Below are 110677 nucleotides of genomic sequence, written 5' to 3'. Positions count from 1 at the left end.
GCAGGTTATTTCCTTGAACACCAATCATTCACCAGAGCATCCGACAAGAGTCGTCGCATTGAGATAGTCAAAGCAAGAAAGGGCATGGGCAAATCCGCGCTACTTTCTCACCTGAAATATCGACTAATCAACGCCAATAACCCATTAGACAAAGAGTCCATAGTAATCAAGGTAACCGGAAACGAACTCATTGGCCTTGCCGACTTCACAGGAAATGACGCCTCCAAGATAGAAAATCGATGGAAGCAAGTGATATGCAAGCGCATCTCTATGGAGATTGCAAGTCAAATAGGATTTGCAGGCTCAGATGACACAATGTCACTGGTAGAAGCAGCAGAGATAGAGGGCCTAAAGGGCAAGAATCTTGTCACCGGCCTTATGGCCAGGATTGGGAAAGCCATAAACATTGCAGCTCTTGCAGCAACAAACGGCGCCGTTTCGCTAGAAGCGAGCAATCCTACAGACCCTGACAGGCTTGGCTACGAACACATTCTCAGAAGACTGCAAGAATCCAAAGCAAAAAGCGTTTGGCTTCTTGTTGACGACATCGACGCAAAATTTGTCGATACACCCGAACTACAAACTAGAATTGGAGCCTTCTTCAGCGCAATTAGATCTCTTGCATTTTCTGTTGAGGGTCTTCGCATCAGAGCAAGTGTACGCCCAGATGTCTGGACAAATTTGAGAGGCATGGAGGATCAAGATAAATTTAGACAATACATTACTGAAATAAAGTGGTCAGACGAGCATCTGAGAAGTATATTTGCAAAAAGAATTCTTAGCTATTTACAAAGAAATGGAAGCGCCGAATACGCACACTGGAATGAACAAACAGACTACACCCGGATTTTGGCCCAGGTTTTTTCGGGCCAATTTAGAATCGGGTCCGAAAAGGACAGCGATCCACTACGAGTTGCGATGATGCTTGCAGGCAAGAGACCTAGGTGGCTAGGGCAACTCTGCAAACAAGCTGGAAATGCAGCCGGAACCCATCTTATTCAGCAACGTCACTTTGATGCCGTAATGGGCTCATTTGGCCAAGAAAAAATAAGCGATCTAATTAAAGAGCATCAACACCAGTTCAAGGAACTCCAAAAAGTTATTGATGCATTCAGGGGTAGCGAAAAAAGCCTAACCAAGTTCAAATTAATATCGCTAATAGACAGGTTATTCGTAAAAAAGCTGGGCGCCGAAAATATTCCGAGCGTAAACGGATTCCCCTTCAAATCCACCGATCAACTCGCAGAATTTTTATTCGAAATTGATTTTATAGTTGGCGAGAAGGGCGGCAAACATACCCAATATCAGCACGATCCGACGCTATTTTCGAGCGAGCATAACGCGCAAAACAAGATTCCTTGGATCGTGAACCTCAGCTATCGAAAATTTTTGGGCATCCAATAAACGAAGGGACAGACACCTTTAGGCTCGATTTGGCACTTCGTCACCCTACCTAAAAGTGCCTCAACCGCACCGGCGGTTCTCGATGTCTAACAGGCCCTAAAAAGACCACGAAATCCGGGTCGATTCATAAGGATTCGGGGCTAGATGGGGAAAAAGCCACCGCGCCCCGTCGTGTTGCCTGATCCAACAAACTCGGTGTGGCGTAACTTTGACAAGGTCTCAGCGTTCGGCTCTTCGTTCTCCAAGATGATGATCTGCCCGGGTTCCTTGCGTGAAGGGGGGAAATTGGGGTCAGATGAAGATTACTCGTCGCACCTCGGACAGCAGCAATCATTTCTGCGGGTGTGTCCGCGGTCCTCGCTGCAAGACCACGCTGCCCAAGGTGACTGCCTCCCGCGCCGCATGATGCGCTGGCCAGTATATTTTTTATAGCTGCTCGCGCCTGACCATCAAGCGCTGAAGCCGGTTTTAGCCTCTAACCGTAGTGACTATTGGGCCAAATGAAAACGCCCTTTCAGCCATGATCAATGAGGCGCATCGCTGCCCCATCACCAACCCAATTCGGGTTTCATCAAACCCAATTTGGGTATAAACTGCCAGCATGACCTCGACCGCCGACGCCCTCTTCCCCGCGGTGCGCCAGCGCGTGCTGGCGGTGCTGTTCGGGTCGCCGGATCGCAGCTTTTACGCCAACGAGTTGATCGCGCTCGCGCGCTCGGGCACGGGGGCGGTGCAGCGTGAGTTGGCCAGTTTGCTGGCGGCCGGGCTGATTACAGTCCGTGACCAGGGCAACCAGAAGCACTATCAAGCCAACGCGGCGTCGCCGGTGTTTGCCGAACTGCGCGGGCTGGTGCTGAAAACGGTGGGCCTAGCCGATGTGCTGCGGGCGGCGCTGGCGCCGCTGGCGGGGCAGATCACCATGGCCTTCGTCTATGGCTCAGTCGCACGGCGCGAGGACACGGCCGCCAGCGACGTGGATGTGCTGATCGTCAGCGATGCGCTGGGCTACGCCGAGGTGTTTGGCGCGCTGGAAAGTGCGGCGCAGACGCTGGGCCGCGCCATCAACCCCACGCTGTACACCCGTGCCGAACTGGCGCGGCGGCGCGCGCAGGACAACGCCTTTGTCACCCGCGTGCTGGATCAGCCGCGCATCTGGCTGATGGGCGATGAAGAGGTATTGCGTGGCGACTGACTCGCTGTTCAACCTGAGCGGGCCAGGCAAGCCGCTGAAAGCCGAGCCGCCCGACACGGCCGAGACCGCTGGCCTGCTGCGTACCGGCCGCGCGCGCCTGATGGACGCGGGCAACGCCGCGCTGTCGCTCGAAAGCCGGTTCGACCTGGCCTACAACGCCGCGCACGCGCTGTGCCTGGCCGCGCTGCGGCGGCAGGGTTATCGCCCCAGCCAGCGCTACATCGTCTTTCAGGTGCTGCCGCACACGCTGGGCTTGGGGCCGGAAGTCTGGCGCGTGCTGGACAAGTGCCACAACACACGGAATCTGGGCGAATACGAGGGACTACTGGACATCGACGAGCGCCTGGTCAGCGGCCTGATCGAGGCGGCGCAGCGCGTGGACGAGGCTTTGCGCGCAGCGGGTGCGTGAACCTATGACCTCGTTCCACTTTCACGCCCGACGCGCTTGCGTTCGCGCAGGCTGACGGCATCAACGCGCTGGATGGCTCGCGCCTGCTGGATCAGATCGCCCGCCTCACGCCCGAGCAGCAGGCCGCGCTGTTGGCGGTGGCGTTCGAGGGTGAATATTGGCGCCCCAACTGCCCGAGCTGCGGCGTGAAGATGCTTGAGCGCGACGCGCGCAAGTCGGGCGAGCGCTTCTGGGGCTGCGAGAACTTTCCGCGCTGCAAGACCACGCAGCCGATGACGAGGGCGGCCGCCATGACACCGCAAGCCAACGGCTGATCGCCCGCAGCGCCTGGTCTTTCTCTATATTTTCGATAGCAGCTTGCGCCGTCTGGACAAGCGCGGGAGCACGATTTGGCCATTGATCGCCTGAAGGCCGCGCAGTGCCGGAAAATCGACCACGACTCGCCTCAAAATCGCTCGAAAATCCCCCATGGACAACACCCAAAAATAAAAGTCCGACGGTCTGGAAATATCAACTACACTGCTTCGGTCGTTGCTTGAAAATCCCTCCGGGCTTTTTTCTGAACGATATGCACGGCAGCCACCCAACGGGTCGCCTGCATTCTTGGCAGCACGCCGCCAGGCTGCGCCACCCGCTGTCTTGAAAGAGCCTTGAGCAGCGCGGTTGTCCTTCAGGCTCACGCAGGATGCCCACGGCAAGCCTGCGGATTTGCATGATTTCTGTTTCCACTTTTTCCCCCTCCATGGGCGCGGCCATGATGCCGCTGCCGACCCCCTCGCCTGCCCCCGAACGACGCCAGCTCACGCTGGGCAAACCCATGCTGACCCGCATGATCGAAGTGCCGGGCGCTCTGTTTCTTGAAGCAGTGACGCCGGTGCGCCGGCGCCGCCAGTTGCAGCCGGCGGCACGTGTGCTGGCACGCCTGCTGGCCGTCACGCAGCTGCAATGGTTCGACGACCAGGGCGGCGCACGACCGCTGGCGGCGGCCTGACGCAGCCTTGACCGGCGCCCGCGCGGCCGCTGCCGCCACGGCGTCTTGCGCGCTCACTGCTGGGCGCCCGTTTTTCCCGGTGGCCCGGGTTTTGATATTGCCGGGGCCGCCATTTTCCTGAAGAGAGAAATATCCATGAGCCAAAAAATCTATGTGGGCAATCTGCCCTATTCCGCTTCTGATGCCGACCTGCAGCAAAATTTTTCGGCCTTCGGCGATGTGGTTTCGGCCACCGTGATGACCGACCGCGACACCGGTCGCTCGAAGGGCTTCGGCTTTGTCGAGATGAGCAGCCCCGCCCAGGCGCAGGCCGCCATCGAGGGGCTGAACGGCCAGTCGGTCTCGGGCCGCGCGCTGGTGGTGAACCTGGCACGCCCGCGCGACGACAGCGGCCCGCGTGGCGGCGGTGGCGGTGGCTATCGCTCCGGCAACGGCGGCGGTTATCGCGGCGGCGGCGGTCGCTACTGATCAACTGATCGCAGCGGCGGTCCGCAAGGCCCGTCAGCGCGCAGGAGCGCAGGCCCCGGCCTTGGCGCACGACACAGGCGGACACCTTGGCTGGTGTGCCGCCTGTGTTGTTTCTGGCGCTGTACGCTGGCAAGAGCGTGCGGCCCTGCGCCACGGGTTCAGCGCGCCGGGCCGGCCGGTCGGGGCGCATCACCCGCCGGGCGCGCGGGTACGATCCGCCCATGCTCGCCAATCTCACCCCTTTCCTGCTGCACTGGGCCATCACCGCGTTCGGCCTTTGGGTGGCGGCGCACGTGTTCAAGGGCATGCGCTTCGACAGCGGCGGCGCGCTGGCGGTGGCGGCGCTGCTGCTGGGGCTGGCCAATGCGGTGGTGCGGCCGCTGCTGGTGGTGCTGACGTTGCCGCTCACGCTGCTGACGTTCGGGCTGTTCCTGCTGGTGATCAACGCGCTGATGCTGATGCTGGTGGCCAGACTGGTGCGCGGCTTTCACCTGGACGGCTTCTGGACCGCGTTCTGGGCCAGCCTGTTCATGTCGCTGCTGAGTCTGGTGCTGGGCGCCTTCGTTCTGGGCGGCACGCCCGAGTTCACCATCGAAACCAGCCCGCCGCCGGGCCAGACCTGGCTGTGAGCGCGGCGCCGCCCCGCCCGCGACGGCGGCGCGCGCACTACCACGTCTACGTCATCGAACTGTCGAAAGACGTGCTGCTGGAGCCGCGCTTTCGCCGCTGCAACCCCGGCTACGTGGACGGCAAGCCCTGCGTGTATGTGGGCATGACGGGGCTGGACCCGGATGTGCGCTTCGACAAGCACAAGGCGGGCATTCAGGCCAACGCCTACGTTTTGAAGTACGGCCTGCGCCTGTTGCCCGATCTGTACGAAGGCTTCAACCCGATAACGCACGACGAGGCCGTGGCGCGCGAGATCGAAGTCGGCATCGACCTGCGCTCGGCCGGCATGGGGGTGTGGCAGGCGTAGCGGCCAGGGTTGTCGTCAGCCGCCGTTGCGCGTGCGGCTTCGACCGGCGGCCTGGCGACTGCCCAGGGCCGCCAGCAGCAGGCCGGTCAGCAGCAGGCTCCATTCGCCCAGCGTGGGCACGGAAGCGGGCGCGGGCGGCGGGGGCGGTGGCGCGCTGACTTCGAAGTTGGCGGCAAGGCTCTGGCCGCCGGCACTCAGCATGACGTTGTCGACGGCGCCGTGGAAGCTGCCGTCCCAGCCGGTGCCTGCGAAGGCCAGCACACCGACGATGCAGGCCCCGCTGACCGTGCCGGCAGAGCCGTCGATGTACGCCGACAGCGGCATGAAGGGGGCCACCGCGCCGATGTCGTTTTGCCAGACGATGGACGTGGGCGTGATGGTCTGGGGCACCCACTGGTCGGTGGGCACGGGCGTGGGCGCGGGGGTTTGGTAGCCGGGCTCGTAGATCAGATAGGTCTGATCGGCGCCGGTGTTCGCGTCACAGTCCAGATCGAGCCACAGCGCGTAGGCCGGCGCCTGGATGCCGGGGTTGGTGCTGCGCCGTCCCGGTAGAACTCGTAGCTCGCGCTGGCAAAGCTCGACAGCGGCACCGGCGTTTCCAGCCCGTACCACCACATGGCCTGCGCCGCAACCGTGGGCAGGGTGATTTCGGCCGAACCGTTGCCGCTGCGTGGCAAGGTGCCGGTGATGGCGGTGCTTCCCCCGCCCGATGCGGCGTTGCCCCAGCCTGCCGGGTCAGCCGGCGTGACGATGGCAGCATGGGCGCTGCAGGCCAGCGCGGCAGCGGCGGTGGCGATCAGGCGAACAGTTCGAGCAGGCATCGGCGTCCCCCATGTGAAGCGATCGGTAACGTACCTGATTCCATCGGTCTGCTCAATGGGCACGGAGCCATCTTTACGAACCGGCCTCGACAAAGACAACAACCATGAGGCACCGGTGCTTCGTCGCCAGCTGGCGGCGGCATGACAGGTGCATGTGATCGCAGCACGCGGCGCGCGTTGATCAGGATCGTTACCATGCGTGACCCCTCATGCGCTGCCGGCCAGGGCCGGACCGCTGCACCATGAATTCCTTCAACCGCATTCTTTACCTCGCGCTCGCCGTCTATGTGGCCGTGCTGCTCTACAAGGGTTGGACGAGCGGGCAAGTCATGACACGACGGCGCCCGCCCGGCAAACGGTATGGCCTGGTGGACCGCGGCGAAGCGCCCCGCAGATACTGGGGCTACATGCTGTTCTATGCCCTGGCCCTGATGCTTTTTGTGGCCATGACGATCTGGAGCGCCTGACGCTTTCGACCGCTGGCAGCCAGTCCGGCCATCAGCACCGCCCGAACCATGCACCAGCGCACGATGCCTGGCACGCAGCACCCAAGCGCCTCGCCCTGATGAGTTTGTCGCCAGGCAGCGATTCAGAATCATGGGAGTATCCACCTACAGCGCTTTATAGATAAGCGCTATAAGACTGGTATATGGGGAGTATCCTGGAATTCACCACTCCCTGCGACATGGCGCGGCGACCACACCAGGCGATCCGGCCATTGGTCGGCACAGGCCAGGCTGGGTTCCAGGCTGCCGCGCACACGCCCACCACATCCGCTACGATGCATTAATCAGTGTTTGCTGATTTGCGCATATACGAAAAGGAGATACCCATGACCGCCCCCATCCAGACCGACGTGGCCATCATTGGCGCCGGCACCGCCGGCATTGGCGCCTTTGCCGAGCTGGGCAAGCTGGGCCTGTCGCGCGTGCTGATCAACCACGGCCCGCTGGGCACCACCTGCGCGCGGGTGGGCTGCATGCCGTCGAAGGCGGTGCTGCACGCGGGCGCGCAGTGGGCCACGCTGCGCACGCTTTGAACGGGGCCGAGCCACCAGCCGGCGCCCAGCGCCCCATCGACCTGTGGCGCCACGCCCGCGCCACGCGCGACATGCTGGCGGGCAACACGGCCAAGCGCACGCAGTCGGCCGCGGGCGACGATCTGCTGATGGGCCGCGCGCGCTTTGTCGGCCCCAGCACGCTGGACGTGGACGGCCGCCGCGTGGAGGCCAAGGCGGTGATCGTAGCCACGGGCTCGGGCCCGGTGGTGCCAGGCTTCCTGAAGGCGCTGGGCGAACGCGTGCTGACCACCGACACGCTGTTCGACCTGGACGAGCTGCCCGCCAGCGTCGGCATGCTGGGCCTGGGCGCCATCGGGCTGGAGATGGGGCTCGCGCTGTCGCGCCTGGGCGTGCGCGTGGTGGCGGGCGACATGAAGGCGCTGCCCGCCGGCATCACCGACCCCGAGGTGGGCCAGGCCGCCATTGCCCGCTTTGCGCCCGAGCTGACGATGTGGCTGGGCCAGCCGATGCAGGCCAAGGCGGATGACAAGCGCATCACCGTGAGCGCGGGCGATGGCCGATCGGAAACCGTCGACATGGTGCTGGCCGCGCTGGGCCGCAGCCCCAACCTGGACGGGCTGGATCTGGCCGCCGCCGGCGTGCCGCTGGACGACAAGGGCCGCCCCCAGCTGAGCGACGACGGCCTGCGCGCCGGCGATGCGCCGGTGGTTTTTGCCGGCGACGTGAACGGCGTGCGCCCGCTGATGCACGAGGCGGTGGACGAAGGCCTGTTCAGCGCCCGGCTGGCGGCGCACATCGTCGACGGCCGCGCCATCGAGCAGCCGCAGCGCCGCGTGCCGCTGGCCATCGTGTTCAGCGACCCGGACATCGGCGCCGTGGGCATGGCGCACGACCAGCTGGATGCCGGCAGCACGGTGATCGGCACGGCCAAGGGCTCGGCCAACGGCCGCGCGCAGGTGCTGGGCGCGCCGGATGACCTGATCCGCGTGTACGCCGACGCCCGGTCGGGCCGCCTGCTGGGCGCCAGCCTGATCACCAGCCACGGCGAGCACCTGAGCCACCTGCTGGCCTGGGCCATCCAGCGCGGCGAAACCGCCCAGCAGCTGCTGGAGCTGCCCTACTACCACCCGACGCTGGAAGAGCTGCTGCAGAGCGCGCTGAAGGATGTGGCGCGGCAGGTGAAGGGCTGAGGCGGGCACGACCGGCGCGGTGCGGCGGTGTGCCGCGTCGTGATGGGTTCTTGCTCCACGTCGTACTCGCGCAACCCGCCGTGCTGTACAAACCGGCCAGCGCCGTCCGCGTGGCGGCCTGTTCACACCCCCAGGAGACACCCATGACCCACCCCACCCTTCCCCGCCGCCGCGACGTGATCCGCCAGGGCGCGGCCGGCGCGCTGGCACTGTCGCTGCCCGCGCTCAAGGCCCATGCGCAGGGCGATGCGGCCTGGCCCAGCAAGGTGATCCGCATGATCGTCGCCTTCCCGGCCGGCGGGCCGACGGACACGGCGGCGCGGCTGATCGCGCAGAAGCTGTCCACGCGGCTGGGCCAGCAGGTGATCGTGGACAACCGGCCGGGCGCCTCGGGCTCCATCGGCACGGCGGCGTTCATCAAGATGCCGGCCGATGGCTACAGCATCTCGATGTTCGGCATGCCGGCGCTGCTGGCGCCCATCGTCTACCGCAACAACCTGTACGACTCGCGCAAGGACTTCACCTGTGTGGCCACCGTGTACGACCTGCCCTACGTGATCGTGGTCAACCCGCAGGCGCTGCCCGGCGTGGACAACCTGCAGCAGCTGATCGCCGCCACCAAGGCGAAGGAGCTGAACTACAACAGCCCCGGCACGGGCAGCATGGGCCACCTGTCGATGGAGCTGCTGAAGGACCTTGGCAAGTTCCCCATGCAGCACATCCCCTACAAGGGCAGCGCGCCGGCCATGACGGACCTGCTGGGCGGCCAGGTGCCGGTGATGTACGCCGACCTGATCGCCGCCATGCCGCACATCGAGAGCGGCAAGATCAAGGCCATCGCCCTGGGCTCGCCCGATGCCAAGGTGTTTCTGCCCAAGGTGCAGGCGATCTCGGAACAGGGCTTTGCGGGCTTCAACTCCAGTTCGTGGAGCGGCATCGTGGTGCCCAACGGCACGCCGGCGCCGGTGGTGGCGCGGCTCGATCAGGAGCTGAAGGCCATCCTGGCCGAGGCCGACACGAAAGAGCGCATGCAGAAGATCGGCGCCCTGGCGGCGCACCAGCCGCCCGCGCAGATGAAGACGCGCCTGGCGCAGGAGTACGAGCGCTGGAACAAGGTGGCGACGGAGAAGAACATCTCGGCCTGACGGCGGCGGGCATGTGCATGCCAGGGCCGACGCCGGTCAAGCCGCTGCACGCCGGTTATTTACTATACTAAAAATAGCTGGTCGCGCTTGGTGGATGCGGCCTGCAGCCACATTTCATTGAAATTGTTCGCTGACGCCGGACCATGCCACCAACGCCGCGTGGTCGTGCGCGCACCCGATCCGTTGCGCCACCGCGTCGTTCAGCAGTCAGAATCCGAACCCATGCCGATGACGATGCAAGAAGTGGCCATCTGGGGCGTGCTGGCGGGCGGCCTGCTGACGCTGGCGGGGCTGGCGCTGGCCTAATGGCTGGCCGAGGGGCGCCACCGGCCGGCCTTGCGCAATCTCGTATTCGTGGCGCTGATGGGCACGGCGGTGATCCTGATCGTCGGCCTGCCCGAGACGCTGTGGCCGCGGCTGGACGGGCGGGTGCTGCGCATGTTCAAGGCCAGTCTGGGGCCGCTGGCGGCCTCCGTCACGCTGTACTACCTGGGCCAGTGGATGGGCGGCCTGCGCGAGGACGCGGTGATGAACCGCATCACCAACTGGAGCGCGGCCGTGATGGGCGTGCTGGCGCTGGGCCTGGCGCTGGCGGCCCTGCTGGCGCCGCCGGAGCGCTTTCGCAGCGTGTTCATGGCGACGGCGGTGTGCAACGTGCTGGCGGTGCTGCCCGGCTTTGCGGCCTCCGCCCGGGCCGCCATGCTGGGTGATCGGCTGGCGCGCTGGATGGCCCTGGCCACGGCGGTGCTGGGCGCCATGACGACGGGGCTGTACCTGCACGGGCTGTACCTGCACGGCCTGGCCATGCAGGGCGTGGCATGGCCCTGGCTGGGCACCGGCACGGTGCTGGTCACGGTGGTGCTGACGCTGGGCTTCTTCATCCTCACCTCCGACCTGGTGGGCGTGCGCAACCGCGAGCAGCGGCGCCTGGCACGGCTGTCGCGCATCCAGCCGGGCATGGAACCGGCCACGCAACTGCCCACCGGCTCGCACCTGCTGACCCGGGTGGAAGACGCGCTGTGGACAGCCAAGCGCCGGCAGGCGCAGGTGGGTGTGGTGGCGCTGTACCTGGACAATCTGTACGAGCCGCTGGAAGGCGATGATCGCAGCAGCGAATACCAGATCCTGGTGGCGATGGCGGCGCGCATCCGCCGCGCGGCGGGCTTTCGCTGCCTGGTGGGCATCTACCACCCGCGCTGCTTCATCGTGGTGATCACGCTGGATGCCGACCGGCAGGCCTTTGCGGCGGCGCTGAACCGGCTGCGCGCCTACGTGGGCGAGTCGATCGACCTGCTGGGCACCGACCGGGGGCCGCGGCGCTTTGTGCCGCGCGTGGGCGTGGGCGTGGTGGTGACCGATGCCGCCGACGCCGTGGCACGCGTGCTGCTGGACGAGGCCGAGCAGGAGGCGCGCGCCAGCGTGCCGGCCGAAGAGGTGGATACGCAGTACTGAGGCTGCGGGGCCGTGCGACCGTGGTTGATGGGGAAGCTATCGACTTGAAGATGCGCTGAATTTTTTTGAACGCAGAGAACGCCGAGATTTCGCAAAAGCCGCAGAACAAGCTTGAAAACCTTGCGCGAGCTTTTGCAAGTGATGGGGCCATCTTCCTTGATGAGCGGCAGATGATGCTTCTGCGTCTTCTGCGCTGGCTTGGCGATTTCTGCGTTCAAAGGTTTTTCAACTTGCTTTCTTTCGAGTCAATATAAAGCCAAATCGGGCTTCAGCGCCCGCCCCAACTGCTCAGATAGCTCCCCTATTGATAGCAACAACAGGACGGATCGTGCCGCTTCAGTTGCGCCACGCGATGCCCACGGTGGCCGACACGCCGCTGCTGCGCACCGTGAGCGGGCTGCGCCGGGCATCGCCGTGCAGCTGCGAATAGCGCAGGCCGCCGAACACCACCCAGGCGCGCGACAGCGCATGCGCCACGTCGACGCCGATCTCCGTCTGGTACAGCCCGGCGCGCGGCTTGAAGGCGGGGTAGCCCGAGGCCGTGGTGGACGCCTGCGGAATGCCGAACTGGCTGCGCATGTACTGGCTGTTGCCCCACGAGGCGCCAAGGCCGAAGTCCATGCGCGTGGTCTCGCTGATGGGCCAGCGGTAGCCCAGCCAGCCGTCCAGCTCCATGCCGCGGCCGCGGTTCAGGATGTCCTGCGAGGCGGCCAGGCTGGCCGTCCAGCGGTCAGTGAGGTTGTAGCGCGCGCGCACGCGGGCACGCAGCGTGGCGCGCACGTCGGGCACGCCCTTCAGGCGCTCGGTGTCGGCCACGTCGCGGCCGCGGTCGATGTTGAGCGACAGGCTGAGGTTGAAGTCGTCGGTTTCGCGCAGCACGGCCTGGGCGCCGCTGCCGCGGTCGCGCCGGCCCTGCCCCATCAGGCCGTAGCCGCCGCCGGTGCTGAGGCGCCAGCGGCCCCATTGCAGCGCACCCACGGGCTTGAGCTTGAAGTCCTGGCTTTTGCCGCCGAAGAAGTTGGGGCTGGTGTTGGCCGCCACGCCGACGAGAAAGTGCACGCGCTCGTCGTCGGGCTGCTCGGGGCGGTGCGGCTGCGGCAGGTTGTCGTAGGCCCAGGGCTGCTGTGCGCGCCGCGCCGGCGGGGGGGGTGCCGGGCGCGGTTTCGCCGGCGGCGGCCACGCCGGGAGCGGGCGGGGTGCTGGTCTGGGCGAGGTGCAGCGCGGGGCCGGACGCCGCGAAGGCCTCCTGCGGCGCCATGGCCTCGACATCGAGCGTGGCCAGCGCCGGCGCGGCGCAGCCAAGGCCGGCGATGACGGCGGTGAGGGCGCGGGCGCGAGGCAAGGGGATGAACGGCAACTGCATGGTCAGGATGATGCGCGAAAAAACCAGCGGCCAACCGGCCGCACCCGGCTATTGTCGCGCTGCCGTGGCGCGCGGCATGAAAAAGCCCGCGTGATGCGGGCTGGTGGTCTGCGCTCAGCGGCCGTCGCCGTCGGCATCGCCGGGCAGCGCGCGTTCCACGCGGTGCCACGCGGCCTGGCTGGCCAGGCGGGCCTGCTCCCAGGTCAGGCGGGATTGGCCCTTGAGCGATTCCCAGTCGTTGCGCAGCTCGGCCTCGGCCTGCTCCCAAGGGCGGTCGGCGTAGCGGCCACGGCCCTGATAACCCAGGCGGTAGGCGGGGGCGTAGTCGTCCTCGTAGCTGTAGCCTTCCACATAGCCGGGCTGGCCGATGTGGTTGTCGCGCCAATAGTCGTAATTCGGGTCGCCGGCGCTAACGGCGGCGTAACCACCCAGTGCACCGGCGATGGCACCGATGGTGCCGCCCACGACGATGCCGACCGGGCCCGCCACGGCGGTACCGATGGCCGCGCCCGCCGCGGCGCCCGCGGCCATGCCACCGCCCATGACGACGCTGTTGGCTTCGAACGCCCGCTCTGCGGGCGTCAGCGGCTCCTGCGCCTTCAGGCGCGGGTCTTGCGAGGGGATGCCGGCCGGTGCGGCGGTGGGCGGTTCCTCGGGCGGTTGGGTGTTCTTCAGGTCGTTGGCCATGTCGGCTCCTTGTCTCGGTGGTTTCGTCGGATCGGCTCGCGGGGCGCTGGCTTTGCAGTTGGCGCCGATGAGCCGGCATGGGACCACTGTGCAGCGTGCAGCACGCGCCGGCTGTCGCCGAAGGCCCGCTGCGGCTGTCGGTCAGGCCTGACAGCGGGCGTGGGCGTGGGCGCCGGGGCGGTGGCGCACCGGCGTCGATTGCTATTTTTTTAGAAGCTTTCCGCGGCGTGCTGACGCCGACCTGCGCCGGTTGGATGGCAGCGCTGCGTCAGCCGGGCGCGCAGCCGCTGTGCACGCTGGCCGGCGGCAGCGCGATGCGGAACACCGATCCGCGGCCGAGCTGCGAGCGCACGCTGACGCTGCAGCCGGTCTGCCGCGCCAGCTGCTGCACCACGGTCAGGCCGAGGCCGAAGCCGTCCTGCGTGCCCGTGTGCTGGCCGGATTTGAAGAATTCCTGGAACACCTGCGCCTGCTCGTGCGGCGCGATGCCGGCGCCGGTGTCCCACACCTCCAGCCGCGGCGCCGACAGCGTGCCGCGCAGCGCCAGCAGCACGCCGCCCTGATCGGTGTAGCGGATGGCATTGGCCACCAGGTTGCCCAGGATGCGCTGCATCATCACGCGGTCCGTCGTCACCCTGGCACACTGCAGCGCGCGGCTGGTCCGCAGGCGCAGCCGCAGCCCCTTGTCGTGCATGGCGGGGCGGGCCTGCACCTCCATGTCGGTCAGCAGTTCGTGCAGGCACACCGGCTGCGGCACCGGGTGCAGGCGGCCCCAGTCCAGCAGCGCCAGGTCGAAAAGGTTGTCGAACAGGCTGTTGACGGCGGCGCTGGACTTGACGATGCGCGGCGCCAGGTCGTCCACCTGGTCCGGGTCCTGCTGCAGCATGTCGGCGTACAGCCGCAGTGCGTGCACCGGCTGGCGGATGTCGTGCGTGGCCACGGCCAGAAAGCGCCGCCGCGCGTCCAGCGCCTGCTCCAGGTCGGCACTGCGCGCCTGCAGCGAATCGATCAGCAGCGCGTTGCGGTGCTGCAGCGTCATGGCGCGCAGGAACACCTCGTGCTGCGTGCGCCCGATGTGCACCAGCGCGAACCAGTAGACCAGCAGCAGCACCAGCATGAGGCCGTTGATCCACGCCACCTGGGGCAGCAGGGCCAGCACCACCGCGTAAGACACCACCAGCGCCCCGGCAAAGCTGTTGATGTAGGCCATCAGGCTGGGCCGGTGCGGCGCCAGCGCGGCGATGGAGAGCGCGCCGATGCAGACCAGGATCAACCAGCTGACCATCAGCGCCGCCGAGGCGCCCTGGCTGCCGGCAAAGATCAGCACCGAGCAGCCCCACAGCGCGCCGTAGAGGGCCCACGGCCAGCGCAGGCGGCGCCCGAAGTGCGCGCGCTCGGCCGCGCTGCCCTGCATCACCTGCCGTGCATGAAAGCGCAGCAGCGCCATCCACGCCAGTTCGGCCGCCATGGCGATGGCGCCCCAGATCAGCGGCCACGGGCCGCCGCGCTGGCGCCACAGCAGGGCCGAGAACACCACCGCCGTGATGAGCGAGGGCCATTGCAGCCCGCGCAGCGTGGCCAGCACGTTGTCCACCAGCGCGGCGTCGACCTCGACCGAATCGGGCACACGCGCCGCGTCGGCATCGCGCTCGTCGGCGGGGGCAGGCAGGGTCGGGGGATGGGTGGAAGACATGCAGGGGGGCGGGCAGGCCCGGCGGATTCTACGGAGCGGGGTGCGGGCTTTCTTCAGCCGGCATCAGAGCACCGCTTCTTGGCCTGCTTGCCAGCGCGATGATCACGATTCACCACGACCCGATCGTGGGCTCGCAGTCAGGCCTGGGCAGGCGGCGCCGCGCCACCGGCGCGCGCGCAGGCCCAGGCCACGCCGGGCCGTGCGCCCGGCACCGTGTCGCACGCCAATGCGTACAGCGCCGGCAGATCGCCGCGCGTGGCCACGCCGCCCAGCGCCGCGGCCAGAGGGGCCAGCGGGTCGGCGCCGCTGGCGGGCAGCGCTGCGACGGGCGTGAACAGGTTGAACTTCATCAGCAGCTTCTGGTCGTCGGCATTCGGTGCGCGCGGCAGCTGGGCGATGAAGCGGCGAAACGGCGAACCGGGCGGCTGCGTGGCCTGCAGCCACTCCCAGCGGTTGCACTGGCCGTAGGTCTTGAAGTTGCCCTCGCCCATGCCGCTGGGGAACATGTTGGCGTTGAGCACGGCCAGCTCGTCCAGGATCCGCGCCTCGTGCCAGCCGGCGGCCTCGCGCTCGGCGATGCGGGCGAACAGGTCCACCGGGCGCGTGCCGAAGTCCTCGTCGTTCTCGATCCACTGTACCTGGCTGGATTCGGGCGCACCGCCCACCTTGGCGCGGCACAGGCGGTACTGGTTGAACCAGGCGTGGGCCTCACCCAGCTCGCGCGAGCGGGCGTAGGCCTGCGCGTCGGCAAAGCTGGCGGCAGGCTGCCACTGCGGCGGAAACAGCAGCGCGTGGCCCAGCTCGTGCGCCAGCGACCCAAACGTGGCGTGGGTGCACACCGCTGGCGCGGGCGGGTGGAAGAAGCGGATCAGCCCCGGCTGGCCGGTGGCGGCGCTGAAGGCGGCCTCGACCCGCTCGATGCAGCCGCCCTGGCGATGGAAGTCGGCCAGCTGCGCCCACATGGCGGGCGTCTGGCGCACCGCCTGCGCCTCGTCGTCGGCAAAGCCGGCGTGGCGCAGGTCGCGCAGGATGCGGCGGGCGAGGAACCACATGGCGGAACCGACTGTAGCGCGGCCCCACAATGCAGGCATGAACCACCCGCTGCCCCCCGACGAACTGCGCGCCCTGCAGGCCCAGGCGCCCGCCGCGCCGCACTGCGCTTGCAGCGTGGGCGCCTGCGCCGGCTGGCGCAGCCTGCCGCCCGAGCGCTGGCCCGCCGCGCGCATGCAGGCCGTGGGCACGCTGCGCGATGCGGACGTGTACGAGCCGAGCTTCGAGGAACTGCACCCGCAGGGCACGCGCTACGAATCGGCCGACGCGCCGGTGGCGCCGCACTTCTACCCCTACAACCGCTGCACGCTGTTCCGCTGCGCCGACTGCCAGCGCTTGCTGCTGCGCTACACCGAGGCCGGCGGCTACTACGTGGACGAACGCGTGCGCGAACTGGCGCCCGGCCTGCCGGTGCTGGGCGACCAGCCCGCCTGATACTATCGTATTGATAGCTTTCGACGCTTGTATCCGGGCGCCTGAAGCCCGATTTCACCCATCCACCCCGACACCATGACCACCCCCCTGCCCGCCCCGGCATCCGCCACGCTGCCGATGCGCCACCTGCTGCTGGGCCTGGCGGTGGTGGCGGTGTGGGGCACCAACTTCGTGGTCATCAAGTACGCGCTGGCGCACCTGCCGCCGCTGGCGCTGGCGGCGCTGCGCTTTGCGCTGGCGGCGTTTCCGGCGCTGCTGTTCATCGGCCGGCCGGCGGCCAGCTGGCGCAACGTGGCGGCCTACGGGCTGCTGATCGGCGTGGCGCAGTTCGGGCTGATGTTCATCGCCATGACGCGCTTCGTCTCGCCCGGCCTGGCCTCGCTGGTGGTGCAGGTGCAGGTGTTCTTCACCATCGGCCTGGCCATGCTGCTGGCGGGCGAGCGGGTGCGCGTGTTCCAGGTTCTGGCCATGGCCCTGTCGGTGGCGGGCATGGTGCTGATCGGCTGGCACGCCGTGACCGAGGGCGCGTCCGTCACGCCGCTGGGGCTGGTGCTGATGCTGCTGGCCGCCCTGGCCTGGGCCTGCGGCAACATCGTCAGCCGCGCCGCGGGCCGCGTGGACGCGCTGGGCTACATGGTGTGGAGCAGCCTGTTCGCCGTGCCGCCGCTGGTGGCGCTGTCGCTGCTGCTGGAGGGCTGGCCCGCCATCCACGCCGGGCTGCTGTCGGCCACCTGGGGCACCTGGGTGGCCGTGCTGTGGCAGTCGGTGGGCAACACGCTGTTCGGCTACGGCGCCTGGGCCTGGCTGCTGGCGCGCTACCCGGCGGCCAGCGTCACGCCGCTGGCGCTGCTGGTGCCGGTGTTCGGCATGGGCGCATCGGCGCTGTGGCTGCGCGAGCCCATGCCGGGCTGGAAGATCGGCGCCGCGCTGCTGGTGCTGGGCGGGCTGGCGCTGAACCTGCTGTGGCCGCGGCTGCGCGCTGTGCTGGCGCGCTGAACTACAGTCGGCGCATGTCTGAAGTCACGAGCACAAGGAAACACTGGATGCATCGCGTGCGCTGGCGCTCGCACCTGGCCACGCTGGCCATGGTGCTGGTGGCGCTGCTGGCCGCGCACTTCTGGCAGACGCGGAACGTGCCCGGCGGGCCGGCGCCGGATTTCAGCGCGCTGGCCGTGAGCGCGCAGGACGGCGCGGTGCTGAGCCTGGCGCAGTGGCGCGCCGCTCACCCCAGCCAGCAGGTGGCGCTGCACTTCTGGGCCGAGTGGTGCCCCATCTGCAAGCTGGAAGAGCATAGCGTGAGCCGCGTGTCGCGCGACTGGCCGGTGCTGACGGTGGCCATGCAGTCGGGCGACGTGGCGGCGGTGCGGCGCGTGCTGGGGCAGCGCTCGCTGGAATGGGCCACGGTGATCGACCCGGATGGCTCGGTCGCGGCAAGCTACGGCTTTCGCGCCGTGCCGGCCTTCGTGGCCATCGGCAGCGACGGCCGCATCCGCGCCACCAGCGTGGGCTACACCAGCGAGATCGGCATGCGGCTGCGACTGTGGTGGGCGCGGTGGTGATGTTGGCGGAGTCGTTGGCCGTGAATCATGGCGATAACGATTTGGTGCGGAACTTCAGTATCAATACAAGAGCTGCTCGCGCCTGATTGATGGGCGCCAGAGCCTGATTTCATACACAAAAATATTCGGAAGGTCCCCCCTCCTTTCGAAACCTCACGACCACGGCTGCCCCGCAACAGCATCCGCGATACGCCGCCCTCAGTGCTCGGGGGCGATGTGCTCGCCCCACTCGTACAGCGCCTCCAGCACGCCTTGCGCGCGCTCGTCGTCCTCGACGCCTTCGGCCAGCCCATCGATGCGGTCGAAAAAGCCCTGCAGCGTGAGCGCGCCGCCCTCGCCTTCCATCAGCCGCGCCGCGCGGTGCTCGGCCCAGCGCGCCTGCTCGGCGTCGCTCAGCGTGTCGGGGAAGTTGCGCGCGCGGTAGCGCCACACCAGCTCGGTCAGGCGCGCGTCGTCGAAGCCGGTGCGGGCCAGCGCCAGCTCGGACGGCGACAGGCGCAGCAGGTCGTTCAGGCGGCGGCGGTCGGCGTTGCCGACGAAGCCGCCGTACAGATCCTCGTCCACGTCGAGCGCTTCGCCACCGGCGGGGCGTGCATAGACGGCGGGCCACAGCGCGCTCAGGTCGGGAAGCGCGCGCAGGCGCTCGAAGTGGCGCTCGGCCAGCGCCAGGTCGACGCCGTGGCGCGCGGCCTGCGCGTCGGTCAGCGTCTTCAGGTGGCCGATGACCATGGGCGACTTGTTCAGGTGCACGCCCTTGATGGCCAGGCGCGACACGCCCTCGGGCAGCTCGGCCGTGGGGGTGAACAGGCGCTCGCGGATGGCCTCGGGCTTCAGGTCGGCCAGCTCGGCCGGGTCGGCGGCCAGGTCCCAGGCCAGCAGCTCGTTCTTGTTGGTGGGGTGCATGGCCAGCGGCGCCATCACGGCGATGCAGCCGCGCGCGGCACCGAACATGCCGCTGACGTGCAGGAAGGGCCGTGCATCCTGCAGCGTGGTGGGCAGGCGCAGCTCCTGCGCCACGCGCTCTTTTTTATGCAGCGACAGGCAGAAGTCGAACAGCTTGGGCTGGCGCTGGCGCAGCAGCCGCGCCAGCGCGATGGTGGCGCGCACATCGGACAGCGCATCGTGCGCCGATTCGTGCGCCAGGCCGTTGGCGGCGCTCAGCTTCTCGAGCCGGAAGGTGGTGTGGCCGTCCTCGCCCACCGGCCACTCGATGCCCTCGGGCCGCAACGCGTGCGCGGTGCGCACCACGTCCAGCAGATCCCAGCGCCCGCAGCCGTTCTGCCACTCGCGCGCATAGGGGTCGCGCAGGTTGCGCCACAGCATGAAGCGGGTGACCTCGTCGTCGAAGCGGATCGAGTTGTAGCCGACGCCGATGGTTCCGCCCTCGCCCAGCGCATCGTTGATGCGGCGGGCGAATTCATGCTCGGGCACGCCCTTGGCCGCGCACTCCTGCGGCGTGATGCCGGTGATCAGGCAGCTTTCGGGCTCGGGCAGCACGTCGGTCGCCGGCTGGCAGTACAGCATCAGCGGCTCGCCGATCTCGTTCAGCTCGGCATCGGTGCGGATGGCGGCGAACTGCGCCGGCCGGTCGCGCCGCGGGTTGGCGCCGAAGGTTTCGTAGTCGTGCCAGAGAAAGGTGGGCGTGCTCATGGGCACCGAGCATAGCGGGCGCCAGCGTGGTGCTGATGCGTTGCCGGGGCTCAGGCCTTGGGCGGACGGTGCAGGCCGCAGATCTTGTGGCCATCCGGGTCGCGGAAGTAGCACAGGTACAGGCCGGCGGGGCCGCCGCGCCAGCCGGGTGGGTCTTCCACCGGCACGGCGCCGTGCGCGATGGCCGTGGCGTGGAACTGGTCCACCTGCTCCGGGCTGGCCAGGTTGAAGCCGATGGTCGTGCCGTTGCTGCAGGTGGCGGGCTGGCCGTCGATGGGCTGGCTCACGCTGAACGTGCCGCCGTTGGCACGCCAGAACACGCGGTGGCGGTCCACCACGCCGGGCTTGGCGCCGGTAACGGCCAGCACGGCATCGTAGAAAAGCCTGGATTTCTCGAGATCGTTGGTGCCGATCATCACGTGGCTGAACATGGGCATCCTTCCTGTCGGAGTTGAAAAGTGGGGTTGGATGCTAGCAGCCGGCGGCGGCCGTTCGCCGCCAGAAACAAGAAAGGCTGGTTGCCTGGGCAACCAGCCTTTGGTGGGCGCAGCGGGCTTCAGTCCGCCGCCATTTCCTCTTCCGGCTCGGCCGGCTCGGCGCCCTTGGCGCGCTCGCGCTTCGGGTTCGGGGTGATGTCGAGCAGCACCTCGTCCTTCTCGTCCAGGTCGACTTCGAGACGCCCACCCTCGGTCAGGCGACCGAACAGCAGTTCGTCGGCCAGCGCCTTGCGGATGGTGTCCTGGATCAGGCGCTGCATCGGGCGCGCGCCCATCAGCGGATCGAAGCCCTTCTTGGCGAGGAACTTGCGCAGCTTGTCGGTGAAGGTGACTTCGACCTTCTTCTCGGCCAGCTGCTGCTCCAGCTGCAGCAGGAACTTGTCGACCACGCGCAGGATGACGTTTTCATCCAGCGGCTTGAAGCTGACGATCGCGTCGAGCCGGTTGCGGAACTCGGGCGTGAACAGCCGCTTGATGTCGGCCATCTCGTCGCCCGCCTGGCGCTGCGTGGTGAAGCCGATGGTGCTCTTGTTCAGCGTCTCGGCGCCCGCGTTCGTCGTCATGATGATGATGACGTTGCGGAAGTCGGCCTTGCGCCCGTTGTTGTCGGTCAGCGTGCCGTGGTCCATCACCTGCAGCAGCACATTGAAGATGTCGGGGTGCGCCTTCTCGATCTCGTCGAGCAGCAGCACGCAGTGCGGCTTCTTGCTGACGGCCTCGGTCAGCAGCCCGCCCTGGTCGAAGCCGACGTAGCCCGGAGGCGCGCCGATCAGGCGGCTCACCGCATGGCGCTCCATATATTCCGACATGTCGAAGCGGATCAGCTCGACGCCCATGATGTAGGCGAGCTGCTTGGCAGCCTCGGTCTTGCCGACGCCGGTGGGGCCGCTGAACAGGAAGCTGCCGATCGGCTTGTCGCCCTTGCCCAGACCCGAGCGTGCCATCTTGACGGCGGCGGCCAGCACTTCGAGTGCCTTGTCCTGACCGAACACCACGCTCTTCAGGTCGCGTTCCAGCGTCTGCAGCTTGCTGCGGTCGTCGTTGGACACGCTGGCCGGCGGGATGCGGGCAATTTTTGCCACGATCTCCTCGATCTCGTGCTTGCCGATGGTCTTCTTGCGCTTGCTGGCCACGGCGATGCGCTGCGCCGCGCCGGCCTCGTCGATGACGTCGATGGCCTTGTCGGGCAGGTGGCGGTCGGTGATGTACTTGGCCGACAGCTCGGCCGCGGCCTGCAGCGCCGAAGTGGCGTACTTGACGGCGTGGTGCTCCTCGAAGCGGCTCTTGAGGCCCTTGAGGATCTCGATCGTCTCGGGCACCGTGGGCTCGACCACGTCGACCTTCTGGAAGCGCCGCGACAGCGCCGCGTCCTTCTCGAAGATGCCGCGGTACTCGGTGAAGGTGGTGGCGCCGATGCACTTGAGCTGGCCGCTGGACAGCGCCGGCTTGAGCAGGTTGGACGCGTCCAGCGTGCCGCCCGACGCCGCGCCGGCGCCGATCAGGGTGTGGATCTCGTCGATGAACAGGATCGCGCCCGGCTTGTCCTTCAGGCTCTTCAACACGCCCTTCAGGCGCTGCTCGAAGTCGCCGCGGTACTTGGTGCCGGCCAGCAGCGCGCCCATGTCGAGTGCGTAGACGGTGGCGTCTTCCAGCACCTCGGGCACGGTGCCTTCGGTGATGCGCCAGGCCAGACCTTCGGCGATGGCGGTCTTGCCCACGCCGGCCTCGCCCACCAGCAGCGGGTTGTTCTTGCGCCGGCGGCACAGGATCTGGATGGTGCGCTCGACCTCGTAGTCGCGGCCGATCAGCGGGTCGATCTTGCCTTCCTTGGCATTCTGGTTCAGGTTGACGGTGAACTGCTCCAGCGGCGACTGCTTCTCGCTCTTCTCGCCGCCTTCCGCCTCGCCCTCGGCGCCGCCCTGCTGGCCTTCAGTGGGCTTGCTGGCTTCGGGCGGGTCGCTCTTGCGGATGCCGTGGGCGATGAAGTTGACAACGTCCAGGCGCGTGACGCCCTGCTGGTGCAGGTAGTACACGGCGTGCGAATCCTTCTCGCCGAAGATGGCAACCAGCACGTTGGCACCGGTCACTTCCTTCTTGCCGTTGCCGGTGCTCTGCACGTGCATGATGGCGCGCTGGATCACGCGCTGGAATCCCAGCGTGGGCTGCGTGTCCACGTCGTCGGTGCCGGCCACCTGGGGCGTGTTGTCCTTGATGAAGTTGGTCAGCGACTTGCGCAAGTCGTCGATGTTGGCCGAGCAGGCGCGCAGCACCTCGGCGGCGCTGGGGTTGTCCAGCAGCGCCAGCAGCAGGTGCTCGACGGTAATGAATTCGTGGCGCTGCTGACGGGCCTCGACGAACGCCATGTGGAGGCTGACTTCCAGTTCCTGGGCAATCATGGTGTGTTTCCTTTAGCGCCTTAAGCTTACGACTGTCTCAAGGCTTCGACAGTCACAGTTGGGGGAAGTTCGGTGATATTCAACGCCGTGACCCTCGTCGCCGTCATGCGGGGTTTGCCCTACTCGACCGGCTCGCTGACGCACTGCAGCGGGTGGCCGGCCTCGCGCGCGGCGTCCATCACCTGGTCCACCTTGGTGCTGGCCACGTCGCGCGAATACACGCCGCACACGCCTTTGCCGTCCAGGTGGATCTTCAGCATGATCTGGGTGGCGGTTTCGCGGTCCTTGCCGAAGAACTCCTGGATCACGACGACGACGAACTCCATCGGCGTGTAGTCGTCGTTCAGCATCACCACCTGGTACATCTGCGGCGGCTTGACCTTGAGCGGCACGCGCTCGAGCACGACACTGTCGCCGCCGCCGGGCTGCTGCGCCGGCACGATGGGGCCCGGGGTGGTGGGTGGCTTCTTGGGGGTGGTGGTCGCCATGAAAATCATTCTATCGGGCCGCCTGCAACCCAGTCGTGCGCGCGCCCAAAGCCGGCACATGGGGTTGCCGGCGCAGATCGCAAGCCTTCAAGTTAGCGCGCGCCCACCGGGGAAGCCCCCAAACGGTGGGCGGCCGGTTGACAAGCGCGAAGTTGTTACAGCACACTCAGGCGGCAAGGATGGAAGTCATAGAAGGAGACCCCGATGCCCATTGGAAAAGTCAAGTGGTTCAACGACCTCAAAGGGTTTGGATTCATCGAGCCGGATGGCGGCGGCCCGGACGTGTTCGCGCATTTCTCGGCCATAGACATGGACGGCTTCAAGACACTGAAAGAAGGCGCCCGCGTCAGCTACGAAGTGAACCAGGGTCCCAAGGGCCTGCTGGCCATCAAGATCCGCACCGAACCGGCCGATGACGGCGTGGCCCAGGCCATGCCATCAGCCCAGCCCGCCAGCGATCAGCCTCTGATGCCGAACTGACGGCGCGTTGCACGCGCCCAGCAAAAAGCCCGGGCATGCCCGGGCTTTTTTGTGGACGGCGCACCCGAAGGCGCGCCGGCAGCGGTGGTCACATGTGCTCGATCATCACCTGGCCAAAGCCCGAGCAGCTGACCTGCGTGGCACCTTCCATCAGCCGCGCGAAGTCGTAGGTGACCTTCTTGCTCTGGATGGCGCCTTCCATGCTGCTGATGATCAGGTCGGCGGCCTCGGTCCAGCCCATGTGGCGCAGCATCATCTCGGCGCTGAGGATTTCGGAGCCGGGGTTGACGTAGTCCTTGCCGGCGTACTTGGGCGCCGTGCCATGCGTGGCCTCGAAGCAGGCCACGCTGTCGCTCAGGTTGGCGCCGGGCGCGATGCCGATGCCGCCCACCTGCGCGGCCAGCGCGTCTGATACATAGTCGCCGTTCAGGTTCAGCGTGGCGATCACGCTGTATTCAGCCGGGCGCAGCAGGATCTGCTGCAGGAAGGCGTCGGCGATCGAATCCTTGACGATGATGTCCCTGCCCGTCTTGGGGTTCTTGAACTTGCACCACGGGCCGCCGTCCATCAGTTCGGCGCCGAACTCGCGCTGCGCCAGCGCGTAGCCCCAGTCGCGGAAGCCACCCTCGGTGTACTTCATGATGTTGCCCTTGTGCACCAGGGTGACGCTGGGCTTGTCGTTGTCGATGGCGTACTGGATGGCCTTGCGCACCAGGCGCTCGGTGCCCTCGATGGACACCGGCTTGACGCCGATGCCCGAGGTCTCCGGAAAGCGGATCTTGGTCACGCCCATCTCGTTGATCAGGAAGTTGATCAGCTTCTGCGCCTTGTCGCTCCTGGCCTCGTACTCGATGCCGGCGTAGATGTCCTCGCTGTTCTCGCGGAAGATCACCATGTCGACCTTCTCGGGCTCCTTCAGCGGTGAGGGCACACCCTTGAAGTAGCGCACCGGGCGCAGGCAGACGTACAGGTCCAGCTCCTGGCGCAGCGCCACGTTGAGGCTGCGGATGCCGCCACCCACGGGCGTGGTCAGCGGGCCCTTGATGGAGACCACGTACTCCTTCAGCGCCGCCAGCGTCTCCTCGGGCAGCCAGACGTCGGGGCCGTAGACGCGCGTCGACTTCTCGCCCGCGTACACCTCCATCCAGTGGATTTTGCGCTGGCCGCCGTAGGACTTCTCGACCGCGGCATCGACCACCTTGATCATCACCGGCGTGATGTCGAGGCCCGTGCCATCGCCTTCGATGAAGGGGATGATCGGCTGCTCGGGCACGTTCAGCGTGAAGTCGGGGTTGACGGTGATCTTCTGGCCGCCTGAGGGCACCTGGATGTGCTGGTACATGGAATGGAGTCTCCGAAGGGTGATACCGGGACCAGCGCCACGCCGCGGCGGGCATGGCCCTGAAAAGCGAAGTTCATTCTAGCCAGCGCTGCCCGCGTGCGGCCGAACGCCAGCGCGGCGGCGACAATGCAGGCTGCGCCAACGGCCTGGCGAACCTTTTGCCGGCGCCCAGGTCAGATGCGCTTGTTGCCTTTCATTGCCACCGCCATGCGTTCATCCCTCCGCCGCCACCTGCTTGCCATCCTCGCCGTTCTGGCCTGCGCGCCCGCCTTCGCACAACTGGCGCCCGCCGGCCAGCCGCAGCTCGATCTGCCGCGCACCACGCTCAGCATCGGCATGCACCGCATCGACACGCAGCTGGCCACCGCACCCGAGCAGCGCCAGATCGGCCTGATGCACCGCAAGGAAATGCCGCAGCATGAGGGCATGCTGTTCATCTTCGAGCAACCCGCCACGCAGTGCTTCTGGATGCGCAACACGCTGATCCCGCTGACGGCCGCCTTCGTGGCCGACGACGGCAGCATCGTCAACCTGGCCGACATGCAGCCGCTTCAGGAAACCAGCCACTGCTCGGCCAAGCCGGTGCGCTATGTGCTGGAGATGAACCAGGGCTGGTTCAAGCAACGCAACCTGAAGGCCGGCGCCCGGTTGCGCGGCAAGCCGTTCGAGGCCGCGCGCTGATTTTTTAGCCAAAACCACCTCCAGCGTTTATGCAGCAAGCGCTGGCAGCTATGATTATTGAACCAATCGGCTTGATGATCCTATGAAAAACGGCGCCCGCAGGCGCCGCTGTTGGGTTCAGTCCAGGACAGCGATCAGGCCGCGACCTTGGCCAGCGCGTCGTTGAAGGTCTTGCTGGGGCGCATCACCTGCGCCAGCTTGGCCGGGTCGGGCTGGTAGTAGCCGCCGATGTCCACTTCCTGGCCCTGGATCTCGGTCAGCTCCTGCACGATCTTCTGCTCATTGTCGGCCAGCGCCTTGGCCAGCGGCACGAACTTCTTGGCCAGTTCGGCGTCCTCGGTCTGCGCGGCCAGCTCCTGCGCCCAGTACATGGCCAGGTAGAACTGGCTGCCGCGGTTGTCGAGCTGGCCGGTCTTGGGGCTGGGGTTCTTGTTGTTGTCCAGCAGCTTGCCGGTGGCGGCGTCGAGCGTCGTCGACAGCAGCTTGGCCCTGGCGTTGCCGGTCTTCAGGCCCAGGTCTTCCAGCGACACCGCCAGCGCCAGGAACTCGCCCAGCGAATCCCAGCGCAGGTGGTTCTCTTCAGTCAGCTGCTGCACGTGCTTGGGTGCCGAGCCGCCGGCGCCGGTCTCGTACATGCCGCCGCCGGCCATCAGCGGCACGATGGACAGCATCTTGGCGCTGGTGCCCAGCTCCATGATCGGGAACAGGTCGGTCAGGTAGTCGCGCAGGATGTTGCCGGTGGCGCTGATGGTGTCCTGGCCGCGGATCACGCGCTCCAGCGTGTAGCGCATGGCGCGCACCTGGCTCATGATCTGGATGTCGAGCCCGTTGGTGTCGTGTTCGTGCAGGTACATCTTGACCTTGGTGATGAGCTGGTTCTCGTGCGGGCGGTACGGGTCGAGCCAGAACACCACCGGCATGCCCGAGTTGCGCGCGCGCGTGACGGCGAGCTTGACCCAGTCGCGGATCGCCGCGTCCTTGACCTGGCACATGCGCCAGATGTCGCCCTCCTCCACATCCTGGCTCATCAGCACCTCGCCGGTGGCAATGTCGGTGATGTTGGCCACGCCGTCCTCGGGGATCTCGAAGGTCTTGTCGTGGCTGCCGTATTCCTCGGCCTGCTGCGCCATCAGGCCGACGTTGGGCACGGTGCCCATGGTCTTCGGATCGAACGCGCCGTGCCACTTGCAGAAGTTGATCATCTCTTGGTAGATGCGGGCGAAGGTGCTTTCGGGCATCACCGCCTTGACGTCCTTCAGGCGGCCGTCGGCACCCCACATCTTGCCGCCGTTGCGGATCATGGCGGGCATCGAGGCGTCGACGATGACGTCGTTGGGCGAGTGGAAGTTGGTGATGCCCTTGCTCGAGTCGACCATGGCCAGCTCGGGCCGGTGCTCGTGGCAGGCGTGCAGGTCGCGCTTGATCTCGTCCTGCTGGCTTTGCGGCAGGTCCTCGATCTTGTTGTACAGATCGACCATGCCGTTGTTGACGTTGATGCCCAGCTCGTCGAACAGCTTCTGGTGCTTGGCGAACGCGTCCTTGTAGAAGATCTTGACGCAGTGGCCGAACACGATGGGGTGCGACACCTTCATCATCGTGGCCTTCACGTGCAGCGAGAACATCACGCCGGTCTTGTGCGCGTCCTCGATCTCCTTTTCGTAGAAGGCCAGCAGCGCCTTCTTGCTCATGAACATCGAGTCGATCACCTCGCGATCCTGCAGGCTGACCTTGGGTTTGAGCACGATGGTCTTGCCGCTCTTGGTGATCAGCTCCATCTTCACGTCGCGCGCGCGGTCCAGCGTCATCGACTTCTCGCCGCTGTAGAAGTCGCCATGGTGCATGTGCGAGACGTGGCTGCGCGAGGCCTGGCTCCACTCGGCCATGCTGTGCGGGTTCTTGCGCGCGTACTCCTTCACCGCGCGGGGTGCGCGGCGGTCGGAGTTGCCCTCGCGCAGCACCGGGTTGACGGCCGAGCCGATGCACTTGTTGTAGCGCGCGCGGATCTCCTTCTCTTTCTCGTCCTTCGGGTTCTCGGGGAAGTCGGGAATCTTGTAACCCTTGTCCTGCAGCTCCTTGATGGCCGCCTTGAGCTGCGCCACCGACGCGCTGATGTTGGGCAGCTTGATGATGTTGGCCTCGGGCTTGAGGGTGAGCTTGCCCAGCTCGGCCAGGTTGTCGGGCACGCGCTGTTCTTCACTCAGGTACTCGGGGAACTGGCCCAGGATGCGGCCGGCGACCGAGATGTCGCTGGTGGTCACGTCGATGCCGGCGGGCGCGGTGAACGCCTGGACGATGGGCAGGAACGACGCGGTCGCCAGCAGGGGCGCCTCGTCGGTCAGGGTGTAGACGATGGTGGATGGCTTGTCGCTCATGGGGGGGTCTCTCCGGTTGTCGTTGTTGGCATGCCGCGGGGCGAACGCTGGTGGCGTCGGCGCGGCATGGTGTCATGCCTTCCTGACGCGGCGCTCACGCAGACCGCGTCGGTTGCGGCGCCTATTGTGACAAATGGCAGGCCTCATCATCCGCCCGGGGTTGGCGTGCGGTGGCCGCAAGCTATGCTTTTGCTAGCTTGCAGCGCCTATCAGGCATTGATTTCATGCGAAAAACACCATGAAATCAGCATGGACAATGCGCAAGCAGCTACGTTATTCGCAGCAAGCCGCGCTGGCCCAGGCCCATGGGTCCAGCGCCGTCAGCCCCGAGCGCTCCTGATCACCCCCTGGGCGAGGAAACTATTTGATCAGCGCCTGCAAGGCCCTGAACTGCGGATGTTCGCAGTCGCGCAGCCACTCGAAGCCGACCATCTCGGTCGTCACCAGTTCGCAGCCGGCGCCGGCCAGGCGGTCGTAGGCGGCGTCGCGGTTGCGTTCGGTGCGCGAGCTGCAGGCGTCGGTTACCACCCACACGTCCCACTCGGCTTCCAGCAGGCTCAGCGCGGTCTGCAGCAGGCAGACGTGCGTCTCACAGCCGGCGATGACCACGGTGCCGCGCTCGGGCGCCGCCTGCACCGGCTTCTGCAGGTGCTTGGGCAGGCTGCGCGCGTTGCCGCGCGGGGCCGGCGCGGGCGGGGCCAGCAAAGGCTGCAGTTCCTCGGCGCCGCTGAAAGCCATCTTGGGCACGATGCGGTCGCACAGCGCCGCCAGCGCTTCGTCGGTGCCGCCCAGCTTGGCCGGGTTCTGCTCGGTCGCCCACACGGGCACGTCGACCAGCCTGGCCATCTGCGCCAGCCGGCGCGCGTTGGCCACCACCGCCGCCGCGTCGTGGATGGCGGGCATGAGGCGGGCCTGGTAGTCGATCAGCACCAGCTGGCAGTCATCGGCGTCGAGCAGCATGAGAATCCTCCAGGCGGCGCCTGGCAAGGGCACCAAAAAGAAAAACGCTCCGAAGTCAGGTCACTTCGGAGCGTTCATTTTGACTTGGTGGGTGATACATGGATCGAACATGTGACCCCTGCCGTGTGAAGGCAGTGCTCTACCGCTGAGCTAATCACCCGTTTCGCGTGTTCGGCGAAGCATGGAATTATATACCAGTATTTTCCCGCTCAGGCAGCCGCCGCATGATCGGCCTGCCACACCAGCTTGCCGCCGCTGGCCTTGTCGATCTGCGCCAGCACGTCGGCGTGCGCGGTCAGCTCCTGCGCGTTGGCGGTCAGCACGGGCAGGTCGAACACGCTCAGGTCGATGCGTTCGCCCTCGGCGCCCTGCTCGCCGACGTCGCCCAGGTCGATCAGCAATGCCTCCTGCCCGCGCGTGAGGTTGATGTAGACGTCGGCCAGCAGCTCGGCATCGAGCAGCGCCCCGTGCAGCGTGCGGCCCGAGTTGTCGACGCCCAGGCGGTCGCACAGCGCATCCAGGCTGTTGCGCTTGCCGGGGTACAGTTGCTTGGCCATGGCCAGGGTGTCGGTGACCTCGCTCACGAAGCTGGTGAACACCGGCTTGCCCAGGCGCTCCAGTTCCTTGTCGAGAAAGCCGATGTCGAACGCCGCGTTGTGGATGATGATCTCGGCGCCTTCGAGGTAACGCAGGATCTCCTCGGCCACTTCGGCGAACTTGGGCTTGTCGCGCAGGAACTCGGTGGTCAGCCCGTGTACGCGCAACGCGTCTTCGTGGCTGTCGCGCTCGGGGTTGACGTAGAAGTGCAGGTTGTTGCCGGTGAGCTTGCGGTTCAGCAGCTCGACGCAGCCGATCTCGATGATGCGGTCGCCGCTTTCGGCCGAAAGGCCGGTGGTTTCGGTGTCGAGGACGATCTGGCGCGACATGGAGTGTTGAACGTTTGTTATCGAAAACAGAGCTGCTGGCGCCCGCCAGTCAATGATTTCAGTTGTTTTTCTCTTGAAACCATTACCAGTAAAGCGCAAGCCACTATTGATTCATGAGCACCCGGTGATTCACGCCGAACGCGCCAGCGGTTCAGTGGTTTTCCCGCGCATGGTTGATGGAGTAGCGCGGGATTTCCACCGTCAGGTCCGTCTTGCCCACGATGGCCTGGCACGACAGGCGCGACAGCGGCTCCAGGCCCCAGGCGCGGTCGAGCAGGTCTTCCTCCTCCTCCTCGGCTTCGTTCAGCGAATCGAAACCCTCGCGCACGATGCAGTGGCAGGTGGTGCAGGCGCGGCTCATCTCGCAGGCGTGCTCGATGGGGATGTCGTTGTCCAGCAGCGCCTCGCAGATCGAGTCGCCCACGTTGGCCTGGATCTCTGCGCCTTCGGGGCAGTACTCGGGATGGGGAAGAACGGTGATGGTGGGCATGGTGTTCAGATCGATTCGACCGATTTTCCGGACAGGGCCTTCTGGATGCTGGCGTTCATGCGCATGGCGGCGAACGCCTCGGTGCCATCGGCCAGCGCCTTGGTGGCGGCTTCGATGGCGGCGGCGTCGGTGCTGTTGGCGGCGATGCCGCGCAGCGACAGCATCAGCGCGTCGACTTCGGCGCGTTCTTCCTTCGACAGCAAGGCGCCATCGGCATCCAGCGCGCTCTGCGTGGCCAGCAGCATGCGGTCGGCATCGACGCGCGCCTCGACCAGCGCGCGCGCCTTCACATCGGCCTCGGCGGTGCTGAAGCTGTCCTGCAGCATCCGGGCGATCTGCTCGTCGGAGAGGCCGTAGCTGGGCTTGACGTCGATGTGCGCCTCGACGCCGCTGGTCTGCTCTTTCGCGCCGACGTGCAGCAGACCATCGGCATCGACGGTGAAGGTGACGCGGATGCGCGCCGCACCCGCCGCCATGGGCGGGATGCCGCGCAGCTCGAAGCGCGCCAGGCTGCGGCAGTCCTGCACCAGGTCGCGCTCGCCCTGCACCACGTGCAGCGCCAGTGCCGTCTGGCCGTCCTTGTAGGTGGTGAAGTCCTGCGCCATCGCGGTGGGGATGGTCTGATTGCGCGGCACGATGCGCTCGACCAGGCCGCCCATGGTCTCGATGCCGAGCGAGAGCGGAATCACGTCGAGCAGCAGCAGGTCACCCGCCGCGTCGTTGCCGGCCAGCTGGTTGGCCTGGATGGCGGCGCCCAGCGCCACCACTTCGTCGGGGTTGAGGTTGACCAGCGGCTCGCGGCCGAAGAAGTCGGCCACGGCGCGGCGGATCACCGGCATGCGCGTGGAGCCGCCCACCATCACCACGCCCTTGACCTCATTCGGTGCCAGTTGCGCATCGCGCAGCACCTGGCGCACGGTGGTCAGGCAGCGCTGCGTCAGTGCGGCGGTGGCGGCCTCGAAATCTGCGGATTTCAAGTCAAATCGGGCTTCAGCGCCCGCCAGCATTGCGCTGAAAGCTACGTTTTCAGAAGCACTCAAGGCTTCCTTGGCGGCGCGCGCCGCGGCTTTCAGCGCCGCCTTGTCGGTGGCGGTTGCGGCCGTGGCACCGGTCTGCGCCAGCAGCCAGTCGGCCAGCAGGCGGTCGTAGTCGTCGCCACCCAGGGCCGAATCGCCGCCCGTGGCGATGACCTCGAACACGCCCTGCGTGAGCCGCAGGATCGACACGTCGAAGGTGCCGCCGCCCAGGTCGAACACGGCGTAAACGCCTTCGCTGGCGTTGTCCAGGCCGTAGGCGATGGCCGCGGCGGTGGGTTCGTTGATCAGGCGCAGCACGTTGATGCCGGCCAGCTGCGCGGCGTCCTTGGTGGCCTGGCGCTGCGCGTCGTCGAAGTAGGCGGGCACGGTGATGACGGCGCCGTACAGGTCTGCTTCAAAAGTGTCTTCGGCGCGGTAGCGCAGCGTGGCCAGTATGTCGGCGCTGACCTCGACCGGCGACTTTTCGCCATGCGGCGTCTGGATGCCCACCATGCCGGGCTGGTCGATCAGCCGGTAGGGCAGCTGGTCGCGGCCGGCGATGTCGGCGGCGCCGCGGCCCATCAGGCGCTTGACCGAGGTGATGGTGTTCTCGGCATCCTGCGCGGCGTTCGCCAGCGCGTCATGGCCGATCTGGCGGCAACCGCCCGGCAGGTAGCGCACCACCGAAGGCAGCAGCACCCTGCCCTGCTCGTCCGGCAGGCATTCGGCCACGCCGTGGCGCACGGCGGCCACCAGCGAATGGGTGGTGCCCAGGTCGATGCCCACGGCGATGCGCCGCTGGTGCGGGTCGGGCGATTGGCCGGGTTCGGAAATTTGCAGCAGAGCCATACAGCGGGGTTCAGAAATGCGCGCGAAAAATCATTCGAGTGTCGCACGCTTGCGGTCGATGTCGCCGGCCAGCCTGTCGAGAAACATCAGTGCCCGCACGGTTTGGGCGGCGGCTGGCCAGTCGTGCTGGGCATCCATCTGTTGCTCCAGTTTCAGGAGCATCTCGCGCTTCAGCGTGGCCGACTGGCGGCCGATTTCATCCATGGCCGCGGCGTCGACCGCGTCGTCCACCGCCTCGCGCAGCTCCATCTGCTGCATCAGGAACTCCGCCGGCATGGCGGTGTTGCTTTCTGCGTCGATGGGCGCGCCGTTCAGCTCGCACAGGTAGGCCGCGCGCTTCAGTGGATCCTTCAGCCGGCGATAGGCCTCGTTGATGCGCGCCGACCACTGCATGGCCACACGCTGCGCGGCCGCGCCCTGGGCGGCGAACTTGTCGGGGTGCACCTGCCGCTGCAGCTCCTTCCAGCGCGCATCGAGCTGCGCCGCGTCCTGCGCGAAGCGGGGCGGCACGGCGAACAGCTCGAAGTCGGTGGATTGCAGGTTCATGGATGCGGATCGTGTGAAACGGGTGGCACCGGCGCCACCATGCCGGTGGGCAGTTCAGCAAGGGCCTCGGCCGGCGCCTCGACACGCCAGATGTCGACGCAACAGCCGCAGCCCTGGTTGTCGGAGCACTGGATGCGCGTGCCCCAGCGGCGAAACCACGCGTTGACGGCCAGGATGTCGCGTTCGTTGTCGATCGTGACGCTGACCGTCGCCTTCGCCATGCTCGGGCGCGCGCGCTGTCAGACGCGGAACGATTCGCCGCAGCCGCAGCGGTCGCGCTCGTTGGGGTTGTTGAAGCGAAAGCCCTCGTTCAGGCCCTCGCGCACGTAGTCGAGTTCGGTGCCGTCGATGTAGGCCAGGCTCTTGGGGTCGATCATCAGCTTGACGCCGTGCTGCTCGAACAGCTCGTCCTCGGGCGCGACCTCGTCCACGTATTCGAGCTTGTAGGCCAGGCCCGAACAGCCCGTGGTCTTGACGCCCAGGCGCACGCCCACCCCTTTGCCACGCTTGGCGAGGTATTTGGTGACGTGCCGCGCAGCGGCTTCGCTCAATGTGACGGCCATGATGCTTTCTTCGATTTCAGTTCTTGCGCAATGCAATGGTGAGCAGGACGACCGAGCCCACGACGGCCAGCAACTGGTGCGGCTCGCCGCGCTGCAGGTACATCAGCTCGCCTTCGGTCAGGCGTGCCTTGGGGCGCGGATCGGGCTCGCCCAGCGCGTGCGAGATGACGTCGACACAACCCTTGATGCACTGCATCGTGATCTCGCCGTCGACCCGGTGATCCAGCATGCGCCGGCCCTCGGGCATCAGCAGCAGCATCACCTCCAGGTCCTCGCCCTTGAACAGCGCCCGCGATTCGAACTCGGTCGGCAGCGGACCTTCGGGGACGAGTGCCTGCGTCTGTCCGGGCAAGAGGTGATCAAGTGCCATGTCCAAGAGCCTTTCGTGAGAACAACGCGTTGGTGATCGCGCCGCGGCGTGCGCGGCACACGTGGGTTGCGTCGGCGCCTTCAGGCGGCGACGGTGTGCTTGTTCTTGTAATCCTGCACCGCCGCCTTGATGGCGTCCTCGGCCAGGATCGAGCAGTGAATTTTCACCGGCGGCAGGGCCAGCTCTTCGGCGATCTGGCTGTTCTTCAGCTCGGCCGCCTCGTCCAGCGTCTTGCCCTTGACCCATTCGGTGACGAGCGAGCTGGAGGCGATGGCCGAACCGCAGCCGTAGGTCTTGAAGCGCGCGTCCTCGATCACGCCCGTCTGCGGGTTGACCTTGATCTGCAGCTTCATCACGTCGCCGCAGGCCGGTGCGCCGACCATGCCGGTGCCCACGCTGTCGTCGCCCTTGTCAAAGCTGCCGACGTTGCGGGGGTTCTCGTAGTGGTCAATGACTTTTTCAGAATAGGCCATGGTGTTTACTCCTTTATTGATAGCTATTTGCGCTTTGTGGATGGGCGCTAGCGGTCAATCTGATTCAAGATTCAATGTGCCGCCCACTGGATGGTGGACAGGTCGATGCCTTCCTGGTGCATCTCCCACAGCGGGCTGAGTTCACGCAGCTTGGCGACGTTCTCGCGGATCGTCTGGATGGCGTAGTCGATCTCTTCCTCGGTGGTGAAGCGGCCGATGGTCATGCGCAGGCTGCTGTGGGCCAGTTCGTCGCTGCGGCCCAGGGCGCGCAGCACGTAGCTGGGTTCCAGCGATGCCGAAGTGCAGGCCGAGCCGGACGAAACCGCCAGCCCCTTGATGCCCATGATCAGCGACTCGCCCTCGACGTAGTTGAAGCTCATGTTCAGGTTCTGCGGCACACGGCGTTCCAGGCTGCCGTTGATGAAGACCTGCTCGATCTCCTTCAGGCCGTCCAGCAGGCGCTTCTGCAGGCGTGCGGCGTGGGCGTTGTCCTCTTGCATCTGCGCCTTGGCGATGCGGTAGGCCTCGCCCATGCCGACGATCTGGTGCGTGGGCAGCGTGCCGCTGCGCATGCCGCGCTCGTGGCCGCCGCCGTGCATCTGCGCCTCCAGGCGCACGCGCGGCTTGCGGCGCACGTACAGCGCGCCCACGCCCTTGGGGCCGTAGGTCTTGTGCGCGGTCAGGCTCATCAGGTCGACGGGCAGCGTCTTCAGGTCGATCTCGACACGGCCCGTGGCCTGCGCCGCGTCGACGTGCAGCAGCACGCCCTTCTCGCGGCAGATGGCGCCGATGGCGGCGATGTCCTGGATCACGCCGATCTCGTTGTTGACGAACAGCACGCTGGCCAGGATGGTGTCGGGGCGGATGGCGGCCTTGAACTTGTCCAGATCCAGCAGACCGTCTTCCTGCACGTCGAGGTAGGTCACTTCGAAGCCCTGGCGCTCCAGCTCGCGCATGGTGTCCAGCGTGGCTTTGTGCTCGGTCTTGAGGGTGATGAGGTGCTTGCCCTTGCCCTTGTAGAAGTGGGCCGCGCCCTTGAGCGCCAGGTTGGTGGATTCGGTGGCGCCGCTGGTCCACACGATCTCGCGCGGGTCGGCACCGATCAGGTCGGCCACCTGCTCGCGGGCGGTTTCAACGGCTTTCTCGGCCTCCCAGCCCCAGGCGTGGCTGCGGCTGGCGGCATTGCCGAAGTGCTCGTACAACCACGGCACCATGGCGTCGACCACGCGCGGGTCGCACGGCGTGGTGGCGCCGTAGTCCATGTAGATGGGGAAATGCGGAGTCTGGCTCATGGCGAATGGCAATCGCAGGGTTCTGGTTGGTTTATGAACGTTTTCGGCCTCCAGCGCTTGCCCAGCAAGCGCCAGCAGCTACTTATTTTGTAGTCAACCCACCCAGTGCGAAGACCGAGTTGGGTGCGTTGACGCGGATCGGCTTGACCACCGGCGCGGACGAGATGGCGCGCTTGGTGGCGGGCTTGTCCTCGATCTCGATGCCGTTGGCGTGCTGGTCGTCCACCAGCTTCTGCAGCGTCACCGATTCCAGGAACTCGATCATGCGGTCGTTGAGCGAGGTCCACAGATCGTGCGTCATGCAGCGCCCGCCCTCGCCGCGGCAATTTTCCTTGCCGCCGCAATGCGTGGCGTCCAGCGGCTCGTCGACCGAGGTGATGATGTCGGCCACCGTGATGTCGGCCGCCTTGCGGCCGAGCGAGTAGCCGCCCCCCGGCCCGCGGGTGGATTCGACCAGCTCGTGCCGGCGCAGCTTGCCGAACAGTTGTTCGAGGTACGACAGCGAAATCTGCTGCCGCTGGCTGATGGCGGCCAGCGTGACCGGGCCGTTGTCCTGGCGCAAAGCCAAGTCGATCATGGCCGTGACGGCGAAACGTCCCTTGGTGGTTAGGCGCATGTGAAGCTCCTTGGCGTATGGGTATGTCGATGGTTGTCGCAGGCCCTGGGACCGCGACCGATTCGGTGTCTGACGGCTTGGGCAACCAGGATGGCGCTGCTGCCGTCTATTTCCGAGTGTTTTGATCAAGTATACAGCAATTCCCACTGCAGCGTGGGGCTTTGCGTGCGCTGGCGGCACTGCCTCGCAAGGCGCCGCCGGCTTTTCCTACACCGAGGTGGCCCTTGCACGGACATGCAGGGCACGGCCCCCGCCCTAAATTGCGGAGGACGTTTCAACCTCTCCCAGACAACCCCACCCAGACAACCGAAAGCCACCATTCATGAAACCCCCGTTCCACGCCTCGACCTTCCGCGCGCTGCTGGCCGCGGCGGTGCTGGCGGGCGGGCTGGCCGCCTGCGGTGGCCGCGACAACGACCGGCTCGGCGCGCACGACGCCCCTTCGTTCGAAACCCAGATGGCCCGCAGCCAGGCCGCTGCCGTGGAGGCGCAACGCAAGGCCGACGTGGCCGAGCAACAGGCGCGCGAGGCGCGGGCCGGACTGGATCGCGAAGCTGCCGCCGCCATTCACGATGCCGACATCACCCAGGCGATCAGCGCACGCCTGGCGCGCGAGCGCAGCCTGCGCGAGGCGCCGATCAAGGTGCAGACGCTGCAGGGCGTCGTGTGGTTGCGGGGCCATGTACCGTCCGAAGCCGCGCGCTCGGACGCTGAATTGCTGGCCCGCACCACCGATGGCGTGCTGGCCGTGCGCAACCGGCTGGACGTGGTGACGCGCTGACCGGCCGTCCTCGCTGGCCGTTTTCTACCGGTTTTCAACCAGTTCTCTTGACCCCGAAAGGAAACCCCCATGAAAAAGATGAACCACACCCGCCCCGCCGCGATCGCCCTGGCCGTGCTGATGGCCGCCGCGTTGGGCGCCTGCAGCAAGAGCGAGCAGGAACAGGCGCAGCGCCAGGTCGATCAGGCCGCGACGCAGGCGGCCGAAGCCGGCCGCGAACTGAAGGCCGACGCCCAAGAGGCTGGCCGCGAATTGAAAGCCGAGGCCCAGCAAGCCGGCCGCGAGGCTGCCGAAGCGGGCCGCGAGCTGAAAGCAGACGCTGCCGAGGCTGGCCGCGAACTGAAGGCCGATGCCGCCGCCGCGACGGCCGAGGCACGTGCCGAAGCCGCCAAGGCCGGTGAAGCCATCAAGGAAGGTGCGCGCGACGCCGCCGGGCTGGCCAGCGACGTGGCCATCACCGCCTCGGTCAACGCCAGGCTGGCGAAGGACCCGGACCTGAGCGCGCTGCGCATCAACGTGGACACCAAGGACGGTGCCGTCACCCTCACCGGCCCGGCGCCCAGCCAGGCCGCCAAGGACCGCGCCGCCACGCTGGCACGCGAGGTGGAAGGCGTGAAGTCGGTGACCAACAGCCTGTCGGTCAGCTGAAGGAAGTCAGGCGCGGCAGGCTAGGCCGCGCTGCGGCCGGCCAGGCTGCTCAGGTTGTCGGTGCCGGGCGCGCCAAAGGCGCTTTGCTTCAGCACGTGCAACTGGTCGCGCACGCGCGCCGCCTGCTCGAACTCCAGGTTGCGCGCGTGCTCCAGCATGAGCTTTTCCAGCCGCTTGATCTCGCGCGCGATGTCCTTCTCGGACATGTCCTCGACCCTGGCGCGCGCCACCTCGGCCGCCAGCACTTGGGCGTCGGTGCCGCCACCCTTGTCGCTGTAGACGCCGTCGATCAGATCCCGCACCTGCTTGACGATGCCGCGCGGCGTGATGCCATGCTCGGCGTTGAAGGCGATCTGCCTGGCGCGGCGGCGCTCAGTCTCGCCCATGGCCTTCTTCATCGATTCGGTGATGCGGTCGGCGTACAGGATGGCCTTGCCGTTGACGTTGCGCGCCGCACGGCCGATGGTCTGGATCAATGAACGCTCGGCGCGCAGAAAACCTTCCTTGTCGGCGTCGAGGATGGCCACCAGCGACACCTCGGGAATGTCCAGCCCCTCGCGCAGCAGGTTGATGCCCACCAGCACGTCGAACGCGCCCAGGCGCAGGTCGCGGATGATCTCCACGCGCTCCACGGTATCGACGTCGGAGTGCAGGTAGCGCACCTTCACGCCGTTGTCGGTCAGGTACTCGGTCAATTGCTCGGCCATGCGCTTGGTCAGCGTGGTGATCAGCACGCGCTCGTGCTTCTCGGTGCGCAGGCGGATTTCCTGAAGTACGTCGTCCACCTGGTGCGTGGCCGGGCGCACCTCGACCTCGGGGTCGACGAGACCCGTGGGCCGCACCACCTGCTCCACCACTTGGCCGGCATGCGTCTTCTCGTAGTCGGCCGGCGTGGCGCTGACGAACACCACCTGCCGCATGCGCTGCTCGAACTCGGCAAACTTCAGCGGCCGGTTGTCCAGCGCGCTGGGCAGGCGGAATCCGTATTCGACCAGCGTGGTCTTGCGCGCCTTGTCGCCGTTGTACATGGCGTTCAGCTGGCCGATCATCTGGTGGCTCTCGTCCAGGAACATGATGGCATCGCGCGGCAGGTAGTCGGTCAGCGTGGCGGGCGGATCGCCCGGCGCGGCGCCCGACAGATGGCGCGTGTAGTTCTCGATGCCCTTGCAGTGGCCCAGCTCGCTCAGCATCTCCAGATCGAACCGCGTGCGCTGCTCCAGCCGCTGCGCCTCGACCAGCTTGCCTTCGGCGACGAAGAACTTGAGGCGCTCGGCCAGCTCCAGCTTGATCGATTCGACCGCCGCCAGCGTCTTCTCGCGCGGCGTCACGTAGTGGCTGCTGGGGTAGATGACGAAGCGCGGCACCTTCTGCTGGATGCGGCCGGTGAGCGGGTCGAACAGGCTGATGCTTTCCACCTCGTCGTCGAACAACTCCATGCGCACCGCCAGCTCGCTGTGTTCGGCCGGGAACACGTCGATGGTGTCGCCGCGCACGCGGAAGGTGCCGCGCGCGAAGTCCATGTCGTTGCGCTGGTACTGCATGCGCACCAGCTGCGCGATGGCGTCGCGCTGGCCCTGCTTGCCACCCACCTTCAGGATCATCCGCATCTGCAGGTAGTCGTCGGGCGCGCCGATGCCGTAGATGGCCGACACCGTGGCCACGATCACCGTGTCGCGCCGCTCCAGCACGCTCTTGGTGGCCGACAGGCGCATCTGCTCGATGTGCTCGTTGATCGCGCTGTCCTTCTCGATGAACAGGTCGCGCTGCGGCACATAGGCCTCGGGCTGGTAGTAGTCGTAGTAGCTGACGAAGTACTCGACCGCGTTCCTGGGGAAGAACTCGCGGAACTCGCTGTACAGCTGCGCCGCCAGCGTCTTGTTGGGCGCGAACACGATCGCCGGCCGCCCCAGCCGCGCGATCACGTTGGCCATGGTGAAGGTCTTGCCCGAACCGGTCACGCCCAGCAGGGTCTGGAACGATTCGCCGTTCTCCACGCCCTCGACCAGCGCGTCGATGGCCGTGGGCTGGTCGCCCGCCGGCGGATACGGCTGGAAAAGCTGAAACGGCGAGTCGGGGAAGGTGACGAACTGGCCGGTGGTCGGCGTCTCGGCCGCTGCGATGGTGGTCATACAGATGAAACGGTTCGGGGCGGGCCGCTAAAATTCAAGGGTTTTCCCTCCAGCGTAGCGCATGCGGGCCAGTTGGACACCGCCGCACGCCTTTTGTCCGCCCTTTTCAGCCCACAGGATTGACCACCATGTCTTTGTTTTCCGCCGTCGAAATGGCCCCCAGCGACCCGATCCTGGGTCTGAACGAGCAGTTTGCCGCCGACACCAACCCCAACAAGGTCAACCTGGGCGTCGGCGTGTACTTCGACGAGAACGGCAAGCTGCCGCTGCTGGCCTGCGTGCAGGCGGCCGAGAAGGCGCTGATGGACGCGCCGAAGCCGCGCGGCTACCTGCCGATCGACGGCATTGCCGCCTACGACAACGCGGTGAAGAAGCTGGTGTTCGGCGCCGATTCCGACGTCGTCACGCAGGGCCGCGTGGCCACGGTGCAGGCGCTGGGCGGCACGGGCGGGCTGAAGATCGGCGCCGACTTTCTGAAGAAGCTCAGCCCCAACGCCAAGGTGCTGATCAGCGACCCGAGCTGGGAGAACCACCGCGCGCTGTTCACGCAGGCCGGCTTCGAGGTGGGCACCTACCGCTACTACGACGCCGCCACGCGCAGCCTGAACTTCGACGGCATGCTGGCCGACCTGAAGGCCGCCGCGCCCGGCACCATCGTGGTGCTGCACGCCTGCTGCCACAACCCGACGGGCTACGACATCACGCCAGCGCAATGGGCGCAGGTGATCGAGGTGGTGAAGGCCGGCAAGCTGACCGCCTTCCTCGACATGGCCTACCAGGGCTTTGCCCAGGGCATCGCCGAAGACGGCGCGGTGGTCGGCCAGTTCGTGGCCGCGGGGCTCGACATCTTTGTCTCCACCTCGTTCAGCAAAAGCTTCAGCCTGTACGGCGAGCGCGTGGGCGCCCTGTCGGTGGTGTGCGCCAGCAAGGAAGAAGCGGCCAAGGTGCTGAGCCAGCTGAAAATCATGATCCGCACCAACTACAGCAACCCACCCACGCATGGCGGCGCCGTGGTGGCGATGGTGCTGGACGACCCCAAGCTGCGCGCCCAGTGGGAAGAAGAACTGGCCGGCATGCGCACCCGAATCAAGGCCATGCGCCAGGCACTGGTCGACGGCCTGAAGGCAGCGGGCGTGCAGCAGGACATGGGCTTCATCACCACGCAGGTGGGGATGTTCAGCTACTCGGGTCTCAGCAAGGACCAGATGGTGCGCCTGCGCAACGAATTCGGCGTGTACGGCACCGACACCGGCCGCATGTGCGTGGCGGCGCTGAACGAGAAGAACATCGGCCACGTGTGCGCGTCGATCGCCAAGGTGATCTGACGCTGTCAGCGGCGCCAGCAGCCTGAAAACAGGCGATAGCCATTTGGCGTCGTTTCTTGATTCAATAATGATAGCTGCTAGCGCCCGGCAATCGGGCGCCAGCAGCTATTTTCATTGTCAAGAAAATTTGGCAAGCCCCCTCTTGCCCAGCCTGGCGCCGCGCTCAGAAGTCGTCGCTGCCGCCAAAGGCCATGCTCTCGAAGCGCGTCAGCGGCTTCAGGAAGGTGAGCTTGACGGTGCCCGTGGGCCCGTTGCGCTGCTTGCCGATGATGATCTCGGCCACGCCGGGTTCGCGCGAATCCTTGTTGTAGTAGTCGTCGCGGTAGATGAACATGATGATGTCGGCGTCCTGCTCGATGGCGCCGGATTCGCGCAGGTCGCTCATCATGGGGCGCTTGTCGGTGCGCTGCTCCACGCTGCGGTTGAGCTGCGACAGCGCGATCACGGGGCATTGCAGCTCCTTGGCCAGCGCCTTCAGGCCGCGCGAGATTTCGCCCAGCTCGGTGGCGCGGTTCTCGCCGTCGGAGCTTGATCCGCTCATCAGTTGCAGGTAGTCGACCACGATCAGGCCCAGCTTGCCGCACTGGCGCGCCAGGCGGCGCGCGTTGGCGCGCAGCTCGGACGGCGTGAGGCCCGGCGTCTCGTCGATGTGCAGGCTGACGTTGCGCAGGCGCTCGATGGCCTCGGTCAGGCGCGGCCATTCCTCGTCGGTCAGCTTGCCGGTGCGCAGGTGGCCCTGGTCGATGCGGCCGATGGAGCCGACGATACGCACCGCCAGCTGGGCGGCGCCCATTTCCATCGAGAACACAGCCACCGGCAGGCCCTCGTTCAGCGCCACGTGCTCGGCGATGTTGATGGCGAACGCCGTCTTGCCCATCGACGGGCGCGCGGCCAGCACCACCAGGTCGCCCGCCTGCAGGCCGGCGGTCATGCGGTCGAGGTCGATGAAGCCGGTGGGCACGCCCGTCACGTCGTTCGGGTTGTCGGCCATCTCCTGCACGCGGTCGAGCAGCTGCACCACCAGGCTGTCCATGGCCTGGAAGCCTTGCTTCATGCGCGAGCCTTCCTCGCCGATCTTGAAGATCTTGCCTTCGGCTTCGTCGAGGATCTTGTCCACCGCCCGGCCCTGCGGGTTGAAGGCGCTGGTGGCGATCTCGTCGCTGGCGCTGACCAGCTTGCGCAGGATCGAGCGCTCGCGCACGATCTCGGCATAGCGGCGGATGTTGCTGGCGCTGGGCACGTACTGCGCCAGCGAGTTCAGGTAGACCAGCCCGCCGATCTCGTCGCCCTTGCCCTGGCGCTGCAGCTCTTCGTAAACGGTGATGACGTCGGCCGGCTTGGTCTCGTTGATGAGCTTGCCGATGGCGGCATAGACCAGCCGGTGCTCGTAGCGGTAGAAGTCGCTGTCGATCAGCACGTCGCCCACGCGGTCCCACGCGTTGTTGTCGAGCAGCAGGCCACCCAGCACGCTGGATTCGGCCTCCAGCGAGTGCGGCGGGATGCGCAGCTGCGCGACCTGGCGGTCGGTGGGGAGGTCGTCGCCGAGGTCGGCGTAGGCGGGAGGAAAGACGGAAGACATCGAGGGCAGCGAGGCAGCGGCGAACTGCGGCAGGGAAGGCGTGGTCAATGCTACGCCCCGTGGCTCCGCTTGTCATGGGACAAGCCTGTGGACAAGCGGTGCAGCAGCGGTGAACTGGTGTTGTGAAGCTGTGGAGAATGCGGAGCCGGTGAAGACCGCATCGGTATGATTTTTATAGTGGGTGGCGCTCGTCCAGCAATGGATTCAAAAGAAAAGCATCTGAAATCCTTAATGGATCAACGCAAACAGCTATTTTTTTTGAATCATCCGGCGCCTGCGAGTCAACACCAAAACAAAAGCCGCCCACCTGGCGGCGGGCGGCTTGTGCGGGGTCGACAGCCGGTACGGCGGCTCGATCAGGCCGTTTCGCCGTACACCGAGACGGTGATCTCGGCATCCACGTCGGTGTGCAGCGAGACCTCGACCGTGTTGTCGCCCACCGTCTTGATCGGGCCGTTGGGCAGGCGCACCTGCGACTTGTGCACGTCGAAGCCCTGCTTCTTGAGCTCGTCGGCGATGTCGTGGTTGGTGACCGAACCGAACAGGCGGCCGTCGACGCCGGCTTTCTGCGTCAGCTTGATGGTCTGGCCGTTCAGCTTTTCGCCCAGCGCCTGGGCGGCGGCCAGCTTCTCGGCGGCCTGCTTTTCCAGCTCGGCGCGGCGGGCCTCGAACTCGGCCTTGGCGGCCTCGGTGGCGCGGCGGGCGCGGCCCGAGGGAATCAGGAAGTTGCGGGCGTAGCCGTCCTTGACCTTGACGATCTCGCCCAGGTTGCCCAGGTTGACAACCTTGTCCAGAAGAATGACTTGCATGAGGGTTCTCCTATCAGACGCGGTGCTGGTCGGTGTAGGGCAGCAGCGCCAGGAAGCGCGCGCGCTTGATGGCGGTGTTGAGCTGGCGCTGGTAGATGGCGCGCGTGCCGGTCAGGCGCGCGGGCACGATCTTGCCGTTCTCGCTGATGAAGTCGCGCAGGGTGTCGACGTCCTTGTAGTCGATCTCTTCGACGCCGGCGACGGTGAAGCGGCAGAAACGCTTGCGCTTGAACAGCAGCGACTGGGTGTTGCGCTTGGGACGCTTGTCCTTGTTGAATTTCTTGAACGTGGCCATTTAAGAGCCTCCTTGAAACTGATCTTGCTGAAAATCCTGGATGTGAAGCACCACATGCTTGGCGTTGCGCGGACTGGCCAGAAAGCCGGTGAAGCACCAGGTGGAACCCACCGCCTGCCTGCCGAGCCTTTCGGCCACGGCGCCGAGGGCCACCGCCCTCAATGCCGCCTTGACCTGCCGGGGGCTGCCGCCCTCCTCCTGCTGCGACTCGTGTTCGAGTCTCGCATCGAGCGCCGGCACGCCGGCGGGGGTCAGGCGCAGGGCGCCGATCTCGACGATGCAGGCCGTGAGGCGGGTCTGGTTCACCTCGGCTCAGGCCGCCCGGCGCGCACGCCAGGGCATGCTCAGTTGGTGGTTTCCGCCTGCTGGGCCTTGCGCGCTTCCTCGCGCTCGACGGTCTTCATCATCGACGAAGGGTTGGTCTCGGCCTTTTTCTTCTGCACCGTCAGGTGACGCAGCACGGCGTCGTTGAAGCGGAAGGCGTGCTCCAGCTCGCCCATCACAGCCTGGTCGGCCTCGATGTTCAGGCACAGGTAGTGGGCCTTGGCCAGCTTGTTGATCTGGTAGGCCAGCTGACGGCGGCCCCAGTCTTCCTGGCGGTGGATCTTGCCGCCGCCGGCGGTGATCATGCCCTTGTAGCGCTCCAGCATGGCCGGAACCTGCTCGCTCTGATCCGGGTGGATCAGCAAAATAATTTCATAGTGACGCATTGACTCTCCTTGTGGATGAGAAAAGCCGCCCCCGGCGTCTGTTCGGGGTGCGGCAAGGGAACTTGGCATTATACATCGGGGCTGGCGATGAGCGAGGCGCCGTGAGCCTCAACTCGCATCCGACGCTTTGGATGCGCTGCTGGCCCCCACCCCAACCCTCCCCCCAGCGGGGGAGGGAGCCAACACCGGGCTGCGCAGCAAGCCCAGAAAGGGCCGCGGAGCAGGCCATGCCAGCGAACGCCGTGGAAGGGCTTGGCCCGCCCGCTGGCGTTGTTCCCCTTCGCGAAGCAAGAAGGGGGAAGCGGCGTGAGCCGCTCAGGGGGATGTCACTTCAACCTCGCCAGCCGTTCCTTGCCCGCCTGCGCGGCCTCGGACTGCGGGTAGGTCTTGACCAGCGACTCCAGCGTGGAACGGGCGGCGCGCGTGTCCTTCAGCTCGATCTGGCAATTGGCGATGGACAGCATGGCCTCGGGCGCGCGCTGGTGGTTGGGCGAGGCCGTCAGCAGCGAGCGGAAGTTGGTGATGGCTTCCTTGTAGTCGCGCGTGGCGTATTGCGCATTGCCCAGCCAGAACAGCGCCGACGGCGCCAGGCTGCTGCGCGGGTAGCGCTTGATGAAATTGGCGAAGCCGGTCTGCGCGCCCTTGAAGTCGCCGGCACGGAACACCGCCAGCGCGGCGTCGTAGTCCTGCTTCTCGCCGCCGGCGGCGGATTCGTTGGGCAGCGGCGGGGGCGTGGCGACAGCGGCCGGATCGGCAGCCCGCGCGGTTTCAGCGGCCTCCAGCTTGCGCAGGCGCTCGTCCAGCGCCTGCTGCGCGGTTTGCAGCTTGCGCAGCTCGGACAGGTCGCGCGCCAGCTGCTCTTCCTGACCGCGGGCGCGCGCCAGTTCGCCGCGCAGCGATTCGATCTGCTGCTGCAGGTCGAGCATGCTGCGGCGCATCTGGGTATTCTCGTCCACTAGGCGGTTCTGCGCCGCCACCGACTGGTCGAAGCGCTGGCGCAGGTCCAGGATGGCCTGGCGCGCCTGGTCGTCGCCGAACAGCTGCGCCTGCGCGGCGCCCTGCGCCACCAGGCAGGTGGCCGTCAGCACGGCGGCCCGAAGAAGATTCATCCGCATCACGGCGCGATCAGCGGTAGCGGATTTCGACGCGGCGGTTCTGCGAGTAGGCGTCCTCGGACGAGCCGCTCACCGCCGGCTTTTCCTCGCCGAAGCTCACCGCCTCGATCTGCGCGTCGGTGGCGCCCACCAGCGTCAGCGCGCGGCGCACGGCCTCGGCACGCTTCTGGCCCAGGGCCAGGTTGTATTCGCGGCTGCCGCGCTCGTCGGTGTGGCCTTCGACGGCCACGCTGCGGCCGCGGTTACCCTGCAGGAAGCGCGCGTGCTGGTCCACCAGGCCCTGGTACTCGGGCTTGACGGTGAAGCTGTCGAAGTCGAAGTAGATGACGCGGCCCACGCCGGCCGGGCCGGCGGCATCGGCACCGGCGGGGCCCGCCTGCACCTGCGTGACGGTGCTCTGGCCCGCACCTGCGCCGGCCGCGCCGGCACCCGCACCCTGGGTAGCGGTGGCGTCCGCCCCGCTGCCCTGGATCGGGGGATCGAGCTTGACGTTGGAACCACAGCCCGCCAGCACCGCCGCCAATGCGGCCACCATCAGATAACGCTTCATCATTGTTCTCACTCCTGAATTGACGATTGGAAGAAACCAGGGCTGCCCCGCAGCCCCTTGAAACACTAGCGCTGGAACGGACCCCACGAGGGCTCGCGGATGTCGCCACTGCGGCCCGCCAGACGCGCCTTGATCTTGCCGTCCACCGTGGTGGTCATCAGCGCCTCGCGGCCGCCCTGGCGTGTGGCGTACACGATCAGGCGGCTGTTGGGCGCGAAGCTCGGATTTTCGTCTTCCGCCGTGTCGGTGACCGCGGTGACGTTGCCAGAGGCCAGCTCCATCACCTGCAGTTTGTAGCCGCCGCTGCGCGACACGTATGCCAGATAACGTCCATCCGGGCTGACGGACGGCGACACGTTGTAGCCGCCACTGAAGGTGACGCGCTGCGCTGCGCCGCCGCTGGCCGACATGCGGTAGATCTGCGGCGCGCCGCCGCGGTCGCTGACGAAGTAGATGGTGCCGCCGTCGGGCGAGAAGGTGGGCTCGGTGTCGATGCTCTGCGACTGCGTCAGGCGGCGCGGCTCGCCGCCGCCGGCGCTGATCAGGTAGATCTGCGAACCACCATCGCGCGACAGCGTGACGGCCAGCTGGCGGCCGTCGGGCGACCAGGCCGGCGCGCTGTTGGAGCCGCGGAAGTTGGCCAGCAAGCGCCGGCGGCCGCTGGCCACGTCGTGCACGTAGATGACGGGCTTGCGCGACTCGAACGACACATAGGCCAATTGCGAGCCGTTGGGCGACCAGGTGGGCGAGATGATGGGCTCGGGGCTGCCCAGGGCGGCCTGCGCGTTCTCACCGTCGGAATCGGCCACCCACAGGGTGTAGCGGCTGCCCGCCTTGGTGACGTAGGCCAGGCGGGTGGAGAACACGCCCTTCTCGCCGGTCAGCTTTTCATAGATGTAGTCGGCGATCTTGTGGGCCGCCAGGCGCAGGTCGGCCTGCGGCACCACGTAGCCCTGGCCGCCCAGGTCCTGGCCTTTCACCACGTCCCACAGGCGGAAGCGTACGTCGTAGCGGCCATCGCCCAGGCGGGTGACGCTGCCGCCGGCCAGCGCATCGGCCGTGCGCTGGCGCCACACCGACATGTCGGGCCGCGTGGTTTCGTCCATGGCCTGGCCGCTCGGGTCGACCGAGCGGAACTGGCCGGTGCGCTCCAGATCGGCGCGGATGATGGCGCTGATCTTCTGTGGCGCCGCGTCCTCGCCGCGGAACGGTACCAGAGCGATGGGCAGCTGGGTCAGGCCGACGCCGGAGACTTCGACGCGGAACTGCGCCAGGGCCGGCAGCGCCGGCGTGGCGGCCAGTGCGACCACGAGGCCACGGCGTTGCCAGTTGGGAGTGATGCGATGGTCTTGGGGGTGGAATTTCATATCGAGAGACTGCGGCGAACAAAGTACCGCCGGCGGGCCGATGGGCCGCGGCAATGGTAGCAAGCCTGACCGAAGCGACGTTTCAAACTGTGAATTTGTCCAAGCCGCCGGCGGGAAGTTCCCCGCATTTTCCTGCCGCGCCGCCCGGCCCGGCTTGGCGGCCGCTGCGCGAGCGATGGCGTGGCAAAGGCGCTCCGTAGAATCCACGGCTTCACCCCGCCGCCCGCCGATGCCCGACCCGAAGCCCGCCCAGCCCCCCGCCTCGCCCTCCGCGCAGCGGCCCCTGGGTGCGCGGCTGCTGCGGCTGTGGACGTATTTCAGCGAATACCGCCTGGGCTGGGTCATCGCCATCGCCGGCACGCTGGTCAGCGCGCTGACCGAGGCCTCGGTGCCCGCCCTGCTCAAGCCGCTGCTGGATGAAGGCTTCACGCAGGGCAGCCTGCCGATCTGGCTGGTGCCGGCGGCCATCGTCGGGCTGTTCGCGCTGCGCGGCTTCGCGCACTTTGCCAGCCAGTACGCGCTGGCGCGCATCGCCAACGAGGGCATGGTCAAGCTGCGGCGCCAGCTGTTCGACCGGCTGCTGGCGGCCGAGCTGTCGCTGTTCTCGCGCCAGAGCGCCAGCCAGCTGGCCAACACCATCGTCTACGAGGTGCAGACCGGCACCACGCTGCTGGTCACCGCCCTGCTCAATCTGGGGCGCGACAGCTTCTCGGTGGTGGCGCTGATGGCCTACCTGCTGTACCTGAACTGGTCGCTCACGCTGATCGTGCTGGTGCTGGTGCCCATCGTCGGGCTGATCATGAAGACCATGTCGCGGCGGCTGTACCGCTACACCCGCCTGTCGCAGGCCACCACCGACGAGCTGGCCTACGTGGTGGAAGAGAACGTGCTGACCCACCGCATGGTGCGCCTGCACGGCGCGCAGCCGCAGCAGGCGGCGCGCTTCGACCTGCTCAGCGGCAAGCTGCGCGGCCTGTCGATCAAGACCGCCAGCGCCTCGGCCGCGGCCATGCCGCTGGCGCAGATGGCGGCCGCCGTGGCGCTGTCGGTGGTCATCGGCATCGCGCTGTACCAGGGCCAGAGCAGCGGCGGGCGCAGCATCACCGTGGGCGGCTTCGTGTCCTTCATCGGCGCCATGCTGATGCTGATCCAGCCGCTGCGCCGGCTGACCGACGTGGTCGGCCCCATCACGCGCGGCCTGGCGGCGCTGGAGCGCGGGCTGGACCTGATGGCCGAGGTGCTGCCCGAGGCCAGCCCGGCCAACGGCGCCGCCGCGCCCGCGCCGCGTGCCCGGGGCGAGCTGGCCCTGCGCGACGTCACCGTCGCCTACGCCGCCGATGCCGAGCCGGCCCTGGCCGGCATCGGCCTGCATGTGCGCGCCGGCGAAACGGTGGCGCTGGTGGGCCCGTCCGGCTCGGGCAAGACCACGCTGGTGAACCTGCTGCCGCGCTTCGTGCTGCCCACGCGCGGCCAGGTGCTGCTGGACGGCACCGACCTCACGCAGTGGCCGCTGGCCGCACTGCGCGCGCAGTTCGCGCTGGTCAGCCAGGACGTGACCATGCTCAACGACAGCGTGGCCGCCAACGTGGCCCTGGGCGCCAGCGAGATCGACCGCGAGCGCGTGCAGCGCTGCCTGCAGGACGCCAACCTGGCCGCGCACATCGCCACGCTGCCGCAGGGCATCGACACGGTGCTGGGCCACAACGCCACGCAGTTGTCGGGCGGGCAGCGCCAGCGCCTGGCGATTGCCCGCGCGCTGTACAAGGACGCACCGGTGCTGCTGCTGGACGAGGCCACCAGCGCGCTCGACACCGAAAGCGAGCGCCTGGTGCAGCAGGCCATCGCCCGCGCCATGGCGGGCCGCACCACGCTGGTGATCGCGCACCGGCTGTCCACCATCGAGCACGCCGACCGCATCGTGGTGATGGAGCGCGGGCGCATCGTGGAGCAGGGCACGCACGCCGAGCTGAAGGCCGCTGGCGGCATGTACGCACGGCTGCACAGCCTGCCGACGCCCGCCGCGACCCCTGGCGTCCAGGCGGGGGAGCCGGAAGCTTCCTGACAGTGAATAGGGGAGTATCTGCCTAAAGCGCTTGATGGACGGGCGCTGGCGGATAGGTATATGGGTAGTATATGCCCCGCTGCCCGCCCAACCGGCCACACACTTGCCGTGGAAGCCAGCTGGCCCGCGACGAGGCGCGTCGCGCCCGGCGCGCCGCCTACAGCAGCACGATGTCGTACCGGTCCGGCCCGATGCCGCTCTCGGCGTGCAGCGAAATCGGCTTGCCGATGAAGTCCGACAGCCCCGCCAGGTGCTGGCTTTCCTCGTCCAGCAGCATCTCGATCACCGCCGGCGCGGCGACGATACGGAACTCCTTCGGGTCGAACTGCCGCGCCTCGCGCAGGATCTCGCGCAGGATGTCGTAGGCTACGGTGCGCACGGTGCGCACGCGGCCGGTGCCCTGACACTGGTCGCAGGTTTCCGACAGCAGCTGCGCCAGCGATTCGCGCGTGCGCTTGCGCGTCATCTCCACCAGCCCCAGCGCCGAAAAGCCCCCCACCTGCGTCTTCACGCGGTCGCGCGCCAGCTGCTTGCGCAGCTCGGCCAGCACCGCCTGCTGGTGCTCGGCCTGCGCCATGTCGATGAAGTCGATGATGACGATGCCGCCCAGGTTGCGCAGCCGCAGCTGCCGCGCAATGGCCTGCGCCGCCTCCAGGTTGGTCTTGAACACCGTGTCGTCGAAGTTGCGCGCGCCCACGTAGCCGCCGGTGTTCACGTCGATGGTGGTCAGCGCCTCGGTCTGGTCGATTACCAGGTAGCCGCCCGACTTCAGGTCGACGCGTCGGCCCAGCGCCTTGCCGATTTCCTCGTCGACCGAGTACAGGTCGAAGATCGGCCGCTCGCCCTTGTAATGCTGCAGGTGCCCGGCGGCGGCAGGCATGAACTCGCGCCCGAACGCCATCAGCGCGTGGAACTGCTCCATCGAATCGATGCGAATGGCCTGCGTGTGATCGCCCGCCAGGTCGCGCAGCACGCGCTGCAGCAGGTTCAGGTCTTCGTGCAGCAGGCTGGCCGGCGGCTGGCGCGTGGCAGCGTCCTTGATGCGCGCCCAGGCCTTGCGCAGGTAGGCGATGTCGTCGGCCAGCTCGGCGTCGGTCGCGTCTTCGGCATTGGTGCGCAGGATGAAGCCGCCGGTCTTGCCGCCGGCCACACCCGCGCTGGCCAGCGCCTGCACGCGCGTGCGCAGCTCGTCGCGCAGGCCGGCTGGAATTTTCTGCGACACGCCGATGTGGTCGTCCTGCGGCAGGAACACCAGCATGCGCCCGGCGATGCTGACCTGCGTGGACAGGCGCGCGCCCTTGGTGCCGATGGGGTCCTTGATGACCTGCACCATCAGCGTCTGCCCTTCGAACACCTGCTTCTCGATCGGCCGCGGCGGCCCGCCGTTGCGGTGCGCCGGCAGGCCCTCGCCCTCCAGCGGCTTCTGCCACAGGTCACCCACGTGCAGGAAGGCGGCGCGCTCCAGCCCGATGTCGATGAAGGCCGACTGCATGCCCGGCAGCACGCGCGCCACCTTGCCCAGGTAGATGTTGCCCACCAGGCCGCGCTCCAGCGCGCGCTCCACGTGCAGCTCCTGCACCGCGCCGTGCTCGATGACGGCCACGCGCGTTTCCTGCGGCGACCAGTTGATGAGGATGTCTTGCTGCATATTCAATAGCTGCCTGCGCTTATTGTGCGCCGGCCGCACGCAGTATTCGAGCCGTCTCGAACAGCGGCAGGCCCATGATGCCGCTGTAGCTGCCGCTGATGTGCGCGATGAACGCCGCCGCCCGGCCCTGGATGGCGTAGGCGCCGGCCTTGCCCTGCCATTCGCCGCTGTCGACGTAGGCGGCGATGTCGTCCTCGCCCAGGGGCGCGAAGCGCACGCGCGATTCGCTGGCGGCTTCGTGCACCGCGTCAGCCGCGTGCAGCGCCACCGCGGTAATGACGCGGTGCGTCTGCCCCGAGAGCTGGCGCAGCATGGCGGCGGCGTCCTGCGCGTCGCGCGGCTTGCCGAGGATGGCGCGGCCCAGCGCCACCGTGGTGTCGGCGCACAGCACCGGGGCCGGCGGGCGCTGGCGCTGGGCCAGGGCACGCATCGCATGTTCGAGTTTCAGGCGCGTGACGCGCCGCACATAGGTGCCCGGCGCCTCGCCCGGGCGCACCGCCTCCAGCGCCTCGGCCGCGTCGGCGTCATCGGGCAGCAGCAGCGCGTGCGGCACGCCCAGTTGCTCGAGCAGCTGGCGCCGGCGCGGGCTTTGGGAGGCGAGGTAGATCATGCGGTGCGTGGCCTATCAAAAACCATAGCTGCTTGCGCTTGTCAATGAATGGTTTCAGGCTATTTTCTCTTGAAATCATTGCTGGACAAACGCTGGAAACTATCAATTCATGAGCATCCGGTATCCACGATGAACGCCGAATGCTCGGCTCGGCTCATTCTCGGTGATACGGGTGACCGGCGTTGATCGACCAGGCGCGGTACAGCTGCTCGACCAGCAGCACGCGCACCATGGCGTGCGGCAGGGTCAGGTCGGAGACGCGGATGCGCTCGTGCGCGGCCTGGATCAGCAGCGGGTCGAGCCCGTCGGGCCCGCCGATCATCAGCGCCACGTCGCCGCCGCCCAGCTGCCACTGGCGCACGCGGGCGGCCAGCGCCACGGTGGTCAGCGAGGTGCCGTGCTCGTCCAGCGCCACCAGGCGCGCGCCCCGCGGCACGGCCGCTTCGATGCGCTGGCGCTCGGCGGCCTTCACCTGCTCGGTGGTGCGGCCGCCGGCGCGCGGCTCGGTCTTGACGGTCTTGAGCTCGACCCTCAGCTCGGGCGGAAAGCGCTTGACGTAGTCGTCCCACGCCGCCTGGGCCCAGTCGGGCACGCGCTGGCCGACGGCGACGACGATCAGCTTCATTGCCGCCGATCAGCGGCCCGTGCGCGGCACGGGTTTCTTCGCGGTGCTCCTGGCGGGCGCCTTGGCGGGTGCCCTGGCAGGCGTCTTCGCTGCGGTCTTGGCGGCTGTTTTGGCCGGCGCCTTGGCCGCGCTGCGGGCCGATGGCTTGTTGACCACCACGGTCTTCAGCGGCGCAGTGGCGCTGCCGGCCCGCCTGCGCGGCGCGGCCGCGGTGCCCGCCGCCGACTTGCGCGCGGGTGACTTGGCGGCCACCTGCTTGGCGGGCACTTTCCTGGCCGGTGCCTTCACGGCCGCCTGCTTGGCTGGCGCCGTCGCGGGCGCTGCTTTCTTGGTAGCTGCCGGCGCTTTCTTGGCGGGCGCTGCGGCCGCTTTTTCCTTCTCTTTGGCGGCACGCTTGGCGGCGGCCTTGGCGGCCGGGCCTTTCAGGCGCACCGGCTTCTCGCCCCAGATTTCTTCGAGGTTGTAGTACTGGCGGATGGCCGGTTGCATGATGTGCGCCACGGCGGCGCCGCAGTCGACGATGATCCATTCGCCGTTGTCCTCGCCCTCGGTGCGCGGCTTGGCAAAGCCGCCTTCGCGCACCTTGTCGCGCACGCTGGCGGCCAGCGCCTTGGTCTGGCGGTTGCTGCTGCCGCTGGCCACGATCACGCGCTCGAACAGCGGCGACAGGTGCTCGGTGTTGAACACGCGGATGTCGTGGGCTTTGACGTCCTCCAGGCCATCGACGATGGCGCGCTGGAGTTTCTGGATGTCTTTCTTGGCGGCGGATTCGCTCATCAGGTGGGGGCTTGGTTGGCTTGGTAGAGGTGGTGGTCGGCAATATACCCGGCGACGGGCGCGGGAACCAGATGGCCAATGGGCTGGCCCGCCGCCACGCGGCGGCGCACGTCGGTGGCGCTGTGCGGCATGGCCGGCAGCGACAGCACACGCACACGGCCCGCATCGGGCCTGAGGCCGGGCAAGGGATTTTTCAAGTCAAAAGTGGCTTCAGCGACCGCCAAATCGGCGCGGACAGCTATTGATAGTGTAGCAATCTGCAGAATATCGGCGGCCCGCCGCCAGGTGTGAAAAGCCGCCGCCTGGTCGGCCCCGATCTGCAGGAACAGCCCGGCACCGGGGTATTCGGCGCGCAGTTCGGTCAGCGTGTCGATGGTGTAGGTGGGGCCGTCGCGCAACAGCTCGCGGTCATCCACCAGCACTTTCGGCACATCGGCAAAGGCCAGCCGGCACATGGCCAGGCGGTGCACGCCGGGGCTCAAGGGGCGCGTCTTGTGCCAGGCGTCGCCGGTGGGGGCGATGTGCAGGCGATCGAGTTGCAGCTCGTCGATGGCGGCACGCGCCAGCGCCACATGGGCGTCGTGCGGCGGATCGAAGGCACCGCCGAACAGGCCGATGCGCTGGGGCGTACGGCTCAAACCCAGTCCCGCGGTTTCAGGTAGCGCTCGGTCAGTTCCGCCTCCGGCGTGCCGGGCGCAGGCTGGTGCTGGTAAGCCCAGCGCACCAGCGGTGGCATCGACAGCAAAATCGATTCGGTGCGCCCGCCCGACTGCAGGCCGAAGTGCGTGCCGCGGTCCCACACCAGGTTGAATTCGACATAGCGCCCGCGCCGGTAGAGCTGGTGTTCGCGCTCGCGCTCGCCCCACGCCATGCCGACGCGGCGCTGCACGATGGGCACGTAGGCATCGAGGAAGGCATCGCCCACCGAGCGCATCAGGGCGAAGCCGTTGTCGGCGCCGCCCTCGGCAAAGTCATCGAAGAAGATGCCGCCGATGCCGCGCGGCTCGCTGCGGTGCTTGTTGTAGAAGTACTCGTCGCACCATTGCTTGAAGCGCGGGTACTTGTCGTCTCCGAAGGCCTGCAGTGCATCGCGGCAGACGCGGTGGAAGTGCTGGCAGTCCTCATCAAAGCCGTAGTACGGCGTCAGGTCCATGCCGCCGCCGAACCAGGCGACCGGCGCCTGCCCGGGATGGCCGGCGGAAATCATGCGCACGTTCATGTGCACCGTGGGCACATAGGGATTGAGCGGATGGAACACCAGCGACACCCCCATGGCCTCGAAGGGCGCGCCGGCCAGCTCGGGCCGGTGCTGCGTGGCCGAAGGCGGCAGCCGGGGGCCGCGCACGTGCGAGAAGCCGCAGCCGGCGCGCTCGAACACCGCGCCCCCTTCCATGATCTTGGTGATGCCGTCGCCCTGCAGCGGCTCGCCCGGCGCCTTGCGCCACTCGTCACGCAGGAATTTCGCCTGGCCGTCGAGCGATTCGACGGTGTCGGTGACGCGGCCTTGCAGGCCAACCAGATAGTCGCGTACCACGAGAGGATCGATCCGCGCCATGTCAGCCGGCCTTGACTGCTCTGAAACCAATGTCGCGCCGGTACTGCATGCCGTCGAAGTGGATGCCGCGCGCCGCGTCGTAGGCCTTGACCTGCGCCTGCTTGACCGAATCGGCCAGCGCGGTGACGCACAGCACGCGCCCGCCCGAGGTCTTGACCTGCTCGCCGTCGGCCACGGTGCCGGCGTGGAACACCACCACGTCGTCGGTGGGCTTGGGGCATCCGGTGATCAGGTCGCCCTTCTTCGGATTCAGCGGATAGCCGCCGGCCGCCAGCACCACGCCCAGCGCCACGCGGCGGTCCCATTGCAGTTCCACTTCGTCCAGCTTGCCCGAGGTGGCAGCCATCATCACATCCACCAGGTCGGACTTCAGGCGCATCAGGATCGGCTGCGTCTCGGGGTCGCCCATGCGGCAGTTGAACTCCAGCGTCTTCGGCTTGCCGTCGGCGTCGATCATCAGGCCCGCATACAGGAAGCCGGTGAACGGGATGCCGTCCTTGTCCATGCCGCGGATGGTGGGCAGGATCACATCGCGCATCACGCGCGCATGCACGTCGGGCGTGACGATGGGCGCGGGCGAATACGCGCCCATGCCGCCGGTGTTAGGGCCTTCGTCGCCGTCCTTCAGGCGCTTGTGGTCCTGGCTGCTGGCCAGCGCGGTCACGTTCTTGCCGTCGCACAGCACGATGAAGCTGGCTTCCTCGCCCTGCAGGAACTCCTCGATGACGACGCGCGCGCCACCCTCGTTGTGCGCCACGCCCAGCGTGTTGCCGCCCAGCATGTCGTCGATGGCGGCGTGCGCCTCTTCGGTGGTGGTGGCCACCACCACGCCCTTGCCCGCCGCCAGCCCGTCGGCCTTGACGACGATGGGCGCCCCCAGTTTGTCGACATAGGCGTGCGCGGCGGCGAGATGGGTGAAGGTGTCGTAAGCCGCCGTGGGGATGCCATGGCGCTTCATGAAGTCCTTGCTGAAGGCCTTGCTGCTTTCGAGCTGCGCGGCGGCCTTGGTCGGCCCGAAGATGCGCAGGCCATGGGCACGGAAGTCGTCCACCACGCCGGCGGCCAGCGGCTGCTCGGGCCCGACCACGGTGAGCGCGATCTTCTCGGCCAGCGCCCAATCGCGCAGGGCCACCAGGTCGGTAATGGGCACGTTCTTCAGGTTGGGGGCCAGCGCCGTGCCGCCGTTGCCGGGCGCCACGTACACCTGCTGCACCTTGGGCGAAGCGCTGAGTTTCCAGGCCAGCGCGTGTTCACGGCCACCGCCGCCGATGACGAGGATTTTCATGGGATTACTTCAAAAACAAGAGCTGCCAGCGCCATCAGGGCGTGGCTTCGGCCGGTTTATCGTGTGGATCAGGCGGGCATTGGCTGGTGTTGTAGCCGGCCGAAAAGCCATCGCCACCCAGGCACCAGGAGACTTCGGTACCGCCGCCGCAGCCCGCCAGCACGCTCGCGGCCACGATCACCGCCGCCAGCAGGCGCGACCGCGGCCCGGGCGTCACGCCACCTCCACGTTGGCGTTGTGGAACACGTCCTGCACGTCGTCCAGGTCTTCCAGCATGTCGAGCAGCTTCTGCATCTTCGCCGCGTCGTCGCCGGCCAGGTCGATGGTGTTCTCGGGGCGCATCGTCACCTCGGCCACCTCGGGCGTCAGGCCGGCGGCCTCCAGGGCGTTCTTGACGGCCTCGAACTCGGCCGGCGGCGTCAGCACCTCGATGGCGCCTTCGTCGTCGGTGATCACGTCTTCGGCACCGGCCTCCAGCGCCACGTTCATCACCTTCTCTTCGTCGGTGCCGGGGGCGAAGAACAACTGGCCGCAATGCTTGAACTGGAACGCCACCGAGCCCTCGGTGCCCATGTTGCCGCCATATTTGCTGAAGATGTGACGCACCTCGGCCACGGTGCGCACGCGGTTGTCGGTCATGGTGTCGACGATGATGGCCGCACCGCCCAGCCCATAGCCCTCGTAGCGGATTTCCTCGTAGCTCACGCCTTCGAGGTTGCCGGTGGCCTTGTCGATGTTGCGCTTGACGGTGTCGGCCGGCATGTTGGCCGCCTTGGCCTTCTCGATCGCCAGGCGCAGGCGCGGGTTGGCCGCCGGATCACCGCCGCCGGTGCGCGCCGCCACCATGATCTCGCGCACCACGCGGGTCCAGATGCGCTGCCGTTTTTCGTCCTGCCGCCCCTTGCGGTGCTGGATGTTGGCCCATTTGCTGTGACCAGCCATATCGCTCTGCCTCTGATTTCAAGTATCGGGATAATCGGTCCATTCTACTTTTCGTGCCCTCCATACCCCTCCGATGGCCGATCCCATCCTCATCGCCAAGCATGGCGATATCGAAACCTTCATCCTGCCAGGCTTGGCCAACCGCCACGGGCTGATCACCGGCGCCACCGGCACCGGCAAGACGGTGACGCTGCAAAAGCTGGCCGAATCCTTCAGCGCCATCGGCGTGCCGGTGTTCATGAGCGACGTGAAGGGCGACCTGACCGGCATCAGCCAGCAAGGCACCATCGGCGGCAAGATGGCCGACATCCTGAAGGAGCGCGGCCTGCCCCTGCCCGAGCCGACGAGCTGCCCCGTCACCCTGTGGGACGTGTTCGGCGAACAGGGCCACCCGGTGCGCGCCACCATCAGCGACATGGGGCCGCTGCTGCTGTCGCGCATGCTCGATTTGAACGAGACACAGACCGGCGTGCTCAACCTGGTGTTCAAGATCGCCGACGACAGCGGGCTGCTGCTGCTGGACCTGAAAGACCTGCGCAGCATGCTGAGCTTTGTCGGCGAAAACGCCAAGCAGTTCACCACTCAGTACGGCAACGTCAGCGCCGCCAGCGTGGGCGCCATCCAGCGCGGTCTGCTGACGCTGGAAAGCCAGGGCGGCGACAAGTTCTTCGGCGAGCCGATGCTGAACCTCGACGACATGATGCAGACCGTGGGCGGCAAGGGCGTGATCAACATCCTGAGCGCTGACAAGCTGATGCAATCGCCTCGCCTGTACGCCACCTTCCTGCTGTGGATGTTGAGCGATCTGTACGAGCGCCTGCCCGAAATCGGCGACCCGGAAAAGCCCAAGTTCGCCTTCTTCTTCGACGAGGCGCACCTGCTGTTCAACGACGCGCCCAAGGTGCTGCTGGAGCGCATCGAACTGGTGGTGCGGCTGATCCGATCCAAGGGCGTGGGCGTGTACTTCGTCACCCAGAACCCCATCGACGTGCCCGACACCGTGCTGGCGCAGCTGGGCAACCGCGTGCAGCACGCGCTGCGCGCCTTCACCGCGCGCGACCAGAAGGCCGTGAAGGCCACCGCCGAGACGATGCGCGGCAACCCCCAGCTCGACGTCGAAGCCGCCATCACGGAGCTGGGCACTGGCGAGGCGCTGGTGAGCTTTCTCGACGCCAAGGGCCGCCCTGGCATCACCGAGCGCGTCTACGTCATCCCGCCTGGCAGCCAGATCGGCCCGATCACCGACGCACAGCGCGCCGAGCTGAACAAGAACTCGCTGATCGCCGGCACCTACGAGCAGACGGTCGACCGCGAATCCGCCTACGAGATGCTGGCCCAGCGTGGCGCACGGGCAGCGCCGGGCGCAGGCGGCGCTGGCGCTGCCGGTGGTGCGGCGGCCGAGGGCGGCGGCCTGATGGACGAGGCGCTGAAATGGGGCAAGGAAGCCCTGTTCGGCCGCACCGGCCCGCGCGGCGGCCAGTACGACGGCCTGGTGCAGAACGTGGTCAAGGGCGAAATGCGCCGCATGGGCCGCGAGCTGGTGCGCGGCGCACTGGGCAGCCTGCTGGGCGGGCGGCGGCGCTGAACCGGTACCGCGCCAAGTGCGGCAACGCCGCACTCGAACGCCTCCATGCCCCACTGATCGTTACGTTTTTCATAGTGGCTAGCGCTTGTTCAACAACGGATTCAAGAGAAATCGATCTGAAATCCTTTTGAATCGGGCGCAAGCAGCTATCTTTTTTGAACCAACCACCCCCCATGACGAAGAACACCGCTGCCCAGGTCCACCACGTCACCCACCCGCTGGTGCAGCACAAGCTCACGCTGATGCGCAACAAGGACGCCAGCAGCACCACCTTCCGCACCTTGCTGGGCGAGCTGGCGGCCCTCATGGCCTACGAGATCACGCGCGACATGCCCACCCAACTGGTCGAGATCGAAACGCCGCTGGAGAAGATGAAGAGCCCGATGATCGACGGCAAGAAGCTGGTCTTCGCCTCGATCCTGCGCGCCGGCAACGGCATGCTCGACGGCCTGCTGCGCGTGGTGCCCAATGCGCGCGTGGGCCACGTCGGCCTGTACCGCGACCCGCAAACGCTGCAGGCCGTGGAGTACTACTACAAGATGCCCGCCGACATGGCCGAGCGCGACGTGATCGCGGTCGACCCGATGCTGGCCACCGGCCACTCGGCCGTCGCCGCCATCGACAAGCTCAAGGCCGCCGGCCCGCGCTCGATCAAGTTCTTGTGCCTGCTGGCCGCGCCCGAGGGCATCTGCACCCTGCACGCCGCCCACCCCGACGTGCCGATCTACACCGCCGCCATCGACCGCGAACTGAACGACCACGGCTACATCCTGCCGGGGCTGGGGGATGCGGGGGATCGGATCTTCGGCACGAAGTAGGCGATCGCGGCAAGCGGTCAATCGCTACAGATATCGAAGCGGTTGGCGCCGATGACAAAAGGGCTGCAGCCCGAAAACTTCTCAATCACGTGCAGCCGCACGGCCCTGCATGATTTGCTGCACGGCGCGGTACAGCGCGTCCGATCCATGCAGCGGGTTGGCGGGATCGAGCGCGAAAGGGTTGGCCAACGGCTCGGTGCGCGTGCCGCCAGCCGGCGGCAGGTGCAGGAAGAACGACAGGCTCTGCGCCCCATGCGCGCGGTGGCGCAGCAGCACGCGGCGCAGTTCGTCAGCACCCATGGCGCGCAGCGGGTGAAACTCGGTCACGCTGTACACCGGCTGGCGTGAGCGCGCCAGCCAGTCGAAGAACGAATCGTCGTAGGTGGCCTCGCCGTACAGATTGATGCCCAGGCGCACGTCCCGGAACGGCAGCAGCGACTGCTCCGACGCAAAGCGCGTGCCGTCCCAGCCGGCCTTCTCGGCCGGGTAGATCTGCTGCGTGCGGTGCGGCACGCCGGCCAGGCAGCTGTCGTCCAGCAGGCGGTCGAAGTGCGCCAGATAGTCCACCACCTGCTGGTTGCGGAAAGCGTGCCACAGCGGCACCAGCGGGTTGTAGAACACGGCGCGCCCATCCAGTGGCGCGTCGATCCAGAACTGCAGTTGCGGGCCGGGCGGCGCCATCGGCGGCAGGGGCTGGCGCAGCGGCATCGGTGCGGGCGTGGCCTGGTCACGCCCCATCACGGCGATGTGGCGCGTACCCAGGTGCCGCAGGCGTCCGCCCTCGCCTTCCAGCACGACGTCGATGCGGTGCACGCCCGGTGGTTGGTCGGCAAAGCGCAGGTCGTAGCGCCAGCCGACCTTGTCGGTACCGAACTCGGGGCGCGCCTGTCCCACGTCCTGCCGCACGAAATGCGCCGGCACGCGGCCGACCGGCTGGCCATCGAGGTACACGCGCACCCAGGGCGTGGCGCCCTTGGGCAGCGCAGCGTCGTGCGCCCAGCCGCTGATGGCCAGCGTGCCAGCGGCCGCGTCGTCGATGTGCTGCCAGAAGTGGTCCAGTCGCTCGTGGCGGATGTCGCGCGCGGGTGGCTCGATCTGGTCGAACGACGCGAACCCGGAGCCCAGTTGCGCATTCAGCGCCGCGATGTCGCCACGAAAGTGCTGGCGCAGCCAGGCGCGGAAACCTGCGCGCGAAGTCGGCGAATAGTCCGTCAGCACATACGGCAGGCCATGCCCCATGCCGGCTTCGAAATCGGGGTACAGGTGGTGCACCTCGCCCAGCAGGTTGACGCCGGCGATGCGCTGGCGCACCTCACTCGGCAAGGCGCACAAGGCCTGCGTCAGCGCGCCAATGGCCTGCTCGCGCCGCTGGGTAATCGCGTTGTCGGTGCGGGCAATGCTCCAGGGGTAGAGCGGCCAGCTCATGTACCGGTCCACCGGCAGCGGGCCCTGCGGCGTGTGGGCCATGTTGGCCGGGTCTTGTGCCAGCGCCGGCTCGATGGGCGCATGCTCGGAAAAGTGCGTCGAGAACAGGTACAGCACCACCGGGCGATCCACGCCCTGCACCGTGTTCGTGATGCGCCGCACGGCCTGCGCGTCCACCACCCAGCCACCGGCGCGCGGCTCGAACAGATTGAGCAGGGGCACCAGCAGCGTGTAGCCCAGCTCGAAGCGCCCATCGGCGCTGCGGCGCGGGCCGACGGCCTGCAGCGTCGACTCGATGCGGGCGGCGGCCGAGCCGTGCTCGCCGGTACATGCGGCCTCCAGCGGCTGGGCGGGCGCGGCCATTTCCAGGCAGTCGCTCAACTCGCCAATGGCCGGCGCCAGCAGCAGCGGTTGCTGCCGACCCTGCCACAGCCAGGCCGACAGCGCGATCAACGCCGCCAGCAGGGCCAGCGCCAGCGCAAGGCAGAACAGGTCGAAGCCACGGCCCTGGTGCTGTTCTCGGTTCATTGCATCGCCCCAGGCATCCGCCACAGGCGGCGGTTGCGGCCGATGTGCGTGGCGCTGGCGCGCAGGTGAAGATGACCGATCAGGTGGGACATGGCGTGAGCGATTTTGACCGATGCCGTGCGCCGGTCGCGGCAGGCGCTGGATAGCTATGCAACTTATAGCTGCTTGCGCTTGCTACGCAAGGCCCCGCGAGCCATTTGACCCGCAATTTCCTGTTCAGCCCTCATCCCTTCGCCAGCGCGCGAAAGGTCTGGCGGAACTTGGCCACCTTGGGCGCGGCCACGGCCAGGCAATAGCCCTGGTGCGGGTTGCGCTCGAAGAAGTCCTGGTGGTAGTCCTCGGCGGCGAAGTAGTGCGCCAGCGGCTCGACCTCGGTCACGATGGGCGCGCCGAACAGCTTGTCCTGGCTCATCTCGCGGACGATGTCGTCGGCCACGTCCTTCTGCGCCGGCGTGGTGAAGTAGATGCCGCTGCGGTACTGCGTGCCGACGTCGTTGCCCTGCCGATTGAGCTGCGTGGGGTCGTGCGTGGCGAAGAAGATCTCCAGCAGCTGTCGCAGGCTGACCTGCGCCGGGTCGTAGCTCAGCTTGACGACTTCCGCACAGCCGGTGCGGCCGGTGCAGACCTGCTCGTAGCTGGGCGCCGTTGCCTGCCCGTTGCTGTAGCCGCTTTCCACGTCCAGCACGCCGCGCACTTCCTTGAACACCGCCTCGGTGCACCAGAAGCAGCCGCCGCCCAGCACGATGGTTTCGGTTGCGCTCATGGGTTGAATCCTTCCTTCCAGACTGTGGGAGCGGGCTTGCCCGCGATGGCGTCTCGTCGTCGAGTCACACGCCGCATCGCGGGCAAGCCCGCTCCCACAGAAAAACGATGAAGCCGACCGGCCATGCTACGCCGTCTGCCCCACGGCGCGCACCGCGGTCAGAAACAACCCCAGCGCCGGCAGGTCGCGCGCGGGGTTCCACAGGCAGCGCGTTTCGTAGCGCGGCAGCGTGCCGTGCGGGTCCTTCACCGGCACGAAGGCCGCACCCGCCAGCTGCGCCTGCTGCAGCGCCGCCGGCACCAGTGCCACCGCCAGGCCCTGCGACACCAGCGATACCACGCTCAGCCAGTGCTGCATCTCGTGCAGCGGCTGCGGCGTGAAACCCGCCGCCTGGCAGGCGGCCACGATGCGCGCGTGGTAGTCGGGCGAGACGCTGCGCGACACCAGCGCCAGCGGCTCGGGCGCCAGCGCATCCAGCGGCAGCGTGCGCTTGCGCGCCAGCGCGTGCGCAGCAGGCACGCAGGCCACGAAGGGCTGGCTGGACACCAACTGCGCCGCCAGCCCCGTCGGCGCGTGCGCGACGTGGGCGAAGCCGGCGTCCAGCCGCGCGTGCTGCAGCTCCACCAGCTGCTCGCTCGAACTCAGCTCGCGCAACGTCAGCTGCAAGCGCGCGTGCTCGGCCTGAAAGCGCCGCAGCATCTGCGGCAGGCCGCGGTACAGCATGGTGCCGGCAAAGCCGATCGACAGGCGCCCCACCTGGCCGCTGGCCGCGTCGCGCGCGGCGTGCAGTGCCTGCGCCGCGCCGTCGATGGCCGCCTGCGCGGCTGGCACCAGCGCCTGCCCGGCCGCTGTCAGCTGCACGCCGCGGCTGTTGCGCAGGAACAGCGGCGCGCCCACCTCGGCCTCGAGCTGCTGGATGGCCACCGTCAACGGCGGCTGGCTGATGGCCAGCCGCTGCGCGGCGCGGCCGAAGTGCAGTTCGTCGGCCAGGGCCAAAAAGTAGCGCAGGTGGCGCAGCTCCATGAATAGTTGCCTCGAATAGATGAATCGCTATTCGATATTAGACAGCTATTCATGACCACGGCACAATCACCGGATTCATTCGACACCGCACGGAGACACGACCATGGCCACCACCAAGAACAGCTTCAACTGGCAAGACCCCTTCCTGCTCGACGCACAGCTCACCGACGATGAGCGCCAGGTGCAGGAAGCCGCCCGCGCCTACTGCCAGGAGAAGCTGCTGCCGCGCGTGCAGATGGCCTTCCGCAACGAAACCACCGACCCGACGATCTTCCGCGAGATGGGCGAGCTGGGCCTGCTCGGCCCCACCATCCCTGAAGCCTACGGCGGCGCCGGCCTCAACTACGTCTGCTACGGTCTGGTGGCGCGCGAGGTGGAGCGCGTGGACAGCGGCTACCGCAGCATGATGAGCGTGCAGAGTTCGCTGGTGATGGTGCCGATCAACGAGTTCGGCACCGAGGCGCAGAAGCAGAAATACCTGCCCAAGCTGGCCAGCGGCGAATGGATCGGCTGCTTCGGCCTGACCGAGCCGAACCACGGCTCCGACCCCGGCAGCATGATCACGCGCGCCAAGAAGGTGGATGGCGGCTACTCGCTTTCGGGCGCCAAGATGTGGATCACCAACAGCCCCATCGCCGATGTGTTCGTGGTCTGGGCCAAGGACGATGGTGGGCAGATCCGCGGCTTCATCCTGGAGAAAGGCTGGAAGGGCCTGAGCGCCCCCGCCGTGCACGGCAAGGTCGGCCTGCGCGCCTCCATCACCGGCGAAATCGTGATGGACGAAGTCTTCGTGCCCGAAGAGAACGCCTTCCCCGACGTGCGCGGCCTCAAAGGCCCGTTCACCTGCCTGAACAGCGCCCGCTACGGCATCGCCTGGGGCGCCCTGGGCGCGGCCGAAGACTGCTATCTGCGCGCGCGCCAGTACGTGATGGACCGCCAGCAGTTCGGCCGCCCGCTGGCCGCCAACCAGCTCATCCAGAAGAAGCTGGCCGACATGCTGACCGACATCAGCCTGGGCCTGCAGGGCTGCCTGCGCCTGGGCCGCATGAAGGACGAGGGCATCGCGCCGGTCGAGCTGACCTCGATCCTCAAGCGCAACAGCTGCGGCAAGGCGCTCGACATCGCCCGCATGGCGCGCGACATGATGGGCGGCAACGGCATCAGCGACGAATACGGCGTGGCGCGCCACCTGGTGAACCTGGAAGTGGTCAACACCTACGAGGGCACGCACGACGTGCACGCGCTGATCCTGGGCCGGGCCATCACGGGGATTGCGGCGTTTTCGAACTGAGAATGTTCAAGCCAACAGCAAAGGGCGCTACGGCGCCCTTTATTGTTTTCGGAAGGCCTCTGCATTCAGCAGTTCGAGCGGGATGGCCAGTGCGTAGGTCGGAACCGCCCAAGGCGATTCCGACGAGGGGTTCATGCTCAAGCCGAGTCGGCGGAATCCCTGCGGGGTTCCGCCCTACGTGGCTATAACGCCAGCAAGCAGTCGATCACCTGCCATTCCTGCGGCGTCACAGGCGTGATCGACAAGCGATTGCCCCGCTTGAGCACCTGCATCTCAGCGAGTTCAGGCACGCTCCGCATCTCCGCCAGCCCCAGCACGCGCGTCTTGCGCAGCGCCTGCACATCGACCAGTTGCCAGCGTGGCGCCTCCGGTTGCGACTTCGCGTCGAAGTAAGGCGAATGGGGATCGAACTGCGTCAGATCGGGCTTTGCACCCGAGGCCACGCGCGCGATGCCGACGATGCCCGGCTCGGCGCAGCTGGAGTGGTAGAACAGCACGCCATCTCCGACACGCATGTCGTCCCGCATGAAGTTGCGCGCCTGGTAGTTGCGCACGCCGGTCCAGGGCACGGTGGCGTCGGGCGCGGCCAGCGCGTCGTCGATCGAGCATTCGTCGGGCTCGGACTTCATCAGCCAGTAGCGTGGGGCGGTCATGGTGGGCATTGTGACGCCGGCAGCGACAATGCCCGCATGCCTGACGCAGCACCCCACCCCTTCGCCACCCTCACCCCCGATTTCGTGCTGGACGCGCTGGCCAGTGTGGGCCTGGTCGGCGACGGGCGGCTGATGGCGCTGAATTCGTACGAGAACCGCGTCTATCTGGCGCACCTGGAGCCCGGCACGCCGCTGGCGGACACCGCGCAAGGGGCGCACCCGGCCGTGGTGCTCAAGTTCTACCGGCCCGGCCGCTGGGCGCCGGAGCAGATCGAGGAGGAACACGCCTTCGCACACGAGCTGATGGCGGCCGAGGTGCCGGTGGTCGGCCCGCTGTTGATCGACGGGCGCACGCTGCACGAATACGAAGGCTTTCGCTTCAGCGTCAGCCCGCGGCGCGGCGGGCGCACGCCCGAGCTGGGCGACGACGAGACGCTGGAATGGATCGGCCGCTTTCTGGCGCGCCTGCACGCCGTGGGCGCGCGGCGGCCGTTCGTGCACCGGCCGGCGGTGGACGTGACCAGCTACGGCCGTGAGCCGCGCGACTGGCTGCTGGCGCATGGCGCGCTGCCGCTGGAGGTGGAACGTGCCTGGGCCGATGTCTGCCAGGAAGCTATTGAATTGATAGCTTCCAGCGCTTGGTACACGGGCGCTGAACACCAAAACGACCCTCAAACCCCAGGCATCGCCACGCTGCGCCTGCACGCCGACTGCCACCCCGGCAACATCCTGTGGACGCCCGCCGACCTGCCCGGCGGCGGTCCGCATTTCGTCGACCTGGACGACTGCCGCAGCGGCCCGGCGGTGCAGGATTTATGGATGCTGCTGCCGGGCGAACGCGTCGAGCGCCAGCGCGCGCTGGGCGCCCTGCTCGACGGCTACGAGCAGATGCGCGAGTTCGACCGGCGCGAACTGGCGCTGATCGAGCCGCTGCGCACGCTGCGGCTGATCCACTACAGCGCCTGGATCGCGCGCCGCTGGGACGACCCGGCGTTCCCTGCCGCCTTTCCCGACTTCGGCACGCCCGACTACTGGCGCGGGCAGATCGACACGCTGGTCGATCAGATCGAGGCCATGCAGGCGCCGCCGCTGGTGGCTTGAATTCGGGGACTGCCCAGGCGATCGACGGGACCGCCGGCCTTTGGTGTAGGGCACGCACCAATACAAGACAAATCGGCCTGCAGTGCCTGCCCTGCAGGCGCAAGCAGCTATACAGAGCATAGCAACCAAGGCTGACATCCTTGCCCGTCCCAAGGGCTTTCCCACTCTTCGGCTGGCACGCCTTCTGCTAATTTCCGTCCATGCCCGCCGCCATGGACCTGCTCGTGCTGCCGCTGCTTGTCGCCGCGCTGCTGGTGTTCTTCAGCGTGCTGGCGGGGCTGTTCTCGGCGCGGGCGGGGTTCTCGTTCCTGCTGGTGTTCCTGCTGGCGGGCATTCTGGCGGGCGAGGACGGGCCGGGCGGCGTGGTGTTCGACGATGTCAACCTGAGCTTCTGGGTCGGCAACGTGGCACTGGCCGTGATCCTGCTGGACGGCGGGCTGCGCACCGACTTCGCCACCTTCCGCACCGGCCTGCGGCCCGCCATGCTGCTGGCCACCGTGGGCGTGGTGATGAGCGCCGGGCTGACGGGGCTGGGCGCCTGGTGGCTGCTGGGTCTGGACTGGCGGCTGGCGCTGCTTCTGGGCTCCATCGTCGGCTCGACCGACGCGGCGGCCGTGTTCGCGCTGCTCAAGTCGTCGGGCGTGCGGCTGAACGAGCGCATCGCCGCCACGCTGGAGATCGAATCGGGCATGAACGACCCGATGGCGGTGTACCTGACGATTGCCTTCATCGGCGTGGTGCTGGCGCACGCGGGCGGCGGCGCGGAGGGCGCCAGCGCCTGGGGCGAGGCGATCAAGACGCTGCTGCAGCAGTTCGGCCTGGGCGGCGTGGCCGGGCTGGCCGCGGGCGCGGCGCTGGCGGCGCTGCTCAAGACCACGTTTCCGCGCTTTGCCGAGCAGCAGGCCGGCGGCGCCGTGGGCGGTGGCGGCATTCTGGCGCTGTTGTGCATGTCGCTGGGGCTGGCGGTGTTCGCGGGCACCAGCTGGGTGGGCGGCTCGGGCTTTCTGGCGGTGTACGTGATGGGCGTGACGGCGCGCGCCCGTGCACGCGACGCGGTGGCGCCCGCGCTGTCGGCGCTGGACGGCTACGCCTGGCTCAGCCAGGCCGGCATGTTTCTGCTGCTGGGCCTGCTGCTGACGCCGCGCGAGCTGCTGCCCGGCCTGCCGGCGGCGCTGGGCGTGGCAGCGTTCCTGATGCTCATCGCGCGGCCGCTGACGGTGTGGCTGTGCCTGCTGCCGTTCCGCTTCGCGCCGCGCGAGGTGGTCTACATCGCCTGGGTGGGGCTGCGCGGCGCCGTGCCCATCGTGCTGGCGGTGTTTCCGCTGATGGCCGGCGTGCCGGGCGCGCGCACGCTGTTCAACGCCGCCTTCGTGGTGGTGCTGACCTCGCTGGTGCTGCAGGGCTCGACCATCGCCTGGGCGGCGCGCCGCCTGCGCGTGAACCTGCCGGACGAAGACGACACGCCCGCGCAGCGCCTGGTGTTCGGCGACTTCGCGCTCGACGGCGCCACCGCCGTGGCCGACGTGTGCGCCTTCTACGACCTGGCCGAGCCGCCGCACGCCGACTGGCCGCTGCAGCGCTGGATCGGCCACGCGTTGCAGCGCCCGCCGGTGGTGGGCGACCACGTGGCGCTGGGCGCGGCGCAGCTGAGCGTGCGCGCCATGGACGGCGCGCGCGTGCTCGTCGTCGGCCTGCGCCTGCCCGTGGGGGACGACAGCGGGCCGTAGCGCGCGGGCATCACCCAACTCCTCCGGCGCTGTGGGTCCCTCTTTGTGGGAGCGGGCTTGCCCGCGATGAAGCGCATCGCTGCGTGCAGCGCCGAATCGCGGGCAAGCCCGCTCCCACAGGTCGGGAATGCCGCGCCCCTGTCCTCACTGCATTTCTCGTTCGGCGCCACGCCGGCGGCGGTCATCGAGCGCGGCAACGCCCTGCCACCCTGTTGCGGTAAGGTCCCTGCCCATGCCCTTTGCTGCCCGCTCCCTTGCCCCCGCCCTGTCATGCGCCCTGGCGCTGTCCGCCGGCCCGGCGCTGGCCCAGGCCGCGCCACCCGAGCGCCCGCCCGGCCACCTGCGGCTGATCGACAAGCTCGACCGCCCCGATGACGGCTACTGCCTCGACATCATGGGCTCGGGCGACCACATCCGGCCCGACCTGCCGATGACGGCGCACAACTGCAAGCCGGGCCTGTACGCCGACGAGGCGGTGCGGCTGGCGCCGGACGGGCGCCTGTTCTTCCCCGCCTACCAGCTGTGCGCCACCGTGGCGGGCCTCAACGGCCGCGCGCTGGCCGGCACGCCGCTGGTGCCGCGCCGCTGCGGCGAGAAGTCACCGTTTCTCGATGCCGACGCGCTGCAGCGCTTCGTGCACCACCCCGACGGCCGCGTGGAGCTGCGCGGCTCGGGCCTGTGCCTGACGGCCGGCGCCGAGTCCGACCGCACCTTCGAGCCCACGCACCGCTGGCGCACCCTGGCCGTGCAGCGCTGCCACCACGCCGACCCCAAGCTGTCACGCTGGGAGTTCGTGGTGCCGAAGGCGTCGATGCGCTGAAGGGCGGCGGCCGGCACGCCGCAGCTTCAATTGAGGGAGTATGCGTCTCCAGCGCTTATTTGACGGGTGATAACGACGATGCATACGAGGGGTATATGAACCCCTACGCCGCACAGATGTGCTGCAACATCAATGTGATGCGGGAGTATGTTCACCCGGCGCTTATCTGACAGGCGCTGGCGACGATGCATATAGGGAGTATGTGATCCCCGCACTGTTCGGGCGCGGCGCCACAGCGATCTCGCCGCGCCGCCTGCCCGAACGCTGATCGCGGCGGCCGCCGCACTGGCCCCGGCGTTGGCACCCGACCCGCCCAATCCGCCCCCAGCGCCCGCCCCGGGGGCGCCAGCAGCTCCCTTGTCCATAGCACGATGAACACTTAATTCCACGCTTGACGCCCCTGACTTCGCCGGACAACAATTACTAACCAGTCAGTCAGTAATGGACACCCTCTCCCCCACCCCCCAGGCCGCACCGGCCAAGCGCGCGCGCCGCAAGGAGGCGCGGCCGGGCGAACTGCTCGAAGCCGCGCTCGCGCTGTTCGTCGAGAAAGGCTTTGCCGCCACGCGGGTGGAGGAAGTCGCCGCGCGCGCCGGCGTCTCCAAAGGCACGCTGTTTCTCTACTTCCCCAGCAAGGAAGAGCTGTTCAAGGCCGTGGTGCGCGAGAACGCCAGCCGCCACCTGCACGACGCCTTCCTCGAAGTGGCCGAATACGCCGGCACCAGCGCCGAGCTGCTGCACGAATTCATCCGCCGCTGGTGGACGCAGTACGGCGGCACGCCCGCCGCGGGGCTGACCAAGCTGATCATGAGCGAGGCGGCCAACTTTCCCGACCTGGCGCAGTACTACCAGGACGAGGTGGTGCAGCCCAGCCACGAGTTGGTGCGCCGCATCGTGCAGCGCGGCATCGACCGCGGGGAGCTGCGCGAGGTCGACCTGACCCTGGCCGCGCACCTGATCGTGGCGCCGCTGGTGCAACTGGTCACCTGGCGCTTCTCGCTGGCGCCCTGCTGCCCCGCCACGCTGATGCCCGATCCGCTGGCGCTGCTGGACATGCATGCCGACATGGTGGTGCGCGGCCTCCGGCAGGAATAATCGCCCTCCTATGAACCCCACCACCCGCCGCTGGTTGACCATCGCCCTGGTGCTGCTGGCCGTGGCCGCCGCCGTGGGCCTGGGCTGGCGCGGCTACGCTAACCGCCAGGCCACGCAGCAGGCGCAGCTTGCGCCGGTGAAAGACCCGGTGATCGAACTCGGCGCCATCGACGTGACCACCGCGCAGGTGCGCGAGTTGACCAGCGGCTTGCCGATCACGGGCGCGCTGAAGGCCGTCCACTCCGCCATCGTCAAGGCGCGCGTGCCGGGCGAGTTGCAGGGCCTGACCGTGCGCGAGGGCGACACGGTGCAGGCCGGCCAGGTCATCGCCCGCGTCGAATCCACCGAATACGCCGACCGCGTGCGCCAGGCGCAGCAGCAGGCCGATGCGGCCAAGGCGCAGGTCGACATCGCGCAGCGCCAGTACGACAACAATGCGGCGTTGGTGAACCAAGGCTTCATCTCGAAGACCGCGCTCGACAACTCCGCCGCCAGCCTGGCCACCGCCCGTGCCAACTACCGCGCGGCCCAGGCCGGCACCGAGGTGTTGCGCAAGTCGCTGGCCGACACGGTGCTGAAGGCGCCCATCAGCGGCCAGATCTCGCAGCGCCTGGCCCAACCGGGCGAGCGCGTGAGCCCCGAGGCGCGCATCGTCGAGATCGTCGACCTGAGCCGGCTGGAGCTGGAAGCGGCCCTCTCCCCCGCCGATTCGGTGGCCGTGCGCGTGGGCCAGCAGGCGCTGCTGAACATCGAAGGCGTGGCGCAACCCGTGCCCGCCACCGTGGCCCGCATCAACCCCAGCGCGCAGGCCGGCAGCCGCAGCGTGCTGGTCTACCTGAGCGTGACCGCGCAACCCGGCCTGCGCCAGGGCCTGTTCGCGCAGGGCCAGCTGGCCACCGAAACCCAGCGCGCCCTGGCCGTGCCCCTGAACGCTGTGCGCACCGACAAGCCGCTGCCCTACGTGCAGGTGGTCGACAACGGCCGCATCGCGCACCGTACGGTGCAGATGGGCGCGCGCGGCCAGGTCGACGGCGAGCAATGGGTGGCCGTGCAGGGCGTGACCGAAGGCGCGCAGGTGCTGCGCGGCGCGGCCGGTGTGCTGCGCGAAGGCACGCAGGTGAAGCTGATCGTGCCGGCCGCGCCGGCCAGCGCGGCGCGGAATGGCGTGCGGCCATGACTTCTGATTTGATAGTGGCTGGCGCTGGCGGGGCAAGGGTTTCAGATGGAAATGGCCTGAAATCATGGTGCGGCGGGCGCGAGCAGCTATGGTTTTTGGGTGACTTGCCCTCACCCCAACCCTCTCCCGCCGGCGGGAGAGGGAGCAAGACAGCAGGCGAGCACCGAGATCAACGACTGAACTCCTTCCCCCGCTGGGGGAAGGCTGGGATGGGGGCAGCACACCGCCCTGCGTCAAACGCAGTCGCCCCCACCCCAACCCTCCCCCAGCGGAGGAGGGAGCCAATACACGCCGCGCGAAGCAGCGGCGCTGAACAAGCCCAGGCCGAGCGCAGCGATGGCCCGAAGGGACTCCCCCACCGCTCTGGCCGTGCCGAGAAGCGCAGGGCGTGGGGCGGGCGCGGCAGCGCAGCATGCCGCGCTTCGTGCTCTGACTCGCTGCGGTTGTTTGAGCGAAGCGCGCAAGCGCGCAGCGAGTTCCTCAGCGACGCCCCGCGCCCGAGCATCGCAGGTTGCCCGCAGCGCAGCGGAGGGACACGGCCAGCGGGGTCGCCTTTTTCTTTGGTTACTTTCTTTTTGGCGAGACAAAAAGAAAGTGACTGCGCCGCCGGGCGCACATCCCGGCCAGCGGCGCATCCTCAACACACTCCCGATTCGATAGCTGCCCGCGCCCACCCCATAAGCGCCCACGCCCGATTTCCCTTCAAAGCCTGACCCCCCATGTGGTTCACCAAGGTCAGCCTTCAAAACCCCGTCTTCGCCACCATGGTGATGCTGGCGTTCGTCGTGCTCGGCCTGTTCTCGCTGCAGCGCCTGCAGGTCGACCAATTCCCCAACATCGACTTCCCAGTCGTCGTCATCACCACCGAATACCCCGGCGCCTCGCCCCCCATCGTCGAAAGCGAAGTCACCAAGAAGGTCGAGGAAGCCGTCAACTCGATTGCCGGCATCAACGCCCTGTACTCGCGCAGCTACGAGGGCATGTCGGTCGTCATCATCGAATTCCAGCTCCACATCGAAGGCCGCAAGGCCGCCGACGACGTGCGCGAGAAGATCGGCCAGGTTCGCCCCCTGTTGCGCGACGAGGTGAAAGAGCCGCGCGTGCTGCGCTTCGACCCCGCCAGCCGCGCCATCTGGTCGCTGGCCGTGCTGCCCGATCCGCAGCAAGGCCAGCAACCCCTGTCTGCCATCGAACTCACCAACTGGTCCGACCAGGTGCTGAAGAAGCGCCTGGAGAACGTGCGCGGCGTCGGCGCCGTCAACCTGGTCGGCGGCTCCAAGCGCGAGATCAACCTGTATCTGCAGCCGCAGGCCATGGAAGCGCTGGGCGTTACCCCCGAGCAGGTGATGCAGGCGGTGCGCGGCGAAAACCAGGACCAGCCGCTCGGCCCGGTGCGCACCAAAGCACAGGAGCTGACAGTGCAGCTCGAAGGCCGCATGGAGCGCCCCGAGGACTTCGGCCGCATCATCGTGGCGCGCCGCGGCGGCACGCCCATCTACCTCGATCAGGTCGCCACCGTGCACGATGGCGCGCAGGAGCAGGAGTCGCTCGCCCTCTACAACGGCCAGCGCACCCTGCTGGTGAGCGTGCAAAAGGCGCAGGACGAGAACACCATCCAGGTGGTCGACGGCCTCAACCAGGCCATCGCCGCGCTGCGTGCCGAGCTGCCGCCCGGCGTGCGGCTGGAGCCGGTGACCGACCTGTCGCGCCCCATCCGCGTGGCCGTCACCAACGTGCGGCAGACGCTGATCGAGGGCGCGGTGCTCACGGTGCTGATCGTGTTCCTGTTCCTCAACTCGTGGCGCAGCACGGTCATCACCGGCCTTACGCTGCCTATCTCGATCATCGGCACCTTCTTCTTCATGCAGGTGTTCGGCTTCACGGTGAACATGATCACGCTGATGGCGCTGAGCCTGTGCGTGGGCCTGCTGATCGACGACGCCATCGTGGTGCGCGAGAACATCGTGCGCCACGCGCAGATGGGCAAGAACAGCTGGCGCGCGGCCATGGAGGGCACGCAGGAGATCGGCCTGGCCGTGCTGGCCACCACGCTGTCGATCGTGGCGGTGTTTCTGCCGATCGGCTTCATGCAGGGCATCATCGGCAAGTTCTTCCATGAGTTCGGCCTGACCATCGTGGCGGCGGTGCTGATCTCGATGTTCGTCGCCTTCACGCTCGACCCGATGCTGTCCTCGGTCTGGCACGACCCGGCCATCCGCGCGCACGGTCAGCGTGCTGGCCCGCCCGTCACCTTCTACGACAAGACACTGGGCCGCGTCACCAACTGGTTCGACCACGCCACCGACCGCCTGGCCGCCGGCTACGAGCGCCTGCTGCGCTGGGCGCTGGTGCACAAGCTGCTCACGCTGCTGATCGCCGGCAGCATCTTTGCGCTGAGCGTGGCCATGGTGCGGCTGCTGGGCACCGAGTTCGTGCCGCAGGCCGATTTCAGCGAGACCAACGTCGCCTTCTACACGCCGCAGGGCTCCTCGCTGGAGGCCACCGAGGCCAAGGCGCGGCAGGTGGACGCCATCATCCGCAGCTACCCCGAGGTGCGCTACACGGTGACCACCATCAACAGCGGCGTGGCGGCAGGCAAGACCAACGCCAGCCTCTACATCCGCCTGGTCGACCGGCACCAGCGCACGCGCGACGCGCAGCAACTGGCCGCCGACATGCGCGAGCGCCTGCGCGTGGTGCCCGGCATCACCGTCACCCAGGCCGGCCTGCTGGAGCCGGTGGGCGGGCAGAAGCAGATCGAGTTCTCGCTGCAGGGCCCCGATCAGGCCGAACTGGACCGCCTGGCCGGCCCCTTGATGGAGAAGCTGCGCGCCATCCCCGGCCTGGTCGATCTGGATTCGAGCAGCAAGCCCGACAAGCCGACGCTGGAGGTGCACGTGAAGCGCGAGGCGGCGTCCGAGCTGGGCCTGAGCACCGCGCAGATCGCCACACCGCTGCGCACACTGGTGGCCGGCACCATCGTCGGCAACTGGCGCGCGCCCGACGACCAGACCTACGACGTCATCGTGCGGCTGCAACCCGCATCGCGCACCACGCTGCAGGACCTGGAGCGGCTGCCGCTGACGGCCGGCATGAACCCCGACGGCACGGCGCGCATCGTGCGGCTGAACCAGGTGGCAAGCTTGAGCGAGGCCACCAGCACCAACCAGATCAACCGCCGCGCCATGCTGCGCGAGATCCAGATCACCGCCAACGTGCACGGCCGCACCACCGGCGAGGTGTCGGGCGACATCCGCGCCATCCTGGATCAGACCGCATTCGCGCCCGGCTACCGCCACGTGTTCGGCGGCGCCACGCAGAACATGGAGGAGAGCTTTGCCTACGCGCTGCAGGCGCTGGCCATGGCCATCATCTTCATCTACATGATCCTGGCCAGCCAGTTCAAGAGCTTTCTGCAACCGATGGCGCTGATGACCTCGCTGCCGCTGACGCTGATCGGCGTGGTGCTGGCGCTGATGCTGTTCGGCTCCAGCATGTCGATGTTCTCCATCATCGGCATCGTGATGCTGATGGGCCTGGTGACCAAGAACGCCATCCTGCTGGTGGACTTCGCCATCCGCGCGCGCGAGGGCCGCGCCGGCGAAACCGGCCACAGCGAGCCGCTGGCGCGCGAGCCCGCCCTGCTGGCCGCTGCGCGCGTGCGGCTGCGCCCGATCCTGATGACCACGCTGGCCATGGTGTTCGGCATGGTGCCGCTGGCCTTCGCCGTCACCGAGGGATCGGAGCAGCGCGCGCCCATGGGCCAGGCCGTCATCGGCGGGGTCATCACCTCGTCGCTGCTGACGCTGGTGGTGGTGCCGGTGGTGTACTGCTACCTGGACGACCTGGCCGGCTGGCTGAAGCGGCGCTTCATCAAGGCCCCCGCGCCCACCGGCACCGACCCCGCCGCCTAAAATCAACGGTTTGCCCGCATCCCGCCCTGGAGAACCCCGCATGAACGTCGAACAAGCCCGCTTCAACATGATCGAGCAGCAGATCCGTCCCTGGGACGTGCTGGATGCGCACGTGCTGGATCTGCTGGCCGTGGTGCGCCGCGAGGACTTCGTGCCCGCCGCGCACCGCGCGCTGGCCTTTGCCGACCTGGAGATTCCGCTGAAGGACAGCGACGCCGCCGTCGCCGCCGGCCAGGTGATGCTGGCCCCGCGCGTGGAGGCCCGCATGCTGCAGGACCTGCAGGTCGCCAAGCACGAGAAGGTGCTGGAGATCGGCACCGGCAGCGGCTTCATGGCCGCCCTGCTGGGCCACCGCGCGCAGCGCGTGCTGACGCTGGAAATCGACAACGACCTGGCGAAGACGGCCCACGCCAACCTGCAGCGCGCCGGCGTGCTGAACGTGGAAGTGCGCGTGGCCGATGGCGCCAGCACCGACCTGTCGGCCGACGGCCCGTTCGACGTCATCGTGCTGTCGGGCTCGGTGGCGCAATTGCCCGACGCCGTGCTCGGCCTGCTGAAAGCCGGCGGCCGGCTGATGGCCATCGTGGGCGACGAGCCGGTGATGCGCGCCACGCTGGTGCAGCAATCCGGCAACGGCCTGGTCAGCACCCAGCCGTGGGACTGCAACTTGCCACGCCTGCTGAACTTCCCCGAGCCGTCGCGCTTTCATTTTTGAAGCTGCTAACGCAGGTGGCACAAGGGCTGAAGCCGTTTTTGACCATGATCGAACAAGTCCCCCCACGCGATCTGCCCGCCTGGCTGGCCGACGCACGCACCGAGGGTGAGGCCCCCCCGTTGCTGCTGGACTGCCGCGAACCGGCCGAGTGGCGCGTGGCCACCGTGCAGCCCGACGGCGCCGAGCTGGTGCAGATGCCCATGCACAGCATTCCGCCGCGCCTGCACGAGCTGGACCGCGACCGCCCCGTGGCCCTGCTGTGCCACCATGGCGGGCGCAGCATGCAGGTGGCGATGTTCCTGAAGCAGCACGGCTTTGCCCGCGTGGCCAACATCGCCGGCGGCATAGACGCGTGGTCGGTGCAGGTCGATCCCACCGTTCCCCGGTATTGAAGATGAAACACCCCCCTGAGTCGCTGACGCGCCTTCCCCCCTCTGCTGCGCGAGGGGAGACAACGCCAGTCGCCGGCGCAGGTCCGGCGACGGCGTTCGCTGGCATGGCCTGCTCCGCGGCCGTCGGACTCCCTGGTTTCATGCGACTGGCCTGCACGGCTGCCATCTTGGCCGGGGGCGCGGCGTCCGCGCAGGCGCAATCGCTGCTGCAGCTGTACCAGACGGCGCATGGCTACGACGCGCCCTACCAGTCGGCGCTGGCCAACGCGCAGGCCAGCCAGGCGCGCGCCGACCAGGCCCGCGCCGGCCTGTTGCCGCAGGTGGGCCTGCAGGCGGGCGCGCAGCGCAACTGGGCCGAGACCAACGTGGCGGGCCAATCGTCCAGCCGCTCGTTCAACGTGCTGAACGGTTCCATCGTCGGTTCGCAGCCGCTGTACCGCCCGGCCAACCGCATCACCTGGGACCAGGGCCAGCGCGCCGCCGAAGCCGCGCGGGTGCAGCTCCACAGCGTTGAACAGGACCTGATCGTGCGCCTGTCGCAGGCCTACTTCGACGTGCTGGCGGCCGAGGAATCGCTGGCCTTCGTGCGCGCGCTGAAGGCCGCGGTGGCCGAGCAGCTCGAATCCGCCAAGCGCAACTTCGAGGTCGGCAACGCCACCATCACCGACAGCCGCGAGGCGCAGGCCCGGTTCGATCTGGCCACGGCGCAGGAGATCGCGGCCGAGAACGACCTGCGGGTGAAGAAGCTGGCGCTGGACCAGCTGGTGGGCCTGACCGGGGTCGACCCGCGCCCGCTGGCGCAGCCCATCGCGCTGCCGCAGCCCCAGCCGCCCGACGTGAACACCTGGGTCGATCGCGCGGTGAACGAGCACCCCGCCGTGGTGCAGTCGCGCATGGCGCTCGACATCGCCCGGCTGGAGACTGCCAAGGCCAAGACCGGCCACCTGCCCACGGTGGACCTGCAGGCCAGCGTGGGGCAGAACCGCTACCCGGACGGCAACCCTTCCGTCAGCGCCGCGCCCAGCGCGCGCTACCGCAGCACCAACGCCGGCGTGGGCGTGGTGCTGAACTGGCCGCTGTTCGCCGGCTTCGCGGTGGAAAACCGCGTGCGCGAAACCCTGTCGCTGGAGGACAAGGCCCGCGCCGACCTGGAGAACATCCAGCGCACCGTGGCGCAAGCCACGCGCGCGGCCTACTTCGGCGTGCAGTCGGGCCACGGCCAGGTGGCGGCGCTGGAGGCGGCTGAAGCCTCCAGCCTGACCGCGCTGCAGGCCAACCAGCTCGGCTACCAGGTGGGCGTGCGCATCAACATCGACGTGCTGAACGCGCAAAGCCAGCTGTACCAGACTCGGCGCGATCTGGCCCGTGCGCGCTACGACGTGCTGGTGGGCCTGCTGCGCCTGAAGCAGGCCAGCGGCACGCTGAGCGCTGACGATCTGCTGCCCATCAACCAGATGCTGGCGGCCGAGGGCGCCCGCCCGCCGGTGGTGGTGGCGCCGCTGGCGCCCATGGCCCCCGCGGGCGCAGCCAGTGCGCCCGGTGCCACTGCCCCATCGCCTGCAGACGCCACGCGCCCCGCGCGAGCCGACCGGCGCTGAAGGCACAGCGCGCTGGCATGCCGGCAGGTGCCGCCGCCATGCCGGATGAAGCACGGGCCAGGCGCGCTCCAGGATAAGAGGAAAAACGGGCTACAGAGCCCGCCCATCAAGCGCTGGCAGCTATCAAATCAGGACTTTCCGGTTTCCACCGTCGGCGCCTGTGCGCGCTTGTCCGGCGCCTCCTCCAGCGCCGCCTCCAGCCACAGCGCGGCCACGAAGGACTTGTTGAACAGCAGCCACAGCATGATCGGCGCCACGGGCGTCAGCATCAGAAAGCCGAACTGGTAGCCGTAGGCCACCACGTCGTTCACCCAGCGCGGGTACTGCAGATAGGCCGCGCCCGAGGCGCCGGACAGGATGACCACGTCGCGCAGCCACTGAAAGCAGATGCCCCAGGCCTGCACCGGCACCAGCAGCAGGCTGCCGACCAGCCCCTTGAGCCACCAGCGCTCGGTGCGCGCGGCCAGCAGCATGGCCCACAGCAGCACCAGGCCGTAGCCGTAGGTGGGGTAGCTCACCTCCGGCGCCAGCTCGCCCAGCACGTCGCCCGTGGGGCCTTGCATGCGCACCTGCACCAGCGTGTGCAGCACGGCATTCACGCCCTGTTGCTCGAAGCCGTCGGCCCAGCGGAACAGCGCGTTCATCACCGTGCCCGCCAGCCAGATGGGCGGGGTGGCCAGCCACTTGGCGGCCCAGTACCACAGCGGCAGCAGCAGCGCCAGCCAGACGATGGCCAGCAGCAGGAAGCGGCCGATCAGGGTGGCGCGCATCGTCGTGGGCTCCCGCTCAGGCCGCGGCCGCCGCGTTGGTGACGGCCGGTTTCGGGTCGTGCTTGGCCACGTAGCGCATCCACAGCAGCCACACCACCAGCACGTCCAGCATGATGAGCGCCTGCCACATGTAGAGGTGGGCGAACTCGAACACCTTGTAGTTCCACTGGCCGAGGAAGAACAGGCTGACGATGCGCAGCAGGTTGACCGACTGCACGGCCAGGAAGCCCAACCCCAAGCCCCACAGCTTGGCCTTGAAGCTCGACGGAAAGGCCATGATGGCCGCCAGCAGCACGATCATGGCCTCGACGCCGTTGCAGCCCGCCTCGATCGACACGCCGAAGCCCGTCTTGGCGCTTTGCAGCACGCGGCCGTAGGAGATGACCGAGGGGTCGATCACGTGCACGATGCCCGCGCTGGCCTTGGCCAGCAGGCCGGTCCACGGTTGCACCACGGCGGCCTGAACCGGGTTCAGCATCTCGATGCCGAACAGCACGGCCTGGATGACAAGGAAGATGGCGAAGAAGCGGAACACGGCGGGTCTTGGGACAGGTGGGCGGCCGGATGGCGATCGGTAATGGACTTTATCAGGGCTGCTTGTTGTGGCGACTTGGTGCAAGCCCTTGCCCGGCCAGCAGGGCGGCGACCGCATCGGCCGTGCGCGCCGCGGCGCCGCGGTGGGCGCCGGCAAAGCCGAGCGCGGCGCGGCGCATGGCCGCCAGCCCGGCGGCATCGGCCAGCAGCGCCTGCGCGGCGGCCACGGCGCCCGCCATGTCGGCCACGCGGCGTGCGGCGCCGGCGGCCTCGGCCAGTTCGGCCGCCTGCGCGAAGTTGAAGGTGTGCGGGCCCATCACCACCGGGCAGCCGCAGGCCGCGGCCTCGATCAGGTTCTGCCCCCCCAGCGGCGCAAAGCTGCCGCCCAGCAGCGCCACATCGGCCAGGCTGTAATAGAGCGCCATCTCGCCCAGGCTGTCGCCGATCCAGACATCGGCCGCCAGCGCGCCCGTCGGCGGTGCATCGGTCCAGGTGCTGCGCTGCGCCACCGCCAGGCCCGCATCACGTGCCATCTGCGCCACCTCGGCAAAGCGCTGCGGGTGGCGGGACACGATCAGCCAGAGCGGGCTGGGGCGGGCGTTCGCTTCATTTTCAGGAGCTGCTCGCGCTTTCCCAGAAAGCGCCAGGGCCTTGATTTGGCCTAGAAACTCACCCTCCTCCCCTTCGCGCGAGCTGGCCAGCATGACCACCGGCCGGCCCGCCAGCACTGCGCGCCAGCGGCTGGCCTGCGCCTGCTGCGCGGCGTCGGGCTGGGCGTCGAACTTCAGGTTGCCCAGCACGCCGACCTGCGGCGCGCCGATGCTGCGAAAGCGCGCCGCGTCGGCCTCGGTCTGCGCGAACACCGCCGTCAACGCACGGTAGGCTGGGCGCAGCAGCCAGCCGGCGCGCTGGGCGCCGCGCAGCGATTTCTCGGACAGGCGCGCGTTGGCCAGCGCCAGTGGCACACCGCAGGCACGGGCCTCGGCAATGAGGTTCGGCCAGACCTCGGTCTCCATCAGCACACCCACGTCGGGGCGGAAATGCGCGAAGAAGCGCCGCACCGCGCCCCGCGTGTCCCACGGCTGCCAGACCTGCACGTCGCCATCGCGCAGCAGCTTGCGCCCCTCGGCCCGCCCGGTGGCGGTGCCGTGCGTGAGCAGCAGGCGCATGCCCGGCAGGCGCTGGCGCAGCGCGGCCATCAGGATGGCCGCGGCACGCGTTTCGCCCAGCGACACGGCGTGGACCCACACCAGCGGGCCGTCGCCCACAGGCCGTGCCACGCCGTAGCGGCCAAAACGCTCCTCGACATGCTCGCCATACCCCGGCTCGGCCACGGCGCGGCGGCGCAGCTTGCGGCGCAGCAGGGGTTGGGCGGCCCAGGCGGCCAGGCTGTAAAGGGCCCGCACCTCAGGCCATCGCATTCAAAAAAGATAGCTGCCTGCGCTTTTCACAGGCCGATTTCAGATCATTTTGTCTTGAAATCATTGCCTGACAAGCGCAAGCCACTATCAATTCGAGAGTATGCCGCGTGCTGCTCAATGCGCCGCCGCCCCCACCCGCGCATCCGGTTTCACGCGTTTCAGCAGGGCCAGCATCTCGCCTTCGATGCGCTGCAGCGCCGCATCGGTGTGCCCCTCGAAACGCAGCACCAGCACCGGCGTGGTGTTGCTGGCGCGGATCAGGCCGAAGCCGTCGGGCCAGTCGATGCGCAGGCCGTCGATTGTCGACACCTGCGCCGGCGCAGCGAACGCCTCGGCCGCCAGCGCCTGCAACTCGGCCGCCAGCCGGTGCGGCTCGCCTTCGGCGCAGGCCACGTTCAACTCGGGCGTGCTGTGGCTGGTGGGCAGCGCGTTCAGCACGGCGCTCGGGTCGGCGTGGCGGCTCAGGATTTCGAGCAGGCGGCAACCGGCGTAGGTGCCGTCGTCAAAGCCGTACCAGCGCTCCTTGAAGAAGATGTGGCCGCTCATCTCGCCGCCCAGGGGCGAATCGACCTCTTTCATGCGCGCCTTGACCAGCGAATGCCCCGTCTTGTGCATCAGCGGCACGCCGCCCGCTTGCTGGATGGCGGGCGCCAGGCGCTGCGAGCACTTCACGTCGAACACGATGGTGCCGCCCGGCACGCGGCTGAGCACGTCCTGCGCGAACAGCATCATCTGCCGGTCGGGGAAGATGTTCTGCCCATCCTTGGTGACGATGCCAAGGCGGTCGCCATCGCCGTCGAAGGCCAGGCCCAGTTCGGCATCGGTGGTCTGCAATGCGGCGATCACGTCGCGCAGGTTGTCGGGCTTGCTCGGGTCGGGGTGGTGGTTGGGGAAGTTGCCGTCAACCTCGCTGAACAGCTCGATCACCTCGCAACCGATGGCGCGGAAGATGCCCGGCGCGCTGGCGCCGGCCACGCCGTTGCCGCAATCGACCACGATCTTCATCGGCCGCGCCAGTTTCACGTCGCCCGCGATGCGCTCGCGGTAGGCCGGCAGCACGTCCACGCTGCGCACGCGGCCGCCTGCGCGGCGCTGCCAGCTTTCGGCTTCCATCATGCGGCGCAGCGCCTGAATGTCCTCGCCATGGATCGCGCGGCCGGCCAGCACCATCTTGAAGCCGTTGTCGTCGCGCGGGTTGTGGCTGCCCGTCACCTGGATGCCGCTGCTGCACAGCGTGGCGGCGGCGAAGTACAGCATCGGCGTGGTGGCCAGGCCGATGTCGATCACCTCGACCCCCGCCGCCACCAGCCCGCGCACCAGCGCGGCGGACAGGGCCGGGCCGGACAGGCGCCCGTCGCGCCCCACCGCCACGGTTTTCTCGCCCAGCGCCAGCGCGGTGGTGCCAAAGGCCAGGCCGAGCGCCTCGGCCACCGGTTCGTTGATGGTGGTCGGCGTGGTGCCGCGGATGTCGTAGGCCTTGAAGATGCTGGGGGTGACTTGCATGGGCGCCGATTGTAGGCAGCGGCCCTTCGACGGGGTGCCGTCAGCACCATGTCCGAAAACGGCGAGTCGCCAGCGCGGCGCTGCCTATCATGCGTTGCATGACGCCCCCTTCACCCTTCGATGCCGACGCCTGCTACCGCGCCGTGGTAGCGCACGACGCACGCTTCGACGGCGCGTTCTTCATCGGTGTCACCTCCACCGGCATCTACTGCCGCCCCGTGTGCCGCGTGAAGACGCCGCGGCGCGAGAACTGCCGCTTCTTCACCCACGCGGCGCAGGCCGAAGGCGCCGGCTTTCGCCCCTGCCTGCGCTGCCGTCCCGAGCTGGCGCCGCAGGCGCTGGCCTGGTCGGCGCAGGACGCCTCGGCCCTGCTGGCGCGGCACGCCGCGCGCCTGCTGGATTCGCCCGATGCCTGGGGTGATGCCGCGCCCAGCGTGGCGGGGCTGGCGGCGCGCCTGGGCGTGAGCGACCGGCACCTGCGCCGCGTGTTCGAGGCGGAACTGGGCGTGTCGCCCCTGGCCTGGCTGCAGACGCGCCGCCTGCTGGCCGCCAAGCAGTTGCTGGCCGACACGCGCCTGCCGATCGCGCAGGTGGCGCTGGCCGCCGGCTTTGCCAGTCTGCGCCGCTTCAACGCCGCCTTGGCCGCGCACTACCGCATGAGCCCGACGGCGCTGCGGCGCCAGGGCCAGGGCGCGCCGCACGGTGACGGCATCGAAGTCGTTCTGGGCTTTCGGCCGCCGTATGACGTGCAGGCCATGCTGATTTTTCTGCAGCAGCGCAGCGTGCCCGGCGCGGAGCAGGTCGATGTCGAGGCCGCCACCGTGGCACGCACGCTGCGCCTGCAGGTGGGCCAGCGCGGCATCGGCGGCTGGGTCGCCTGCCGCTTCGATCCCGGCGCGCACCGGGTGCACGTGCGCGTGGCCGACACGCTGGCACCCGCGCTGCCGCGCGTGATCGCCCGCGTGCGCGCCTGGCTCGACCTGGACGCCGACCCGGCCGCCATCCACGCCGTGCTGGGCGCCGACTTCCCCAGCGCGGCGGGCGTGCGGGTGCCGGGCACGCTGGACGGCTTCGAGCTGGCGGTGCGCGCCATCGTCGGCCAGCAGGTCAGCGTGGCCGCGGCGCGCACGCTGACCACGCGGCTGGTGGCGCGCTTCGGTGAGCCGCTGGCCACGCCGATCGACGGGCTGGCGCGGTTGTTTCCTGCTCCGGCCGCGCTGGCGGGCGCCAGCGGTGACGAACTGGGCCGGCTCGGCCTGGTGCGGCAACGCCAGGCTGCGCTGCACGCGCTGGCGCGGGCGGTGGATGCCGGGCAGCTGGCGCTGCACGCCGGCGCCGACGTGCCCGCCACCCTGGCCGCCCTCACCGCCCTGCCCGGCATCGGCGACTGGACGGCGCAGTACATCGCCCTGCGCGCGCTGCGCTGGCCCGATGCCTTCCCGGCCGGCGACGTGGCGCTGCACAAGGCGCTGGGGGTGTCAAGCCAGCGCCACCGCGCCCGCGCCGCGCAAGCGCTGGCCGAGCGCTGGCGGCCGTGGCGCGGCTACGCCGCCGTGCGGGCGTGGCAAACCAAAGAAGTATCAATTTCATAGCTGTCCGCGCTTGATGGACGGCGGCTCAACGAGGTTTTGACCATGAAACACCATCTGCACACCGCACACGCCCTGTGCGGCACCCCGCTGGGCGATCTGCTGCTGGCCGCCACGCCGCAGGGCCTGTGCGGCGCCTGGTTCACCGAGGGCCATAAGGACAGCCCGGCCTGGGCCGAATGGGGAGCGCCCGAGCCCGGTCACCCCGCGCTGGCCGGGGCGATGCGCCAGCTGGACGCGTACTTCGCCGGCCGGCGCGTGCACTTCGACGTGCCACTGGATCTGTCGAGCGGAACACCGTTCCAGCAAACCGTGTGGCGCGCCTTGCTGGCCATCGAAGCCGGCCAGTCGCAAAGCTACCGCCAGGTCGCCGAACGCATCGGCCGCCCGGCTGCCGTGCGCGCGGTCGGCACCGCCGTCGGCGCCAATCCGCTCAGCATCTTCGTGCCCTGCCACCGCGTGCTGGGCAGCCGCGGGGCGCTGACAGGCTACGCCGGCGGCCTGGCGCGCAAGGCGGCGCTGCTGCGGCTGGAGGGCTGGACCATCGACACGCCCGCAAGCGGCGGCGCGCCAGCCGCCACCCTGCGCCCGCAGCCGCCCGGCCGCGCCTGAGACATGGTTGCGCCCGCCGCATCCATCCCGCACGCATCCAGCAACCTGCCGCGCCGCCCGCGGCCCCATACTTCGCGCCCATGTCTGCCGCCGTCGCCGTCGAATTCATCCTGCTGGCCGCCATCTGGGGCGCGTCGTTCCTGTTCATGCGGCTGGGCACGCTGGAGTTCGGCCCGCTGCCGACGGCCGGCGTGCGCGTGGCCATCGCGGCACTGGCGCTGCTGCCGGTGATGTTGGCGCGTGGCCTGTGGCCGCAGCTGCGCCAGCACTGGAAGCCGGTGCTGTTCTGCGGCGTCATCAATTCGGCCATTCCATTCGCGCTGTTCAGCTTCGCGCTGCTGTCGATCAGCACCGGCCTGTCGTCCATCCTGAACGCCACGGTGCCGCTGTTCGGCGCGCTGGTGGCCTGGGCCTGGCTGGGCGACCGGCCAGGCGCCTCGCGCACGCTGGGGCTGGTCATCGGCTTCATCGGCGTGGCGCTGCTCACCTGGGGCAAGGCCAGCTTCACGCCCAATGCATCGGGCTTCAGCCCGGCCTGGGGCGTGGCCGCGTGCCTGCTGGCCACCATCAGCTATGCCGTGTCGGCCAGCTACACGCGCCGCTACCTGACGGGCCTGAACCCACTGATGTCGGCCACCGGCAGCCAGATCGGCGCGGCGCTGGGGCTGGCGATTCCATCGCTGCTGCTGTGGCCGTCGCAGCCACCCAGCGCCACAGCCTGGGGCGCGCTGCTCGCGTTGGGCGTGCTGTGCACCGCGGTGGCCTACGTGCTGTACTTCCGCCTGATCGACCGGCTGGGCCCGGCGCGGGCCATCACGGTCACCTTCACCATTCCGGTGTTCGCGGTGTTCTATGGCGTGGCGCTGCTGGGCGAAACCGTGACGCCGTGGATGCTGTTCTGCGGCGCCATCGTGCTGTGCGGCACGGCACTGGCCACGGGCGTCGTCAAGCTGCGAATTTAGGAGCTGCCGGCGCCCGCCACGCCTGCGCTGGAGAGCATTCTCTCCACATAACGGGCGATCAGGTCGATCTCCAGATTGACCGCAGCGCCCACCGCCAGCGCATGCAGCGCGGTGTTCTGCACCGTGTGCGGAATCAGGTTGATGCTGAACTCGCAGCCCTCGGCCGTGTCGCTCACCCGGTTCACCGTCAGGCTCACGCCGTTGACCGTGATCGAGCCCTTGTACGCCAGGTATTTCGCCAGCTCGCGCGGCGCCAGCACGCGCAGCTCCCAGCTCTCGCCCACGGGGGCAAAGTGCGTGACCTGGCCGATGCCGTCCACATGGCCCGAGACTATGTGCCCACCCAGGCGGTCGTGCGCGCGCAGGGCTTTTTCGAGGTTGATGGGCCCGGGCTGGTCGAGCCCCGCCGTGCGCGCCAGCGATTCGGCCGAGATGTCGATGGCGAAGCGCCCGGTCGCGGCGTCGATCTGCGTGGCCGTCATGCAGGCGCCGTTGAGCGCGATACTGTCGCCCAGGCCCACGTCATCCAGATAGCCGGCGGGCGTCTCGATCAGCAACTGCTTGCCATGCGCGCCGCTGTCGCCCAATGCCCGCACTTCAACGATGCGGCCAACCGCGGTGATGATGCCCGTGAACATGAAAAAACCCCGCAAATCAAGGACTTGCGGGGTTTCTCAAAGAAAGTGGCGCGGCTGGCAGGATTCGAACCCACGACCCCTTGGTTCGTAGCCAAGTACTCTATCCAACTGAGCTACAGCCGCGCGAAGCCCGCAATTCTAACACAAGAAATTTGGTAGGCCGTGCAGGACTTGAACCTGCGACCAAGGGATTATGAGTCCCCTGCTCTGACCAACTGAGCTAACGGCCCGCCAAGCGCGTGATTCTAGGCGTTGCCACCCGGCTTGCCCTGGCTGAGCGCGTTGCTGACCAGCCGCGACGTGATGTCGACGATCTGGATCATGCGGTCGTAAGGCATGCGCGTGGGGCCGATCACGCCGAGCGTGCCGACCACCTGGCCATCCACCTCGTACGGCGCGCTGACGACCGACAGGTCTTCCACCGGCACGGTCTGGCTTTCGCCGCCGATGAAAATGCGCACGCCCTCGGCCTCGCTCGATACGTCGAGCAGCCGCATCAGTTGCGCCTTCTGCTCGAACAGGTCGAACGCGCGGCGCAGCTGGTTCATGTCGCTGGAGAAATCGGTCACCGCCAACAGATTGCGCTCGCCCGAGATCACCACCTCGTCCTGCGCCTGGCTCATGACCTCGGAGCCGACCTGCACCGCCGCCTGCATCAGCTTGGCGATCTCGCCGCGCAGGCGGTCCACCTCGTGGTGCAGGCGCGCGCGCACCTGCTCGATGGCCATGCCGGAGAAGTTGGCGTTGAGGTAGTTCGACGCCTCCTGCAGTTCCGACGCCGTGTAGTCGGTGTCGGTGAACAGCACGCGGTTCTGCACGTCGCCGTCGGGCGCCACGATGATCAGCAGCAGGCGCCGCTCGGACAGGCGCAGGAACTCGATGTGCTTGAACACCGACGAGCGGCGCGGCGCCATCACCACGCCGACGAAGTGCGACAGGTTGGACAGCAGCTGCGCCGCGTTGGCGATCACCTTTTGCGGCTGGTCGGGCGTCAGTGCCGGCGCGTCCATCTCGCCCTGCTGCGCCGTCAGCATGGTGTCGACGAACAGGCGGTAACCGCGCGCCGTGGGCACGCGCCCGGCCGAGGTGTGCGGGCTGGCGATCAGGCCGATCTCCTCCAGGTCCGACATCACGTTGCGGATGGTGGCGGGCGACAGATCGAGCCCCGAGGCGCGCGACAGCGTGCGCGAACCGACGGGCTGGCCGTCGGCGATGTAGCGCTCGATCAGGGTCTTGAGCAGCAGGCGTGCACGGTCGTCGAGCATTCAAATCATTATGATGTAATTTGTTCATGAGCCTTCAGTTTCACCGTGTCGCACTGGTCGGGAAGTACCAGGATTCGGCCTCTTCCGCCGTGCCGGACTCGACCCGAGAAATCATTGCCGAGATCGCCGGCTTTCTGACGGCCCAGGGTTGCCAGGTGGTGCTGGCCGAGCGCACCGCGCACAGCACCGGGCTCGACCAGTACCCCGCCCTCGACGTGGCCACCATCGGCAACGAATGCGACCTGGCGGTGGTGGTGGGTGGCGACGGCACCATGCTCGGCATCGGCCGGCAGCTGGCGCGTTACGGCACGCCCCTGATCGGCATCAACCAGGGGCGGCTGGGCTTCATCACCGACATTCCGCTGGAGGGCTACCACGAAACGCTGTCGGCCATGCTGGGCGGCGCGTTCGAGGAAGACCACCGCAGCCTGATGCATGGCAAGGTGATGCGCGAGGGCGAGTGCGTGTTCGAGGCCTTCGCCATGAACGACGTGGTAGTGAACCGCGGCGCCGTGGCCAGCATGGTGGAACTGCGCGTCGAGGTCAACGGCCACTTCGTGGCCAACCACCGGGCCGACGGCATCATCGTGGCCACGCCCACCGGCTCCACGGCCTATGCGCTGTCGGCCGGCGGGCCGCTGCTGCACCCGCTGGTGCCGGCCTGGGCGCTGGTGCCGATCGCGCCGCACACCTTGTCGAACCGGCCGATCGTGGTGGCGGATCCGGTGGAGATCGCCATCGAGATCGTCTCCGGCAAGGACGCCAGCGCCAGCTTCGACATGCAGTCGCTGGCCTCGCTGCACCATGGCGACCGCATCGTGGTGCGGCGCTCCGAGTTCCGCGTGCGCTTTCTGCACCCCACGGGCTGGAGCTACTTCGACACGCTGCGCAAGAAATTGCACTGGAACGAGGGCGGGGTATGACGTCCCCCCTGAGTCGCCTGCGGCGCCTTCCCCTCAGGGGGACGACGCCAGTGGCCGGGCCAAGCCCGCTCCACGGCGCCCCCGCGTGGCCTGCTCCGCGGCCGCTGGATTCGGGGTGCCTGATGCACACCGGGCGACGCGACGACGCGGGAGATCATTGACATGGGTTTGCGCCACCTGACCCTGCGCGACTTCGTCATCGTCCCGGCGCTCGATCTGGCGCTGGGTCGCGGCTTCACGGCCCTGACCGGCGAGACGGGCGCCGGCAAGTCGATCCTGATCGACGCGCTGCAGCTGGTGCTGGGCGGGCGCGGCGATGCGCTGTGGGTGCGCGAAGGCCAGCCGCGCTGCGAGATCGGCGCCGAGTTCGACCTGCCCGAGACGGCACGCCCCTGGCTGGCTGAGCATGGCTTCGACACCGAATCCGGCGCCCTGCTGCTGCGCCGCACCATCGACAGTGCCGGCCGCAGCCGCGCCTGGATCAACGGCTCCAGCGCCACGCTGGCGCAGTTGCGCGAGTTGGGCGAGTGGCTGGTCGACATTCACGGCCAGCACGCCTGGCAAAGCCTGACGCGCCCCGCCGCCGTGCGCGAGCTGCTGGATGCCTATGCCGGCACCGATGCGCGCCCGATGACCGCCGCCTGGCAAGCCTGGCGCCAGGCCGACGCCACGCTGCAAGCCGCCCGCGCAGCCCAGAACAGCCTGGCGCAGGAGCGCGAGCGCCTGCTGTGGCAGATCGGCGAACTCGACAAGCTGGCCCCGGCCAATGGCGAGTGGGACGAGCTGAACCAGCGCCACGCCCGCCTGTCGCATGCGCAGGCGCTGATCGACGCCGCGCAGACGGCCAGCGCCGCGCTGGAAGGCGACGATGGCGAAGGCGGCGCCCTGCCCGCGCTGGCGCAGGCACAGAACGCGCTGGACGAGCAGCGCGGCATCGAACCCGAATTCGCCGCCCTGGTCGAGGTGCTGGAAGCCTGCGTGGCCCAGGCGCGCGATGCCGCCCACAGCCTGCACGGCTATCTGCGGCGCGCCGACCCCGACCCCGAGCAACTGGCCAAGCTGGACGAGCGCATGGGCCAATGGGTAGGCCTGGCGCGGCGCTTTCGCCGCCCGCCGGAAGAGCTGCACGCGGTGCTGGCGCAATGGCGCGCCGAGCTGGCGCAGCTGGAAGCGGCGGGCGACCTGGCACAGCTGGAGGCCGACGCTCAGGCCGCGCGTCAGGCGTATCTGCAGGCCGCGCAAGCCGTGTCGAAGCAGCGCCAGCAGGCCGCGCCGCGCCTGTCGCAGGCGGTGACCGCCGCGATGCAGGAGTTGGGCATGCAGGGCGGCCACTTCGAAGCGGCGATTGAGCGCCTGTCCGAGCCGGCGCAGCACGGCCTGGAGAACGTGCAGTTTTTGGTGGCAGCGCACACCGGATCAGCGCCACGCGCTATTGAACGTGTAGCATCCGGCGGTGAACTGTCACGCTTGGCGCTGGCCATCGCGGTGACCACCAGCGAACTGGGCAGCGTCGGAACGCTGGTGTTCGACGAGGTCGATTCGGGCGTGGGCGGCGCCGTGGCCGCCACCGTAGGCCAGCTGCTGCAGCGCTTGGGGCGCGACCGGCAGGTGCTGTGCGTCACCCATCTGCCGCAGGTGGCGGCGTGTGCCGACGAGCACCTGCTGGTCAGCAAGCAGGCTGGCGAAGGGGCCGCGCCCACCAGCACGGTGGCGCCCATCCAGGGCGAGCCGCGCACGCGCGAGATCGCCCGCATGCTGGGCGGCGAGCGCATTTCCGACACCACGCTGGCGCATGCGCAGGAGATGCTGAACGCGCCCGCGGCGGCGCCCGCAACGCCGCCGCGCGGCACGCGGAAGGCGCGCGCATGAGCATCGAACTGGTGGTCATCAGCGGCATGTCCGGATCGGGCAAGTCGGTGGCGCTGCGCGCGCTGGAGGACGTGGGCTACTACTGCGTCGACAACCTGCCGCCCGAACTGCTGGAGCCCTTCATCGCGCTGCAGCAGCGCCTGGGCACGCGCCGGGTGGGCATTGCCATGGACGTGCGCAGCGGCGATTCGCTGCCGCAGCTGCCGCTGTTGCTGCATGGCCTGAGCGACAGGGGCATCGCGCTGCGCCAGATCTTTCTGGACGCCGACGACGAAACCCTGGTGCGGCGCTTTTCCGAAACGCGGCGGCGCCACCCACTGTCGATGCCCGACGACCTGCAGGGCCGGCAGGCGCTGCCGCAGGCGATCGAGAAAGAGCGCCGCCTGCTGGCCGACCTGCGCGAGCGCTCGCACGTCATCGACACCAGCCACCGGCGGCCGTCGCAGCTGCTGGCGGTGGTCAAGCAGCTCATCGCCGCGCCCACGGCGCACCTGACGCTGGTGTTCGAATCCTTCGCCTTCAAGCGCGGCATTGCGCTGGATGCGGATTACGTGTTCGACGTGCGCATGCTGCCCAACCCGCACTACGACACCGAGCTGCGCCCCATGACCGGGCGCGACCAGCCGGTCGCCGACTTCCTGGCGCAGCAGCCCGAGGTGCAGCTGATGCGCCAGCAGATCGCCGACTTCCTGCGCACCTGGCTGCCGGCGCTGGCGCGCGACCACCGCAGCTACGTCACGGTGGCCATCGGCTGCACGGGCGGGCAGCACCGCTCGGTGTACCTGGTGGAGCAGCTGGTGCAACAGTTCAGCGCCGAGTGGCTGACGCTGGCACGCCACCGCGAGCTGGACGGCATTCAAAAATAATAGCTGCTTGCGATTGATTTGAAACGATTTCAGGCTTTTTTATATCTGAAATCGTTTACTGACAGGCGCAAGCAGCTATCTTTATTGATCAACCACAACGCTCGGACAGCGTTGCATGCGCGGGTTGCCCGCGATCAAGCCTTGGTGGCGACGAGTCGCCTCATCGCGGGCAAGCCCGCTCCCACACAGCGGATGCAGGCCGCGCGTCATTCGAGACTTCTTGATCATCACGCTTTATCGACAGCCTACCTGGCCGCTCAAGCCTGCGCCTGCAGAAACCTGCGGATCGGCGCCGGCAGGCCCAGCGCTGGCCATTCATGGGGCGTGAACCAGCGGCCGTCGTCGCCCAGCGCGGTGCCCGGCAACCGGGCGCTGACGATGTGGATGTCCAGGTCGCGGTGCGTCAGCACATGCCGGAACGGCGCGTGCTCGATCGCCTCCGCGCGCGCGGCCGGCGGCAGGCTGTCCGTCAAGGCCTCGCGCCCTTCGTGCAGCGGCAGGCAGAACAGGCGCGCCCAGATGCCCTTGTCGGGCCGCTGCTGCAGCCACACCCGGCCTTGCTCGTCCTGCGCGTGCAGCAGCCACAGCGTGATCTGCCCGCGCGCCACGCGCCGCGTCTTGACCGGGTAGCGCGCGGGTGCGCCCTGGCCCGCCGCCACGCAGTCACCGACCAGCGGGCACACCGTGCAGGCCGGTCGCCGCAGCGTGCAGATGCCGGCGCCCAGGTCCATCAGTCCCTGCGTGTAGGCGGGCATGCTGCGGGCCAGGTCGTGCTCGGGCAGCAGGCTTTCGGCCCGCGCCCACAGCGCGCGCTCGTGGCGGGCTTCGCTCAGGTCGTCGTCGATGCCGAAGGCGCGCGTCAGCACGCGCTTGACGTTGCCGTCCAGGATGGCGGCGCGCTCGCCGAAGCAGAACGCCGCGATGGCCGCCGCCGTCGAGCGGCCGATGCCCGGCAGCGTGGCCAGCTCGGCCGCCGTGCGCGGAAACGCGCCGCCGAAGCGCGCCATCACCTCGCACGCGCAGCGGTGCAGGTTGCGCGCACGCGAGTAGTAGCCCAGCCCGCTCCACAGCCCCAGCACTTCATCCTCGGGCGCGGCGGCCAGGCGGGCGACGTCGGGAAAGCGCTCGAGAAAGCGCGCGTAGTAGCCCAGCACCGTCGTCACCTGCGTCTGCTGCAGCATGATTTCCGACAGCCACACGCGGTACGGATCGCGCGTGCCCTGCCACGGCAGGCCGTGGCGGCCGTGCTGGCGCTGCCAGTCGATGATGCGGGCGGAAAACGCCGCGCCGCGGCGCGTCACGCCGGCACGGCCTCGGCGTGCTCGGACGGTGTGGCCTGGTCGGCGCTGGCGGTCTGCAGCTCGCGGCTGAGGGTGGCGAGCCGCCGCTCAATGGCGTCGAGGGCGGACTCCTGCTCCTCGATCTCGCCGATGCGCAGATCGAGCCCACCCGCGGCGTCCTGGATGCGCTGGATCGCCTCGATGCGGCGGCCGTAGGCGCGGCGGCGCTCACGCAGTTGTGCATCGAGCTGGCTCGAGGTGGACTTGTTCCACAGCTCGATCTCGCCCAGCGCCGTCTCGAAGATCGAGCGCACGCGCGCCAGCAGCGCGCGCACCAGCTTCTCGGCGAACTCGGGCCGCGCCAGCTGCACCATGTTGCCCACGCCCAGGTACTGCAGGTGGCTGCGCTCGACGGCATCCAGGTCCTTCTCGAAGCGGTCCATGGTGGGCGGCACCACCGCCTGCAGCGAAAAGCCGTACTCGGTGTTGAGCTGACGGAACGAGGTCGTCAGCATGGCGTGGATCTCGGTCTCCAGCGTCTGCACCTGCTGCATCACGCCGCGCAGGTTGTCGAAGCCCTTGGCGTACGACTTCTTGATGCCCAGCTTCAGGCCCGGCTCGCGCAGCGCCGTGCTCAGCACCGCCAGCTCGCGCTTGATGGACGAGCTGCCCAGCAGCTTGAACACGTCGCGCAGCAGCTTCAGGTGCACCGAGCGCACGGCCAGCACGCTGGCGGCGCTGCGGTCGAAGTCGGCCTTCTCCTGCTCGACGCGCAGGCGCATCTGGCGGATCACGGTGTGGTTCTTGCCGCGCAGGCCCTTCAGCTCCAGCATCTGCTCGGACAGCTCGCGCCGGCGGATGCCCAGCGTGCGCGTGGCATCCGTCTGCACGCGGCCGACGCTGGAGCGGATCGCGCCTTCCAGCACCGCCTGCCGCGCGCCCAGCACCTGCTGGCCCAGCATCTGCTCGAAATTCGGCAGGCGGCTTTCGGCCAGCAGCGCGGCATCGCCGCGCACCTTGGCCAGCAGCCCCTTCTGCGCCGACAGCGCCAGCACCTGCTGCGCGTCCAGCGCCAGCGTCTGTGCCGTGTCGGCGCGCTGGCGGCCGATCTGCGCCTCGATCTGCGCCGCGCTGCTCAGCTCGTCCCACAGCGTGTCGATCTTGTTCAGCACCACGAAGCGCGTGCCGGCGCTGTCTTCCATGGTCGCCAGGTGTTCGCGCCAGATCGTCAGGTCGGACTTGGTCACCCCGGTGTCGGCCGCCAGGATGAACACCACGGCCTGCGCCTGAGGGATCAGGTTGACGGTCAGCTCCGGCTCGGCGCCGATGGCGTTCAGGCCGGGCGTGTCGAGCACCACCAGGCCCTGCTTGAGCAGCGGGTGCGCCATGTTGATGAGTGCGTGGCGCCAGCGCGGGACCTCGACGGCGCCGGAGGCGTTGACGGGCGGGTTGTCCTCGGGCCGGTCGTCGTGCCAGAAGCCGAGCGCGCGCGCCTCGTCCTTGGTCACGTGCAGCACTTCGGACACCTTTTCCATGGCGCCGGCCAGCTGCTCGGGGTCGTTCACGTCGAGGTCGACCCGCGTCCACTTCTCGGGCACCATGCGCCATTCGAGCAGGGCCTGCGGCTGCAGGCGGGTCTCGATGGGCAGCAGGCGCAGGCAGGGCGGCAGGTCGGCCTCGTAGCCCAGTTCGGTCGGGCACATGGTGGTGCGCCCGGCGCTGGCCGGCATGATGCGGCGGCCGTAGCCGGCAAAGAACACGGCGTTGATCAGCTCGGACTTGCCGCGCGAGAACTCGGCCACGAAGGCCACCATGACCTTGTCGGAGCGCAATTGCTCGATCAGGCGCTGCAGGCTCTCGTCGGCGCCGTCGTCCAGCAGTTGCTGTTCGCGCAGCCAGTCGCCCAGCACCTTCAGGCGCAGGCCCATCTCGCGGCGCCACGCGCCGTGCTTGTCGAACTGCTCGTTGAAACCTGCCACCGCCACTGAAGCCACTCCCGGAGTTCGGGCCATATTACACCGCGCCCCGCGCCGGAACCCGCGCCTTCGGGCCTGCACAAGCGCAAGGCGTGACCTAAGTCGCCGTCAGGCGCGCTGGCACACCGGGCAGAAGAATGTCGAGCGCTGGCCCTGCCGGATTTGCCGCAGCGGTGTGGCGCACTTCAGACAGGGCTGGCCGGCCCGGCCGTAGACCGCCGCTTCCAGCTGGAAGTGCCCGTCCTCGCCCGTGGCGCTGGAAAAGTCGCGCAGCGTGCTGCCGCCGCGCTCCACGGCGCGCGCCAGCACCTCGCGCACCGCCGCGTGCAGGCGGTCGGCCCGCGCGCGCGACAGCCGGTCGGCCCGCGTGGTGGGCCGGATGCCGGCCATGAACAGCGCCTCGGACGCGTAGATGTTGCCCACGCCCACCACCACGTCGCCCGCCAGCAGCACCTGCTTGATGGGCGCCCGGCGCGCGCGCAGGCCGGCGTGGAAGGCGGCCGCATCGAACTGCTCGCCCAGCGGCTCCATGCCCAGCCTGGCCAGCAGCTTGCGCGCCGGGTCGGCGCTCACCCCGGCCGACCACACCACGGCGCCGAAGCGGCGCGGGTCGTGCAGCCGCAGCGTGCCTTGCGTGGTGACGAGGTCGAAATGGTCGTGCCGCCCGGCCTCGGGGGGCTCGCTGCGAAAGCTCAGGCTGCCGGACATGCCCAGGTGCACCAGCAGCACGCCATCGTCCAGTTGCAGCACCAGGTACTTGCCGCGCCGGCCCACGTCCTGCACGTACTGCCCCACCAGGGCCTCGGGCGCCAGCCCCAGCGGCCAGCGCAGCGGCAGGCCGGCGCGCGCGGCCAGGATGCGCGCGCCGCGAATCCGGTCGGCAAAGCTGCGCCGCGTGACTTCGACTTCAGGCAGTTCCGGCATGTCCAGAAGGATCAACAGGCATGGATTATTATGGGTTGATGCAGCATTTTCACCGCGTCGCCTGCGGGCTGGCGCTGGCTCTGGCGGCCACGGCCACGCTGGCGCAAACCCCGGCCGCGCCGCAGGCTGCAGCCTCCAGCGCACCCGCCGACGCCGACGCCCCGCCCGCCCAGTCGCGCCTCACCGCGCGCCTGATGTACGAGTTGCTGATCAGCGAAATGCTGTTCCGCCAGGGCGACGCGCAGAACAGCACCGGCACCATGCTGAGCGCAGCGCGCCGCACGGGCGACGAATCGCTGTTCAAGCGGGCCACCGAGATGGCGATCCAGTCGCGCTCCGGCCCCGGTGCGCTGGACACCGCGCGTGCCTGGCGCCAGGCACACCCCAGCTCCATCGAAGCCAGCCGCTACGAACTGCAGGTACTGATCGTGCTGGGCCGCATCGCCGAAACCGAGGCACCCCTGCGCGCCGTGCTGGCGTCGCTGCCGGCGGAAGAAAAAATCGCCTTCATCACCGCGCTGCCGGCGCTGTACCAGCGCGCGCCCGACAAGGCGGAAGCCGCGCAGACGGTGCAGCGCGCACTGTCCGAGGCGGTCAAGATTTCGGCCCTGGCGCCCGCGGCGTGGACCACCATCGGCCGCATGCGCCTGCAGAACAACGACCACGCCGGCGCCCTGGCCGCGGCCACCCTGGGGCAGGATGCCAACGCGCAGTCGGAATGGCCGGCGCTGCTGGCGCTGCAGCTCATGTCGGGCGCGGGCGAGGCCAAGGCCGAGGCGCTGATCCAGCGCCACCTGTCGCACCCCGACGCGCGGCCCGAAGTGCACATCGGCTACGCCCGCGCGCTGGTCGAACAGGGCCGCCACGCCGACGCCCATGCGCAGCTCAACACCCTGCTGCACCGCTCGCCCGACAACGCCGAAGCCTGGCTGGTGCGCGGCGCGCTGTACGCCGACGAGCGCAAGGACACCGAGGCCGAGGCCGACCTGCAGCACTACCTGAACCTGGCCAGGCAGCCCGACCAGACCGCCGGCGCCGACCACGCCCGCCTGATGCTGGCGCGCATCGCCGAGCGCCGTGGCGACTACGCCGCGGCCGAGCGCTGGCTGGCCAGCGTGGATTCGCCCGACCAGCTGCTGGCGGTGCAGACCCGCCGCGCGCAGATCCTGGCGCGCCAGGGCCGTCTGGACGAGGCGCGCCAGGCCATCCGCAACGTGCCCGAGCGCAAGCCCGAGGACGCCCGCCAGAAGCTGCTGACCGAAGCCCAGTTGCTGCGCGACCACCAGCAACCCGAGCAGGCCTACCAACTGCTGACTGAAGAGCTGAAGAAGGACCCCGACGACGAAGGCCTGCTGTACGACGCGGCCATGGCGGCCGAGCGGCTCGACCGCATGAACGAGATGGAGCGGCTGATGCGCCGCCTGATCGAACTGAACCCCGACGCCGCGCACGCCTACAACGCACTGGGTTACTCGCTGGCCGATCGCAACCTGCGCCTGCCCGAAGCCAGGCAGTTGATCGAGAAGGCCGTGCAGTTGTCCCCCGACGACAGCTTCATCCAGGACAGCCTGGGCTGGGTGCATTTCCGCATGGGCAACGTGCGCGAAGCGCGCAAGATTCTGGAAGCTGCCTACAAGAAGCGCCCCGACCCCGAAATCGCCGCCCACCTGGGTGAAGTGCTGTGGGTGCAGGGCCACCACGACGAGGCGCGCCGCATCTGGCGCGACGGCTTGCGCCAGGACATGGACAACGAGACGCTGCAGAAGACGCTGAAGCGATTCGGGGTGACGCCTTGACGATGACCGGCGGCTGGCGCGGTGGCGCCATCGCGCGGCGCGCAGCCTTCGGCTGGCTGTTGATCGCTTCTTTTTTGATAGCTGGCTGCGCAACTGACAAGCCGCCTCATGCCGCATTTGATACTGAAAGCAACCAGTGGAGCGGCCGCCTGGGCCTGACCGTGGCCGCGGAGCCGCCGCAGTCCTTCTCTGCCGGCTTCAGCCTGAGCGGCAGCCCCGACGCCGGCGAACTGACCCTGACTTCACCCCTGGGCAGCACCCTGGCCGTCATGCAGTGGCACCCTGGAGAGGCTTGGCTGCGCCAGGGCGAGCAGGCGCGGCGCTATGAATCGCTGGAGACTCTGGCGGCCGAGGTGATCGGCACCCCGCTGCCCGTGCGCGCCCTGTTCGGGTGGCTGCGCGGCCAGCCGCAGTCGGTGCCGGGCTGGCAGGCCGACCTGAGCCGCCTGCCCGAAGGCCGCCTGTCGGCCAAGCGTCTGATGCCCTTGCCGACCGCCGATCTGCGGGTCGTGCTCGATCGCTGAGACTGGCCACACGATGCGCTCGTTGTACGACGTGCCCGCGCCGGCCAAGCTGAACCTGTTCCTGCACATCACCGGGCGACGGGCCGACGGCTACCACCTGCTGCAATCGGCCTTCATGCTGATCGACTGGTGCGACACACTGCATTTCGAGCGGCGCGCCGGTGGCGCCATCACGCGCCAGGACCTGGGCCTGCCGCTGCCGCCCGAGGATCTGGTGCTTCGCGCCGCACGCGCGCTGCAACAGGCCACCGGATGTGCCGAAGGCGCGCACATCGGCATCCTCAAGCGCGTGCCGTCACAGGCCGGGATGGGCGGCGGCTCGTCGGATGCCGCCAGCACGCTGCTGGCGCTCAACCGGCTCTGGGGCCTGCAGCTAACCCGTGCGCAACTGGCGCAGATCGGCCTGTCGCTGGGGGCCGACGTGCCCTTCTTCATCCATGGCGGCCATGGCTGGGTCGAAGGCATCGGCGAGCAGATTCGGCCGCTGGCGCTGCCGCCGGCGCGGTTTCTTGTCGCAAAACCGCCGCAGGGACTGGAAACCGGCGCCATTTTTGGCGCACCCGATCTGAAACGTGATTCAGAGCCTGCTATAATTTCAGGCTTTGCTGCAGACCCGTACGGCTTTGGCCGCAACGACCTGCAGCCGGTTGCCCAGCGGCTTTGCCCGCAGGTGTCCGAGGGGATCGAGTGGCTTTCGCGGCTCGGCCTTCAGGGCAGGATGACCGGCTCGGGCAGCGCGGTTTTTGCAAGGGTGCCGCAGGCGCAGGAGGCTGATCTGGCCGCCACGCCCCAGGCCCCGGCAGACTGGCAAGTGCGTCTGTGCAGCAATCTGGAGGTTCATCCGCTCAGCGGCTGGGCCCCAGGCGACAGTTGAAGGTGGCTGGCCCGCAGTTGGGGCCGGCAACCGGTGTAGGGGAGTCGCCAAGTTGGTCAAGGCACCGGATTTTGATTCCGGCATGCGAGGGTTCGAGTCCTTCCTCCCCTGCCAGACCCTGACGCCGTGCGCAACGCGCCCGGCTTGAACTTTTCGCCGGGCACCGCGTGCCCGGTTCGAAGCCGCACCGTTTCAGTGACACGCCGGAAAGCGCATGCAGCCGTCCCACACTCCTGACTTTCTGGTGTTCACCGGCAATGCCAATCCGGCACTGGCGGCTGAAATCGCCAGCCATCTGGGCATCAGCCTCGGCGCCGCCGACGTGGGGCGTTTCTCCGACGGCGAGGTCACGGTCGAGATCAAGCAGAACGTGCGCGCCCGCGACGTGTTCGTGGTGCAGTCCACCTGCGCGCCGACCAACGAGAACCTGATGGAACTGCTGATCATGGTCGACGCGCTCAAGCGCTCGTCGGCCGAACGCATCAGCGCCGTCATCCCCTACTTCGGCTACGCCCGGCAGGATCGCCGCCCGCGCTCCACCCGGGTGCCGATCAGCGCCAAGGTGGTGGCCAACATGCTGCAGGCGGTGGGCGTGTCCAGCGTCATCATGATGGACCTGCACGCCGACCAGATCCAGGGCTTCTTCGACATCCCGGTCGACAACATCTACGCCTCGCCGGTGCTGCTGGGCGATCTGCGGCAGAAGAACTACGACGATCTGCTCGTCGTCAGCCCCGATGTGGGTGGCGTGGTGCGCGCGCGCGCGCTGGCCAAGCAGCTGGGTTGCGACCTGGCCATCATCGACAAGCGCCGGCCCAAGGCCAACGTGAGCGAGGTGATGCACGTCATCGGCGACATCGAGGGCCGCAACTGCGTGATCATGGACGACATGATCGACACCGCCGGCACGCTGGTGAAGGCGGCCGAGGTGCTGAAGGAGCGCGGCGCCAAGAAGGTGTACGCCTACTGCACGCACCCCATCTTCAGCGGCCCGGCCATCGAGCGCATCGCCAAGGGCACGGCGCTCGACGAGGTGGTGGTGACCAACACCATTCCGCTGTCCGACGCGGCAGCGCAATGCCCCAAGATTCGCCAGGTGTCGGTGGCGCCGCTGATCGCGCAGACGATCGGCCGCATCGCCCGCGGCGAGTCGGTGATGAGTCTGTTCCAGGAGCAGGAAAACCTGTTCTGACGGAACGCACGGGTCGCATGGCAATCCAGCCGCGCGGCTTTTTCAACCTGAGCCGCACTGGTCGCGGTCGGCTCAATACAGGAGTCAGTCATGAAATTCGTCGCTTTCGAGCGCAGCAAGCAGGGTACGGGTGCGAGCCGCCGTCTGCGCAATGCCGGCAAGGTGCCCGGCATTGTTTACGGCGGTGAGGGTGAGCCCCAGCTGATCGAGCTGGACCACAACGCACTGTGGCATGCCATCAAGAAGGAAGCCTTCCACTCGTCCGTGCTGGACATGGAACTGGCCGGCAAGACCGCCCAGGTGCTGCTGCGTGACCTGCAGATCCACCCCTACAAGCAGCAGGTGCTGCACATCGACTTCCAGCGCGTGTCGGCGAAGCAGAAGATCACCATGAAGATCCCCCTGCACTACAGCGGCGAGGAAGAGTCCACCGCGGTCAAGACCGACAAGTGTCTGGTCAACCACATCCTGACCGAACTGGAAGTGTCGTGCCTGCCGGCCGACCTGCCCGAGGCGATCAAGGTCGACCTGTCGAAGCTGGAAAAGGGCAGCACCCTGACGCTGAAGGACATCGAACTGCCCAAGGGCGTCGAGCCCATGCTGCACGGCCACAGCGCCGAAGACACGGTGCTGGTGTCGGTGGTGATGCCTGCCGCCGAGGAGCCGGAAGCCGACGCTGCTGCCGGCGACGCCGCACCCGCGGCCGAAGGCGACAAGAAGTGATGCAGGCCTGACAGCCCGTTCGCTGCAAGAAGCCCGCTTTCGAGCGGGTTTTTTGTTGCCCGAACATCTTTGATTGCTTCAATAACAATAGCTTCTTGCGCCCATCACTAAACGATTTCAGGCCTTTTTCTCTTGAATTCATTACCTGGCGGGTGCAACCCACTATCAAAATTGAACTGGCTGCGGCGTGCTGCCAACCCGCCCCGCACCGAACCACGCCACCGATAATCCCACCCATGATCAAACTCTTCGTCGGCCTGGGCAACCCCGGCGCCGAATACGAGGCCACCCGCCACAACGCCGGCTTCTGGTGGATCGACGCCGTGGCACGCCAGCTGAACGCCCGCCTGGCGCCCGAGCGCGGCTACCACGGCTTGGTGGCGCGTGCCAACGTGCGCGGGCACAGCGTGTGGCTGCTGCAGCCGCAGACCTTCATGAACCTGTCCGGCCGCTCGGTGTCGGCGCTGGCGCGCTTTTACAAGATCGCGCCCGAGCAGATTCTGGTGGTGCACGACGAGCTCGACCTGGCGCCCGGCCAGGCCAAGCTCAAGAAAGGCGGCGGCCACGCCGGCCACAACGGGCTGCGCGACATCCACGCGCAGCTGGGCACGGGCGACTACTGGCGCCTGCGCATCGGCATCGGCCACCCGGGCGACAAGTCGGAAGTGGTGGGCTGGGTGCTGCGCAAGCCGCCGGCGGAAGAACTGGCGCAGATCGAAGCCGCCATCACGCGCTCGGCGCAGGCGTTCGAGAACCTGGTGATGGGCGAGATGGAGCGCGCCACGGTGCAGATCCACACCGACAAGCCGCCGCGTGCCAAGCCACCCAAACCGGCCGCGCCACGGACAGCGCCGACGCCCGGCGATGATTCAGCCGGCTCGTGACGCCTGTGAAAAATCAAGATTGCGTGACTATCGAGAAGTCTCACACAGCGTTGTGGGAGCGGGCTTGCCCGCGATGAGGCAACGGGTCGCCACGAACGCTTGATCGCGGGCAAGCCCGCTCCCACACAGCGGATGCGGTCCGCGCGTCATCGGAGACTTCTTGAGCATCAAGCAAGATTGATAGCTGCTGGCGCTTGATGGACGGGCGCCAGAGGCCGAAAAGGCCTTGAATCAGGCCTTGGCCGCCTGCAGCCGGTGGTACTTCTGCAGCAGCATTTCCTTGTCCTCGACCCGGTTCGGATCCACCGGAATGCATTCCACCGGGCACACCGTCACGCACTGCGGCTCGTCGAAGTGGCCGACGCATTCGGTGCACTTGTTCGGGTCGATGACGTAGATCTCCGGGCCCATCGAGATGGCCTCATTCGGGCACTCCGGCTCGCACACATCGCAGTTGATGCACTCGTCGGTGATCATCAGTGCCATGGGTTCAATACTCCTTTGGTCGGTGCGTCCGATTATCCGCCGGGGCACGCAGCGCGGCCTGCGCGCGGTCAAAGGCAGCAACGAATGTGTTGATAATCGCGCCGACCCATGAGTTACTTCCTCTTCAAGCGCGTTCTCACGCTCATCGCCACGTTGCTGGCCACTAGCGTGATCGTGTTCGCGGTGCTGGAGGTGCTGCCCGGCAACGCCGCGCAGGTGCTGATGGGGCCTGATGCCGACCCCGCCGCTGTGGCCGCCAAGGCGACCGAACTGGGGCTGGATCAACCTGCCCTGCAACGCTACTTCGGCTGGATGGGCGGGCTGCTGCGCGGCGACATGGGCCTGAGCTACACCTACGGCTCGCCGGTGTCGGAGCTGATCGTCGAGCGCCTGGCGCTGACCATTCCGCTGGCCGTGCTGGCGATGCTGCTGACCACCGTGATCGCGCTGGCCGTGGGCGTGTACGCTGCCTCGCGCCACAACAGCGCGGGCGACGTGGGGCTGATGACGCTGGCGCAGATCGGCATCGCCATCCCCAACTTCTGGTTCGCCATCCTGCTGATCCTGCTGTTCTCGGTGAAGCTGCAGTGGTTCTCGGCCGGTGGCTTTGACGGCTGGTATTTCGACGACGGCGTGTGGCGCGGCCTGTGGGATGGGCTGCGGGCGCTGATCCTGCCGGCCATCGCGCTGGCGGTGGTGCAGGCGGCCATCCTGGCGCGCTTCACCCGCTCGGCCGTGCTGGAGGTGCTGCGCGAGGACTTCGTGCGCACGGCGCGCGCCAAGGGCCTGAGCCACCGCGCCACGCTGTGGGGCCACGTGCTGCGCAACGCCATGATCCCCGTCATCACCGTGATGGGCCTGCAGTTCGCCGAGTTGCTGGCCGGCACCATCGTGGTCGAGAACGTGTTCTACCTGCCCGGCCTGGGCCGCCTGATCTTCCAGAGCATCGCCAACCGCGACGTGATCGTGGTGCGCAACTGCGTGATGCTGCTGGCGACCATGGTGGTCATCGTCAACTTCATCGTCGATGTGCTGTATGCCGTGATCGATCCGCGGGTGAAAGCGAGTGAAATATGAGGCACCCCCCTGAGTCGCTGCGCGCCTTCCCCCCTCTCCTGCGGGAGGGGGGACAACGCCAGTGGCCGGCGCAGGTCCGGCCACGGCGTCCGCTGGTGTGGCCTGCTCCGCGGCCATCGGATGCTCCCGCTCGTGGGAGCGGGCTTGCCCGCGATGCGGCGCTTCCTCCCACCAAACACAGCTATCGCGGGCAAGCCCGCTCCTACAGCCCCGTCGATCCGCAGCGGCCTGCATGAACACCACTATCCTGCCCGCCTCGCCCGCCCGCACCGCGCCCGGCTTCTGGCAGCGCGCGCTGCGCCATCCGGGTTTTCTCATCGGTGGCGTGCTCTCGCTGCTGCTGCTTTTGACCGCCGCGCTGTCGTACCTGTGGACGCCCTACTCGGTCTACGACGTCGACATGGACGCCAAGCTGCTGCCGCCCGGCGCCCGCCACTGGCTGGGCACCGATGCGTTCGGGCGCGACATCGTCTCGCTGCTGCTGGTGGGCGCGCGCGCATCGATCCTGGTGGGCGTCATCGCCGTCTGCATCGGCCTCGTCATCGGCACGGCGCTGGGCCTGCTGGCTTCGGCGCGGCGCGGCTGGGTGGAGGAAGCCATCATGCGCGTGTCCGACTTCGGCTTCGCCTTTCCGGCCATTCTGTCCGCCATCATGCTCACCGCCGTGTACGGGCCGGGCATCGTCAACGCCATCGTCGCCATCGGCATCTACAACATCCCCACCTTCGCGCGCATCACCCGAGCCGCCGCCAACGCGGTGTGGAGCCGCGACTACGTGCTGGCCGCGCGCGCGTCGGGCAAGGGGCCGTGGGCCATCACCTGGCAGCACATCCTGCCCAACATCCTGGCCGTGCTGATCGTGCAGGCCACCATCCGCTTCGCCGTCGCCATCCTGGCCGAGGCGGCGCTGTCGTACCTGGGCCTGGGCACACAGCCGCCCCAGCCCAGCTGGGGCCGCATGCTGGCCGAGGCGCAGACGCTGATGTTTCAGTCGCCCCTGCTGGCCGTGTGGCCGGGCGTGGCCATCGCGCTGTCGGTGCTGGGCCTGAACCTGCTGGGCGACGGGCTGCGCGACCTGCTCGATCCGCGGCTGCAGCGGCGCAGTTGAGGCTTGAACTTTGTCCAGCAGATTGGTAATATTTTTCTTATTACACCAAAGTCAACTCCATGACCACCACCGTCAAACTCCCGCCCGAGCTGGAGCAATCGCTGCGCCAGCACTGCGCGGCCGAGGGCCGCAGCATCAGCGACGTCATGCGCGATGCGCTGGTGGCCTACCTGGCCAGCGTGCCGACCACGCCCGCATCGCCCTGGGCGCTGGGCGCCGACCTGTTCGGCCGCCACGCCGGCCCGGCCGATCTGGCCACGGCGCGCCGCCAGCATCTGGCCGACGCGTGGGGCGACAAGCACGCCCGCCGCAGCGCGCACTGACCGCACCGCGCCCCGCATGAGCAAAGCCGCCGCGCCCCTGCACGCCGCCGAAGCACCGGCGCAATACGGCGTGATGCCGCCAGGCCAGGTGCTGGTCGACAGCGGCCCGCTGCTGGCGCTGTTCAACGCCGCCGACCACTGGCACGCGCGCGTCGTTGCCTGGCTGCAGGCGCACCCGGCGCTGGGTTTGGTCAGCACCTGGCCGGTGCTGACCGAGGTGTGCGCCCTGCTGGCGCGGCGCGTGCACAACCAGGCAGCGCTGGACTTTCTGCTGTGGGTCGAACGCGGCGGCGTGCGGGTGGATGCGCCGGCCGACACCAGCCTGGCGCAGATGCGCCGCATCAGCCAGCGCTTTGCCAGCCTGCCGCTGGACCTGGCCGACGCGTCCATCGCCGAAGCCGCCGAGCGGCTGGGCATCCGCCGCATCGTCAGCATCGACGCGGACTTCGACGTCTACCGCGACGCGCGCGGCAAGCCGCTGGCCAACCTGCTGCGGAGCTGAGCCCGTGCCCCTGCTCGAAGTCTCCCACCTGCGCGTCGACCTGCACACCCACCGCGGCACGGCGGCGGCGGTGCGCGACATGACGTTCACGCTGGATCGCGGCGAAACCCTGGGCCTGATCGGCGAATCGGGCTGCGGCAAGTCGATGACGGCGCTGGCCCTGATGGGCCTGGCGCCCGAGAACGCCACCGTCAGCGGCAGCCTGAAGCTGGAGGGGCGCGAGCTGATCGGCCTGCACGACCGCGACTGGCGCGCCATCCGCGGCTACCAGGTGGCGATGATCTTCCAGGAGCCGATGACGGCGCTGAACCCGGTGCACCGCGTCGGCGCGCAGATTGCCGAACCGCTGCGTCTGCACCAGAACCTGTCGAGCAACGCAGCGCGCGAGAAGGCCATCACCCTGCTCGACCGCGTGGGCATCCCCGATGCGGCGCGGCGCGTGGACAGCTTTCCGCACCAGTTCTCGGGCGGGCAGCGCCAGCGCATCATGATCGCCATGGCACTGGCTTGCGAGCCCGACGTGCTGATCGCCGACGAGCCGACCACCGCACTCGACGTGACGGTGCAAAAGCAGATCCTCGGCCTGATCCGCGAGCTGGTCACCGAGCGCGGCATGGCGCTGATCCTGATCTCGCACGACCTGGGACTGATCGCGCAGAATGTGCAGCGCATGCTGGTGATGTACGGCGGCAGCGTGGTCGAGAGCGGGCCTTCGGCCGACGTCTTCGCGCGCCCCGCGCACCCCTACACGCGCGGGCTGATGGCGGCGCGGCCGAACATGCAGCACCGCCTGGTGGCGCACCGCAGTGAGCGGCTGCCGACCATTCCCGGCAGCGTGCCCGACCTGTTCAGCCTGCCGCCGGGCTGCCCGTTCGCGGGGCGCTGCGCGTACACCGAAGACGCGTGCGTCACGCAGCAGCCGCCCACGGTGCCGCTGCAAGGCGGCCACCAGTTCGTCTGCCGGCGTGCCGACGTGGTGCTCGCGGCAACCGAGTCCCTGCCTGTGGGAGCGGGCTTGCCCGCGATGGACGCCACTGCCCCATCCGGCGCTGTCATCGCGGGCAAGCCCGCTCCTACAACGAGAGCTGGTGGCGCTTGATGGACGCGGTCAAAAGCTCTTTTCTGCTTGAAATCCGCGATGTCACGCGGCGCTACACGCTGCCGCGCGAATCGCTGTTCCGCGCACCGGGCGAGGTGCAGGCGCTGCGCGGCGTGTCGCTCAACGTGACCACCGGGCGCAGCATGGGCATCGTCGGCGAATCGGGATCGGGCAAGAGCACGCTGGCGCGGCTGGTGATGGCGCTGGAGCCGCCGACGAGCGGCAAGATCCTGTTCATGGGCCGCAACCTGCATGCGCTGCCGCCTGATAAACTGCGCGCGGCGCGGCGCGACTTCCAGATGGTGTTCCAGGACCCGTACGGCTCGCTCGACCCGCGCCGCCCCATCTGGCGCACCGTGGCCGAGCCCGCCGCCGCGCTGGAAGGCGCCACGCGCGCGCAGCAGCGCGAGCGCGCCGCCGCCACGCTCGAATCGGTGGGCCTGCGCGCCGACGCGCTCGACAAGTACCCGCACGAATTCTCCGGTGGCCAGCGCCAGCGCATCGCCATTGCGCGGGCGCTCATCACCAAGCCCCAGCTGATCGTGGCCGACGAGGCTGTGAGCGCGCTCGACGTGTCGGTGCAGGCGCAGGTGCTCAACCTGATGGCCGACTTGCGCGACCACCACGGCGTCACCTTCCTGTTCATCAGCCACGACCTGGCCGTGGTCAGCCACCTCTGCGCCGACGTGGCGGTGATGAAGGGTGGGCTGATCGTCGAGCAGGGCCCGGTGCGCCAGGTGCTGCGCGAGCCGGCGCACGACTACACGCGCACGCTGCTCGAATCGGTGCCCGAACTTGTCGCCCCTGCAGGGGTCTGAAGCGTTACCGACCGTGCGCTACCATGCGCGCGTCCGAGTCCTGCCTACCCAAGGAGAACCGAGAAGATGAAACGCCGCGACTTCGCCCTGACCCTGCCCGTGCTGGCCACGCTGAGCCACCTGCCTGCGTTCGCCCAGTCGCGCCGCGATGCCGTGGTGATGGGCATGACGCTGGAACCCCCAGGGCTGGACCCGACCACCGGCGCCGCGGCGGCCATCGGCGAGGTGGTGCACTACAACATCCTGGAGACGCTGACCAAGATCAACAGCGACGGCAGCGTGACGCCGTTGCTGGCCGAGCGCTGGGAAGTCTCGCCCGACCTGCGCACCTACACCTTCTACCTGCGCAAGGGCGTGAAGTTCAGCAATGGCGAGCCTTTCAACGCCGCGACGGTGAAGTACGCCTTCGAGCGCGCCGCCGGCGAGAAGAGCACCAACAAGGACAAGCGCAACTTCAGCTCGATGGAGAGCGTGCGCGTGATCGACGACCACACGGTGGTCATCATCAACAAGGAGCCGGACCCGGACTTCCTGTTCTACATGGGCCAGGCCACGGCCGTGATCGTCGAGCCCAAGAGCGCCGACACCAACGCCACCAAACCCGTGGGCACCGGCCCCTATGTGCTGGGCAACTGGGCCAAGGGCTCGTCCATCACGCTGCAAGCCTCGCCCAGCTACCGCGCGGCCAAGGCGCTGAAGATCAGGCGCGCCACCTTCCGCTTCATCAGCGATCCGGCGGCGCAGGTGGCGGCCGTGCTGTCGGGCGATGTCGATGCGTTTCCGCGCGTCACGCCGCGCGGCGCGGCGCAGTTCAAGGCCAACCCGCGTCTTCAGACCCTCGTCAGCGGCTCGCGCGCCAAGACGGTGCTGGCCATCAACAACGCGAAAAAGCCGCTGAACGACGTGCGCGTGCGCCGCGCCATCAGCATGGCCATCGACCGCAAGGCCGTCATCTCGGGCGCGGGCGACGGCTTCGGCGTGCCCATCGGCAGCCACTACGTGCCGGGTGCGGCCGGCTACATCGACACCACGGGCGTCAACCCCTACAACGTCGAGAAGGCCAAGGCGCTGCTCAAGGAAGCCGGCATCACCACGCCCCTGGAGCTGAGCCTGGTGCTGCCGCCGCCGCCCTACGCCCGCCAAGGTGGCGAGGTGATCGTGGCGCAACTGGCCAAGATCGGCATCACCGCCAAGGTGCAGAACGTGGAATGGGCGCAGTGGCTGGCCAACACCTATGGCGGGCCGAAGAACTACGACCTGACCATCATCAGCCACGTGGAGCCGTTCGACCTGGACAACTTCACCAAGCCCGAGTACTACTGGGGCTACAACAACCCGAAGTTCAAGGAGTTGTACGCGCGCATCAAGACCACGGCCAACCCGGCCGAGCGCAACCAGCTGCTGGGCGAAGCGCAGAAGATGCTGGCCGACGACGCCGTGCTGGCCTGGCTTTACCAGCCGCAGTGGGTGACGGTGGCGCGCAAGGGCCTGCAAGGCCTGTGGAAAGACATGCCCATTTTCGTCAACGATTTGTCGGCACTCGGCTGGGGCTGATTCAGCACTATAAAAACAAGAGCTGTCTGCGCAGGTAGGATGGGCGCAGGCAGCTCTTTTTGTTTGGAGACGACATGAGCCACACCGCATTGCACGACCTGGGCGCGCACGAGCTGCTGGCCGGCTACAGGGCGCGCACGTTCTCGCCCCTCGACGTGGCGCAGGCCGTGCTGGCGCAGATTGAGCGCTGGGAGCCGCACATCGCCGCCACCTGGCTGCTGCGGCCCGAGCTGGCGCTGGCGCAGGCGCGCACCAGCGAGGCACGCTGGGCCAGAGGCGAACCCTGCGGCGCACTCGACGGCGTGCCGATCACCGTCAAGGAGAACATCGCCACCGCGGGCGATCCGGTGCCGCTGGGCACCCGGGCCGTGGCGCTGGCGCCCGCCGCGGCCGACGCGCCGCCTGCCGCGCGCGTGCGCGAAGCCGGCGCGGTGATCGTCGCCAAGACCACCATGCCCGACTACGGCATGCTGTCCTCGGGCCTGTCCACCTTCCACGCCATCTCGCGCAACCCCTGGGACGTGTCGCGCACGCCGGGCGGCAGCAGCGCCGGTGCGGGCGCGGCAGCGGCGGCCGGCTACGGGCCGCTGCACCTGGGCACCGACATCGGCGGCTCCATCCGCCTGCCCGCCGCATGGTGCGGCATCGTCGGCCTGAAGCCCAGCCTGGGCCGGGTGCCCATCGACCCGCCCTACATGGGCCGCGCCGCCGGCCCCATGACACGCAGCGTGGCCGACGCCGCGCTGCTGATGCAGGTGCTGAGCCGCCCCGACGCCCGCGACAGCATGGCCCTGCCGCCGCAGGCCATCGACTGGTCGCTGGCCTGGCGTGCTGACAAGCCGCTGAAGGGCGTGCGCATCGGCCTGCTGCTGGAGGCCGGCTGCGGCTTGGCCGTCGAGCCCGCCATCCGCGTCGCCGTCGAGCACGCCGCGCATCTTTTTGAAGCGCAGGGCGCCGTCGTCACGCCCATGCCCCCGTTCATGACGCCCGAGCTGCTGGCCGGCCTCGACCATTTCTGGCGCATGCGCTCGATGCTCGATCTGGACGCGCTGGCGCCCGCCGCGCGCGACAGCGTGCTGCCCGTCATCCGCGAATGGGCCGAAAGCGCGCGCGGCATGTCGGGTGCCGACGTATTCCGCGCCTACGCCGCCACGCACACCACGCGCGTGGCCACCAACGCGGCCATGCAGGCGTTCGACTACGTGATCTCGCCCGTCTCGCCCAACGCCCCGGCGCCGTTCGACTGGCCCAGCCCCACCAACGACCCGCTGCGCGGGCTGGAGCACATCGGCTTCACCGTGCCCTTCAACATCGGCGAGCAGCCCGCCGTCTCGGTCAACTGCGGCTACATGGATTCGCCCGGCACGCCCGGCGCCGCCCTGCCCATCGGCCTGCAGATCGCCGGCCAGCGCTTCGACGACCTGGGCGTGCTGCAGATGGCGCGCGCCTTCGAGCAGTTGCGCGGCCCGCAGCGTGCCTGGCCGGCCGTGCCCAGCAAGGCGTAAGCATCAATAAGCATAGCTGCTTGCGCTTGATAAACAACGATTTCAGATATTTTTCTATTTGAAATCCTTACGAGAAAGGCGCAAGCAGCTATTGTTTTTCCAGCATCCGTGTCATCGGACCGAGCGCCCAACGCCCCGCGGCCAACGGCAAACAGCCCCGCGCCGTAAAATCGGGCAGTGAACTTTCCTCTCAACCCCGATCTGCACTGCCACTCCACCACGTCCGACGGCACGCTGACGCCCGAGGAACTGGCGGCGCGCGCGGCGGCCAACGGGGTCGACCTGTGGGCGCTGACCGACCACGACGAAGTGGGCGGCCAGCAACGCGCCATCGACGCGGCGCAGGCCCACGGCATCCGCTACCTGACGGGCGTTGAAATCTCGGTGACCTTTGCCGATGCCACGGTGCACATCGTCGGTCTCGGGTTCGACCACACCGACCCGCGCATGGCCGAAGGCCTGGCCGACACGCGCGACGGGCGCGGCCCGCGCGCGGTGGAAATGGGCGAACAGCTGGCCAAGGTCGGCATCCACGGCGCCTACGAAGGCGCGCTGAAGTACGTCGGCAACCCGCGCCTCATCTCGCGCACGCACTTTGCACGCTTCCTGGTCGACTCGGGCGTGTGCCGCGACACCCCGGAGGTGTTCCGCAAATACCTCACCGAAGGCAAGCCCGGCTTCGTGCCGCACCGCTGGGCCCGGCTGGGCGATGCGGTGCAGTGGATCACGCAGAGCGGCGGCCTCGCCGTCATCGCGCACCCGGCGCGCTACAACTTCTCGCCCAACCTCGAGTACGCCCTGTTCAGCGAGTTCAAGCAGCACGGTGGCCAGGGCGTGGAGGTCGTCACCGGCAGCCACAGCGCCGCCGAGGCACTGCGCTACGCCGACATGGCGCGCGAGTTCGGCCTGGCCGCCTCGCGCGGCAGCGACTTCCACAGCCCCGACGAGAGCCACATCGATCTCGGCAAGCTGCCGCCGCTGCCCGATGGCCTGACGCCCGTGTGGCAACTGCTGGCCGGGCGCGTGCACTGAACTTGTTGATCATTCCGTCATACATGACAACGCTGGCGGCCCTCACCCCAGCCCCCGGATCAAGTCCGGGGCAGGCTCTCTCCCAGAGGGAGAGGGGGCTTTCTTTGGTGCGGCACGCGCTGAACCGTTGGCCGCCAGCGGATTTCAAGCCTTTTTGGGCTCCAGCGCTTGCTGTATAAGCGCCAAAAGCTATTATTTTAATAGTTAAACCAACACCATGACCCAGCTTTTCAGCGTCCACCCCGACAACCCGCAGCCGCGCCTGCTGAAGGCTGCCGCCGCGCTGCTGCAGCAGGGCGAGGTGCTGGCCGTGCCCACCGACTCCAGCTACGCGCTGGTCTGCCACCTCGACGACAAGGCCGCGGTCGACCAGTTGCGCCGCATCCGCGGGCTGGACGACAAGCGCCTGCTGTCGCTGATCTGCCGCGACCTGAGCGAGCTGGCCAGCTACGCGCGGGTGGACAACACGCAGTTCCGCCTGCTCAAGCTGGGCACGCCGGGGCCTTTCACCTTCATCCTGGAAGCCAGCAAGGAAGTGCCGCGCCGCGTCAGCCACCCGCACCGCAAGACCATCGGCCTGCGCGTGCCCGAGCACAAGGCGCTGCAAGCGCTACTGGAGTTGCACGGCGCGCCGCTGCTGGCCACCACGCTGATCCTGCCGGGCGACGATGAGCCGCTGAACGATCCCGACGAGATCATCGAGCGGCTCGACAGGCAGGTGGCCGGCGTCATCGACGCCGGCGCCTGC

113 protein-coding genes and 4 tRNA genes (2 of these 117 cut by a window edge) are annotated in these 110677 nt (G+C 68.1%); 59 read left to right on the top strand and 58 right to left on the bottom strand.

Going from position 1 to position 110677, the window contains the following annotated elements; genetic code table 11:
- From ACFSCU_RS14830 to ACFSCU_RS14815, 4 genes are all read left to right on the top strand, one after another.
- A protein-coding gene (locus ACFSCU_RS14830) for a P-loop ATPase, Sll1717 family (protein ID WP_377561041.1) crosses the window boundary here: on the top strand, positions 1–1404 show its 3' portion. 105 nt of this gene lie to the left of the window's left edge; 1404 of the gene's 1509 nt are visible here — the last part of the coding sequence; its start codon lies off the left edge, out of view; it ends in the stop codon at positions 1402–1404.
- Between the two features lie 601 nt (positions 1405–2005).
- On the top strand, positions 2006–2596 hold the full coding sequence (locus ACFSCU_RS14825; RefSeq protein ID WP_377561040.1) for a nucleotidyltransferase domain-containing protein: 591 nt from the start codon (positions 2006–2008) through the stop codon (positions 2594–2596).
- A complete protein-coding gene (locus tag ACFSCU_RS14820; protein ID WP_308645746.1) occupies positions 2586–3005 on the top strand; it encodes a hypothetical protein in 420 nt (139 codons plus the stop codon). The genes ACFSCU_RS14825 and ACFSCU_RS14820 overlap by 11 nt, the downstream gene beginning before the upstream one ends.
- 137 nt (positions 3006–3142) lie before the next feature.
- Positions 3143–3319 carry a topoisomerase DNA-binding C4 zinc finger domain-containing protein gene (locus ACFSCU_RS14815; RefSeq protein ID WP_308645906.1) on the top strand — a complete coding sequence of 59 codons (177 nt, stop codon included), beginning with the start codon at positions 3143–3145 and terminating at the stop codon, positions 3317–3319.
- A gap of 24 nt (positions 3320–3343) precedes the next feature.
- Here ACFSCU_RS14815 and ACFSCU_RS14810 read toward each other — a convergent pair whose 3' ends face one another.
- A complete protein-coding gene (locus ACFSCU_RS14810) occupies positions 3344–3685 on the bottom strand; it encodes a hypothetical protein (RefSeq protein WP_377561039.1) in 342 nt (113 codons plus the stop codon).
- Positions 3686–3759: 74 nt separating this feature from the next.
- Here ACFSCU_RS14810 and ACFSCU_RS14805 point away from each other — a divergent pair, with 74 nt between their 5' ends.
- The 4 genes from ACFSCU_RS14805 (at position 3760) to ACFSCU_RS14790 (ending at position 5440) form a co-directional block, all read left to right on the top strand.
- The gene (locus ACFSCU_RS14805; RefSeq protein WP_377561038.1) at positions 3760–3996 is read left to right on the top strand and encodes a hypothetical protein; all 237 of its coding nucleotides are present in this window, start codon (positions 3760–3762) and stop codon (positions 3994–3996) included.
- Positions 3997–4131: 135 nt separating this feature from the next.
- Complete coding sequence (locus ACFSCU_RS14800) at positions 4132–4464, top strand: RNA recognition motif domain-containing protein (RefSeq protein WP_377561037.1); 333 nt, start codon at positions 4132–4134, stop codon at positions 4462–4464.
- 221 nt (positions 4465–4685) lie between these two features.
- The gene (locus ACFSCU_RS14795) at positions 4686–5093 is read left to right on the top strand and encodes a phage holin family protein (protein WP_180549477.1); all 408 of its coding nucleotides are present in this window, start codon (positions 4686–4688) and stop codon (positions 5091–5093) included.
- Positions 5090–5440 (top strand): hypothetical protein, encoded by a 351-nt coding sequence (locus ACFSCU_RS14790; protein WP_308645748.1) that lies wholly within the window; start codon positions 5090–5092, stop codon positions 5438–5440. Before ACFSCU_RS14795 ends, ACFSCU_RS14790 begins: the two co-directional genes overlap by 4 nt.
- A gap of 15 nt (positions 5441–5455) precedes the next feature.
- Here the strand turns inward: ACFSCU_RS14790 and ACFSCU_RS14785 are convergent, their stop codons facing one another.
- Positions 5456–6052: a hypothetical protein gene (locus ACFSCU_RS14785; protein ID WP_180549478.1), complete on the bottom strand. Its 597-nt coding sequence runs from the start codon at positions 6050–6052 to the stop codon at positions 5456–5458.
- A gap of 3 nt (positions 6053–6055) precedes the next feature.
- Here ACFSCU_RS14785 and ACFSCU_RS14780 point away from each other — a divergent pair, with 3 nt between their 5' ends.
- The 7 genes from ACFSCU_RS14780 to ACFSCU_RS14750 all read left to right on the top strand — a co-directional run bounded on the left by ACFSCU_RS14780 (position 6056) and on the right by ACFSCU_RS14750 (position 11069).
- On the top strand, positions 6056–6406 hold the full coding sequence (locus ACFSCU_RS14780) for a hypothetical protein (RefSeq protein WP_377561036.1): 351 nt from the start codon (positions 6056–6058) through the stop codon (positions 6404–6406).
- 97 nt (positions 6407–6503) lie between these two features.
- Positions 6504–6728 carry a DUF2542 family protein gene (locus ACFSCU_RS14775; RefSeq protein WP_333706266.1) on the top strand — a complete coding sequence of 75 codons (225 nt, stop codon included), beginning with the start codon at positions 6504–6506 and terminating at the stop codon, positions 6726–6728.
- A 365-nt stretch (positions 6729–7093) separates the two neighbouring features.
- Positions 7094–7300, top strand: coding sequence for an FAD-dependent oxidoreductase (locus tag ACFSCU_RS14770; RefSeq protein WP_257645580.1), 207 nt, complete (start codon positions 7094–7096; stop codon positions 7298–7300).
- Positions 7297–8472 (top strand): FAD-dependent oxidoreductase, encoded by a 1176-nt coding sequence (locus ACFSCU_RS14765; protein ID WP_377561035.1) that lies wholly within the window; start codon positions 7297–7299, stop codon positions 8470–8472. The genes ACFSCU_RS14770 and ACFSCU_RS14765 overlap by 4 nt, the downstream gene beginning before the upstream one ends.
- A 143-nt stretch (positions 8473–8615) precedes the next feature.
- A complete protein-coding gene (locus tag ACFSCU_RS14760) occupies positions 8616–9617 on the top strand; it encodes a Bug family tripartite tricarboxylate transporter substrate binding protein (RefSeq protein WP_180549480.1) in 1002 nt (333 codons plus the stop codon).
- Positions 9618–9776: 159 nt separating this feature from the next.
- A complete protein-coding gene (locus ACFSCU_RS14755) occupies positions 9777–9923 on the top strand; it encodes a hypothetical protein (RefSeq protein ID WP_180549481.1) in 147 nt (48 codons plus the stop codon).
- Between the two features lie 30 nt (positions 9924–9953).
- On the top strand, positions 9954–11069 hold the full coding sequence (locus ACFSCU_RS14750) for a hypothetical protein (RefSeq protein ID WP_377561034.1): 1116 nt from the start codon (positions 9954–9956) through the stop codon (positions 11067–11069).
- 336 nt (positions 11070–11405) lie between these two features.
- Here ACFSCU_RS14750 and ACFSCU_RS14745 read toward each other — a convergent pair whose 3' ends face one another.
- The 4 genes from ACFSCU_RS14745 to ACFSCU_RS14730 all read right to left on the bottom strand — a co-directional run bounded on the left by ACFSCU_RS14745 (position 11406) and on the right by ACFSCU_RS14730 (position 15864).
- Entirely contained in the window at positions 11406–12128 is a 723-nt protein-coding gene (locus ACFSCU_RS14745) for a MipA/OmpV family protein (RefSeq protein ID WP_377561033.1), read from the bottom strand.
- A 418-nt stretch (positions 12129–12546) separates the two neighbouring features.
- Positions 12547–13119: a hypothetical protein gene (locus ACFSCU_RS14740; RefSeq protein ID WP_180549485.1), complete on the bottom strand. Its 573-nt coding sequence runs from the start codon at positions 13117–13119 to the stop codon at positions 12547–12549.
- A 268-nt stretch (positions 13120–13387) separates the two neighbouring features.
- On the bottom strand, positions 13388–14812 hold the full coding sequence (locus ACFSCU_RS14735) for a sensor histidine kinase (protein ID WP_180549486.1): 1425 nt from the start codon (positions 14810–14812) through the stop codon (positions 13388–13390).
- A 137-nt stretch (positions 14813–14949) separates the two neighbouring features.
- Positions 14950–15864, bottom strand: a complete 915-nt coding sequence (locus ACFSCU_RS14730; protein ID WP_180549487.1) for a hypothetical protein — start codon at positions 15862–15864, stop codon at positions 14950–14952.
- A gap of 37 nt (positions 15865–15901) precedes the next feature.
- Between ACFSCU_RS14730 and ACFSCU_RS14725 the strand changes: the two genes are divergently transcribed.
- The 3 genes from ACFSCU_RS14725 to ACFSCU_RS14715 all read left to right on the top strand — a co-directional run bounded on the left by ACFSCU_RS14725 (position 15902) and on the right by ACFSCU_RS14715 (position 17856).
- Positions 15902–16297 carry a hypothetical protein gene (locus ACFSCU_RS14725; RefSeq protein ID WP_377561032.1) on the top strand — a complete coding sequence of 132 codons (396 nt, stop codon included), beginning with the start codon at positions 15902–15904 and terminating at the stop codon, positions 16295–16297.
- Positions 16298–16408: 111 nt separating this feature from the next.
- On the top strand, positions 16409–17293 hold the full coding sequence (locus ACFSCU_RS14720; protein WP_257645955.1) for an EamA family transporter: 885 nt from the start codon (positions 16409–16411) through the stop codon (positions 17291–17293).
- A 47-nt stretch (positions 17294–17340) separates the two neighbouring features.
- On the top strand, positions 17341–17856 hold the full coding sequence (locus ACFSCU_RS14715) for a redoxin family protein (RefSeq protein WP_257645582.1): 516 nt from the start codon (positions 17341–17343) through the stop codon (positions 17854–17856).
- Positions 17857–18054: 198 nt separating this feature from the next.
- Here the strand turns inward: ACFSCU_RS14715 and sbcB are convergent, their stop codons facing one another.
- From sbcB to clpS, 4 genes are all read right to left on the bottom strand, one after another.
- A complete protein-coding gene (gene sbcB / locus ACFSCU_RS14710; protein ID WP_377561031.1) occupies positions 18055–19506 on the bottom strand; it encodes an exodeoxyribonuclease I in 1452 nt (483 codons plus the stop codon).
- A 50-nt stretch (positions 19507–19556) separates the two neighbouring features.
- Positions 19557–19937, bottom strand: coding sequence for a VOC family protein (locus ACFSCU_RS14705; protein WP_180549490.1), 381 nt, complete (start codon positions 19935–19937; stop codon positions 19557–19559).
- Positions 19938–20062: 125 nt separating this feature from the next.
- On the bottom strand, positions 20063–22399 hold the full coding sequence (clpA, locus tag ACFSCU_RS14700; protein ID WP_377561030.1) for an ATP-dependent Clp protease ATP-binding subunit ClpA: 2337 nt from the start codon (positions 22397–22399) through the stop codon (positions 20063–20065).
- 119 nt (positions 22400–22518) lie between these two features.
- On the bottom strand, positions 22519–22887 hold the full coding sequence (gene clpS, locus ACFSCU_RS14695; RefSeq protein ID WP_333705445.1) for an ATP-dependent Clp protease adapter ClpS: 369 nt from the start codon (positions 22885–22887) through the stop codon (positions 22519–22521).
- Between the two features lie 204 nt (positions 22888–23091).
- On the opposite strand from clpS, the gene ACFSCU_RS14690 reads away from it, so the two are divergent.
- A complete protein-coding gene (locus tag ACFSCU_RS14690; RefSeq protein WP_180549491.1) occupies positions 23092–23367 on the top strand; it encodes a cold-shock protein in 276 nt (91 codons plus the stop codon).
- An 88-nt stretch (positions 23368–23455) separates the two neighbouring features.
- On the opposite strand, the gene icd is transcribed toward ACFSCU_RS14690, so the two are convergent.
- Positions 23456–24709: an NADP-dependent isocitrate dehydrogenase gene (gene icd, locus ACFSCU_RS14685; RefSeq protein WP_180549492.1), complete on the bottom strand. Its 1254-nt coding sequence runs from the start codon at positions 24707–24709 to the stop codon at positions 23456–23458.
- A 177-nt stretch (positions 24710–24886) separates the two neighbouring features.
- Between icd and ACFSCU_RS14680 the strand changes: the two genes are divergently transcribed.
- The gene (locus tag ACFSCU_RS14680; RefSeq protein WP_180549493.1) at positions 24887–25390 is read left to right on the top strand and encodes a DUF192 domain-containing protein; all 504 of its coding nucleotides are present in this window, start codon (positions 24887–24889) and stop codon (positions 25388–25390) included.
- A 134-nt stretch (positions 25391–25524) separates the two neighbouring features.
- On the opposite strand, the gene ACFSCU_RS14675 is transcribed toward ACFSCU_RS14680, so the two are convergent.
- The 13 genes from ACFSCU_RS14675 to iscR all read right to left on the bottom strand — a co-directional run bounded on the left by ACFSCU_RS14675 (position 25525) and on the right by iscR (position 35863).
- On the bottom strand, positions 25525–27762 hold the full coding sequence (locus ACFSCU_RS14675; RefSeq protein ID WP_377561029.1) for an NADP-dependent isocitrate dehydrogenase: 2238 nt from the start codon (positions 27760–27762) through the stop codon (positions 25525–25527).
- 360 nt (positions 27763–28122) lie between these two features.
- On the bottom strand, positions 28123–28722 hold the full coding sequence (locus tag ACFSCU_RS14670) for an isochorismatase family protein (RefSeq protein WP_180549494.1): 600 nt from the start codon (positions 28720–28722) through the stop codon (positions 28123–28125).
- An 85-nt stretch (positions 28723–28807) separates the two neighbouring features.
- A tRNA-Val gene (locus tag ACFSCU_RS14665) sits at positions 28808–28882 on the bottom strand.
- Between the two features lie 49 nt (positions 28883–28931).
- Entirely contained in the window at positions 28932–29648 is a 717-nt protein-coding gene (dnaQ, locus tag ACFSCU_RS14660) for a DNA polymerase III subunit epsilon (RefSeq protein WP_180549495.1), read from the bottom strand.
- A gap of 151 nt (positions 29649–29799) precedes the next feature.
- Positions 29800–30138 carry an ISC system 2Fe-2S type ferredoxin gene (gene fdx / locus ACFSCU_RS14655; protein WP_180549496.1) on the bottom strand — a complete coding sequence of 113 codons (339 nt, stop codon included), beginning with the start codon at positions 30136–30138 and terminating at the stop codon, positions 29800–29802.
- Positions 30139–30143: 5 nt separating this feature from the next.
- Positions 30144–32003: a Fe-S protein assembly chaperone HscA gene (gene hscA, locus ACFSCU_RS14650; protein ID WP_180549497.1), complete on the bottom strand. Its 1860-nt coding sequence runs from the start codon at positions 32001–32003 to the stop codon at positions 30144–30146.
- A 30-nt stretch (positions 32004–32033) separates the two neighbouring features.
- A complete protein-coding gene (gene hscB, locus ACFSCU_RS14645; protein ID WP_180549498.1) occupies positions 32034–32549 on the bottom strand; it encodes a Fe-S protein assembly co-chaperone HscB in 516 nt (171 codons plus the stop codon).
- Positions 32546–32770, bottom strand: coding sequence for a hypothetical protein (locus ACFSCU_RS14640; RefSeq protein ID WP_180549499.1), 225 nt, complete (start codon positions 32768–32770; stop codon positions 32546–32548). Before ACFSCU_RS14640 ends, hscB begins: the two co-directional genes overlap by 4 nt.
- Before the next feature lie 18 nt (positions 32771–32788).
- Positions 32789–33112: an iron-sulfur cluster assembly protein IscA gene (gene iscA / locus ACFSCU_RS14635; protein WP_180549500.1), complete on the bottom strand. Its 324-nt coding sequence runs from the start codon at positions 33110–33112 to the stop codon at positions 32789–32791.
- A 16-nt stretch (positions 33113–33128) separates the two neighbouring features.
- Positions 33129–33482, bottom strand: coding sequence for a cupin domain-containing protein (locus ACFSCU_RS14630; protein ID WP_180549501.1), 354 nt, complete (start codon positions 33480–33482; stop codon positions 33129–33131).
- Between the two features lie 80 nt (positions 33483–33562).
- On the bottom strand, positions 33563–33955 hold the full coding sequence (iscU, locus tag ACFSCU_RS14625) for a Fe-S cluster assembly scaffold IscU (protein WP_333705438.1): 393 nt from the start codon (positions 33953–33955) through the stop codon (positions 33563–33565).
- 71 nt (positions 33956–34026) lie between these two features.
- Entirely contained in the window at positions 34027–35247 is a 1221-nt protein-coding gene (locus tag ACFSCU_RS14620) for an IscS subfamily cysteine desulfurase (protein ID WP_180549502.1), read from the bottom strand.
- Between the two features lie 82 nt (positions 35248–35329).
- Positions 35330–35863, bottom strand: coding sequence for a Fe-S cluster assembly transcriptional regulator IscR (iscR, locus tag ACFSCU_RS14615; protein ID WP_333705436.1), 534 nt, complete (start codon positions 35861–35863; stop codon positions 35330–35332).
- Between the two features lie 322 nt (positions 35864–36185).
- Here iscR and ACFSCU_RS14610 point away from each other — a divergent pair, with 322 nt between their 5' ends.
- Together ACFSCU_RS14610 and ACFSCU_RS14605 are read left to right on the top strand one after the other, a co-directional pair.
- Positions 36186–36644, top strand: a complete 459-nt coding sequence (locus ACFSCU_RS14610) for a BON domain-containing protein (protein WP_333705435.1) — start codon at positions 36186–36188, stop codon at positions 36642–36644.
- A 69-nt stretch (positions 36645–36713) separates the two neighbouring features.
- Positions 36714–37292, top strand: a complete 579-nt coding sequence (locus ACFSCU_RS14605; protein ID WP_257645584.1) for a BON domain-containing protein — start codon at positions 36714–36716, stop codon at positions 37290–37292.
- Between the two features lie 20 nt (positions 37293–37312).
- Here the strand turns inward: ACFSCU_RS14605 and uvrB are convergent, their stop codons facing one another.
- A complete protein-coding gene (uvrB, locus tag ACFSCU_RS14600) occupies positions 37313–39421 on the bottom strand; it encodes an excinuclease ABC subunit UvrB (protein ID WP_180549504.1) in 2109 nt (702 codons plus the stop codon).
- A 128-nt stretch (positions 39422–39549) separates the two neighbouring features.
- Between uvrB and ACFSCU_RS14595 the strand changes: the two genes are divergently transcribed.
- Entirely contained in the window at positions 39550–40746 is a 1197-nt protein-coding gene (locus tag ACFSCU_RS14595; RefSeq protein ID WP_377561028.1) for an amino acid aminotransferase, read from the top strand.
- 163 nt (positions 40747–40909) lie between these two features.
- Here ACFSCU_RS14595 and dnaB read toward each other — a convergent pair whose 3' ends face one another.
- From dnaB to tolB, 8 genes are all read right to left on the bottom strand, one after another.
- Positions 40910–42325: a replicative DNA helicase gene (dnaB, locus tag ACFSCU_RS14590; RefSeq protein ID WP_180551663.1), complete on the bottom strand. Its 1416-nt coding sequence runs from the start codon at positions 42323–42325 to the stop codon at positions 40910–40912.
- Positions 42326–42681: 356 nt separating this feature from the next.
- A complete protein-coding gene (rplI, locus tag ACFSCU_RS14585; RefSeq protein ID WP_180549505.1) occupies positions 42682–43134 on the bottom strand; it encodes a 50S ribosomal protein L9 in 453 nt (150 codons plus the stop codon).
- 13 nt (positions 43135–43147) lie between these two features.
- Positions 43148–43429 (bottom strand): 30S ribosomal protein S18, encoded by a 282-nt coding sequence (gene rpsR, locus ACFSCU_RS14580; RefSeq protein ID WP_180549506.1) that lies wholly within the window; start codon positions 43427–43429, stop codon positions 43148–43150.
- Positions 43430–43735 carry a primosomal replication protein N gene (gene priB / locus ACFSCU_RS14575; protein WP_377561027.1) on the bottom strand — a complete coding sequence of 102 codons (306 nt, stop codon included), beginning with the start codon at positions 43733–43735 and terminating at the stop codon, positions 43430–43432.
- A 38-nt stretch (positions 43736–43773) separates the two neighbouring features.
- Positions 43774–44139 carry a 30S ribosomal protein S6 gene (gene rpsF, locus ACFSCU_RS14570; protein WP_180549507.1) on the bottom strand — a complete coding sequence of 122 codons (366 nt, stop codon included), beginning with the start codon at positions 44137–44139 and terminating at the stop codon, positions 43774–43776.
- A gap of 326 nt (positions 44140–44465) precedes the next feature.
- Positions 44466–45254, bottom strand: a complete 789-nt coding sequence (ybgF, locus tag ACFSCU_RS14565; protein ID WP_377561026.1) for a tol-pal system protein YbgF — start codon at positions 45252–45254, stop codon at positions 44466–44468.
- 10 nt (positions 45255–45264) lie between these two features.
- The gene (gene pal / locus ACFSCU_RS14560) at positions 45265–45807 is read right to left on the bottom strand and encodes a peptidoglycan-associated lipoprotein Pal (protein WP_333705429.1); all 543 of its coding nucleotides are present in this window, start codon (positions 45805–45807) and stop codon (positions 45265–45267) included.
- Positions 45808–45869: 62 nt separating this feature from the next.
- The gene (gene tolB / locus ACFSCU_RS14555; RefSeq protein ID WP_377561025.1) at positions 45870–47171 is read right to left on the bottom strand and encodes a Tol-Pal system beta propeller repeat protein TolB; all 1302 of its coding nucleotides are present in this window, start codon (positions 47169–47171) and stop codon (positions 45870–45872) included.
- A gap of 229 nt (positions 47172–47400) precedes the next feature.
- Here tolB and msbA point away from each other — a divergent pair, with 229 nt between their 5' ends.
- Positions 47401–49233 (top strand): lipid A export permease/ATP-binding protein MsbA, encoded by a 1833-nt coding sequence (gene msbA, locus ACFSCU_RS14550; protein ID WP_377561024.1) that lies wholly within the window; start codon positions 47401–47403, stop codon positions 49231–49233.
- Between the two features lie 157 nt (positions 49234–49390).
- Here the strand turns inward: msbA and rng are convergent, their stop codons facing one another.
- The 9 genes from rng to ACFSCU_RS14505 form a co-directional block, all read right to left on the bottom strand.
- Positions 49391–50881, bottom strand: coding sequence for a ribonuclease G (gene rng / locus ACFSCU_RS14545; RefSeq protein ID WP_377561023.1), 1491 nt, complete (start codon positions 50879–50881; stop codon positions 49391–49393).
- 19 nt (positions 50882–50900) lie between these two features.
- Entirely contained in the window at positions 50901–51491 is a 591-nt protein-coding gene (locus ACFSCU_RS14540; RefSeq protein WP_180549508.1) for a Maf family protein, read from the bottom strand.
- A gap of 154 nt (positions 51492–51645) precedes the next feature.
- Positions 51646–52116, bottom strand: a complete 471-nt coding sequence (gene rlmH / locus ACFSCU_RS14535) for a 23S rRNA (pseudouridine(1915)-N(3))-methyltransferase RlmH (RefSeq protein ID WP_333705424.1) — start codon at positions 52114–52116, stop codon at positions 51646–51648.
- A gap of 9 nt (positions 52117–52125) precedes the next feature.
- On the bottom strand, positions 52126–52893 hold the full coding sequence (gene rsfS / locus ACFSCU_RS14530) for a ribosome silencing factor (protein WP_377561022.1): 768 nt from the start codon (positions 52891–52893) through the stop codon (positions 52126–52128).
- The gene (nadD, locus tag ACFSCU_RS14525; RefSeq protein ID WP_377561021.1) at positions 52893–53531 is read right to left on the bottom strand and encodes a nicotinate-nucleotide adenylyltransferase; all 639 of its coding nucleotides are present in this window, start codon (positions 53529–53531) and stop codon (positions 52893–52895) included. The genes rsfS and nadD overlap by 1 nt, the downstream gene beginning before the upstream one ends.
- Complete coding sequence (hemF, locus tag ACFSCU_RS14520; RefSeq protein ID WP_180549509.1) at positions 53528–54448, bottom strand: oxygen-dependent coproporphyrinogen oxidase; 921 nt, start codon at positions 54446–54448, stop codon at positions 53528–53530. Before hemF ends, nadD begins: the two co-directional genes overlap by 4 nt.
- 1 nt (position 54449) lies before the next feature.
- Positions 54450–55733: a phosphoribosylamine--glycine ligase gene (gene purD, locus ACFSCU_RS14515; RefSeq protein ID WP_377561020.1), complete on the bottom strand. Its 1284-nt coding sequence runs from the start codon at positions 55731–55733 to the stop codon at positions 54450–54452.
- A 34-nt stretch (positions 55734–55767) separates the two neighbouring features.
- A complete protein-coding gene (locus ACFSCU_RS14510) occupies positions 55768–55950 on the bottom strand; it encodes a hypothetical protein (RefSeq protein WP_180549510.1) in 183 nt (60 codons plus the stop codon).
- A complete protein-coding gene (locus ACFSCU_RS14505; RefSeq protein ID WP_180549511.1) occupies positions 55947–56675 on the bottom strand; it encodes a YebC/PmpR family DNA-binding transcriptional regulator in 729 nt (242 codons plus the stop codon). The genes ACFSCU_RS14510 and ACFSCU_RS14505 overlap by 4 nt, the downstream gene beginning before the upstream one ends.
- Before the next feature lie 73 nt (positions 56676–56748).
- Between ACFSCU_RS14505 and ACFSCU_RS14500 the strand changes: the two genes are divergently transcribed.
- Both ACFSCU_RS14500 and upp read left to right on the top strand, forming a co-directional pair.
- Positions 56749–58260, top strand: a complete 1512-nt coding sequence (locus ACFSCU_RS14500) for a helicase HerA-like domain-containing protein (RefSeq protein ID WP_377561019.1) — start codon at positions 56749–56751, stop codon at positions 58258–58260.
- 173 nt (positions 58261–58433) lie between these two features.
- On the top strand, positions 58434–59078 hold the full coding sequence (gene upp / locus ACFSCU_RS14495) for a uracil phosphoribosyltransferase (protein WP_180549512.1): 645 nt from the start codon (positions 58434–58436) through the stop codon (positions 59076–59078).
- Positions 59079–59159: 81 nt separating this feature from the next.
- Here the strand turns inward: upp and ACFSCU_RS14490 are convergent, their stop codons facing one another.
- From ACFSCU_RS14490 to ACFSCU_RS14480, 3 genes are all read right to left on the bottom strand, one after another.
- On the bottom strand, positions 59160–61031 hold the full coding sequence (locus ACFSCU_RS14490) for a hypothetical protein (protein WP_180549513.1): 1872 nt from the start codon (positions 61029–61031) through the stop codon (positions 59160–59162).
- Between the two features lie 223 nt (positions 61032–61254).
- Positions 61255–61794: a peptide-methionine (S)-S-oxide reductase MsrA gene (gene msrA, locus ACFSCU_RS14485; protein WP_333705415.1), complete on the bottom strand. Its 540-nt coding sequence runs from the start codon at positions 61792–61794 to the stop codon at positions 61255–61257.
- Between the two features lie 126 nt (positions 61795–61920).
- Positions 61921–62817 (bottom strand): LysR family transcriptional regulator, encoded by an 897-nt coding sequence (locus tag ACFSCU_RS14480; protein WP_377561018.1) that lies wholly within the window; start codon positions 62815–62817, stop codon positions 61921–61923.
- 103 nt (positions 62818–62920) lie between these two features.
- Here ACFSCU_RS14480 and ACFSCU_RS14475 point away from each other — a divergent pair, with 103 nt between their 5' ends.
- Positions 62921–64108 (top strand): acyl-CoA dehydrogenase, encoded by a 1188-nt coding sequence (locus ACFSCU_RS14475; RefSeq protein ID WP_333705413.1) that lies wholly within the window; start codon positions 62921–62923, stop codon positions 64106–64108.
- A 182-nt stretch (positions 64109–64290) separates the two neighbouring features.
- On the opposite strand, the gene ACFSCU_RS14470 is transcribed toward ACFSCU_RS14475, so the two are convergent.
- Positions 64291–64761, bottom strand: coding sequence for an EVE domain-containing protein (locus ACFSCU_RS14470; protein ID WP_180549515.1), 471 nt, complete (start codon positions 64759–64761; stop codon positions 64291–64293).
- A 36-nt stretch (positions 64762–64797) separates the two neighbouring features.
- Here ACFSCU_RS14470 and ACFSCU_RS14465 point away from each other — a divergent pair, with 36 nt between their 5' ends.
- From ACFSCU_RS14465 to ACFSCU_RS14425, 9 genes are all read left to right on the top strand, one after another.
- The gene (locus tag ACFSCU_RS14465; protein WP_377561017.1) at positions 64798–65862 is read left to right on the top strand and encodes a serine/threonine protein kinase; all 1065 of its coding nucleotides are present in this window, start codon (positions 64798–64800) and stop codon (positions 65860–65862) included.
- 200 nt (positions 65863–66062) lie between these two features.
- Positions 66063–67589, top strand: coding sequence for a potassium/proton antiporter (locus tag ACFSCU_RS14460; RefSeq protein WP_257645586.1), 1527 nt, complete (start codon positions 66063–66065; stop codon positions 67587–67589).
- 232 nt (positions 67590–67821) lie between these two features.
- Positions 67822–68409, top strand: a complete 588-nt coding sequence (locus ACFSCU_RS14455; protein ID WP_180549516.1) for an RICIN domain-containing protein — start codon at positions 67822–67824, stop codon at positions 68407–68409.
- A 441-nt stretch (positions 68410–68850) separates the two neighbouring features.
- Positions 68851–69504, top strand: coding sequence for a TetR/AcrR family transcriptional regulator (locus ACFSCU_RS14450; RefSeq protein WP_377561016.1), 654 nt, complete (start codon positions 68851–68853; stop codon positions 69502–69504).
- A gap of 10 nt (positions 69505–69514) precedes the next feature.
- Positions 69515–70681, top strand: a complete 1167-nt coding sequence (locus ACFSCU_RS14445; RefSeq protein WP_377561015.1) for an efflux RND transporter periplasmic adaptor subunit — start codon at positions 69515–69517, stop codon at positions 70679–70681.
- Between the two features lie 719 nt (positions 70682–71400).
- Entirely contained in the window at positions 71401–74595 is a 3195-nt protein-coding gene (locus ACFSCU_RS14440; protein ID WP_377561014.1) for an efflux RND transporter permease subunit, read from the top strand.
- 40 nt (positions 74596–74635) lie between these two features.
- Positions 74636–75310 carry a protein-L-isoaspartate O-methyltransferase family protein gene (locus ACFSCU_RS14435; RefSeq protein WP_377561013.1) on the top strand — a complete coding sequence of 225 codons (675 nt, stop codon included), beginning with the start codon at positions 74636–74638 and terminating at the stop codon, positions 75308–75310.
- Positions 75311–75354: 44 nt separating this feature from the next.
- Entirely contained in the window at positions 75355–75702 is a 348-nt protein-coding gene (locus ACFSCU_RS14430; RefSeq protein WP_333708227.1) for a rhodanese-like domain-containing protein, read from the top strand.
- 140 nt (positions 75703–75842) lie between these two features.
- Entirely contained in the window at positions 75843–77300 is a 1458-nt protein-coding gene (locus tag ACFSCU_RS14425; RefSeq protein ID WP_180551666.1) for a TolC family outer membrane protein, read from the top strand.
- Between the two features lie 128 nt (positions 77301–77428).
- On the opposite strand, the gene ACFSCU_RS14420 is transcribed toward ACFSCU_RS14425, so the two are convergent.
- From ACFSCU_RS14420 to ACFSCU_RS14405, 4 genes are all read right to left on the bottom strand, one after another.
- Positions 77429–78070 (bottom strand): exosortase H-associated membrane protein, encoded by a 642-nt coding sequence (locus ACFSCU_RS14420; RefSeq protein WP_333708228.1) that lies wholly within the window; start codon positions 78068–78070, stop codon positions 77429–77431.
- 16 nt (positions 78071–78086) lie between these two features.
- Positions 78087–78605 carry an exosortase H gene (gene xrtH, locus ACFSCU_RS14415; RefSeq protein WP_180549522.1) on the bottom strand — a complete coding sequence of 173 codons (519 nt, stop codon included), beginning with the start codon at positions 78603–78605 and terminating at the stop codon, positions 78087–78089.
- A gap of 52 nt (positions 78606–78657) precedes the next feature.
- Positions 78658–80025, bottom strand: a complete 1368-nt coding sequence (locus tag ACFSCU_RS14410) for a 3-deoxy-D-manno-octulosonic acid transferase (protein ID WP_377561012.1) — start codon at positions 80023–80025, stop codon at positions 78658–78660.
- Between the two features lie 114 nt (positions 80026–80139).
- Positions 80140–81528 (bottom strand): phosphomannomutase/phosphoglucomutase, encoded by a 1389-nt coding sequence (locus tag ACFSCU_RS14405; protein WP_377561011.1) that lies wholly within the window; start codon positions 81526–81528, stop codon positions 80140–80142.
- Positions 81529–81626: 98 nt separating this feature from the next.
- Here ACFSCU_RS14405 and ACFSCU_RS14400 point away from each other — a divergent pair, with 98 nt between their 5' ends.
- The 3 genes from ACFSCU_RS14400 to ACFSCU_RS14390 all read left to right on the top strand — a co-directional run bounded on the left by ACFSCU_RS14400 (position 81627) and on the right by ACFSCU_RS14390 (position 84691).
- Positions 81627–83120, top strand: coding sequence for a DNA-3-methyladenine glycosylase 2 (locus ACFSCU_RS14400; protein ID WP_180549523.1), 1494 nt, complete (start codon positions 81627–81629; stop codon positions 83118–83120).
- A gap of 42 nt (positions 83121–83162) precedes the next feature.
- The gene (locus ACFSCU_RS14395; RefSeq protein ID WP_377561010.1) at positions 83163–83729 is read left to right on the top strand and encodes a methylated-DNA--[protein]-cysteine S-methyltransferase; all 567 of its coding nucleotides are present in this window, start codon (positions 83163–83165) and stop codon (positions 83727–83729) included.
- 80 nt (positions 83730–83809) lie between these two features.
- The gene (locus tag ACFSCU_RS14390) at positions 83810–84691 is read left to right on the top strand and encodes a DMT family transporter (RefSeq protein WP_180549524.1); all 882 of its coding nucleotides are present in this window, start codon (positions 83810–83812) and stop codon (positions 84689–84691) included.
- On the opposite strand, the gene ACFSCU_RS14385 is transcribed toward ACFSCU_RS14390, so the two are convergent.
- The 4 genes from ACFSCU_RS14385 to hrcA form a co-directional block, all read right to left on the bottom strand.
- Positions 84688–85329, bottom strand: coding sequence for a riboflavin synthase (locus ACFSCU_RS14385; RefSeq protein ID WP_377561009.1), 642 nt, complete (start codon positions 85327–85329; stop codon positions 84688–84690). The genes ACFSCU_RS14390 and ACFSCU_RS14385 overlap by 4 nt on opposite strands.
- Positions 85330–85375: 46 nt before the next feature.
- A tRNA-Arg gene (locus ACFSCU_RS14380) sits at positions 85376–85452 on the bottom strand.
- Between the two features lie 30 nt (positions 85453–85482).
- Positions 85483–85559 (bottom strand) — tRNA-Ile (locus ACFSCU_RS14375).
- A 15-nt stretch (positions 85560–85574) separates the two neighbouring features.
- Positions 85575–86594 carry a heat-inducible transcriptional repressor HrcA gene (hrcA, locus tag ACFSCU_RS14370; RefSeq protein ID WP_333707522.1) on the bottom strand — a complete coding sequence of 340 codons (1020 nt, stop codon included), beginning with the start codon at positions 86592–86594 and terminating at the stop codon, positions 85575–85577.
- A 26-nt stretch (positions 86595–86620) separates the two neighbouring features.
- Between hrcA and ACFSCU_RS14365 the strand changes: the two genes are divergently transcribed.
- The 3 genes from ACFSCU_RS14365 to rapZ all read left to right on the top strand — a co-directional run bounded on the left by ACFSCU_RS14365 (position 86621) and on the right by rapZ (position 90252).
- Positions 86621–87517, top strand: a complete 897-nt coding sequence (locus ACFSCU_RS14365) for an NAD kinase (RefSeq protein WP_180549525.1) — start codon at positions 86621–86623, stop codon at positions 87515–87517.
- Positions 87518–87679: 162 nt separating this feature from the next.
- On the top strand, positions 87680–89386 hold the full coding sequence (recN, locus tag ACFSCU_RS14360) for a DNA repair protein RecN (protein WP_180549526.1): 1707 nt from the start codon (positions 87680–87682) through the stop codon (positions 89384–89386).
- Complete coding sequence (gene rapZ / locus ACFSCU_RS14355; RefSeq protein ID WP_180549527.1) at positions 89383–90252, top strand: RNase adapter RapZ; 870 nt, start codon at positions 89383–89385, stop codon at positions 90250–90252. The genes recN and rapZ overlap by 4 nt, the downstream gene beginning before the upstream one ends.
- 257 nt (positions 90253–90509) lie before the next feature.
- Here the strand turns inward: rapZ and mutY are convergent, their stop codons facing one another.
- The 3 genes from mutY to mutM form a co-directional block, all read right to left on the bottom strand.
- Positions 90510–91553: an A/G-specific adenine glycosylase gene (gene mutY, locus ACFSCU_RS14350; protein WP_308645754.1), complete on the bottom strand. Its 1044-nt coding sequence runs from the start codon at positions 91551–91553 to the stop codon at positions 90510–90512.
- Entirely contained in the window at positions 91550–93460 is a 1911-nt protein-coding gene (locus tag ACFSCU_RS14345) for a dynamin family protein (RefSeq protein WP_377561089.1), read from the bottom strand. The genes mutY and ACFSCU_RS14345 overlap by 4 nt, the downstream gene beginning before the upstream one ends.
- A gap of 156 nt (positions 93461–93616) precedes the next feature.
- On the bottom strand, positions 93617–94432 hold the full coding sequence (gene mutM / locus ACFSCU_RS14340) for a bifunctional DNA-formamidopyrimidine glycosylase/DNA-(apurinic or apyrimidinic site) lyase (RefSeq protein ID WP_377561008.1): 816 nt from the start codon (positions 94430–94432) through the stop codon (positions 93617–93619).
- Between the two features lie 38 nt (positions 94433–94470).
- Here mutM and ACFSCU_RS14335 point away from each other — a divergent pair, with 38 nt between their 5' ends.
- From ACFSCU_RS14335 to pth, 7 genes are all read left to right on the top strand, one after another.
- Positions 94471–96228: a tetratricopeptide repeat protein gene (locus tag ACFSCU_RS14335; RefSeq protein WP_377561007.1), complete on the top strand. Its 1758-nt coding sequence runs from the start codon at positions 94471–94473 to the stop codon at positions 96226–96228.
- 2 nt (positions 96229–96230) lie between these two features.
- Complete coding sequence (locus tag ACFSCU_RS14330) at positions 96231–96752, top strand: lipoprotein insertase outer membrane protein LolB (protein ID WP_377561088.1); 522 nt, start codon at positions 96231–96233, stop codon at positions 96750–96752.
- A 13-nt stretch (positions 96753–96765) separates the two neighbouring features.
- On the top strand, positions 96766–97626 hold the full coding sequence (ispE, locus tag ACFSCU_RS14325) for a 4-(cytidine 5'-diphospho)-2-C-methyl-D-erythritol kinase (RefSeq protein ID WP_377561006.1): 861 nt from the start codon (positions 96766–96768) through the stop codon (positions 97624–97626).
- A 37-nt stretch (positions 97627–97663) separates the two neighbouring features.
- Positions 97664–97740, top strand: a tRNA-Gln gene (locus tag ACFSCU_RS14320).
- A gap of 100 nt (positions 97741–97840) precedes the next feature.
- Positions 97841–98818: a ribose-phosphate pyrophosphokinase gene (locus tag ACFSCU_RS14315; protein WP_180549528.1), complete on the top strand. Its 978-nt coding sequence runs from the start codon at positions 97841–97843 to the stop codon at positions 98816–98818.
- Positions 98819–98908: 90 nt separating this feature from the next.
- Positions 98909–99541 carry a 50S ribosomal protein L25/general stress protein Ctc gene (locus ACFSCU_RS14310; RefSeq protein ID WP_333707537.1) on the top strand — a complete coding sequence of 211 codons (633 nt, stop codon included), beginning with the start codon at positions 98909–98911 and terminating at the stop codon, positions 99539–99541.
- Positions 99542–99777: 236 nt separating this feature from the next.
- Positions 99778–100425 carry an aminoacyl-tRNA hydrolase gene (gene pth / locus ACFSCU_RS14305; RefSeq protein WP_180549529.1) on the top strand — a complete coding sequence of 216 codons (648 nt, stop codon included), beginning with the start codon at positions 99778–99780 and terminating at the stop codon, positions 100423–100425.
- A gap of 231 nt (positions 100426–100656) precedes the next feature.
- On the opposite strand, the gene ACFSCU_RS14300 is transcribed toward pth, so the two are convergent.
- A complete protein-coding gene (locus ACFSCU_RS14300) occupies positions 100657–100911 on the bottom strand; it encodes a YfhL family 4Fe-4S dicluster ferredoxin (protein ID WP_180549530.1) in 255 nt (84 codons plus the stop codon).
- A gap of 108 nt (positions 100912–101019) precedes the next feature.
- Here ACFSCU_RS14300 and ACFSCU_RS14295 point away from each other — a divergent pair, with 108 nt between their 5' ends.
- The 10 genes from ACFSCU_RS14295 to ACFSCU_RS14250 all read left to right on the top strand — a co-directional run.
- Positions 101020–101988, top strand: coding sequence for an ABC transporter permease (locus ACFSCU_RS14295; protein ID WP_333707539.1), 969 nt, complete (start codon positions 101020–101022; stop codon positions 101986–101988).
- Positions 101989–102220: 232 nt separating this feature from the next.
- The gene (locus ACFSCU_RS14290) at positions 102221–103096 is read left to right on the top strand and encodes an ABC transporter permease (protein ID WP_333705349.1); all 876 of its coding nucleotides are present in this window, start codon (positions 102221–102223) and stop codon (positions 103094–103096) included.
- Positions 103097–103155: 59 nt separating this feature from the next.
- Complete coding sequence (locus ACFSCU_RS14285; RefSeq protein ID WP_180549531.1) at positions 103156–103419, top strand: ribbon-helix-helix domain-containing protein; 264 nt, start codon at positions 103156–103158, stop codon at positions 103417–103419.
- Positions 103420–103435: 16 nt separating this feature from the next.
- Positions 103436–103921 (top strand): type II toxin-antitoxin system VapC family toxin, encoded by a 486-nt coding sequence (locus ACFSCU_RS14280; RefSeq protein WP_180549532.1) that lies wholly within the window; start codon positions 103436–103438, stop codon positions 103919–103921.
- Positions 103922–103925: 4 nt separating this feature from the next.
- Complete coding sequence (locus ACFSCU_RS14275; RefSeq protein ID WP_180549533.1) at positions 103926–105020, top strand: ABC transporter ATP-binding protein; 1095 nt, start codon at positions 103926–103928, stop codon at positions 105018–105020.
- A complete protein-coding gene (locus ACFSCU_RS14270) occupies positions 105020–105838 on the top strand; it encodes an ATP-binding cassette domain-containing protein (protein ID WP_377561005.1) in 819 nt (272 codons plus the stop codon). Before ACFSCU_RS14275 ends, ACFSCU_RS14270 begins: the two co-directional genes overlap by 1 nt.
- 66 nt (positions 105839–105904) lie before the next feature.
- On the top strand, positions 105905–107392 hold the full coding sequence (locus ACFSCU_RS14265; RefSeq protein WP_180549535.1) for an ABC transporter substrate-binding protein: 1488 nt from the start codon (positions 105905–105907) through the stop codon (positions 107390–107392).
- 74 nt (positions 107393–107466) lie between these two features.
- Positions 107467–108897, top strand: a complete 1431-nt coding sequence (locus ACFSCU_RS14260; protein WP_377561004.1) for an amidase — start codon at positions 107467–107469, stop codon at positions 108895–108897.
- 177 nt (positions 108898–109074) lie between these two features.
- Positions 109075–109929 carry a 3',5'-nucleoside bisphosphate phosphatase gene (locus tag ACFSCU_RS14255; RefSeq protein WP_377561003.1) on the top strand — a complete coding sequence of 285 codons (855 nt, stop codon included), beginning with the start codon at positions 109075–109077 and terminating at the stop codon, positions 109927–109929.
- Positions 109930–110146: 217 nt separating this feature from the next.
- Positions 110147–110677, top strand: partial view of an L-threonylcarbamoyladenylate synthase gene (locus ACFSCU_RS14250; RefSeq protein WP_180549536.1) — the 5' portion only. Its footprint extends 93 nt past the window's final position; the window shows 531 of its 624 coding nt (coding positions 1–531); the start codon lies at positions 110147–110149; the stop codon falls past the right edge of the window.

Origin of the sequence: Ottowia beijingensis (assembly GCF_042680925.1) — a bacterium.
Classification (GTDB): domain Bacteria; phylum Pseudomonadota; class Gammaproteobacteria; order Burkholderiales; family Burkholderiaceae_C; genus Ottowia; species Ottowia beijingensis.
This window is presented reverse-complemented; position numbering and strand designations above follow the sequence as displayed.

Coding starts and splice junctions, on each gene's coding strand:
- clpA (WP_377561030.1), bottom strand. CDS start 22,399: ATGATTGCCCAGGAACTGGAAGTCAGCCTCCACATGGCGTTCGTCGAG.
- recN (WP_180549526.1), top strand. CDS start 87,680: ATGGGTTTGCGCCACCTGACCCTGCGCGACTTCGTCATCGTCCCGGCG.
- ACFSCU_RS14365 (WP_180549525.1), top strand. CDS start 86,621: ATGAGCCTTCAGTTTCACCGTGTCGCACTGGTCGGGAAGTACCAGGAT.
- ACFSCU_RS14725 (WP_377561032.1), top strand. CDS start 15,902: ATGAACCACCCGCTGCCCCCCGACGAACTGCGCGCCCTGCAGGCCCAG.
- ACFSCU_RS14445 (WP_377561015.1), top strand. CDS start 69,515: ATGAACCCCACCACCCGCCGCTGGTTGACCATCGCCCTGGTGCTGCTG.
- ACFSCU_RS14640 (WP_180549499.1), bottom strand. CDS start 32,770: ATGGCGAAGGCGACGGTCAGCGTCACGATCGACAACGAACGCGACATC.
- ACFSCU_RS14715 (WP_257645582.1), top strand. CDS start 17,341: ATGCATCGCGTGCGCTGGCGCTCGCACCTGGCCACGCTGGCCATGGTG.
- ACFSCU_RS14630 (WP_180549501.1), bottom strand. CDS start 33,482: ATGGCACTTGATCACCTCTTGCCCGGACAGACGCAGGCACTCGTCCCC.
- ACFSCU_RS14450 (WP_377561016.1), top strand. CDS start 68,851: ATGGACACCCTCTCCCCCACCCCCCAGGCCGCACCGGCCAAGCGCGCG.
- ACFSCU_RS14480 (WP_377561018.1), bottom strand. CDS start 62,817: ATGGAGCTGCGCCACCTGCGCTACTTTTTGGCCCTGGCCGACGAACTG.
- iscA (WP_180549500.1), bottom strand. CDS start 33,112: ATGGCCGTCACATTGAGCGAAGCCGCTGCGCGGCACGTCACCAAATAC.
- ACFSCU_RS14405 (WP_377561011.1), bottom strand. CDS start 81,528: ATGCAAGTCACCCCCAGCATCTTCAAGGCCTACGACATCCGCGGCACC.
- ACFSCU_RS14430 (WP_333708227.1), top strand. CDS start 75,355: ATGATCGAACAAGTCCCCCCACGCGATCTGCCCGCCTGGCTGGCCGAC.
- rlmH (WP_333705424.1), bottom strand. CDS start 52,116: ATGAAGCTGATCGTCGTCGCCGTCGGCCAGCGCGTGCCCGACTGGGCC.
- ACFSCU_RS14435 (WP_377561013.1), top strand. CDS start 74,636: ATGAACGTCGAACAAGCCCGCTTCAACATGATCGAGCAGCAGATCCGT.
- clpS (WP_333705445.1), bottom strand. CDS start 22,887: ATGGCGACCACCACCCCCAAGAAGCCACCCACCACCCCGGGCCCCATC.
- rapZ (WP_180549527.1), top strand. CDS start 89,383: ATGAGCATCGAACTGGTGGTCATCAGCGGCATGTCCGGATCGGGCAAG.
- ACFSCU_RS14605 (WP_257645584.1), top strand. CDS start 36,714: ATGAAAAAGATGAACCACACCCGCCCCGCCGCGATCGCCCTGGCCGTG.
- mutM (WP_377561008.1), bottom strand. CDS start 94,432: ATGCCGGAACTGCCTGAAGTCGAAGTCACGCGGCGCAGCTTTGCCGAC.
- icd (WP_180549492.1), bottom strand. CDS start 24,709: ATGTACCAGCACATCCAGGTGCCCTCAGGCGGCCAGAAGATCACCGTC.
- dnaB (WP_180551663.1), bottom strand. CDS start 42,325: ATGTCTTCCGTCTTTCCTCCCGCCTACGCCGACCTCGGCGACGACCTC.
- hscA (WP_180549497.1), bottom strand. CDS start 32,003: ATGGCTCTGCTGCAAATTTCCGAACCCGGCCAATCGCCCGACCCGCAC.
- ACFSCU_RS14620 (WP_180549502.1), bottom strand. CDS start 35,247: ATGAGCCAGACTCCGCATTTCCCCATCTACATGGACTACGGCGCCACC.
- ACFSCU_RS14295 (WP_333707539.1), top strand. CDS start 101,020: ATGAGTTACTTCCTCTTCAAGCGCGTTCTCACGCTCATCGCCACGTTG.
- ACFSCU_RS14800 (WP_377561037.1), top strand. CDS start 4,132: ATGAGCCAAAAAATCTATGTGGGCAATCTGCCCTATTCCGCTTCTGAT.
- ACFSCU_RS14670 (WP_180549494.1), bottom strand. CDS start 28,722: ATGCTGCTCGACGCCGATGACTGCCAGCTGGTGCTGATCGACTACCAG.
- ACFSCU_RS14540 (WP_180549508.1), bottom strand. CDS start 51,491: ATGATCTACCTCGCCTCCCAAAGCCCGCGCCGGCGCCAGCTGCTCGAG.
- ACFSCU_RS14335 (WP_377561007.1), top strand. CDS start 94,471: ATGCAGCATTTTCACCGCGTCGCCTGCGGGCTGGCGCTGGCTCTGGCG.
- purD (WP_377561020.1), bottom strand. CDS start 55,733: ATGAAAATCCTCGTCATCGGCGGCGGTGGCCGTGAACACGCGCTGGCC.
- tolB (WP_377561025.1), bottom strand. CDS start 47,171: ATGAAATTCCACCCCCAAGACCATCGCATCACTCCCAACTGGCAACGC.
- pal (WP_333705429.1), bottom strand. CDS start 45,807: ATGATGAAGCGTTATCTGATGGTGGCCGCATTGGCGGCGGTGCTGGCG.
- ACFSCU_RS14420 (WP_333708228.1), bottom strand. CDS start 78,070: ATGCGCGCCACCCTGATCGGCCGCTTCCTGCTGCTGGCCATCGTCTGG.
- ACFSCU_RS14410 (WP_377561012.1), bottom strand. CDS start 80,025: ATGCGATGGCCTGAGGTGCGGGCCCTTTACAGCCTGGCCGCCTGGGCC.
- ybgF (WP_377561026.1), bottom strand. CDS start 45,254: ATGCGGATGAATCTTCTTCGGGCCGCCGTGCTGACGGCCACCTGCCTG.
- ACFSCU_RS14385 (WP_377561009.1), bottom strand. CDS start 85,329: ATGTTCACGGGCATCATCACCGCGGTTGGCCGCATCGTTGAAGTGCGG.
- ACFSCU_RS14440 (WP_377561014.1), top strand. CDS start 71,401: ATGTGGTTCACCAAGGTCAGCCTTCAAAACCCCGTCTTCGCCACCATG.
- ACFSCU_RS14500 (WP_377561019.1), top strand. CDS start 56,749: ATGGCCGATCCCATCCTCATCGCCAAGCATGGCGATATCGAAACCTTC.
- ACFSCU_RS14595 (WP_377561028.1), top strand. CDS start 39,550: ATGTCTTTGTTTTCCGCCGTCGAAATGGCCCCCAGCGACCCGATCCTG.
- ACFSCU_RS14300 (WP_180549530.1), bottom strand. CDS start 100,911: ATGGCACTGATGATCACCGACGAGTGCATCAACTGCGATGTGTGCGAG.
- ACFSCU_RS14315 (WP_180549528.1), top strand. CDS start 97,841: ATGCAGCCGTCCCACACTCCTGACTTTCTGGTGTTCACCGGCAATGCC.
- ACFSCU_RS14260 (WP_377561004.1), top strand. CDS start 107,467: ATGAGCCACACCGCATTGCACGACCTGGGCGCGCACGAGCTGCTGGCC.
- ACFSCU_RS14760 (WP_180549480.1), top strand. CDS start 8,616: ATGACCCACCCCACCCTTCCCCGCCGCCGCGACGTGATCCGCCAGGGC.
- rpsR (WP_180549506.1), bottom strand. CDS start 43,429: ATGGCCACGTTCAAGAAATTCAACAAGGACAAGCGTCCCAAGCGCAAC.
- ACFSCU_RS14270 (WP_377561005.1), top strand. CDS start 105,020: ATGGACGCGGTCAAAAGCTCTTTTCTGCTTGAAATCCGCGATGTCACG.
- ACFSCU_RS14400 (WP_180549523.1), top strand. CDS start 81,627: ATGACGCCCCCTTCACCCTTCGATGCCGACGCCTGCTACCGCGCCGTG.
- ACFSCU_RS14780 (WP_377561036.1), top strand. CDS start 6,056: ATGGCCTGCGCCGCAACCGTGGGCAGGGTGATTTCGGCCGAACCGTTG.
- ACFSCU_RS14290 (WP_333705349.1), top strand. CDS start 102,221: ATGAACACCACTATCCTGCCCGCCTCGCCCGCCCGCACCGCGCCCGGC.
- ACFSCU_RS14680 (WP_180549493.1), top strand. CDS start 24,887: ATGCGCTTGTTGCCTTTCATTGCCACCGCCATGCGTTCATCCCTCCGC.
- ACFSCU_RS14475 (WP_333705413.1), top strand. CDS start 62,921: ATGGCCACCACCAAGAACAGCTTCAACTGGCAAGACCCCTTCCTGCTC.
- ACFSCU_RS14805 (WP_377561038.1), top strand. CDS start 3,760: ATGATGCCGCTGCCGACCCCCTCGCCTGCCCCCGAACGACGCCAGCTC.
- ACFSCU_RS14310 (WP_333707537.1), top strand. CDS start 98,909: ATGAAATTCGTCGCTTTCGAGCGCAGCAAGCAGGGTACGGGTGCGAGC.
- ACFSCU_RS14730 (WP_180549487.1), bottom strand. CDS start 15,864: ATGTGGTTCCTCGCCCGCCGCATCCTGCGCGACCTGCGCCACGCCGGC.
- ACFSCU_RS14465 (WP_377561017.1), top strand. CDS start 64,798: ATGCCTGACGCAGCACCCCACCCCTTCGCCACCCTCACCCCCGATTTC.
- ACFSCU_RS14740 (WP_180549485.1), bottom strand. CDS start 13,119: ATGGCCAACGACCTGAAGAACACCCAACCGCCCGAGGAACCGCCCACC.
- msbA (WP_377561024.1), top strand. CDS start 47,401: ATGCCCGACCCGAAGCCCGCCCAGCCCCCCGCCTCGCCCTCCGCGCAG.
- ACFSCU_RS14705 (WP_180549490.1), bottom strand. CDS start 19,937: ATGTTCAGCCACGTGATGATCGGCACCAACGATCTCGAGAAATCCAGG.
- hscB (WP_180549498.1), bottom strand. CDS start 32,549: ATGAACCTGCAATCCACCGACTTCGAGCTGTTCGCCGTGCCGCCCCGC.
- ACFSCU_RS14265 (WP_180549535.1), top strand. CDS start 105,905: ATGAAACGCCGCGACTTCGCCCTGACCCTGCCCGTGCTGGCCACGCTG.
- ACFSCU_RS14795 (WP_180549477.1), top strand. CDS start 4,686: ATGCTCGCCAATCTCACCCCTTTCCTGCTGCACTGGGCCATCACCGCG.
- ACFSCU_RS14330 (WP_377561088.1), top strand. CDS start 96,231: ATGACCGGCGGCTGGCGCGGTGGCGCCATCGCGCGGCGCGCAGCCTTC.
- rpsF (WP_180549507.1), bottom strand. CDS start 44,139: ATGCGTCACTATGAAATTATTTTGCTGATCCACCCGGATCAGAGCGAG.
- rplI (WP_180549505.1), bottom strand. CDS start 43,134: ATGCAAGTCATTCTTCTGGACAAGGTTGTCAACCTGGGCAACCTGGGC.
- ACFSCU_RS14610 (WP_333705435.1), top strand. CDS start 36,186: ATGAAACCCCCGTTCCACGCCTCGACCTTCCGCGCGCTGCTGGCCGCG.
- ACFSCU_RS14425 (WP_180551666.1), top strand. CDS start 75,843: ATGCGACTGGCCTGCACGGCTGCCATCTTGGCCGGGGGCGCGGCGTCC.
- ACFSCU_RS14770 (WP_257645580.1), top strand. CDS start 7,094: ATGACCGCCCCCATCCAGACCGACGTGGCCATCATTGGCGCCGGCACC.
- ispE (WP_377561006.1), top strand. CDS start 96,766: ATGCGCTCGTTGTACGACGTGCCCGCGCCGGCCAAGCTGAACCTGTTC.
- msrA (WP_333705415.1), bottom strand. CDS start 61,794: ATGAGCGCAACCGAAACCATCGTGCTGGGCGGCGGCTGCTTCTGGTGC.
- ACFSCU_RS14675 (WP_377561029.1), bottom strand. CDS start 27,762: ATGAGCGACAAGCCATCCACCATCGTCTACACCCTGACCGACGAGGCG.
- iscR (WP_333705436.1), bottom strand. CDS start 35,863: ATGCGCCTAACCACCAAGGGACGTTTCGCCGTCACGGCCATGATCGAC.
- ACFSCU_RS14505 (WP_180549511.1), bottom strand. CDS start 56,675: ATGGCTGGTCACAGCAAATGGGCCAACATCCAGCACCGCAAGGGGCGG.
- ACFSCU_RS14395 (WP_377561010.1), top strand. CDS start 83,163: ATGAAACACCATCTGCACACCGCACACGCCCTGTGCGGCACCCCGCTG.
- ACFSCU_RS14455 (WP_180549516.1), top strand. CDS start 67,822: ATGCCCTTTGCTGCCCGCTCCCTTGCCCCCGCCCTGTCATGCGCCCTG.
- ACFSCU_RS14735 (WP_180549486.1), bottom strand. CDS start 14,812: ATGTCTTCCACCCATCCCCCGACCCTGCCTGCCCCCGCCGACGAGCGC.
- fdx (WP_180549496.1), bottom strand. CDS start 30,138: ATGCCCACCATCACCGTTCTTCCCCATCCCGAGTACTGCCCCGAAGGC.
- uvrB (WP_180549504.1), bottom strand. CDS start 39,421: ATGACCACCATCGCAGCGGCCGAGACGCCGACCACCGGCCAGTTCGTC.
- ACFSCU_RS14285 (WP_180549531.1), top strand. CDS start 103,156: ATGACCACCACCGTCAAACTCCCGCCCGAGCTGGAGCAATCGCTGCGC.
- ACFSCU_RS14470 (WP_180549515.1), bottom strand. CDS start 64,761: ATGACCGCCCCACGCTACTGGCTGATGAAGTCCGAGCCCGACGAATGC.
- ACFSCU_RS14490 (WP_180549513.1), bottom strand. CDS start 61,031: ATGAACCGAGAACAGCACCAGGGCCGTGGCTTCGACCTGTTCTGCCTT.
- upp (WP_180549512.1), top strand. CDS start 58,434: ATGACGAAGAACACCGCTGCCCAGGTCCACCACGTCACCCACCCGCTG.
- hemF (WP_180549509.1), bottom strand. CDS start 54,448: ATGGCGCGGATCGATCCTCTCGTGGTACGCGACTATCTGGTTGGCCTG.
- ACFSCU_RS14775 (WP_333706266.1), top strand. CDS start 6,504: ATGAATTCCTTCAACCGCATTCTTTACCTCGCGCTCGCCGTCTATGTG.
- ACFSCU_RS14690 (WP_180549491.1), top strand. CDS start 23,092: ATGCCCATTGGAAAAGTCAAGTGGTTCAACGACCTCAAAGGGTTTGGA.
- ACFSCU_RS14390 (WP_180549524.1), top strand. CDS start 83,810: ATGTCTGCCGCCGTCGCCGTCGAATTCATCCTGCTGGCCGCCATCTGG.
- dnaQ (WP_180549495.1), bottom strand. CDS start 29,648: ATGTCGCGCCAGATCGTCCTCGACACCGAAACCACCGGCCTTTCGGCC.
- rng (WP_377561023.1), bottom strand. CDS start 50,881: ATGCAGCAAGACATCCTCATCAACTGGTCGCCGCAGGAAACGCGCGTG.
- pth (WP_180549529.1), top strand. CDS start 99,778: ATGATCAAACTCTTCGTCGGCCTGGGCAACCCCGGCGCCGAATACGAG.
- ACFSCU_RS14280 (WP_180549532.1), top strand. CDS start 103,436: ATGAGCAAAGCCGCCGCGCCCCTGCACGCCGCCGAAGCACCGGCGCAA.
- iscU (WP_333705438.1), bottom strand. CDS start 33,955: ATGGCCTATTCTGAAAAAGTCATTGACCACTACGAGAACCCCCGCAAC.
- hrcA (WP_333707522.1), bottom strand. CDS start 86,594: ATGCTCGACGACCGTGCACGCCTGCTGCTCAAGACCCTGATCGAGCGC.
- sbcB (WP_377561031.1), bottom strand. CDS start 19,506: ATGAGCACGCCCACCTTTCTCTGGCACGACTACGAAACCTTCGGCGCC.
- ACFSCU_RS14345 (WP_377561089.1), bottom strand. CDS start 93,460: ATGGGCCTGCGCCTGAAGGTGCTGGGCGACTGGCTGCGCGAACAGCAA.
- ACFSCU_RS14825 (WP_377561040.1), top strand. CDS start 2,006: ATGACCTCGACCGCCGACGCCCTCTTCCCCGCGGTGCGCCAGCGCGTG.
- ACFSCU_RS14460 (WP_257645586.1), top strand. CDS start 66,063: ATGCCCGCCGCCATGGACCTGCTCGTGCTGCCGCTGCTTGTCGCCGCG.
- rsfS (WP_377561022.1), bottom strand. CDS start 52,893: ATGAGCGAATCCGCCGCCAAGAAAGACATCCAGAAACTCCAGCGCGCC.